This is a genomic window from Streptomyces durocortorensis, assembly GCF_031760065.1.
Taxonomy (GTDB): Bacteria; Actinomycetota; Actinomycetes; order Streptomycetales; family Streptomycetaceae; genus Streptomyces.
Genome location: NZ_CP134500.1, coordinates 914,522 through 1,027,134 on the forward strand (window position 1 = coordinate 914,522; position 112,613 = coordinate 1,027,134).

General features: G+C 72.0%; 104 protein-coding genes, 7 tRNA genes and 1 pseudogene (2 of these 112 running past the window's edge). 34 read left to right on the top strand and 78 right to left on the bottom strand.

Annotated features, from left to right (window positions below):
- Positions 1-630, bottom strand: the beginning of a protein-coding gene (locus RI138_RS03865; protein ID WP_096630882.1) for a replication-associated recombination protein A. Its footprint begins 750 nt before the window's first position; 630 of the gene's 1,380 nt are visible here — the first part of the coding sequence; it begins with the start codon at positions 628-630; its stop codon lies beyond the left edge, outside the window.
- Positions 631-696: 66 nt separating this feature from the next.
- Entirely contained in the window at positions 697-1,335 is a 639-nt protein-coding gene (locus RI138_RS03870; RefSeq protein ID WP_311118762.1) for a vitamin K epoxide reductase family protein, read from the bottom strand.
- A gap of 136 nt (positions 1,336-1,471) precedes the next feature.
- Here RI138_RS03870 and RI138_RS03875 point away from each other — a divergent pair, with 136 nt between their 5' ends.
- From RI138_RS03875 to RI138_RS03890, 4 genes are read left to right on the top strand one after another with little or no spacing between them, the layout of a single operon-like run.
- Entirely contained in the window at positions 1,472-2,329 is an 858-nt protein-coding gene (locus tag RI138_RS03875; protein ID WP_311118763.1) for an ABC transporter ATP-binding protein, read from the top strand.
- Positions 2,326-3,135 (top strand): ABC transporter permease, encoded by an 810-nt coding sequence (locus RI138_RS03880; protein ID WP_311118764.1) that lies wholly within the window; start codon positions 2,326-2,328, stop codon positions 3,133-3,135. The genes RI138_RS03875 and RI138_RS03880 overlap by 4 nt, the downstream gene beginning before the upstream one ends.
- Complete coding sequence (locus RI138_RS03885) at positions 3,093-4,385, top strand: sensor histidine kinase (RefSeq protein ID WP_311118765.1); 1,293 nt, start codon at positions 3,093-3,095, stop codon at positions 4,383-4,385. The genes RI138_RS03880 and RI138_RS03885 overlap by 43 nt, the downstream gene beginning before the upstream one ends.
- The gene (locus tag RI138_RS03890; protein ID WP_096630876.1) at positions 4,385-5,005 is read left to right on the top strand and encodes a response regulator; all 621 of its coding nucleotides are present in this window, start codon (positions 4,385-4,387) and stop codon (positions 5,003-5,005) included. The genes RI138_RS03885 and RI138_RS03890 overlap by 1 nt, the downstream gene beginning before the upstream one ends.
- A gap of 61 nt (positions 5,006-5,066) precedes the next feature.
- Here the strand turns inward: RI138_RS03890 and hisS are convergent, their stop codons facing one another.
- Positions 5,067-6,329, bottom strand: a complete 1,263-nt coding sequence (gene hisS / locus RI138_RS03895; RefSeq protein ID WP_311118766.1) for a histidine--tRNA ligase — start codon at positions 6,327-6,329, stop codon at positions 5,067-5,069.
- A gap of 15 nt (positions 6,330-6,344) precedes the next feature.
- Positions 6,345-7,034, bottom strand: a complete 690-nt coding sequence (locus RI138_RS03900) for an MBL fold metallo-hydrolase (protein ID WP_311118767.1) — start codon at positions 7,032-7,034, stop codon at positions 6,345-6,347.
- 157 nt (positions 7,035-7,191) lie between these two features.
- Here RI138_RS03900 and RI138_RS03905 point away from each other — a divergent pair, with 157 nt between their 5' ends.
- Together RI138_RS03905 and RI138_RS03910 are read left to right on the top strand one after the other, a co-directional pair.
- Positions 7,192-7,983, top strand: coding sequence for a peptidylprolyl isomerase (locus RI138_RS03905; RefSeq protein ID WP_311118768.1), 792 nt, complete (start codon positions 7,192-7,194; stop codon positions 7,981-7,983).
- 191 nt (positions 7,984-8,174) lie between these two features.
- Positions 8,175-9,404: a DUF349 domain-containing protein gene (locus tag RI138_RS03910; RefSeq protein WP_311118769.1), complete on the top strand. Its 1,230-nt coding sequence runs from the start codon at positions 8,175-8,177 to the stop codon at positions 9,402-9,404.
- 69 nt (positions 9,405-9,473) lie between these two features.
- Here the strand turns inward: RI138_RS03910 and RI138_RS03915 are convergent, their stop codons facing one another.
- The 15 genes and pseudogenes from RI138_RS03915 to pgsA form a co-directional block, all read right to left on the bottom strand.
- Positions 9,474-12,110, bottom strand: a complete 2,637-nt coding sequence (locus RI138_RS03915; protein WP_398862308.1) for a RelA/SpoT family protein — start codon at positions 12,108-12,110, stop codon at positions 9,474-9,476.
- Positions 12,111-12,279: 169 nt separating this feature from the next.
- Complete coding sequence (locus RI138_RS03920) at positions 12,280-12,831, bottom strand: adenine phosphoribosyltransferase (protein WP_311118770.1); 552 nt, start codon at positions 12,829-12,831, stop codon at positions 12,280-12,282.
- Positions 12,828-13,919, bottom strand: a complete 1,092-nt coding sequence (gene secF, locus RI138_RS03925; protein WP_311118771.1) for a protein translocase subunit SecF — start codon at positions 13,917-13,919, stop codon at positions 12,828-12,830. The genes RI138_RS03920 and secF overlap by 4 nt, the downstream gene beginning before the upstream one ends.
- Position 13,920: 1 nt before the next feature.
- A complete protein-coding gene (gene secD / locus RI138_RS03930) occupies positions 13,921-15,696 on the bottom strand; it encodes a protein translocase subunit SecD (RefSeq protein ID WP_311118772.1) in 1,776 nt (591 codons plus the stop codon).
- Positions 15,697-15,846: 150 nt separating this feature from the next.
- Positions 15,847-16,326, bottom strand: a complete 480-nt coding sequence (yajC, locus tag RI138_RS03935; protein WP_311118773.1) for a preprotein translocase subunit YajC — start codon at positions 16,324-16,326, stop codon at positions 15,847-15,849.
- A 166-nt stretch (positions 16,327-16,492) separates the two neighbouring features.
- Positions 16,493-17,578 carry a Holliday junction branch migration DNA helicase RuvB gene (ruvB, locus tag RI138_RS03940; protein ID WP_096632471.1) on the bottom strand — a complete coding sequence of 362 codons (1,086 nt, stop codon included), beginning with the start codon at positions 17,576-17,578 and terminating at the stop codon, positions 16,493-16,495.
- 30 nt (positions 17,579-17,608) lie between these two features.
- Positions 17,609-18,235 carry a Holliday junction branch migration protein RuvA gene (gene ruvA, locus RI138_RS03945; RefSeq protein ID WP_096632473.1) on the bottom strand — a complete coding sequence of 209 codons (627 nt, stop codon included), beginning with the start codon at positions 18,233-18,235 and terminating at the stop codon, positions 17,609-17,611.
- Between the two features lie 134 nt (positions 18,236-18,369).
- Positions 18,370-18,963 (bottom strand): annotated as a pseudogene (gene ruvC, locus RI138_RS03950) (crossover junction endodeoxyribonuclease RuvC); the annotation flags it as partial.
- A gap of 172 nt (positions 18,964-19,135) precedes the next feature.
- Entirely contained in the window at positions 19,136-19,888 is a 753-nt protein-coding gene (locus tag RI138_RS03955; protein WP_096632476.1) for a YebC/PmpR family DNA-binding transcriptional regulator, read from the bottom strand.
- A 61-nt stretch (positions 19,889-19,949) separates the two neighbouring features.
- On the bottom strand, positions 19,950-20,543 hold the full coding sequence (gene pdxT, locus RI138_RS03960; RefSeq protein ID WP_096632478.1) for a pyridoxal 5'-phosphate synthase glutaminase subunit PdxT: 594 nt from the start codon (positions 20,541-20,543) through the stop codon (positions 19,950-19,952).
- A gap of 6 nt (positions 20,544-20,549) precedes the next feature.
- Positions 20,550-21,470 carry a pyridoxal 5'-phosphate synthase lyase subunit PdxS gene (pdxS, locus tag RI138_RS03965; protein ID WP_096632479.1) on the bottom strand — a complete coding sequence of 307 codons (921 nt, stop codon included), beginning with the start codon at positions 21,468-21,470 and terminating at the stop codon, positions 20,550-20,552.
- Between the two features lie 176 nt (positions 21,471-21,646).
- Entirely contained in the window at positions 21,647-22,192 is a 546-nt protein-coding gene (locus RI138_RS03970; RefSeq protein WP_311118774.1) for a hypothetical protein, read from the bottom strand.
- A gap of 114 nt (positions 22,193-22,306) precedes the next feature.
- Positions 22,307-23,467 carry a glycosyltransferase family 4 protein gene (locus RI138_RS03975; protein WP_311118775.1) on the bottom strand — a complete coding sequence of 387 codons (1,161 nt, stop codon included), beginning with the start codon at positions 23,465-23,467 and terminating at the stop codon, positions 22,307-22,309.
- Positions 23,464-24,387, bottom strand: a complete 924-nt coding sequence (locus RI138_RS03980) for a phosphatidylinositol mannoside acyltransferase (RefSeq protein WP_311118776.1) — start codon at positions 24,385-24,387, stop codon at positions 23,464-23,466. Before RI138_RS03980 ends, RI138_RS03975 begins: the two co-directional genes overlap by 4 nt.
- On the bottom strand, positions 24,384-25,079 hold the full coding sequence (pgsA, locus tag RI138_RS03985) for a phosphatidylinositol phosphate synthase (protein ID WP_311118777.1): 696 nt from the start codon (positions 25,077-25,079) through the stop codon (positions 24,384-24,386). Before pgsA ends, RI138_RS03980 begins: the two co-directional genes overlap by 4 nt.
- Before the next feature lie 288 nt (positions 25,080-25,367).
- Between pgsA and RI138_RS03990 the strand changes: the two genes are divergently transcribed.
- The gene (locus RI138_RS03990) at positions 25,368-27,593 is read left to right on the top strand and encodes an elongation factor G-like protein EF-G2 (protein WP_311118778.1); all 2,226 of its coding nucleotides are present in this window, start codon (positions 25,368-25,370) and stop codon (positions 27,591-27,593) included.
- 153 nt (positions 27,594-27,746) lie between these two features.
- Positions 27,747-29,417 (top strand): hypothetical protein, encoded by a 1,671-nt coding sequence (locus RI138_RS03995; protein ID WP_311118779.1) that lies wholly within the window; start codon positions 27,747-27,749, stop codon positions 29,415-29,417.
- Between the two features lie 67 nt (positions 29,418-29,484).
- Here RI138_RS03995 and RI138_RS04000 read toward each other — a convergent pair whose 3' ends face one another.
- Positions 29,485-30,048: an HIT family protein gene (locus RI138_RS04000; RefSeq protein ID WP_311118780.1), complete on the bottom strand. Its 564-nt coding sequence runs from the start codon at positions 30,046-30,048 to the stop codon at positions 29,485-29,487.
- A 66-nt stretch (positions 30,049-30,114) separates the two neighbouring features.
- Between RI138_RS04000 and RI138_RS04005 the strand changes: the two genes are divergently transcribed.
- Positions 30,115-30,792: a potassium channel family protein gene (locus RI138_RS04005; RefSeq protein ID WP_311118781.1), complete on the top strand. Its 678-nt coding sequence runs from the start codon at positions 30,115-30,117 to the stop codon at positions 30,790-30,792.
- A 30-nt stretch (positions 30,793-30,822) separates the two neighbouring features.
- Here RI138_RS04005 and thrS read toward each other — a convergent pair whose 3' ends face one another.
- From thrS to RI138_RS04020, 3 genes are all read right to left on the bottom strand, one after another.
- The gene (thrS, locus tag RI138_RS04010) at positions 30,823-32,799 is read right to left on the bottom strand and encodes a threonine--tRNA ligase (RefSeq protein ID WP_311118782.1); all 1,977 of its coding nucleotides are present in this window, start codon (positions 32,797-32,799) and stop codon (positions 30,823-30,825) included.
- Positions 32,800-32,898: 99 nt separating this feature from the next.
- A complete protein-coding gene (locus RI138_RS04015; RefSeq protein ID WP_311118783.1) occupies positions 32,899-34,146 on the bottom strand; it encodes a hypothetical protein in 1,248 nt (415 codons plus the stop codon).
- The gene (locus RI138_RS04020) at positions 34,146-34,742 is read right to left on the bottom strand and encodes a DUF4365 domain-containing protein (protein ID WP_311118784.1); all 597 of its coding nucleotides are present in this window, start codon (positions 34,740-34,742) and stop codon (positions 34,146-34,148) included. Before RI138_RS04020 ends, RI138_RS04015 begins: the two co-directional genes overlap by 1 nt.
- A gap of 241 nt (positions 34,743-34,983) precedes the next feature.
- On the opposite strand from RI138_RS04020, the gene RI138_RS04025 reads away from it, so the two are divergent.
- A complete protein-coding gene (locus RI138_RS04025) occupies positions 34,984-35,709 on the top strand; it encodes a 3'-5' exonuclease (protein WP_096632497.1) in 726 nt (241 codons plus the stop codon).
- Positions 35,710-35,774: 65 nt separating this feature from the next.
- On the opposite strand, the gene RI138_RS04030 is transcribed toward RI138_RS04025, so the two are convergent.
- Positions 35,775-35,846, bottom strand: a tRNA-Val gene (locus RI138_RS04030).
- Between the two features lie 139 nt (positions 35,847-35,985).
- Between RI138_RS04030 and RI138_RS04035 the strand changes: the two genes are divergently transcribed.
- The gene (locus RI138_RS04035; RefSeq protein ID WP_311118785.1) at positions 35,986-38,670 is read left to right on the top strand and encodes an SCO7613 C-terminal domain-containing membrane protein; all 2,685 of its coding nucleotides are present in this window, start codon (positions 35,986-35,988) and stop codon (positions 38,668-38,670) included.
- 113 nt (positions 38,671-38,783) lie between these two features.
- Here RI138_RS04035 and RI138_RS04040 read toward each other — a convergent pair.
- Both RI138_RS04040 and RI138_RS04045 read right to left on the bottom strand, forming a co-directional pair.
- A tRNA-Val gene (locus tag RI138_RS04040) sits at positions 38,784-38,855 on the bottom strand.
- A 54-nt stretch (positions 38,856-38,909) separates the two neighbouring features.
- Positions 38,910-39,365, bottom strand: a complete 456-nt coding sequence (locus tag RI138_RS04045) for a TIGR02611 family protein (RefSeq protein ID WP_311118786.1) — start codon at positions 39,363-39,365, stop codon at positions 38,910-38,912.
- A gap of 200 nt (positions 39,366-39,565) precedes the next feature.
- On the opposite strand from RI138_RS04045, the gene RI138_RS04050 reads away from it, so the two are divergent.
- Both RI138_RS04050 and RI138_RS04055 read left to right on the top strand, forming a co-directional pair.
- Positions 39,566-39,979 (top strand): SsgA family sporulation/cell division regulator, encoded by a 414-nt coding sequence (locus tag RI138_RS04050; protein ID WP_003959770.1) that lies wholly within the window; start codon positions 39,566-39,568, stop codon positions 39,977-39,979.
- Positions 39,980-40,220: 241 nt separating this feature from the next.
- Positions 40,221-40,817, top strand: coding sequence for a CGNR zinc finger domain-containing protein (locus RI138_RS04055; protein WP_311118787.1), 597 nt, complete (start codon positions 40,221-40,223; stop codon positions 40,815-40,817).
- Positions 40,818-40,871: 54 nt separating this feature from the next.
- Here RI138_RS04055 and RI138_RS04060 read toward each other — a convergent pair whose 3' ends face one another.
- Both RI138_RS04060 and RI138_RS04065 read right to left on the bottom strand, forming a co-directional pair.
- Positions 40,872-41,027: a hypothetical protein gene (locus RI138_RS04060; protein WP_311118788.1), complete on the bottom strand. Its 156-nt coding sequence runs from the start codon at positions 41,025-41,027 to the stop codon at positions 40,872-40,874.
- 170 nt (positions 41,028-41,197) lie between these two features.
- Entirely contained in the window at positions 41,198-41,671 is a 474-nt protein-coding gene (locus RI138_RS04065) for a hypothetical protein (RefSeq protein ID WP_311118789.1), read from the bottom strand.
- A 155-nt stretch (positions 41,672-41,826) separates the two neighbouring features.
- Here RI138_RS04065 and RI138_RS04070 point away from each other — a divergent pair, with 155 nt between their 5' ends.
- Positions 41,827-42,345 carry a DsbA family protein gene (locus tag RI138_RS04070; protein ID WP_096632499.1) on the top strand — a complete coding sequence of 173 codons (519 nt, stop codon included), beginning with the start codon at positions 41,827-41,829 and terminating at the stop codon, positions 42,343-42,345.
- A 42-nt stretch (positions 42,346-42,387) separates the two neighbouring features.
- On the opposite strand, the gene RI138_RS04075 is transcribed toward RI138_RS04070, so the two are convergent.
- From RI138_RS04075 to RI138_RS04085, 3 genes are read right to left on the bottom strand one after another with little or no spacing between them, the layout of a single operon-like run.
- On the bottom strand, positions 42,388-43,224 hold the full coding sequence (locus tag RI138_RS04075; protein WP_311118790.1) for a GNAT family N-acetyltransferase: 837 nt from the start codon (positions 43,222-43,224) through the stop codon (positions 42,388-42,390).
- A 54-nt stretch (positions 43,225-43,278) separates the two neighbouring features.
- A complete protein-coding gene (locus RI138_RS04080; protein ID WP_311118791.1) occupies positions 43,279-44,100 on the bottom strand; it encodes an aminotransferase class IV in 822 nt (273 codons plus the stop codon).
- Positions 44,097-45,143: a chorismate-binding protein gene (locus RI138_RS04085; RefSeq protein ID WP_398864203.1), complete on the bottom strand. Its 1,047-nt coding sequence runs from the start codon at positions 45,141-45,143 to the stop codon at positions 44,097-44,099. Before RI138_RS04085 ends, RI138_RS04080 begins: the two co-directional genes overlap by 4 nt.
- A gap of 175 nt (positions 45,144-45,318) precedes the next feature.
- Here RI138_RS04085 and RI138_RS04090 point away from each other — a divergent pair.
- The 5 genes from RI138_RS04090 to RI138_RS04110 all read left to right on the top strand — a co-directional run bounded on the left by RI138_RS04090 (position 45,319) and on the right by RI138_RS04110 (position 45,779).
- Positions 45,319-45,391, top strand: a tRNA-Gly gene (locus RI138_RS04090).
- A 37-nt stretch (positions 45,392-45,428) separates the two neighbouring features.
- Positions 45,429-45,502 (top strand) — tRNA-Cys (locus RI138_RS04095).
- A gap of 1 nt (position 45,503) precedes the next feature.
- A tRNA-Val gene (locus RI138_RS04100) sits at positions 45,504-45,575 on the top strand.
- Between the two features lie 35 nt (positions 45,576-45,610).
- A tRNA-Val gene (locus tag RI138_RS04105) sits at positions 45,611-45,682 on the top strand.
- A gap of 22 nt (positions 45,683-45,704) precedes the next feature.
- Positions 45,705-45,779 (top strand) — tRNA-Val (locus RI138_RS04110).
- Positions 45,780-45,844: 65 nt separating this feature from the next.
- Here the strand turns inward: RI138_RS04110 and RI138_RS04115 are convergent.
- The 3 genes from RI138_RS04115 to RI138_RS04125 form a co-directional block, all read right to left on the bottom strand.
- A complete protein-coding gene (locus tag RI138_RS04115; protein WP_096632504.1) occupies positions 45,845-46,135 on the bottom strand; it encodes a TFIIB-type zinc ribbon-containing protein in 291 nt (96 codons plus the stop codon).
- A 73-nt stretch (positions 46,136-46,208) separates the two neighbouring features.
- Positions 46,209-47,177, bottom strand: a complete 969-nt coding sequence (locus tag RI138_RS04120; protein ID WP_311118793.1) for a phosphotransferase enzyme family protein — start codon at positions 47,175-47,177, stop codon at positions 46,209-46,211.
- Positions 47,178-47,449: 272 nt separating this feature from the next.
- Positions 47,450-47,656 carry a hypothetical protein gene (locus tag RI138_RS04125; RefSeq protein WP_311118794.1) on the bottom strand — a complete coding sequence of 69 codons (207 nt, stop codon included), beginning with the start codon at positions 47,654-47,656 and terminating at the stop codon, positions 47,450-47,452.
- A gap of 572 nt (positions 47,657-48,228) precedes the next feature.
- Between RI138_RS04125 and RI138_RS04130 the strand changes: the two genes are divergently transcribed.
- Positions 48,229-49,590, top strand: a complete 1,362-nt coding sequence (locus RI138_RS04130; RefSeq protein WP_311118795.1) for a serine/threonine-protein kinase — start codon at positions 48,229-48,231, stop codon at positions 49,588-49,590.
- 50 nt (positions 49,591-49,640) lie between these two features.
- On the opposite strand, the gene RI138_RS04135 is transcribed toward RI138_RS04130, so the two are convergent.
- From RI138_RS04135 to RI138_RS04170, 8 genes are all read right to left on the bottom strand, one after another.
- Positions 49,641-50,459 (bottom strand): TrmH family RNA methyltransferase, encoded by an 819-nt coding sequence (locus RI138_RS04135; RefSeq protein WP_311118796.1) that lies wholly within the window; start codon positions 50,457-50,459, stop codon positions 49,641-49,643.
- A gap of 69 nt (positions 50,460-50,528) precedes the next feature.
- The gene (cobA, locus tag RI138_RS04140; RefSeq protein WP_096632511.1) at positions 50,529-51,848 is read right to left on the bottom strand and encodes a uroporphyrinogen-III C-methyltransferase; all 1,320 of its coding nucleotides are present in this window, start codon (positions 51,846-51,848) and stop codon (positions 50,529-50,531) included.
- 267 nt (positions 51,849-52,115) lie between these two features.
- Positions 52,116-55,772 carry a nicotinate-nucleotide--dimethylbenzimidazole phosphoribosyltransferase gene (cobT, locus tag RI138_RS04145; protein ID WP_311118797.1) on the bottom strand — a complete coding sequence of 1,219 codons (3,657 nt, stop codon included), beginning with the start codon at positions 55,770-55,772 and terminating at the stop codon, positions 52,116-52,118.
- Between the two features lie 333 nt (positions 55,773-56,105).
- Positions 56,106-57,344, bottom strand: a complete 1,239-nt coding sequence (cbiE, locus tag RI138_RS04150; RefSeq protein ID WP_311118798.1) for a precorrin-6y C5,15-methyltransferase (decarboxylating) subunit CbiE — start codon at positions 57,342-57,344, stop codon at positions 56,106-56,108.
- Positions 57,345-57,481: 137 nt separating this feature from the next.
- A complete protein-coding gene (locus RI138_RS04155; protein ID WP_311118799.1) occupies positions 57,482-58,168 on the bottom strand; it encodes a GNAT family N-acetyltransferase in 687 nt (228 codons plus the stop codon).
- A gap of 102 nt (positions 58,169-58,270) precedes the next feature.
- Entirely contained in the window at positions 58,271-59,140 is an 870-nt protein-coding gene (locus RI138_RS04160) for a MetQ/NlpA family ABC transporter substrate-binding protein (RefSeq protein WP_311118800.1), read from the bottom strand.
- 91 nt (positions 59,141-59,231) lie between these two features.
- Positions 59,232-59,903 carry a methionine ABC transporter permease gene (locus tag RI138_RS04165; RefSeq protein ID WP_311118801.1) on the bottom strand — a complete coding sequence of 224 codons (672 nt, stop codon included), beginning with the start codon at positions 59,901-59,903 and terminating at the stop codon, positions 59,232-59,234.
- On the bottom strand, positions 59,900-60,988 hold the full coding sequence (locus RI138_RS04170) for a methionine ABC transporter ATP-binding protein (protein ID WP_311118802.1): 1,089 nt from the start codon (positions 60,986-60,988) through the stop codon (positions 59,900-59,902). Before RI138_RS04170 ends, RI138_RS04165 begins: the two co-directional genes overlap by 4 nt.
- A gap of 609 nt (positions 60,989-61,597) precedes the next feature.
- On the opposite strand from RI138_RS04170, the gene RI138_RS04175 reads away from it, so the two are divergent.
- Together RI138_RS04175 and RI138_RS04180 are read left to right on the top strand one after the other, a co-directional pair.
- On the top strand, positions 61,598-61,957 hold the full coding sequence (locus RI138_RS04175; protein ID WP_096632522.1) for a hypothetical protein: 360 nt from the start codon (positions 61,598-61,600) through the stop codon (positions 61,955-61,957).
- 1 nt (position 61,958) lies between these two features.
- Positions 61,959-62,411 carry a hypothetical protein gene (locus RI138_RS04180; RefSeq protein WP_311118803.1) on the top strand — a complete coding sequence of 151 codons (453 nt, stop codon included), beginning with the start codon at positions 61,959-61,961 and terminating at the stop codon, positions 62,409-62,411.
- Between the two features lie 61 nt (positions 62,412-62,472).
- Here RI138_RS04180 and RI138_RS04185 read toward each other — a convergent pair whose 3' ends face one another.
- The 3 genes from RI138_RS04185 to RI138_RS04195 form a co-directional block, all read right to left on the bottom strand.
- Positions 62,473-62,976, bottom strand: a complete 504-nt coding sequence (locus RI138_RS04185) for a GNAT family N-acetyltransferase (RefSeq protein ID WP_096632526.1) — start codon at positions 62,974-62,976, stop codon at positions 62,473-62,475.
- A gap of 36 nt (positions 62,977-63,012) precedes the next feature.
- Positions 63,013-63,564 carry a sigma-70 family RNA polymerase sigma factor gene (locus RI138_RS04190; protein WP_311118804.1) on the bottom strand — a complete coding sequence of 184 codons (552 nt, stop codon included), beginning with the start codon at positions 63,562-63,564 and terminating at the stop codon, positions 63,013-63,015.
- Between the two features lie 149 nt (positions 63,565-63,713).
- Complete coding sequence (locus tag RI138_RS04195) at positions 63,714-64,877, bottom strand: glycerophosphodiester phosphodiesterase (RefSeq protein WP_311118805.1); 1,164 nt, start codon at positions 64,875-64,877, stop codon at positions 63,714-63,716.
- 268 nt (positions 64,878-65,145) lie between these two features.
- Between RI138_RS04195 and RI138_RS04200 the strand changes: the two genes are divergently transcribed.
- Positions 65,146-65,817, top strand: coding sequence for a lysophospholipid acyltransferase family protein (locus tag RI138_RS04200; RefSeq protein WP_096629624.1), 672 nt, complete (start codon positions 65,146-65,148; stop codon positions 65,815-65,817).
- Between the two features lie 74 nt (positions 65,818-65,891).
- Here the strand turns inward: RI138_RS04200 and RI138_RS04205 are convergent, their stop codons facing one another.
- On the bottom strand, positions 65,892-67,436 hold the full coding sequence (locus tag RI138_RS04205; RefSeq protein WP_311118806.1) for an MFS transporter: 1,545 nt from the start codon (positions 67,434-67,436) through the stop codon (positions 65,892-65,894).
- On the bottom strand, positions 67,433-67,984 hold the full coding sequence (locus RI138_RS04210) for a TetR/AcrR family transcriptional regulator (RefSeq protein WP_096629627.1): 552 nt from the start codon (positions 67,982-67,984) through the stop codon (positions 67,433-67,435). Before RI138_RS04210 ends, RI138_RS04205 begins: the two co-directional genes overlap by 4 nt.
- A 310-nt stretch (positions 67,985-68,294) precedes the next feature.
- On the opposite strand from RI138_RS04210, the gene rox reads away from it, so the two are divergent.
- A complete protein-coding gene (gene rox / locus RI138_RS04215; RefSeq protein WP_311118807.1) occupies positions 68,295-69,749 on the top strand; it encodes a rifampin monooxygenase in 1,455 nt (484 codons plus the stop codon).
- A gap of 80 nt (positions 69,750-69,829) precedes the next feature.
- A complete protein-coding gene (helR, locus tag RI138_RS04220; protein ID WP_311118808.1) occupies positions 69,830-71,998 on the top strand; it encodes an RNA polymerase recycling motor ATPase HelR in 2,169 nt (722 codons plus the stop codon).
- Positions 71,999-72,016: 18 nt separating this feature from the next.
- Here helR and RI138_RS04225 read toward each other — a convergent pair whose 3' ends face one another.
- The 3 genes from RI138_RS04225 to RI138_RS04235 form a co-directional block, all read right to left on the bottom strand.
- Complete coding sequence (locus tag RI138_RS04225; RefSeq protein ID WP_311118809.1) at positions 72,017-72,988, bottom strand: aldo/keto reductase; 972 nt, start codon at positions 72,986-72,988, stop codon at positions 72,017-72,019.
- 104 nt (positions 72,989-73,092) lie between these two features.
- Entirely contained in the window at positions 73,093-74,520 is a 1,428-nt protein-coding gene (gene argH / locus RI138_RS04230) for an argininosuccinate lyase (RefSeq protein WP_311118810.1), read from the bottom strand.
- A gap of 85 nt (positions 74,521-74,605) precedes the next feature.
- Positions 74,606-75,799, bottom strand: coding sequence for an argininosuccinate synthase (locus tag RI138_RS04235; protein WP_311118811.1), 1,194 nt, complete (start codon positions 75,797-75,799; stop codon positions 74,606-74,608).
- Positions 75,800-75,947: 148 nt separating this feature from the next.
- Here RI138_RS04235 and RI138_RS04240 point away from each other — a divergent pair, with 148 nt between their 5' ends.
- Both RI138_RS04240 and RI138_RS04245 read left to right on the top strand, forming a co-directional pair.
- A complete protein-coding gene (locus tag RI138_RS04240; RefSeq protein WP_311118812.1) occupies positions 75,948-77,150 on the top strand; it encodes a hypothetical protein in 1,203 nt (400 codons plus the stop codon).
- 163 nt (positions 77,151-77,313) lie between these two features.
- A complete protein-coding gene (locus RI138_RS04245; protein WP_311118813.1) occupies positions 77,314-78,021 on the top strand; it encodes a L,D-transpeptidase family protein in 708 nt (235 codons plus the stop codon).
- Between the two features lie 10 nt (positions 78,022-78,031).
- Here the strand turns inward: RI138_RS04245 and RI138_RS04250 are convergent, their stop codons facing one another.
- From RI138_RS04250 to RI138_RS04275, 6 genes are all read right to left on the bottom strand, one after another.
- Positions 78,032-78,568 (bottom strand): arginine repressor, encoded by a 537-nt coding sequence (locus tag RI138_RS04250; protein ID WP_019764598.1) that lies wholly within the window; start codon positions 78,566-78,568, stop codon positions 78,032-78,034.
- A 25-nt stretch (positions 78,569-78,593) separates the two neighbouring features.
- A complete protein-coding gene (locus RI138_RS04255; RefSeq protein ID WP_096629636.1) occupies positions 78,594-79,799 on the bottom strand; it encodes an acetylornithine transaminase in 1,206 nt (401 codons plus the stop codon).
- Complete coding sequence (gene argB, locus RI138_RS04260; RefSeq protein ID WP_311118814.1) at positions 79,796-80,749, bottom strand: acetylglutamate kinase; 954 nt, start codon at positions 80,747-80,749, stop codon at positions 79,796-79,798. Before argB ends, RI138_RS04255 begins: the two co-directional genes overlap by 4 nt.
- Positions 80,746-81,900, bottom strand: coding sequence for a bifunctional glutamate N-acetyltransferase/amino-acid acetyltransferase ArgJ (gene argJ, locus RI138_RS04265; RefSeq protein WP_311118815.1), 1,155 nt, complete (start codon positions 81,898-81,900; stop codon positions 80,746-80,748). Before argJ ends, argB begins: the two co-directional genes overlap by 4 nt.
- A complete protein-coding gene (gene argC / locus RI138_RS04270) occupies positions 81,897-82,925 on the bottom strand; it encodes an N-acetyl-gamma-glutamyl-phosphate reductase (protein WP_311118816.1) in 1,029 nt (342 codons plus the stop codon). Before argC ends, argJ begins: the two co-directional genes overlap by 4 nt.
- A 330-nt stretch (positions 82,926-83,255) precedes the next feature.
- Complete coding sequence (locus RI138_RS04275; protein WP_311118817.1) at positions 83,256-84,629, bottom strand: ankyrin repeat domain-containing protein; 1,374 nt, start codon at positions 84,627-84,629, stop codon at positions 83,256-83,258.
- A gap of 327 nt (positions 84,630-84,956) precedes the next feature.
- On the opposite strand from RI138_RS04275, the gene RI138_RS04280 reads away from it, so the two are divergent.
- Positions 84,957-85,562: a GOLPH3/VPS74 family protein gene (locus tag RI138_RS04280; RefSeq protein ID WP_096629643.1), complete on the top strand. Its 606-nt coding sequence runs from the start codon at positions 84,957-84,959 to the stop codon at positions 85,560-85,562.
- Here the strand turns inward: RI138_RS04280 and RI138_RS04285 are convergent.
- A complete protein-coding gene (locus tag RI138_RS04285; RefSeq protein WP_311118818.1) occupies positions 85,508-86,830 on the bottom strand; it encodes a hypothetical protein in 1,323 nt (440 codons plus the stop codon). The two genes, RI138_RS04280 and RI138_RS04285, sit on opposite strands and share 55 nt — an antisense overlap.
- A 117-nt stretch (positions 86,831-86,947) precedes the next feature.
- Positions 86,948-87,754, bottom strand: a complete 807-nt coding sequence (locus tag RI138_RS04290) for a LysR family substrate-binding domain-containing protein (protein ID WP_311118819.1) — start codon at positions 87,752-87,754, stop codon at positions 86,948-86,950.
- 58 nt (positions 87,755-87,812) lie between these two features.
- Between RI138_RS04290 and RI138_RS04295 the strand changes: the two genes are divergently transcribed.
- Positions 87,813-88,205: a DUF5997 family protein gene (locus tag RI138_RS04295; protein ID WP_311118820.1), complete on the top strand. Its 393-nt coding sequence runs from the start codon at positions 87,813-87,815 to the stop codon at positions 88,203-88,205.
- Positions 88,206-88,317: 112 nt separating this feature from the next.
- On the opposite strand, the gene RI138_RS04300 is transcribed toward RI138_RS04295, so the two are convergent.
- Positions 88,318-88,815, bottom strand: a complete 498-nt coding sequence (locus RI138_RS04300) for a peptidylprolyl isomerase (protein ID WP_096629647.1) — start codon at positions 88,813-88,815, stop codon at positions 88,318-88,320.
- Between the two features lie 110 nt (positions 88,816-88,925).
- Positions 88,926-89,501 carry a histidine phosphatase family protein gene (locus RI138_RS04305; RefSeq protein ID WP_096629649.1) on the bottom strand — a complete coding sequence of 192 codons (576 nt, stop codon included), beginning with the start codon at positions 89,499-89,501 and terminating at the stop codon, positions 88,926-88,928.
- A 246-nt stretch (positions 89,502-89,747) separates the two neighbouring features.
- Here RI138_RS04305 and RI138_RS04310 point away from each other — a divergent pair, with 246 nt between their 5' ends.
- On the top strand, positions 89,748-90,329 hold the full coding sequence (locus RI138_RS04310; protein ID WP_311118821.1) for a hypothetical protein: 582 nt from the start codon (positions 89,748-89,750) through the stop codon (positions 90,327-90,329).
- Here RI138_RS04310 and RI138_RS04315 read toward each other — a convergent pair.
- Positions 90,286-91,791 carry an aminotransferase-like domain-containing protein gene (locus RI138_RS04315; protein ID WP_311118822.1) on the bottom strand — a complete coding sequence of 502 codons (1,506 nt, stop codon included), beginning with the start codon at positions 91,789-91,791 and terminating at the stop codon, positions 90,286-90,288. The two genes, RI138_RS04310 and RI138_RS04315, sit on opposite strands and share 44 nt — an antisense overlap.
- Here RI138_RS04315 and RI138_RS04320 point away from each other — a divergent pair.
- Positions 91,790-92,815: a DMT family transporter gene (locus RI138_RS04320; RefSeq protein ID WP_311118823.1), complete on the top strand. Its 1,026-nt coding sequence runs from the start codon at positions 91,790-91,792 to the stop codon at positions 92,813-92,815. The two genes, RI138_RS04315 and RI138_RS04320, sit on opposite strands and share 2 nt — an antisense overlap.
- Positions 92,816-92,874: 59 nt before the next feature.
- Positions 92,875-93,084 carry a DUF1918 domain-containing protein gene (locus tag RI138_RS04325; RefSeq protein ID WP_096629655.1) on the top strand — a complete coding sequence of 70 codons (210 nt, stop codon included), beginning with the start codon at positions 92,875-92,877 and terminating at the stop codon, positions 93,082-93,084.
- 129 nt (positions 93,085-93,213) lie between these two features.
- Here the strand turns inward: RI138_RS04325 and RI138_RS04330 are convergent, their stop codons facing one another.
- Entirely contained in the window at positions 93,214-94,494 is a 1,281-nt protein-coding gene (locus RI138_RS04330) for a glycoside hydrolase family 10 protein (RefSeq protein WP_449343290.1), read from the bottom strand.
- 199 nt (positions 94,495-94,693) lie between these two features.
- Here RI138_RS04330 and RI138_RS04335 point away from each other — a divergent pair, with 199 nt between their 5' ends.
- The gene (locus tag RI138_RS04335; RefSeq protein WP_311118825.1) at positions 94,694-95,551 is read left to right on the top strand and encodes a 3-hydroxybutyryl-CoA dehydrogenase; all 858 of its coding nucleotides are present in this window, start codon (positions 94,694-94,696) and stop codon (positions 95,549-95,551) included.
- 5 nt (positions 95,552-95,556) lie between these two features.
- On the opposite strand, the gene RI138_RS04340 is transcribed toward RI138_RS04335, so the two are convergent.
- Together RI138_RS04340 and RI138_RS04345 are read right to left on the bottom strand one after the other, a co-directional pair.
- The gene (locus tag RI138_RS04340) at positions 95,557-95,787 is read right to left on the bottom strand and encodes a hypothetical protein (protein WP_311118826.1); all 231 of its coding nucleotides are present in this window, start codon (positions 95,785-95,787) and stop codon (positions 95,557-95,559) included.
- 645 nt (positions 95,788-96,432) lie between these two features.
- Positions 96,433-97,206, bottom strand: coding sequence for a potassium channel family protein (locus RI138_RS04345; RefSeq protein ID WP_311118827.1), 774 nt, complete (start codon positions 97,204-97,206; stop codon positions 96,433-96,435).
- Between the two features lie 459 nt (positions 97,207-97,665).
- On the opposite strand from RI138_RS04345, the gene RI138_RS04350 reads away from it, so the two are divergent.
- The gene (locus tag RI138_RS04350) at positions 97,666-98,025 is read left to right on the top strand and encodes a hypothetical protein (protein WP_311118828.1); all 360 of its coding nucleotides are present in this window, start codon (positions 97,666-97,668) and stop codon (positions 98,023-98,025) included.
- 103 nt (positions 98,026-98,128) lie between these two features.
- On the opposite strand, the gene RI138_RS04355 is transcribed toward RI138_RS04350, so the two are convergent.
- The 14 genes from RI138_RS04355 to infC all read right to left on the bottom strand — a co-directional run.
- The gene (locus tag RI138_RS04355; protein WP_311118829.1) at positions 98,129-98,440 is read right to left on the bottom strand and encodes an SCO5918 family protein; all 312 of its coding nucleotides are present in this window, start codon (positions 98,438-98,440) and stop codon (positions 98,129-98,131) included.
- Between the two features lie 57 nt (positions 98,441-98,497).
- The gene (locus RI138_RS04360; protein WP_311118830.1) at positions 98,498-98,902 is read right to left on the bottom strand and encodes a CBS domain-containing protein; all 405 of its coding nucleotides are present in this window, start codon (positions 98,900-98,902) and stop codon (positions 98,498-98,500) included.
- A gap of 45 nt (positions 98,903-98,947) precedes the next feature.
- Positions 98,948-100,474, bottom strand: coding sequence for a DEAD/DEAH box helicase (locus RI138_RS04365; protein ID WP_311118831.1), 1,527 nt, complete (start codon positions 100,472-100,474; stop codon positions 98,948-98,950).
- A 323-nt stretch (positions 100,475-100,797) separates the two neighbouring features.
- Positions 100,798-101,001: a cold-shock protein gene (locus tag RI138_RS04370; protein ID WP_311118832.1), complete on the bottom strand. Its 204-nt coding sequence runs from the start codon at positions 100,999-101,001 to the stop codon at positions 100,798-100,800.
- A 620-nt stretch (positions 101,002-101,621) separates the two neighbouring features.
- Entirely contained in the window at positions 101,622-101,960 is a 339-nt protein-coding gene (locus tag RI138_RS04375; protein ID WP_311118833.1) for a helix-turn-helix domain-containing protein, read from the bottom strand.
- 944 nt (positions 101,961-102,904) lie between these two features.
- The gene (locus RI138_RS04380; protein ID WP_311118834.1) at positions 102,905-103,435 is read right to left on the bottom strand and encodes an NUDIX domain-containing protein; all 531 of its coding nucleotides are present in this window, start codon (positions 103,433-103,435) and stop codon (positions 102,905-102,907) included.
- A gap of 86 nt (positions 103,436-103,521) precedes the next feature.
- The gene (locus RI138_RS04385; RefSeq protein WP_311118835.1) at positions 103,522-104,868 is read right to left on the bottom strand and encodes a transcriptional regulator; all 1,347 of its coding nucleotides are present in this window, start codon (positions 104,866-104,868) and stop codon (positions 103,522-103,524) included.
- Between the two features lie 418 nt (positions 104,869-105,286).
- Complete coding sequence (gene pheT, locus RI138_RS04390) at positions 105,287-107,800, bottom strand: phenylalanine--tRNA ligase subunit beta (RefSeq protein ID WP_311118836.1); 2,514 nt, start codon at positions 107,798-107,800, stop codon at positions 105,287-105,289.
- A complete protein-coding gene (gene pheS, locus RI138_RS04395; protein WP_096629681.1) occupies positions 107,800-108,939 on the bottom strand; it encodes a phenylalanine--tRNA ligase subunit alpha in 1,140 nt (379 codons plus the stop codon). Before pheS ends, pheT begins: the two co-directional genes overlap by 1 nt.
- Positions 108,940-109,108: 169 nt before the next feature.
- Positions 109,109-110,269 carry a sensor histidine kinase gene (locus tag RI138_RS04400; RefSeq protein WP_311118837.1) on the bottom strand — a complete coding sequence of 387 codons (1,161 nt, stop codon included), beginning with the start codon at positions 110,267-110,269 and terminating at the stop codon, positions 109,109-109,111.
- A gap of 203 nt (positions 110,270-110,472) precedes the next feature.
- Entirely contained in the window at positions 110,473-111,318 is an 846-nt protein-coding gene (locus tag RI138_RS04405) for a TrmH family RNA methyltransferase (RefSeq protein WP_311118838.1), read from the bottom strand.
- Positions 111,319-111,431: 113 nt separating this feature from the next.
- Positions 111,432-111,815: a 50S ribosomal protein L20 gene (gene rplT / locus RI138_RS04410; protein ID WP_003970214.1), complete on the bottom strand. Its 384-nt coding sequence runs from the start codon at positions 111,813-111,815 to the stop codon at positions 111,432-111,434.
- A 107-nt stretch (positions 111,816-111,922) separates the two neighbouring features.
- A complete protein-coding gene (gene rpmI, locus RI138_RS04415; protein WP_003970213.1) occupies positions 111,923-112,117 on the bottom strand; it encodes a 50S ribosomal protein L35 in 195 nt (64 codons plus the stop codon).
- A gap of 120 nt (positions 112,118-112,237) precedes the next feature.
- A protein-coding gene (infC, locus tag RI138_RS04420) for a translation initiation factor IF-3 (protein ID WP_311122800.1) crosses the window boundary here: on the bottom strand, positions 112,238-112,613 show its 3' portion. 284 nt of this gene lie beyond the right edge of the window; 376 of the gene's 660 nt are visible here — the last part of the coding sequence; its start codon lies off the right edge, out of view; its stop codon occupies positions 112,238-112,240.

Consider the following 112,613-nt stretch of genomic DNA (forward strand, 5'->3'; position numbering starts at 1 on the left):
ATGCGCCTCGGCGTCCTCGGGCAGGGTGACCGCCCCGCCGAGGCCTCGCTCCTCGGCCAGCGCCCGGCGCAGCAGCGCCCGCAGGTCGTCGTCGGTCAGCGGCTCCAGGGTGAGCAGCAGGGAGCGCGAGAGCAGCGGGGAGATGATCGAGAAGTAGGGATTCTCCGTGGTGGCGGCGATGAGGGTGACCCAGCGGTTCTCCACGGCGGGCAGCAGGGAGTCCTGCTGGGCCTTGGAGAAGCGGTGGATCTCGTCGAGGAAGAGGACGGTCTCCTTGCCGAAGCCGCCGGTGGCGCGGCGCGCGCCCTCGATGACGGCCCGGACCTCCTTGACGCCCGCGGTGATCGCGGAGAGCTCGACGAAGCGCTTGTTGGTCGCCTTGCTGACCACGTACGCCAGGGTCGTCTTGCCGGTGCCGGGCGGGCCCCACAGGATCACCGAGGAGGCGCCGGCCGGGCCGCCGCTCCCCTCGCCGACGAGGCGGCGCAGCGGCGAGCCCGGCTTGAGCAGATGCTGCTGGCCGACGACCTCGTCGAGGATGCGCGGACGCATCCGGACAGCGAGGGGGCTGCTGGACGGGTCCTTCTCCTGGCGGTCTTCGGCGGCTGCGGTAAAGAGGTCGGGCTCCACGTCATGAAGCCTATGCGACCCCACTGACAGCGCCCCGAGGAGCACCTGCCGAAGCGGTGGGTGGGGTCAGCTGGTCCAGAAGTCCCACCAGCGGGTCAGGATCAGCATGCCGATGATCCCGATCCACATCACCGGGAGCACCCAGGGGAACTCGGTGAGGCCGTTCCGCAGCCAGGCCGGGGCCGGGAGGATGCGGTGCTTGACGTTGTGCGTGGTCACGTAGGAGAACATGACGATCGTGGCGACCCAGGCCAGGCAGCACCACAGGCACAGCGAGTTGATGTTGTACAGCGACTGGTACTGGAGCCAGGTGCAGAAGCCGACGCCGAACAGCATCCCGGCGTTCAGGCCGAGCCAGAACCAGCTGCGGTAGCGGGCTCCGGCGAGCAGGCCCATCCCGATGGCGATGACCATGCCGTACGTGACCAGCCCGAGCATCGGGTTGGGGAATCCGAACGCGGAGGCCTGCTCGCTCTTCATGATGTTGCCGCACGCGACGACCGGGTTGAGGCTGCACCCGGGGGTGAAGGAGGGGTCCTCCAGCAGCTTGAACTTGTCGAGCGTGATGACCCAGGAGGCCAGGAGTCCGGCCGCGCCGGTGATCACCAGGAGCAGGGCCAGACCGCGTCCGGCCCCGAAGGTGCGCTTCCGGCCGCCCTCGTCCTGGTCCGAGGAGAGGTCGTGGTCTACCGCTGCAGTCGTCATATCGCCGTTCCATCACCGAGTGGTCAACCGGGCAAGGTCATTGTGCCGCACCCCCGCACAGGTCAACCGTTCGATGGACATAAAGGTGTACGCCCGGTGGGCGGGAAACGGCCCGCTCCGCGGGATGCTCGGGTCCATGACAGAACTCGTGGTGAACGTGCGCGGTCTACGGAAGCGCTATGGCGATGTGACCGCGCTGGACGGCCTGGACCTGGGCATCCGGCGCGGTGAGGTGTGCGGACTGCTCGGCCCCAACGGTGCCGGGAAGAGCACGTGCGTGGGCGTGCTCCAGGGGCAGCGGGACCGGGACGGCGGGAGCGTGGATGTCCTCGGGGCCGACCCCGCGACCGCCGGCCGGCGCTGGCGGTCCCGCGTCGGGATCGTCTGGCAGGATGAATCCGCGCCCGCCGAGTTGACGGTACGGGAGACCGTGCGGCACTTCGCCCGCTACTACCCGCGTCCGCGCGACCCCGACGAGACCATCGCCCTGGTCGGTCTGGAGGCGAAGGCGGGGGCCCGGACCAAGGCTCTCTCGGGCGGGCAGCGGCGACGTCTCGATGTGGCGCTCGGCGTGATCGGCGCCCCCGAACTCCTCCTCCTCGACGAGCCGACCACCGGCTTCGACCCGGCGGCCCGGCGGCAGTTCTGGGAGCTGATCCGGCTGCTCGCCGACGGCGGCACCACCATCCTCCTCACCACCCACTACCTGGAGGAGGCGGAGGCGCTCGCCGACCGCCTCGTCGTCGTCGCCTCGGGCACCGCCGTCGCCGAGGGCAGCCCCGGGGAGTTGCGCTCCCGCTACGGCGCCCTGGCGACGGTCCGGTGGACGGCGCCCGACGGCACCCCTCGCACTGAGGAGACCGCGACCCCGACCCGTACCGTCGCCGCGCTCGCCGACCGCTTCGACGGGGAGGTCCCCGGCCTGCTGGTCACCCGGCCCACCCTGGAGGACGTCTATCTGCGGCTCACCGGACAGCGGGAGGTGACCCGGTGAAGGAGAGCCTCCCCGGGGCCTGGGGACTCGGAGTGCTGCGCGGCGGTCTGGAGCTGAAGCAGTTCTTCCGCCAGCGCGACCAGGTCGTCTTCGCCTTCGCCTTCCCCGTCGTCTTCCTGGTGCTGTTCGCCTCGATCTTCAGCGGCACGGTGGAGGGTACCGATGTGGCTGTCTCCCAGCTCTATGTGGCCGCGATGCTGGGGGCGGGCATCATGGCGACCAGCTTCCAGTCCCTCGGCATCTCCATCGCGGTCGAGCGCGACGAACGGCAGTTGCGCCGGCTGATCTCCACCCCGATGCCGCCTGCCGCCTACTTCCTGGGCAAGGTGTGGCTGGTCCTGGTCACCGGAGTCCTGGAGGCGGCCGTCCTGCTGCTGGTGGGGGTGGGTATGTTCGGTCTCAAGCTGCCCACGGACTTCCTCACCTGGCTGACGTTCGGCTGGATCTTCCTGCTCGGGGCGACGGGGTGCGCGCTGCTCGGCATCGCGATCAGCAGTGTGCCCCGGTCGGGGCGGAGCGCGGGGTCGGTGGTGATCCTGCCGTTCCTGGTGCTCCAGTTCATCTCCGGGGTCTACATCCCGGCGAGCGAACTGCCCGACTGGATGCTGAACATCGGCGCCCTGTTCCCGCTCAAGTGGATGTGCCAGGGCTTCCGCGGGGTCTTCCTGCCCGAGTCGGCCGCCGTGCTGGAGCAGGCGGGCAGCTGGGAGTTCGGCCGGATCGCCCTGGTGTTGGGCGCGTGGTGCATCGGAGGATTGCTGCTGTGTCTGCTGACGTTTCGCTGGAAGAACCGGCGCGACGGCTGACCGGGGCGGGCGGAGCGCGCGACTCCGACGTCTGGGTCCGGTCGCTGCGCCCCTGGGACGCGTATTTCGCCGTCGTCTGGGCGGTCACGCTCGCGGTGGTCCTCGGGGCCGCCGAGCCCTCGTGGCCGTTGCGGGCGGTGGCGGCCTCGATCGTGGCGCTGAACCTGCCGTGGTACGTCCTGATGGGCCGCCCGGCCATGCTGGACGACACCGGCGACGAGGGACCCGCCCTCCGCTACGTGGTGGGGGCGATGCTGCTGTTCCTGCCCACGTCGGTGCTGGTGAACGAGACGCAGCTCGTCACGTTCGCGCTGGCCCCGCAGTGCTTCATGCTGCTGCGGCTGCGGGGCGCGCTGTGGGTGCTGGGCATCATGGGCGCGGTGCCGTTCGCGGGCTGGACGCTGCTGTGGCGGCCGTCGGCGGGCGAGACGGTCTTCCGGCTGCTGCTGGCGGTGGCGACCTTCGCGTTCAGCGCTTTCCTGGGGCAGTGGACGATGCGGATCATCGCCCAGAGCCGGGACCGGGCCGCGCTGATCGCCGAGCTGGAGGCGGGTCGCGAGGAGATCGCCCGGCTGTCGGCGGCGCACGGGGCGCTGGCGGAGCGGGAGCGGATGTCCCGGGAGATCCATGACACGCTGGCCCAGGGGTTCACCAGTCTGCTGATGCTGTCGCAGGCCGTGGAGTCGGAGCTGGAGCACGACCTGCCGCAGGCCCGGCGGCACGTGGCGCTGATGACACGGACCGCGCGGGAGAACCTCGCCGAGGCCCGGGCGCTGGTGGCCGGAGGCTCCCCCGCGGACCTGGCGGGTACGTCGCTGGCGGACGCCCTGCGGCGGCTCACCGACCGGCACACCGCGCAGACCGGGTCCCCGGCGCGGCTGTCGGTGGGCGGCGGTGTCCGCCCGCTGCCGACCGCGTACGAGGTGGTGGCCCTGCGCGCCTGCCAGGAGGCCCTCGCCAACACCCGTAAGCACGCGGGCCCGTCCGTACCGGTTACGGTGCTGCTCGCGTATGCCCCGGACGCCCTGACCCTGTCCGTTCGCGACGAGGGGTGCGGGTTTGATCCCCGGGCGCCCCGCGAGGGCTACGGTCTGGACGGGGTACGGGCCCGGGCCGAGGAGGCCGGCGGCAGTGCGGAGGTCCGCAGCGCCCCGGGCGCGGGGACCTCGGTGACCGTGGCCCTGCCGCTGCCCCCGGTTGTCCCGTCCCCTGCCGTCCCGTTCCCGGACGCCCCCCGAAGGAGTGCCTGATGATCCGTGTCCTGCTGGCCGACGACCACCCCGTCGTACGGGAGGGGCTGCGCGGGATGCTGGAGGCCGAGGCGGACCTCGACGTGGTGGGCGAGGCCGGCAGCGGCCCCCGCGCCGAGGCCCTGTGCGCCGAGCTGCTTCCGGACATCGTGCTGATGGACCTGCGGATGCCGGGCGGCGGGGGCGTCGAGTCGATCCGCCGCATCCGGGCGGCGGGGCTGCCGTGCCGGGTCGTGGTGCTGACCACGTACGAGAGTGACGGCGACATCCTTCGGGCGGTGGAGGCCGGGGCGTCCGGCTATCTGCTCAAGGACCTGGGGCGCGGGGAGCTGGCGGAAGCGATCCGGGCTGCGGCGCGGGGCGAGACGGTGCTCGCGCCGACGGTGGCGACACGGCTGGTGGACCGGCTGCGCGGGGTGCCGGAGCTGCCGCGGCTCTCGGAGCGGGAGACGCAGGTGCTGCGGCTGGTGGCGGAGGGGTGCACCAACGCGGAGATCGGGCGGAAGCTGTTCATCGGGGAGTCGACGGTGAAGACCCATCTGCTGCGGATCTTCGGCAAGCTGGGCGTGAACGACCGGACCGCCGCGGTGACCGGGGCGATGCGCCACGGGCTGCTGTGACGACTGCGGCGCGGGCGGGAGGACCTGGGGTCCTTCCGCCCGCGCCGCTTTCACCGGCGGCTCAGCCGAGCCGCTTCGTCAGCTCCGCGGCGGCCTCCGCCAGCGGCACCGCGCTCTGCTCGCCGGACTCCATGTCCTTGAGCTGGACGACGCCCTCGGCGAGATCGCGCTCGCCCGCCACCAGGGTGTAGCGCGCGCCCGAGCGGTTGGCGCTCTTCATCGCGCCCTTCAGACCCCGGCCGCCGAACGCGAAGTCGGCGGCGACGCCCGCGCGGCGCAGCTCGGTGACGACGCCGAACAGCACCCGGCGGGCTTCCTCTCCGAGCGGGACCGCGTACACGCTGGTGGTGACGGGCAGGTCGAGCTCGACGCCCTCGGCCTCCAGGGCGAGGACCGTGCGGTCCACGCCGAGCGCCCAGCCGACGGACGGCAGCGCGGGGCCGCCGATCATCTCGGACAGGCCGTCGTAGCGGCCGCCGCCGCCCACCGCGGACTGGGAGCCCAGTCCGTCGTGGACGAACTCGAAGGTGGTACGGGTGTAGTAGTCGAGGCCGCGGACGAGCTTCTCGTCGTCCTCGTACACGACTCCGGCAGCCGTCAGCAGCGCCCGGACCTCCTCGTGGTACGCCTTGCAGGCGTCGCAGAGGTGGTCGCGGAGCTTGGGCGCGTCGGTGAGCTGCTTCTGTACGTCGGCCCGCTTGTCGTCCAGGACGCGCAGCGGGTTGATCTCGATGCGGCGGCGGGTCTCCTCGTCGAGGTCGAGGTCGCGCAGGAAGGTCTGGAGTGCTTCCCGGTAGACGGGGCGGCACTCCTTGTCGCCGAGCGAGTTCAGCAGGATGCGGAACTGGCGCAGGCCGAGCGAGCGGTACGCCTGATCGGCCAGGATGATCAGCTCGGCGTCCAGGACCGGGTCCTCGGTGCCGATGGCCTCGGCGCCGACCTGCGAGAAGTGGCGGTAGCGGCCCTTCTGCGGGCGCTCGTAGCGGTAGTAGGAGCCGGAGTACCAGAGTTTGACGGGGAGGTTGCCCGCCTTGTGGAGGTTGGCCTCCAGCGCGGCGCGCAGCACGGAGGCGGTGCCCTCGGGGCGCAGCGCCAGCTGGTCGCCGCCCTTGGTGGTGAGGGTGTACATCTCCTTGGTGACGATGTCGGTGGACTCACCGACACCGCGCGCGAAGAGCTCGACGTTCTCGAACCCGGGCGTCTCGATGTAGCCGTAGCCGGAGTCGCGCAGGGGCGCGGAGATGGCCTCGCGCACCGCCAGGAACTTCGCGGAGTCCGGCGGGGTCAGGTCGTACGTGCCCTTGGGGGCCTGAAAGGTGCTCACGATCACGTCTCTCGTCTACAGTCCTCGGCGCGGCACCGCGTCCAGACCGTTCAGGAACGGGTTGGAGGCGCGCTCGCGGCCGATGGTCGTCTGGGGGCCGTGGCCGGACAGCACCACGGTCGAGTCGTCGAGCGGCAGGCACACGCGGGCCAGCGACTCCAGCAACTCGGCGTGGTCGCCGCCGGGCAGGTCGGTACGTCCGACGGAGCCGGCGAAGAGCAGGTCGCCCGAGAAGAGGACCGGCGGGATGTCCGCGGCCTCGGGCATCCCGAACGTCACCGACCCCTTGGTATGGCCGGGCGCGTGCGAGACGCCGAACTCCAGACCGGCCAGGCTCAGCTTCGCCCCGTCGGTCAGCTCCTTGACGTCGTCGGGCTCCCCCACGGTCAGCTCGCCCATGAGCGGCATCCCGATGGAGCGGCCGAGCGCCTTCTCCGGGTCGCTCATCATGTAGCGGTCCTCGGGATGGATCCAGGCGGGTACGTCGTGGGAGCCGCAGACGGGGACGACCGAGGCGACGTGGTCGATGTGGCCGTGGGTGAGGACGACGGCGACGGGCTTGAGCCGATGCTTCTTCAGCGTTTCCTCGACGCCCTGGGCGGCCTGGTGGCCCGGGTCGATGATCACGCACTCCTCACCGGCGGCGGGGGCGACCAGATAGCAGTTGGTCCCCCAGGCCCCGGCGGGGAACCCGGCAATGAGCACGATCGTCCTTAATGTTCGTCCGGTGGAAGCGGCCGCAGTACAAGGATGCGGCGGATCAGAGCCTACCGGCGCTCCTCATGACACAGGTAACCCATATACGGTACGGGCAGCTCAGGCCCTCATCCGACGACCCACGACGTAACAAGGAGCCCCACCGGTGTCCAGCAGCGAACAGCGGCGACGGCAGCTCGCCCGGGAAAAGTTCGAGCGCCAGCAGAAGCGCCGGGAGGAGGCCCGCCGCAGGACCAGGCGCATTACCGCGATCGTCGCGGCCTCGGTGGCCGTGGTCGCCGTCATCGGAGTGAGCGCGTTCGTCGTGGCCGGCAAGGACGACGACAAGGACAAGGCGATCGACGCGGCGTCGAGCCAGAGCCCCACTCCGGAGCCCTCGGAGAGCGAGAGCAAGGCTCCGCTGCCTCCGATGAAGATCGACAAGAAGGCGACGTACACGATGTCGCTGAAGACCACCCAGGGCGACATAGCGTTCTCGATGGACGCGGCGAAGACCCCGCAGACGACGAACTCCTTCAAGGCGCTCGCCGACGAGGGCTACTTCGACACCACCAAGTGCCACCGGCTGACCACCCAGGGCATCTTCGTGCTCCAGTGCGGCGACCCGGACGGCAACGGTATGGGCGGCCCGGGCTACACCATCCCGGACGAGAACCTGGACGCGCTCGGCAAGGCGGGCGACGACGGCAAGGTGACCTTCCCGCCGGGCACGGTGGCGATGGCCAACACCGGTCAGCCGGACTCCGGCGGCAGCCAGTTCTTCCTGGTCTACAAGGAGACGAAGCTCCCGCCGACCTACACCCCGTTCGGCACGATGGACAAGGCCTCCCTGAAGGCCGTCGAGAAGATCGGCGAGGCCGGGGTGGAGGGCGACCAGCCCGACGGCGCTCCGAAGAAGACCGTGACGATCGAGAAGGCGTCGGTCGAGAAGGACTGAACCGGCCGGGCGGCGACCGGCCCGGCCCGAACCGGCCCCGAGCGGAGAATTTCGGCCGCGCGGAGTGCGGACAGCCGGGCGGCCGGTCGCCTAGATTGGCGTTGTGGAGGGCGGGCGATGCCCGCCCCAGGAAACTGTGGACGATGCCCGGGGGGCGAACCCCCTCGCAGGCATCAGGTGGAGGAGGCGCTGTGAGCAGCGACCCGTGGGGCCGCGTCGACGAGACGGGCACCGTGTACGTGCGTACAGCCGACGGCGAGCAGGTCGTCGGATCGTGGCAGGCCGGTTCGCCTGAGGAGGCTCTGGCCTATTTCGAGCGCAAGTACGACGGCATGGTGGTCGAGATCGGCCTCCTCGAACGGCGGGTGAAGACCACCGATCTGTCGGCGAAGGACGCGACGACGGCGATCGGCCATCTGCGCCAGCAGGTCGACGAGCACCATGCGGTGGGCGACCTCGACGCGCTGCGCAAGCGGCTGGACGCGCTGGTGGCGACGGTCGAGGCGCGGCGCGAGGAGCGCAAGGCGCAGAAGGCCAAGCAGACCGACGAGGCCAAGCACGCCAAGGAGGCGCTCGTCGCCGAGGCGGAGGACCTGGCGAAGAGCGAGCAGTGGCGGTCGGCCGGTGAACGGCTGCGGGCGCTGGTGGACACCTGGAAGGGTCTCCCCCGCCTGGACCGCAAGTCGGACGATGAGCTGTGGCACCGCTTCTCGCACGCGCGCTCGGCCTTCTCCAAGCGGCGCAAGGCCCACTTCGCCGCGCTGGACGCCCAGCGCGAGGACGCCCGCAAGGCCAAGGAGAAGCTGGTCACCGAGGCCGAGGCGCTGTCCGGCTCCACGGACTGGGTCGGCACGGCCGCGCGCTACCGCGATCTGATGACCGAGTGGAAGGCGGCGGGCCGCGCCCAGCGCGAGGCCGAGGACGATCTGTGGAACCGCTTCCGCGGCGCCCAGGACGTCTTCTTCGCCGCCCGCAGCGAGGTCTTCGCGGAGCGGGACGCCGAGCAGGGCGAGAACCTCAAGCTGAAGGAGGAGCTCGCCGCCGAGGCCGAGAAGCTGGTGCCGGTGAAGGACCTGAAGGCGGCCCGTGCCGCGTTCCGGTCGGTCAACGAGCGCTGGGAGGCCATCGGCCACGTACCGCGTGACGCCCGGCCCAAGGTCGAGGGCCGGATGCAGGCGGTGGAGCGGGCGCTCCAGGAGGCCGAGGAGTCCGAGTGGCGCCGGACGAACCCGGAGGCGCGGGCCCGCGCCGAGGGTCTGACCGGGCAGCTCCAGTCGGCCGTGGACAAGCTGCGCGGCCAGATCGACACCGCGCGCGCTTCGGGCAACAACGCCCGCGCGGACAAACTGGCCAAGGAGCTGGAGGGCCGTCAGGCGCTGCTGGACCAGGCGCTGAAGGGCCTGGAGGAGTTCGGCGGCTGAGAAGCCCGTAAAAGGGAGGGGCCCCGGTACGCGATCCGCGCTGCGTACCGGGGCCCCTCCCTTTCGCTCCTACGGCCTGCGGGCCGAGGTGACGCGGTAGACGTCGTAGACGCCCTCCACGCCGCGTACGGCCTTCAGGACGTGTCCCAGGTGCTTGGGGTCGCCCATCTCGAACGTGAAGCGCGAGGTGGCCACCCGGTCGCGGGAGGTCTGGACGGCCGCCGACAGGATGTTGACGTGCTGGTCGGACAGGACCCGGGTGACGTCGGACAGCAGCCGGGAGCGGTCCAGCGCCTCGACCTGGATGGCGACCAGGAAGACCGACGACTGGGTCGGAGCCCACTCGACGTCGAGAATGCGCTCGGGCTGCTGGGACAGCGAGTCCACGTTGACGCAGTCGGCGCGGTGCACCGAGACGCCGCTGCCCCGGGTGACGAAGCCGATGATGGGGTCGCCGGGGACCGGCGTACAGCAGCGGGCCAGCTTGACCCAGACGTCCTCGACGCCCTTGACGACGACGCCGGGGTCGGCGTTGGCGCGGCGCTTGCTGCGGCCGCCGTGCGAGGGCGGGGTGGATTCGGCCAGGTCCTCGTTGGCCTCGTCGTGGCCGCCGAGGGCCTGCACCAGCTTCTGCACGACGCCCGCCGCGGCGACATGGCCCTCGCCGATCGCCGCGTACAGCGAGGAGATGTCGGGGTAGCGCATCTCGTGGGCGAGGGTGACCAGTGAGTCGCCGGTCAGGATGCGCTGGATCGGCAGGTTCTGCTTGCGCATGGCCCGCGCGATGGCGTCCTTGCCCTGCTCGATGGCCTCGTCGCGGCGCTCCTTGGAGAACCAGGCGCGGATCTTGTTGCGGGCGCGCGGCGACTTGACGAAGCCGAGCCAGTCCCGCGAGGGGCCTGCGCCTGCCGCCTTGGAGGTGAAGACCTCGACCAGGTCGCCGTTGTCGAGGGTCGATTCGAGCGGGACGAGCCGCCCGTTGACGCGTGCTCCTATGGTCCGGTGGCCGACCTCGGTGTGGACGGCGTACGCGAAGTCGACGGGGGTCGCGCCGGCGGGCAGCGCTATCACGTCGCCCTTCGGCGTGAAGACGAAGACCTCGTTGCGCGAGAGGTCGAAGCGCAGGGACTCCAGGAACTCGCTCGGGTCCTCGGTCTCCTTCTGCCAGTCAAGGAGCTGGCGCAGCCACGCCATGTCGTTGACGGTGTCCTGGCCGCGGCCGGTGTTCTTGGGGACGTCGGTACGGACCTTGGAGGCGCCCGCGACGGCCTCCTGCTTGTACTTCCAGTGGGCGGCGATGCCGTACTCGGCGCGGCGGTGCATGTCGAACGTACGGATCTGGAGCTCGACGGGCTTGCCGCTGGGACCGATCACCGTGGTGTGCAGCGACTGGTACATGTTGAACTTGGGCATCGCGATGTAGTCCTTGAACCGCCCGGGCACCGGGTTCCACCGGGCGTGGACGGTGCCGAGCGCCGCGTAGCAGTCGCGGACCGTGTCGACAAGTACCCGAATTCCCACCAGGTCGTAGATCTCGGCGAAGTCGCGGCCTCGCACGATCATCTTCTGGTAGACGCTGTAGTAGTGCTTGGGGCGGCCGGTGACGGTGGCCTTGATCCGGGCGGCGCGCAGGTCGGCCTGGACCTCGTCGGTCACTATGGCGAGGTATTCGTCGCGCTTGGGGGCCCGCTCGGCGACGAGGCGGACGATCTCGTCGTACATCTTGGGGTAGAGGATCGCGAAGGCGAGGTCCTCCAGCTCCCACTTGATGGTGTTCATGCCCAGCCGGTGCGCCAGCGGGGCGTAGATCTCCAGCGTCTCGCGGGCCTTCTTCTCCTGCTTCTCCCGCTTGAGGTAGCGCATGGTGCGCATGTTGTGCAGGCGGTCGGCGAGTTTGATGACGAGGACCCGGGGGTCCTTGGCCATGGCCACGACCATCTTGCGCACGGTCTCGGCCTGGGCGGCCTCGCCGAACTTGACCTTGTCCAGCTTGGTGACGCCGTCGACGAGCAGGGCGACCTGGTCGCCGAAGTCGCGGCGCAGGGTGTCCAGGCCGTACTCGGTGTCCTCGACGGTGTCGTGGAGCAGGCCCGCCATCAGGGTGGCCGGGTCCATGCCCAGCTCGGCCAGGATCGTGGTGACGGCCAGCGGATGCGTGATGTACGGGTCGCCGCTCTTGCGCTTCTGGCCCCGGTGCCAGCGCTCGGCGACCTGGTAGGCCTTCTCGATCTGACGGAGCGTGGCCGACTCGATCTTGGGGTCGTTGCCCCGGACCGTACGCAGGAGGGGTTCCAGGACCGGGTTGTACGGGCTGGAGCGCTGGACGCCGAGGCGGGCGAGGCGGGCTCGCACCCGGTTGGAGGAGCCACCGGAGCGGGAGGCGGACCCGGCCGGAGCGGCGGGCTTCGCCGGGGCCTGCGGCGCGGGGGCCGGGGGCTTGGGCGCCGCGGCGGCCGGTTTCGCGGCGGGCGGCTGCGCCGGGCTCACGGGCACGGACCGCTCGGCCGGGGCGGGGGCTGCGGGCTTCGGGGGCGGAGTGCCCGCCCCGGCGGGCTTCGCTGCCCCCTGGGGGCGCGCGCCACCGGGGGCGGGCTCCGGGGGCGCGGGCTTCGGCGCGTTCGAGGGCGCGGCCTTCGCGGGCGTGGCGGGGGCCGCCACGGGCTTGTCGGGCTGCGGGGCGGCGGCTGACTGGGCCTCGTCTGGCAAGAGCGCTCCTCGTGCGGATCCGGGGTACCCGGAGAGCCCATGGTATCGATCCCCCGGCGAACCCTCGCCCGGGGACGGCAGGAGCCCGCACAACGAGGGACGGGCACCCGGTTCGTTCCCGGGTGCCCGTCCCTCGTACTCGGTGGCCGTCACTGGCCCGTCCTGCGGATCAGACCGTGATCAGGGCCTCCAGCGGCACGCCCCGCAGGCCCGGCTCCAGACGGGCGCGGCCCGCGAGGAAACCGAGCTCCATGAGGACCGCGACGCCCGCGACCTGGGCGCCTGCCCGCCGGATGAGCTCCAGCGAGGCTTCCGCCGTGCCGCCGGTGGCGAGGACGTCGTCGATGACCATGATCCGGTCGTCGGCGGCGAGGTCCTCGGCGTGGATCTCGATCTCCGCGCTGCCGTACTCCAGCTCGTAGGACTGGGCGAGCGTGGCTCCGGGAAGCTTTCCGGCCTTGCGGACCGGTACGAAGCCGAGGCCCGCGCGGACCGCTACCGGCGCGGCCAGGATGAAGCCGCGTGCCTCCAGGCCGACGACCTTCGTGGCGCCGTGGCGTACGCACAGCTCCGCGAGGGCGTCGGTGAGCGCCGTGAAGGCCACCGGGTCCGCGAGCAGCGGAGTGATGTCCTTGAACATCACTCCCGGCTTCGGGTAGTCCGCGACATCACGGATCCGGCTGAGCAGCAGCTCCCGGGTGGAATCGGTGGTGCTCGTCATCGCTCAGCGCTTCCCGACGTGCGGCCGTGCGAGCGGGGCCGGCCGACTCCGCTGCCCGCGGTCGCGGCGCCCTCGACGATGTCCTCGGGACCGTCGTCGGCGGGCTCGCCCTTGGCGGCGGCGGCCGCCCGCTTGGCGAGGACCCGCTTCTTCAGCGCCTTCATCTGCGGGTCGCGCTCCTTGAGGTCGGCGACGAGCGGGGTGGCGATGAAGATCGAGGAGTACGCACCGGCGGCGAGACCGACGAACAGCGACAGCGAGATGTCGTTCAGCATGCCCGCGCCGAAGACACCGCCACCGATGAAGAGCAGCCCGGCCACCGGCAGCAGAGCCACCACGGTGGTGTTGATGGAGCGGACCAGGGTGCTGTTGATCGACCGGTTGGCGATCTCGCTGTACGTGAAGCGGGTCTGCTTGGTGATGTCCTTCTGCCCCTCCTTGAGGCTGTCGAAGACCACCACCGTGTCGTACAGGGAGTAACCGAGAATGGTCAGCAGACCGATCACCGTGCCCGGGGTGACCTCGAAGCCGACCAGGGCGTAGACACCGACCGTGATGGTGATGTCGTGGATCAGTGCGATGAGGGCGGCGACGGCCATCCGCCACTCGAAGGCGATGGCCAGATAGATCACCACCAGGACCATGAAGACCGCGAGACCGGTCCAGGCCTTGTTGGCGATCTGCTCACCCCAGCTGGGGCCGACCAGGTCCGCGTTGATCTCGTCGGCGGGGATGCCGAGCTCGTCGGAGAGCGTCTCCTTGATCTCGTTCGCCGTGGCGGTGTCGACCTCGGTGATCTGGATGCGCAGACCGCCGTTGCCGAGCTCCTGGACGATGGCCATGTGGCCGGAGGCCTCGGTCGCCACGTCCGTGGCCTGGGCGGTGGAGATCTTGGCCCTGGTGTCGGTCGTGAAGACCGCGCCGCCCTGGAACTCGATGCCCATGCGGAGGCCGCCGACCGCCACGCCGATGATGGCCGTGATGGTGATCAGTATCGAGACGCCGTACCAGATCTTGCGGTTGCGGATGAAGTCGTAGCCGACCTCGCCGCGGTAGAGCCGGGCGCCGAGATTGCCGAGTCGCGACATCTCACGCCTCCTTCGGTTCGGTGGGGGCGTTGACACGGCGCGAGCGGCGCAGCGGCGGCTGTGCGCCGAGCCGCTTCGGGTCCAGTCCGGACCACGGACCGCCCTTGGAGAAGAACTTCGTCCGCCCCATGAGCGTCATGAGCGGCTTGGTGAAGAAGAACACCACGACGACGTCGAGCAGGGTGGTCAGGCCGAGCGTGAACGCGAAGCCCTGCACCTTGCCGACGGTGACGATGAAGAGCACCGCGGCGGCCAGGAACGACACGAAGTCGGAAACCAGGATGGTGCGCCGGGCACGCGGCCAGGCCCGCTCGATGGCCGGGCGGAGCGTGCGTCCTTCGCGGATCTCGTCCCGGACGCGTTCGAAGTAGACGATGAACGAGTCCGCTGTGATGCCGATGGCGACGATGGCGCCACAGACTGCCGGGAGGTTCAGCGCGAAGCCGATGGCCGGGCCCAGCAAGGACATGATCGTGTACGTCAGGACGCCGGAGACCAGAAGGCTCAGGAGCGCGATGAACGAGAGTCCTCGGTAGTACACGACGAGGTAGAGGACCACCAGCGCGAGACCGATGGCACCGGCGATCAGCCCGCCCTTGAGCTGCTCGCTGCCGAGGGCCGCGGTCACCGTGGTGACACTGACCTCCTCGAAGGTGAGGGGAAGCGCGCCGTAGGACAGGATGTTGCCGAGCTCCTCGGCCGACTGCTGGTCGAAGCTGCCGGAGATCTGGGCGTTCTTGCTGAGCGCGGTGCGCACCGACGGAGCCGAGACGACCTCGCCGTCGAGGACGATCGCGAACTGGTTCATCGGCGGCTGCTGCTGGCTGAGCCGACCGGTGATCGTCTGGAACTTCTTGGCGCCCGCGGAGGTGAACTCCATCGACACGATCCACTGGCCGGTCTGCTGGTCGATGGCGGCCTTGGCGTCGTCGACGTCGCTGCCGGAGACCTCGGCGGGGCCGAGCACGTACTTCTCGTAGCTGCCCGGGACGTTCGAGCCGCAGGCGACGATCGAGTCGGTGGGCTTGGCGTCCTGGCCCGCCTCGCTCCGCTGCTCGGGGTCGGTGCAGTCCAGCTTGGCGAACTCCTCCTGGAGCTTGGCCGTCGCCGGGTCCACGGAGGGCGAGGCCTCGGGGGAATCGGACGGCTTCGGCTCGTCGGAGCCCGGGGCGGAGGGTGTCGGGTCCTTCTTCAGGGCACCGGTGACCGCGCGGCCCTGGGTGGTGGCACTCGCCGAGGGGGTGGCCTCCGAACCGGTGGCCTCCTCGCCCTTTTCCTTGTCGGCGCCCTGGTCCTTGTCGTCCGGCGTGCCGGACTCACCGGGCTTCGGCGTGGCGCTGTCCGAGGGGGTGGGCTGCTCGGGGCCGCTCGCCTGCACCGTCAGAACGGGCCGGAAGTAGAGCTGGGCGGTGGTACCGACCTGCTTCTGGGCCTGCTTCGAGTCCGTCCCCTTGGGGATGTTGACGATGATGTTGCGATCGCCCTGGGTCTGGACCTCGGCCTCGGAGACGCCCAGCCCGTTGACACGCCGCTCGATGATCCCGACCGCGGTGTCCATGTTGGTCGGGTTGATCGCGTTCGGCTTGCCGGGCTGGTTCTGCGCCTCCAGCGTGATCGACGTACCGCCGGCCAGGTCGATGCCCAGCCGGGGCGTGGTGTGCCCGGACAGGAACATCCCGCCGGTGAGCGCGACCATGGCGATGAGGATCAGGGCCAGGGCACGCCCCGGCCTCCCCTGACCGCCGGACGGCCCTCGGCCCTTCTTGGGTGCTGCCACCTTCTCGTTTCTCCCTGTCCAACCGCCCCGCGCCGGGTACGCGCCCGAGCGGCCACGAAGTGTTGTGGGGGCCTGCCCCCCGCAGACGACCCCACGGTCCCGGGGACGCCGCGCGCCGGTGGGCGCACGACGTCCCCGGGAGCGTGAGAACTACTTGGTGTCGGCTTCGCCGTCGGTCTTGCCGTCGTCCTTGGCCTTCTTGACGTCCTTGGCGGCGGCGCTCTCGGTGTCGGCGTCGTCCTTGCCCAGGTCGATCCTGGCGGGCTCGGCGTCGTCCGTGGCCGGCTCACCGGTCAGCGAGGAGGCGTCGTCGGGAACGACGGTGCCCTCCGCGTCCAGCTCCTCGTCGTCGCCGTGGACGATGCGGTTGTACTCCGCGTCGTCGAGGACGGCGCCGATCGCGTTCTTCGCGTAGATGGCGTGCACGCCGGGGGCGACCTCAAGGAGGACGGTGTCGTCGTGGACTTCCTTGACGGTGGCGTACATGCCCCCGATCGTCCGGACGCCGGTGCCGGGCTGCATGTCGTTGCGCATCTGCGCGGCCGCCGCCTGCTTCTTCTTGGCGGAGCGGGTCATCAGGAACATGGCCCCGATGAGCACGATGAAGGGGAGGAGAGTCAAGATATCCACGGGACGGGAATTCCTTCGCACGACCGCGCTGGAATGCGGCCTGTATATACGGGGGTGGGTACACCGACCGGTAAGGGCGGCATCGGCGGAGTCTAAGCGAGTCCGCATCGATGGAACAACGCCCAGCATGGCACCCGGGTTCCTGTACTGGCGAACCTGTGACGCATCACGCCCCGAACAGACCCTGTTGTCCCCTTACGCCGTGCTGCGGCGGGACCAGTCCCAGATGCGCCCATGCCGCCGGGGTGGCAACGCGGCCGCGCGGCGTCCTGGCCAGCAGTCCTTCCCGTACGAGGAAGGGCTCGGCGACCTCCTCGACGGTCTCCCGCTCCTCCCCCACGGCGACCGCGAGGGTGGACAGGCCGACGGGGCCGCCGCCGAAGAGTTTCAGCAGGGCGCCGAGCACCGCACGGTCCAGCCGATCGAGTCCCCTGGCGTCAACCTCGTACACCTTCAGAGCCGCCGCGGCGATCTCCCGGTCGATCGCGCCCTCCGCCTTGACCTGCGCGTAGTCGCGGACGCGCCGCAGCAGGCGGTTGGCGATACGGGGCGTGCCCCGGGAGCGTCCGGCGATCTCGGCGGCGCCCTCCACGTCGATGCCGACGTCGAGGAGGCGGGCCGAGCGGTGGATGACGCGCTCCAGCTCGGCGGGGGCGTAGAACTCCATGTGGCCGGTGAAGCCGAAGCGGTCGCGCAGCGGGGGCGGCAGCAGTCCGGCCCGGGTGGTGGCCCCGACCAGGGTGAACGGCGGCAGTTCGAGGGGGATGGCGGTGGCGCCGGGGCCCTTGCCGACGATCACGTCGACGCGGAAGTCCTCCATCGCCATGTAGAGCATCTCCTCGGCGGGCCGGGACATGCGGTGGATCTCGTCGAGGAAGAGGACCTCGCCCTCCTGGAGGGAGGAGAGGATCGCCGCGAGGTCACCGGCGTGCTGGATGGCGGGGCCCGAGGTGATCCGGATCGGGGCGTTCATCTCGGCGGCGATGATCATCGAGAGCGTGGTCTTGCCGAGGCCGGGCGCGCCGGAGAGCAGCACGTGGTCGGCGGTGGCACCACGGGCGCGGGCGGCCTTCAGGACCAGGTCGAGCTGTTCGCGAACCTTCTCCTGGCCGACGAACTCCTCCAGGTCCTTGGGGCGCAGGGCAGCCTCGACGGCGGTGTCCTCGCCGTCCGCGTCGGCATCGACCAGCCGGTCGTCGAAGACCGGCCCGGTGGGCTCATCGGTCTCGGGTCCGGTCTCGTCCCAGTTCATTTCGGGGCCTCTTCGGTGGTTCGGTGCCGGTCAGCGTGCGCGGTTGAGAGTCTGCAGGGCGGCCCGCAGCAGCTGCGGCACCGGGGGTGCGGTGCCCTCGGCGACGGCGGCCTCGGCCTGCGGGGCGACGGCGTTGACCGCCTCGTCGGCCTCGCGGCTCGCGTAGCCGAGGCCGATCAGCGCGGCCTGGAGCTGGTCGCGCCAGCCGGAGGTGACAGGGGTGCCGATGCCCTGCTGGCCGATGTGCGCGCCGACCGGTTCGCCGAGCCGGTCCTTGAGCTCCAGCAGCAGTTTCTGGGCACCCTTCTTCCCGATACCGGAGACGGCGGTGAGGGCCTTCTCGTCGCCGGTGGATACGGCGAGGCGCAGGGCGTCGGGGCTGTGGGTGGCCAGCATCGCCTGGGCGAGCCGGGGACCGACGCCGCTGGCGGTCTGGAGCAGTTCGAAAACCTGCCGCTCGTCGTCGTCCGCGAAGCCGTACAGGGTGAGGGAGTCCTCCCGGACGACGAGGGAGGTGGCGAGCCGGGCCTCCTTGCCGATGCGCAGGTCGGCGAGGGTGTGCGGGGTGCACTGGACGGCCATGCCGATGCCGCCGACCTCGATGACGGCCGTGGTCGGGGCGAGGGCGGCCACCGGGCCGGAGACGAAGGCGATCATGCGGTGGGGCCTTTCAGCGTGCGGGACGTACGGGGCGTGCGGGGCGTGTCGGCTGCGCCGGGAGTGGGGGGCGTGCCGGGCGCGCCCGGCGTACGGGAAACCCCAGACGTACGGGGTGCTCCCGGTGCGCCTGCCGTACGGGGTATGCCGGGCGGGCCGGGCGTACGGGATACACCGGGCGTGCCTGCCGTGCGGGACATGCCGGGGGCGCCCTGTGTGCGGTGGGCCGCCACCGCCTGCTGGAGGCGGTTCTGCGCGGGCGCGCGCCAGATGTGGCAGATGGCGAGGGCCAGGGCGTCGGCGGCGTCGGCGGGCCTGGGCGGGGCATCGAGCCTCAGCAGCCGGGTCACCATGGCCCCGACCTGGGCCTTCTCCGCGCGGCCCGATCCCGTGACGGCCGCCTTGACCTCGCTGGGCGTGTGCAGGGCGACCGGAATGCCGCGCCGGGCGGCGCAGAGCATGGCCACCGCGCTTGCCTGGGCCGTGCCCATCACCGTACGGACGTTGTGCTGGGCGAAGACGCGCTCCACGGCGACGAAGGACGGGGAGTGCTCGTCGAGCCACTGCTCGATGCCGCGCTCCACGGCGACGAGCCGGTCACCCAGCTCGGCGTCCGAAGAGGTGCGCACGACGCCGACGCCGAGCATCGTCAGCGGGCGGCCCGCGACCCCTTCGACCACGCCGACCCCGCATCGGGTCAGCCCCGGGTCAATGCCCAGAACCCGCATGGAGCCCCCCTGTCCTCGCCGCGTGCCGCGCCCGCTCGTTCATCTGTTCCCGCAGGCTATCGGCTCGCACTGACAAAGCCTCGCAACCACAAGACGACGGGCCGACGGGGAGTGCCCCGTCGGCCCGTCGAACCAAGCCGTACCGGCTGTGCCGGCTGAACCGGCCGCGCCGTCAGGCGTCGACCTTCTCCATGACCTCGTCGGACACGTCGAAGTTGGCGAAGACGTTCTGCACGTCGTCGCTGTCCTCCAGCGCGTCGATGAGCTTGAAGATCTTGCGCGCGCCCTCTTCGTCCAGCTCGACCTGCATGGTCGGCAGGAAGTTGGCCTCGGCGGAGTCGTAGTCGATGCCCGCCTCCTGGAGCGCGGTGCGCACCGCGACCATGTCGGTGGCCTCGCTGACCACCTCGAAGGTCTCGCCGAGGTCGTTGACCTCCTCGGCGCCCGCGTCGAGGACCGCGCCGAGGACGTCGTCCTCGGTCAGCTCGCCCTTGGGCACGATCACGACGCCCTTGCGGTTGAACAGGTACGAGACGGAGCCCGGGTCGGCCATGGAGCCGCCGTTCCGGGTCATCGCGACACGTACGTCGGACGCGGCACGGTTGCGGTTGTCGGTGAGGCACTCGATGAGCACCGCGACACCGTTGGGGCCGTAACCCTCGTACATGATCGTCTCGTAGTCGGCGCCGCCCGCTTCGAGACCGCCGCCACGCTTGACGGCGGAGTCGATGTTCTTGTTCGGGACGGAGCTCTTCTTCGCCTTCTGGATGGCGTCGACGAGCGTCGGGTTGCCATCGGGGTCCACGCCGCCGGAGCGCGCCGCGACCTCGATGTTCTTGATCAGCTTCGCGAAGAGCTTGCCGCGCTTGGCGTCAATCACGGCCTTCTTGTGCTTCGTCGTAGCCCATTTAGAGTGGCCGGACATCTGCCTTCTCCTTCGCGTCACCAAAATCGAGTCGAACCCGAGAGATCCTACCGGGGTCCGCTCAGTTCACTGCGCGCACCATGTCCACGAACAGAGCGTGCACGCGATGGTCGCCGGTCAGTTCAGGATGGAACGACGTGGCAAGGACATTTCGCTGGCGCACGGCCACGATGTGCCCGCCGTGTTCGGCGATGACTTCGGCCTCGGCTCCGACGGACTCCACCCAGGGGGCGCGGATGAAGACGCCCTCCACCGGGCCGCCATCGATCCCGGCGACCTCGACCGCGGCTTCGAAGGACTCGTTCTGGCGGCCGAAGGCGTTGCGCCGCACGATCATGTCGATGCCGCCGACGGTCTCCTGGCCCGAGCGCGGGTCGAGGATCTTCTCGGCCAGCATGATCATCCCGGCGCAGGTGCCGTAGACCGGCATGCCGGCCCGGACCCGCTCGCGCAGGGGCTCCATCATGCCGAAGAGGACGGCCAGCTTGGACATGGTGGTCGACTCGCCGCCGGGGATGACCAGGCCGTCGACCTCGGCGAGCTCCTCGGGGCGCCGGACCGGCCTGGCCACGGCGTCCGCCGAGGCCAGGGCGATCAGGTGCTCCCGTACGTCGCCCTGGAGAGCGAGGACGCCGATCAGGGGGGTGTCGCTCATCAGTGATTACCAGCCGCGGTTGGCGTAGCGCTCGGACTCGGGCAGCGTGTCGCAGTTGATGCCGACCATGGCCTCGCCCAGGTTGCGGGAGGCGTCCGCGATGACCTTCGGGTCGTCGTAGAAGGTGGTGGCCTTCACGATGGCGGCGGCGCGCTTGGCCGGGTCGCCGGACTTGAAGATGCCGGAGCCGACGAAGACGCCCTCGGCGCCGAGCTGGCGCATCAGCGCGGCGTCGGCCGGGGTGGCGACGCCACCGGCGGAGAACAGCACGACGGGCAGCTTGCCGAGCTCGGCGACCTCCTTGACCAGCTCGTAAGGGGCGCGCAGGTCCTTGGCGGCGGCGTACAGCTCGTTGTTGTCGAAGCCGCGCAGACGCGCGATCTCGTTCTTGATCTGGCGCAGGTGGCGGACGGCCTCGACGACGTTGCCGGTGCCGGCCTCGCCCTTCGAGCGGATCATGGCCGCGCCCTCGGCGATGCGGCGCAGGGCCTCGCCCAGGTTGGTGGCGCCGCACACGAAGGGGGTGGTGAAGGCGAACTTGTCGCTGTGGTTGACCTCGTCGGCCGGGGTGAGGACCTCGGACTCGTCGATGTAGTCGACGCCGAGGGACTGGAGGACCTGGGCCTCGACGAAGTGGCCGATGCGGGACTTGGCCATGACGGGGATGGAGACGGCCCCGATGATCTCCTCGATCATGTTGGGGTCGGACATCCGGGCCACGCCGCCGTCCTTGCGGATGTCGGCCGGGACCCGCTCCAGGGCCATGACGGCCACGGCGCCCGCGTCCTCGGCGATCTTCGCCTGCTCGGCGTCGACGACGTCCATGATCACGCCGCCCTTGAGCTGCTCGGCCATGCCGCGCTTGACGCGGGCGGTGCCGGTGGCGGGGGACTCGGTGGACTGCGGGGTGCTGGGAAGCGTGGACACGGGACCTCACTCGGTGAAAAGACGCTGGATGCTGCATCGCCGAGCAAACGCTGCGGGACCAGTCCACAGCAAGGGCCAATGGGCAGGCCGTGGATCGTTTTGGAGTCGGCCCTGCGTGGTTTCGGGGTCAGCCCTGCGTGGTTTCGGGGTCGGTCCTGCGCGGTTCGGGGTCGGTCCTACGTACCGGGACGGTCCGCCAGGGCCACCGGCGGGGCGTCGTCCATCTCGAAGGCCAGCGGGAACGGCGCGTGCCCGGCCAGCCGGAACAGTCTGACCGTACGGTGCCGGCGCAGCGCGCGGGCCGCGCGCACGGAGTCGTTGTGGAAGCGGCGGGCCATGGGGACACGGCGTACGGCGGCGGCCAGTTCGACGGCCGCGTCCTCGCCGCCGGGGACCTCCTTAACCGCCTCCACCTGGGCCGGTTCGCCGAAGACGGCGCGCAGGGCGGTGCTCAGCTCGCTCTCGGCGACCTCGCGGTGGTCCTCCTCGGCCTGCCGGGCGGCGTGCGCTGCCTCGTACAGAACGATCGAGGCGGCCGGGTCCAGGACGCCGGAGGTGGCCAGCTCCTGGGTGACCGAGGCGCGGCGCAGCAGTTGGGCGTCGAGGGCGGCGCGGGCGGCGTCGATCCGGGAGTGCAGGCGGTCGAGGCGGCCCGCGGTCCAGCTGAGGTACACGCCGATCGCGACGAGGGCGACGACGATCCAGATGAGGGTTACGGTCACGGGCCCACACGCTACCGTCGCCGTGGCCTCCCCCTTCAACAGGAGGCCCCAACGCCGCCGTCGCCGGAGCCCCGCCCCGGCGCAGGCCCCGGCGGCCCGGCTCGAACCGCGCCCTCAGTCCCGCGCCAGCCCGAACCGCGCCCGCAGCCCCGAGCGTTCGTCCGCCGCGACGGAAGCGGCCCCGTCCGTCACCGTCTCGTACACCGCGAGGATGTCGGCCCCCACCGTCGCCCAGTCGAAGCGCCGCACGTGCGCCTCGCCGCGCTCGCGCAGTCCGGCCCGGCGCTCCGGGTCGCCCAGCAGCCGGATCGCGGCGGCGGCCAGCGCGTCGGCGTCCTCGTTGGCGAACAGGTCGCCCGCCGCGCCCTGGTCCAGCACTTGGGCGAACGCGTCGAGGTCGCTGGCGAGCACCGGCGCACCGGCCGACAGCGCCTCCACCAGGATGATCCCGAAGCTCTCGCCACCGGTGTTGGGGGCCACGTACACATCGACGCTGCGCAGCAGACGGGCCTTGTCCTCGTCGCTGACCATGCCGAGGAACTCGACGCGCTCGCGCAGCTCCTTCGGCAGGGATGCCACCGCCTCCTCCTCGTCCCCGCGCCCCGCGACCAGCAGCCGGGTCTCCGGGCGGGCGGCGAGGATCGCGGGCAGAGCCTTCATCAGGACGGGCAGCCCCTTGCGGGGTTCGTCGATGCGGCCGATGAAGCCGAGGGTCTGCCCCTGCCATTCGGCCTTCGGCTCGGCCTTGGCGAAGAAGCCGACGTCGACGCCGTTCGGGATGACGACGGCGTCGCCGCCGAGGTGCTCGACCAGGGTGCGCCGGGCGTACTCGCTGACCGCGATCCGGGCGCTGATCTTCTCCAGCGCGGGCTGGAGGATCGGGTAGGCGGCGATCATCGCCCGGGAGCGCGGGTTGGAGGTGTGGAAGGTGGCCACGATCGGTCCCTGCGCCGCCCAGCAGGCCAGCAGGCCCAGCGACGGGGAGGTCGGTTCGTGGATGTGGATCACGTCGAACGTGCCGTCGTGCAGCCAGCGCCGTACCCGGGCCGCCGACAGGAAGCCGAAGTTCAGCCGGGCGACCGAGCCGTTGTACGGGACGGGGACGGCCCGGCCCGCCGAGACGACGTAACGGGGCAGCGGGGTCTCGTCGTCGGCCGGGGCCAGGACGGAGACCTCGTGGCCGAGCCGGATCAGGTGTTCGGCGAGGTCCCGGATGTGGAACTGCACACCGCCCGGTACGTCCCACGAGTACGGGCAGACGATGCCGATCTTCACGTGGTGTCCCCCCGGGGTTCCAGGTCGTCCAGCCAGAGCCGCTGGAGCATGTGCCAGTCCTCCGGGTGTTCGGCGATGCCGGTGGCGTAGGCGTCGGCCAGGGCCTGGGTCATGACGGACGTCCTCTCGGCGCGGGTGCCTTCCTCCGGCACCTCGACCGCCGGGTGGACGCGGGCCCCCATCACCGGTGTGCCGTCGTACCAGAGGGTCACCGGCAGCAGCAGCGCGCCCGTCTGCTGGGCGAGCAGCGCGGGTCCGGCGGGCATCCGGGCGGTGGCACCGAAGAACGACACCTCCACCCCGGAGGCGGACAGGTCCCGGTCCGCGACCAGGCAGACCAGGCCGCCCGCGCGCAGTCGGCGGGCCAGGGTCCCGAAGGCCGCCCCGCCGCTGTGCGGCAGGACCTCCATGCCGAGGCCCTCTCGGTAGGCGACGAACCGGTCGTAGAGCGACTCGGGGTCGAGCCGTTCCGCGACGGTGGTGAAGGGGACCTTCAGGTCGGTGGTGACCCAGGCTCCGGCGAGGTCCCAGTTGCCCAGGTGCGGCAGGGCGAGGATCACGCCGTTCCCGGCGTCCAGGGCTTCGGTGAGCAGGTGCGCGTCCTTGACGTCGATGCTCGCCCTGATCCGTTCCGGGCTCCAGGTCGGCAGCCGGAACGACTCCATCCAGTAGCGCATGTAGGAGCGCATCCCGGCCCGGGACAGCTCGGCAAGACGCTCCGGACCCGCGTCGGGGACGACCCGCGCCAGGTTCGACTCAAGCCGCAGCACGCTCTTGCCGCGCCGCTTCCACGCCTGGTCGGCGATGGTGCGGAAGAGGGCCGCCGCGGCGGGCTCGGGCAGCGTCTTCAGGGCGCTCCAGCCCAGTCCGTACAGCCCGTCGGTGACCCGGCCCTTCAGGCCGGACGCGCCGCCGCTCACCGGTCGGCCTCGCTCCCCTGGTCGGCGGAGCCGACGGCGGACGCGTCCGCGTCCGCCTCCGCGGCGTCCGCCTCCGCCGATTCACGGCGTACGGTCACCACGCGCTGGATCAGCGTGACCAGGCTGCCCGCGGCGACGATCCACAGGGCGATCGGGAGCAGGACGTCGATGTGCGGGACGCCGAACTTGTGCAGTCCGGCGAGACCTGCCGCGACCAGTGAGATCACCAGGCGCTCGGCGCGCTCCACGAGGCCGTTGACCGCGACCGGCAGGCCGATCGACTCGCCGCGCGCCTTGGTGTACGAGACCACCTGGCCGCTGGCCAGGCAGAAGATCGCGACGGCGCAGAGGATGTTGTCGTCACCGCTGCCCGCGTACCAGAGAGCGAATCCGGCGAAGATCGCCCCGTCGGCGACCCGGTCCAGCGTCGAGTCGAGGAACGCGCCCCACCGGCTGGAGATCCCGGCCTGCCGCGCCATGTTGCCGTCGACGAGGTCGGAGAAGACGAAGATCGTGATGACGATCGTGCCCCAGAAGAACTCCCCCATCGGGAAAAAGACCAGCGCACCTGCCATCACTCCGGCCGTGCCGATGAGAGTGACCGCGTCGGGGCTGACCCCGAGGCGGAGCAGCAGAGCGGCGAACGGGGTGAGGACACGCGTGAAGAATGCACGCGCGTACTTGTTCAGCATGGCCTTCCCGAGGGTTCGGTTGGCCGAGCGGCCCCTACGGCCACCGGCTGGCCCATCGTAGTCACCACCGCAGCCGTCCACCGGACGGGCACCCGCCCGGGGGGTGTCAGGGCGGCGGGGACGGGGACCACGTGCGACGTATGGACGCGGCCGCGTCCCGGTGCCAAGCTCGAAGGACCGCGGGCGTCGCCGAAGCCGCCGCGGCGGCCTCCCCGTGCCCGTGACCACCGCTGCCCCACGCGCGGTCGCCCTCCCCCGCACCGCGCCATCGACCGGGAGGCACGCATCATGGGCGACAAGGCACACGCACACCCCGGAGCCGCCGGAGGAGCACCGACGGCCGGCCACCCCTCCGCGATACGGAACGTGGTGCTGGTCGGCCCCAGCGGATCGGGCAAGACCACCCTGGTCGAGGCGCTGGCCCTGACGGCGGGCGCCGTGAACCGGGCCGGGCGGGTCGAGGACGGGGCGACCGTCTCCGACTACGACGAGATCGAGCAGCGCCGACGGCGTTCCGTGCAGCTCTCGCTGGTCCCGGTGGCCTGGGACGGATGCAAGATCAATCTGCTGGACACCCCCGGTTACGCGGACTTCGTCGGGGAGCTGCGGGCCGGTCTGCGCGCGGCGGACGCGGCGCTTTTCGTCGTCTCGGCGGCCCAGGAGGCCGAGTCCGTGGCCGCGACCACCCGGGCCGTATGGGAGGAGTGCGCGATCGTCGGCATGCCGCGCGCGATCGTCGTCACGCATCTGGACACCGCCCGCACCTCGTTCGACGGGATGACCCGGGTCTGCTCCGAGATCTTCGGCGGCGACGACCCCGATGCCGTACTGCCCCTGTACCTGCCGGTGCTGGGGCCCGAGGCCGCCGACGGGCACGCCCCGCTGACCGGGCTCACGGGGCTGCTGAGCCGGCGGATGCTCGACTACTCCTCGGGGGAACGCGCCGAGCTGCCGCCCGCGCGGGAGCAGGAGGAGCCGCTGCGGGCGGCCCGGGACCGGCTGATCGAGGGGATCATCGCCGAGAGCGAGGACGAGTCCTTGATGGACCGCTATCTCGGCGGCGAGGACATCGACGTATCGACGCTGGTCGGCGATCTGGAGCGAGCGGTCGCCAAGGGCTCCTTCCACCCCGTCCTCACCGCGGCCCCGGCGGCCGAGGGCACCCGGCAGGGCATCGGCACCGTGGAGCTGCTGGAGCTGATCACGCGCGGCTTCCCGACCCCGCTGGAGCGCACCCCGCCCGTCGTCACGACCCCGGCGGGCAAGCCCCGGCCCGCGCCGGTCTGCGATCCGCAAGGCCCGCTGGTCGCCGAGGTCGTGAAGACCTCGTCGGACCCGTACGTGGGCCGTGTCTCGCTCGTCCGCGTCTTCTCCGGCACCCTGCGCCCGGACGATCCGGTGCATCTGTGCGGCCACGGCCTCGACGCGACGGGGCACGCGCCGCGCCCCTGTCACGAGGCGGAGATCCGCCTCGGCGCGCTCACCTCGCCGTTCGGCCGCCAGCAGCGCACCCAGGACCGGTGCATAGCGGGCGACCTGGCGTGCGTGGCGCGGCTCGGTGAGGCGGAGACCGGTGACACGCTCTCCCCTGCCGGTGACCCGGTTCTCATCGAGCCCTGGTCGACGCCGGACCCGCTGCTCCCGCTGGCCGTCCGGGCGCACGGCAAGGCGGACGAGGACAAGCTGTCGCAGGGGCTGGCCCGGCTGGTGGCCGAGGACCCCACCCTGCGCCTCGAACAGAACCCGGACACCCACCAGGTCGTCCTGTGGTGCCTGGGCGAGGCGCACCAGGAAGTCGCCCTGGAACGGCTGCGCGAGCGCTACGGCGTCCAGGTCGACGCGGAACCGCACCGGGTGCCGCTGCGCGAGACGTTCGCGGGCCGGGCCACCGGGCGCGGACGGCACGTCAAACAGTCGGGCGGGCACGGGCAGTTCGCGATCTGCGAGATCGAGGTGGAGCCGCTGCCGCCGGGTTCGGGCGTCGAGTTCGTCGACCGGGTGGTGGGCGGTTCGGTGCCGCGTCAGTTCATCGGGTCGGTGGAGAAGGGAGTACGGGCCCAGGCCGCGAAGGGGGTGGCCGCCGGGCATCCGCTCGTCGACGTACGGATCACGCTGCTGGACGGCAAGGCGCACTCGGTGGACTCCTCGGACGCCGCCTTCCAGACCGCCGGTGCGCTCGCCCTGCGGGAGGCGGCGGCGGACGCCCGTATCCAGCTCCTGGAACCGGTCTGCGAGGTGAGCGTGCTGGTCCCGGACGACTTCGTGGGCCCGGTGATGAGCGATCTGTCGGGACGCCGGGGCCGGGTCGTGGGCACCGAGCAGAGTCCGGGCGGGCGCACCGTCGTACGGGCCGAGGTGCCGGAGATCGAAGTCGGCCGGTACGCCGTGGACCTGCGCTCCCTGTCCCACGGCACCGGGTGCTTCGACCGCGCCTACGCCCGGCACGAGGCGGTGCCGCCGCAGGTGGCCGACCGGATCCGCACCGGGCAGCGGGACGGATCACCCGGCGCGTGACCGGCGCACGGTCGCACACCCGGCCGGGTCCCGCCGGTGACGGGCGGTGCCGCGGACGGGACGATACGCTGTGGGCGCAGCTCAGAAGGTATGCCGCGTACGGTAGTTGGGCACACCCGCAGGAGCGGACGGTGCGGCGAGTGGGGGCGACAGGTGGCCAACGACGGATTCGACTTCTCACCCGGGGCCCAGATCCCGATCCAGGGGTCCGGCGGTCAGTCGGTGGCGACCAACGCCCTGGCCTCGGCGGCGTATCGGGACAGCCCGGTGGAGAAGATCCTCGACGCCAACAGCGAGTGGCACAAGTCCGTGGTGAAGCCGGGGTCCTCCAAGCTGTTCAAGTCGGACTACTTCAAGCCCAATCTCGGCGAGGCGTTCGCCCGCGCCGTTCAGGAACGGATGCTGGGCGGAGCCCGTAAGGCGCTCATCCAGTCCTTCGGCACCGACCCGCAGACGGTGGTGGAGCACTGCCTGTCCGCGAACAACCTGCGCAAGGCCCGTGACACCCGGCTCACGCTGGTGACCGTGGTGTTCGGCATCCTCTTCCTGCCCGGACTGCTGGCGTGGGTGATCGCCTTCCGGGTCCGCGACGCGCTCGACAAGTCCAAGGACACGGCGTTCCGGTCGGTCGGTACGGTGCTGCTGGCGGCCTGCGGGATCGGCGCGCTGGTGCTGATGGTCAAGCTCCCCCTGGACGGGCTGCTCGCGCTCTACGTCCGGGGCGCGCTCGTCGCCCCGGTGATCGGCTGGCTCCTCGCCAAGCGGATCGCGGAGACCTCCGCCAAGGATCTGCGGGCCCGCTGGGACGGGCTGCTGTCCGGTACCGGAGTGATCGCGAAGATCCCCGAGGCGGTGCCGAAGAACCCCAACGAGACCGCACGCGAGGCGCTGCGCCAGGGTCTGGAGAAGCTGTCGGCCGAGCAGCAGTCCAACGCCGTCTTCTACGCGGGGCCCAAGGGCGTCCTCGGGATGGGCACCCGCTGGGGCAGCTGGCAGCTGGCCGAGGAGCTGGTCCCCAAGGACCCGACGAAGGAGATCCACCAGTTCCGCAGCTGGGACCTGATCAGGATCATCCACGACCAGCTGAAGATGCTGGAGCGCGGCCCGCTGAACACCGGCGGCTTTCCCAAGCCGTCCGTGAAGCACTGGATCGTCTCGCCGATCGGGGAGAACGCCGACGCCGTCTCGCGCCCCGACGGCGAGGACGTCGCCACCTTCCAGGTGAAGCCGCACGAGATACAGCGGATCTGCAACCACCAGCAGTTCGGCAGCGGTGACCGGCACTATCTGGGCGTCCAGTTCACCCTGTGGGACGGGCAGCTGGTGATCACGATGATGATCACCGTCACCGTGCTCCACGAGACCCTGCGCATCGAGGTCACCGGCCATGCGCTCGGGCCGGTGCACGGGCTGTTCCTCTCCAAGCCGGAGGCCAAGACGAAGACGGTCAACAAGACCGTCCGCTTCTGGGAGACCCGGGACATCCAGCTGCCGCTGGTGGAGGCCAAGGAGGTCGTCCGGCTCGCGCTGCGGGCCCCCCTCACCTGGTATCCGCCCCTGCTGGACTACCTGGGCGGGAAGATAGTGCTGCCCGAGCCGTTCGGGCTGCGGCACGCCTGGGCGGCCAAGCCGTGGAACCACCGCTTCATGGCGGACGACGCGATGCGCGCCGCGACCCCGGTGCTGCGGGTCGTCCACTCGGCGGCCATGCGCGTGCTGGAGGAGAACGGTGTGGACACCGAGCGCTTCGACAACCGCTCGATAGTCCTGAGCGGCCTCGTCCAGGACCCGGCCCCGCGCAAGGCCGACGTCTACGACGCCTAGGCGCGCGTACGCGGGAAGACCCCCCGCCGGACGGGGGTCTTCCAGCGTTACCCGCGGGACCGCCCGCTCAGACGGTCGCGGGCCAGACGTCGGCCAGCATCGCCCGGGTGTCGCCGAGCAGCTGCGGCAGCACCTTGGTGTGGCCGATGACCGGCATGAAGTTGGTGTCCCCGCCCCAGCGCGGCACCAGGTGCTGGTGCAGATGGGCGGCGATCCCCGCACCGGCGACGGAGCCCTGGTTCATGCCGATGTTGAAGCCGTGCGCCCCGGAGGCCGCGCGCAGGGCGACCATCGCCCGCTTGGTGAAGTCCGCCAGCTCGACGGTCTCGGGGCCGTCCAGCTCGGTGTAGTCGGCGACATGACGGTAGGGCACCACCATGAGGTGGCCGCCGTTGTACGGATACAGGTTCAGCACCGCGTAGACGTGCTCGCCGCGCGCCACGACGAGGCCCTCCTCGTCGGATTTCGCCGGGATCGAACAGAACGGACAGCCGTCCTCGGCACCCGGGCCGCTCGGCTTGTTCTCGCCCTGGATGTACGCCATCCGATGGGGCGTCCACAGGCGCTGGAATGCGTCGGGCGTCCCCACGCCGATCTGCTGCTCCGGCTCACTCGTCATGCCGATCAGCATATTGCGTCACCCGTGCGGAGCGTGTCGCCGGGGGCGCACCGCACGGCCGCCCGCAATGCTGAGGCGATGAGCGACCTACCCGCATCCGAGCCACCGGCCCGGCTGACCCGCTGGGAGCAGCGTACGGAGGTGCCCCTCTTCGCCGCGGGGCTGCTCTTCCTGGCGGGATACGCGGTCCGGGTGCTGACCCCGCACGAGGCCGAGCCCTGGAACGGCATCGCCCTGATCCTCGTCTGGTCGACCTGGCTGCTGTTCCTGGCGGATTACGTGACGCGGCTGGGGCTCAGCGGCCTGGGCGCGCGCTTCGTCCGCACTCACTGGCTGGACACCCTGGTCCTGCTGCTGCCGTTGCTGCGCCCGCTGCGGATGGTCCAGGTCTATACGGCGGTGCAGCGCCGCCGCGACCGGCCGCGGCTGAACCTGTACGCGCGCGTGATGGCGTACGCGAGTACCACCGTCGGCCTGCTCGGATTCGCCGCCTCGCTCGCGGTCTACCACCTGGAGCACGCGGCCCCCGGCGCCTCCATCCATACCTTCGGCGACGCGGTGTGGTGGGCGTGCGCGACGCTCACGACGGTCGGTTACGGGGACGCCTCACCGGTCACCTTCTGGGGCCGGACGGTGGCGGCGGGGCTGATGGCGTGCGGGCTCGCGCTGCTCGGCGCGGTGACCGGGTCGTTCTCGTCGTGGCTGATCCAGGTGTTCACGCGGGAGGACGAGAAACGGCCCCCGGAGCGCGGGTAGCGCCGCGGGGGCCGTGACCCGGGAGATGGCTCAGACCTGGACGCGGTCCTCGACGGCCTTCGCGATCTTGGCGATGGCCTCGTCGACCGGGATGCCGTTCTCCTGCGAACCGTCGCGGTAGCGGAAGGAGACGGCGCCGTTGGCCATGTCCTCGTCACCGGCGATGATCATGAAGGGAACCTTGCTCTTCTGCTGGTTGCGGATCTTCTTCTGCATCCGGTCCGATGAGGCGTCCACGTCCACCCGCAGCCCCTGCTTGCGCGCCTTGGCGGCGAACTCCTGGAGGTAGGGGATGTGGGCGTCGCCGATCGGGATGCCGACGGCCTGGACCGGGGCGAGCCAGACCGGGAAGGCGCCCGCGTAGTGCTCCAGGAGCACGGCGAAGAAGCGCTCGATGGAGCCGAACAGGGCACGGTGGATCATGACCGGGCGCTGCTTGGAGCCGTCGGGGCCGGTGTACTCCAGGTCGAAGCGCTCCGGCAGGTTGAAGTCGAGCTGCACGGTCGACATCTGCCAGGTGCGGCCGATGGCGTCCTTGCACTGCACGGAGATCTTCGGGCCGTAGAACGCGGCGCCGCCCGGGTCCGGGACCAGCGGGAGGCCCTGCTTCTCGGCGACCTGGCGCAGCGTCTCGGTGGCCTCCTCCCAGGTCTCGTCGGAGCCGACGTACTTCTCCGGGTCCTTGGTGGAGAGCTCCAGGTAGAAGTCGGTGAGCCCGTAGTCGCGGAGCAGGTTCAGCACGAAGGTGAGCGTGCGGTCCAGCTCCTCGGCCATCTGCTCCTTGGTGCAGTAGATGTGCGCGTCGTCCTGCGTGAAGCCGCGCGAGCGGGTCAGGCCGTGCACGACGCCCGACTTCTCGTAGCGATACACCGTGCCGAACTCGAAGAGGCGCAGCGGCAGTTCGCGGTAGGAGCGGCCGCGCGCGTCGAAGATCAGGTTGTGCATCGGGCAGTTCATCGGCTTGAGGTAGTAGTCCACCCCGTCGTCGAGCTGCATGGGCGGGTACATGCCGTCGGCGTACCAGTCCAGGTGGCCGGACTTCTCGAAGAGCTTGCCCTTGGTGGCGTGCGGGCTGTAGACGAACTCGTAGCCCTCCTCCTCGTGACGGCGGCGCGAGTAGTCCTCCATGGCCCGGCGGATGACGCCGCCCTTGGGGTGGAAGACCGCGAGGCCGGGGCCGATCTCGTCGGGGAAGGAGAAGAGGTCCAGCTCGTTGCCGAGCTTGCGGTGGTCGCGCTTGGCGGCCTCCTCCAGGAACTCCAGGTGCGCCTTCAGCTCGTCCTTGGTCGGCCAGGCGGTGCCGTAGATGCGCTGGAGCATCGGGTTCTTCTCGCTGCCGCGCCAGTACGCCGCGGCGTTGCGCATCAGCTTGAACGCCGGGATGAACCGGGTGGTGGGCAGGTGGGGGCCGCGGCAGAGGTCCTTCCAGCACAGGTCGCCGGTCTTCGCGTCGAGGTTGTCGTAGATGGTCAGCTCGCCGCCGCCCACCTCGACGTCCGCGCCGTCGTCCGAGGACGCCGAGCCCTTGATGCCGATGAGCTCCAGCTTGTACGGCTCGCCCGCCAGCTCCTCGCGGGCGGCCTCGTCGGAGACCACGCGGCGGGAGAACTTCTGGCCCCGCTTCTGGATCTCCTGCATCTTCTTCTCGATGGCCTTGAGGTCCTCGGGCGTGAACGGCTTCTCGACGTCGAAGTCGTAGTAGAAGCCGTCCTTGACCGGCGGGCCGATGCCGAGCTTGGCCTCGGGGAAGAGCTCCTGCACGGCCTGGGCCATGACGTGCGCGGTGGAGTGGCGCAGGATGTTCAGGCCGTCCTCGGAGGAGATCTCCACGGGCTCGACGGTCTCGCCGTCCCGGAGCTCGTAGGAGAGGTCCTTCAGCTCGCCGCCGATGCGCGCGGCGACGACGGTGCGCTGACCCGGGAAGAGCTCACCGGCGGTCGTGCCCGTCGTCACCGCGTGCTCTTCCCGCTCGGAATCGCGTTGGATGATCACACGGACGTCTGACACCGGTCTCTCCTGACTGAGGGGATGCCCGCCGTCGTATGGCAGGGCAAGACGAATCGTACCGAGCCGTACGCCCCCGATGCGAACGCCTTCCGGGACGCCCTACGGCTCCTCCCCGGCACACGCCTCCTCGAAGTGGTCGACGTTCTCCTGGAGCGCCTTCATCAGCCGGTCCCGCTCCGCCTCGTCGACCTGGACGGGCGCGACCTGCGAGGCCCCGGTGAGCCGCCGGAAGCCGCCGCGCCGCTCCAGCCGCCCCTCCACCCGCAGCGGCAGCCCGACAAGGTGGGCGTGGCCCGCGATGCGGTACGCCTCCTCGTCCAGCTCCACGCGGACATGGGCGACCTCCGCCCCGGCCAGCACCCGCAGCCGTACGATCCCGGCGCCGCGCGGCCCGGAGCGGCGCAGCCGGACCACGGCGCCGGTGAGGCGGACCTGCACGGCGGGTTCCTCACGGAGGTAGCGGGCGCTCGCGGAACGCAGGGCCGGGAGGTCGCCCGGGGAGAACTCGACGGGCGCCGGGCGGACCGGGCAGCCGTCCGGGGCGCCCGCGGCTGGCGCCCAGCGCAGGTCGATCCCGGCCCCCTCCGAGCCGCGCACCAGGGCGATCAGCGCCTCGGTCAGCTCCCGGCTGACGCCCGCAGCGACCGCGCTGTCGAAGGCCTCCATGCCTCCGGTGGCCCGCTGGTAGTCCACGGCCTCGCGGGTGGCGTGCAGGGCGTGGCAGAGCTGGACGGCGACGGCGCGTCCGGAGGCGACGGGGACGTACGCGGTGAGGCTGCGGCCGCCGGGTGCGGGCCCGATGAGCGCGTCGTCGAGGGCGGCGCGCGCCTTCCTGCGGTGCCGCGCTCCGTGGTAGCCCGCCCGGCCGCGCGCCGCCAGCGCTCCGGCCAGCAGGATCTGCCGGGCCGCCGAGCGCAGCGCCTCGGCCTCGGTCCACCCCGCGGCCCCGGCAGCGGCGGCGGCCGATTCGGGGACCTCGCGCCACCAGCGGATCTCGTCGCTGGGCACGGCGAGGGAGACCAGGACGTCCCGGGCGGAGGGGTCGGCGCTGCGGCCGAGCGCGAGAAGGGCTTCCTCGATCAGCTCACCGCTGTCGGGGAAGGCCGCGCTCTCGGGCACCAGGAGGCTGGCCGTTCCCGCCGCGGGCCCGGGCGGGGTCCAGCGGCCGTACCGCCCGGAGGCTCCCCCGCGCCGCTGCCAGCCGTGCCGGCGAAGGAGGGCGGCGAGCACGGCGGGGTCGGGCGGCTCCGCCCCGGCGACCAGCGGGGGCCCGGGGCGGACGGTGGGGTGCGACCGGGCGGCGGGCAGTCCCGCCCCGCCCGTGGGCTCGTCCATCGACCGGTGCATCAGGGTCTCCCTCCGGCCCCGACCCGGGCCATGATGTCGCAGAGTGCGCGATCGTCGAAGATCCGCGAGGTCGGGATGCGCACAGTGGTCCGGTACCGGCCCGTCACCGCGTGGCCGGCCAGGTTGGTCCAGTAGCAGCAGTGGCGCAGGTCGAGGCTGCCGGGCCCGGCGCTGAGCCAGTCGTCCTGGCTGCGCGGCACGAGCATCACGACCAGGATCTTGTGCACCGACACCGGGGTGCGGGCGAGTTTGACGAGGTGGGCGTTGTCGAGCGTGAAGGAGAACGCCCCGCCCGCCGGGTGCGGCGGTATCTGGTAGGTGCACTTGAGCTGCACCTTGATGGTCACTTCGTCGTCGACGGTGTGGGCCGGGGCGCCGTGGCTGACGTGCCAGTCGATGCCGTTGTCGGGAAAGGGCTGGGACAGCGAGCATCCGGCCGCCGCCGCGACGGCGTGCAGATAGCCCACCTGAAGGGTCTCCATGCAGGCGGTGGTGGCGAGGGAGCCGCGCAGCGGTGCGTCGAACTGCTGCGGCAGCCGCGCCCCGAAGTCCTCGGCGCGGGTGGGCCCCCCAGGGTCGGGCTGCGCGAGCGCCATGGCTCCGTGTGCCTTCCGGGCGTGCCGATCGATGGCAGATGGCTCTGCCGGCGGGTGACGTGTGTGGGTGACATGCGGTGGGCGGATCGACGGGACTGCGCAAGCAACTTCCCGGCGTCTCATCTGTGTTGTCACCGCATCGGACCCCCCGCAAACGGCGTATCAGGCAAACAGCCCGGGTATCACCGATATCGGGCAGGGGAATCACTCCATCTGCCGCGCAGGTGCGAGGAGTTCGGGGATGATGCACTGGTTCGAAGGGCCGCTGGCCGCTTTTGACACGGAGACAACAGGCGTGGACGTCGAGCAGGACCGGATCGTTTCGGCCGCTCTCGTCGCGCAGGACACCGCGGGCGGACGAGTCCGCGTCACCCGCTGGCTGGTCAACCCGGGGATTCCGGTCCCGGCGGGGGCGACCGAGATCCACGGTCTGACCGACGACCACCTTCAGCGCAACGGCCGTTGGCCCGCACCGGTCATGGACGAGATCGCCCGCGCGCTGGCCGAGAGCTGCGCGACCGGGCGTCCGCTGGTCGTGATGAACGCACCGTTCGATCTGACACTGCTGGACCGGGAGTTGAAGCGGCACCGGGCGTCGTCGCTGGCCGGGTATCTGGACGGGGTGCCGATGCGGGTGGTGGACCCCCGGGTGCTGGACAAACACCTGGACCGCTACCGCAAGGGCCGCCGTACGCTCACGGATCTCTGCGCGAGTTACGAGGTGGTGCTGGACGGGGCCCATGACGCGGCGGCCGACGCGACCGCCTCGATGGAGCTGGTGCGCGCCGTGTGCCGACGCTTCTCCTCCCGGATGGAGCGGCTGTCCCCGGCCGAGCTGCACACCCTCCAGGCGACCTGGCACGCGGCCCAGGCGCGCGGCCTGGAGGCGTGGTTCGCGAAGAGCGGGACACCGGAGCCGGTGGACCCGGCATGGCCGCTGCGCCCGGAGCTGCCAGCGGCCGCGTGAGGGGTTCAGGGGCCCGGACACGCGAAAGCCGGTCCGCGTGACGCTGGCGGACCGGCTTTCCCCGGTGGGCGATACTGGGTTCGAACCAGTGACCTCTTCGGTGTGAACGAAGCGCTCTCCCACTGAGCTAATCGCCCGGGAACGGGTTGAACCATACAGGGCTGGGCGGGCTTCCTTCAAACTCCTCCCGGCGGGGCCCTACTCAGAGCCCCGCGACCGGGAAGTGAGTATCCGAGCGCATGTACGGGACGCGTGGCCGGGGCCACACTCCCGTACATGGAACATGTGCCCCCGCCCGCCGAGGAACTGGCCCTCCTCGACCGTGAACTGGCCGAGCTGGACGCCCGCAGGGCACAGCTGCTCACCCGGCGCGCCTGGCTGCTCGCAGCGCTCCGGCCGCCCGCGCCGACGGCGGCCCCGGGCTGGAACCCGTCCGCCTGGGGCTCGCCGCCTCCCGGCCGCCCCGGCGCCCCGGCGCGGGCATGGGGCCCTGTGCCGCCGAAGCCGTCCGCGCCGCGCAGCGCGCAGAACCTCCTGCTGACGCTGGGCGGTCTGCTGCTGACGATCGCGGCGATCGCGTTCACGCTGGTGAGCTGGGGCTCGATGGGTATCGGCGGACGGTCGGCCGTGCTGGCCGCGGTGACGGCGGGGGCGCTCATCGCCCCGGCGGTCCTGCTGCGCCGGAGGCTCGGGGCGACGGCGGAGGCCCTGGTGGCACTGGCCCTGGTGCTGACGCTGCTGGACGTGTACGCGGTCCACGCGGTGGCGGACCCGGACATGGACGGGCTCGCCTTCACCGCGCTCGCGTCGGCCGTGCTGGCGGCGCTGTGGACGGCGTACGGCCTCGCGCTCCGCCCGCTCCACCTGCCGCTGCCCGCCGCCGTGGTCTTCGCCCAGTGGCCGCTGCTGTTCTGGGCGTGGGCGGCACAGGCCCCGGCGCTCGTGTTCGGGTGGGCGCTGCTCGCGACGGCGGTGCTGGACGGGGCGATCGCCCTGCGGGGCAAGGGTCTCGGGGTACGGATCACGGCAGGCGTAGGGGGCACCGTGACGGGTCTGGTGGCCCTGCTGGTGGGCCTGGCCGAGTCGGCGTCCGCCGCCGGGCCGCTGGAGGCCGCCGCCCCGGGTGCGCTGCTCCTGGCGGCAGCGGCGGCCGCGCTGGCCGGGGCGTGGCGCGCATCCGACGGCTTCGCGCAGCTGGGCGGCGCGGTGGCCGGTCTCTCGGCGGTGGCGGCGGTGGGCGGCGTGCCGGCCGCGGTGATGCCCGAGGGCTGGCGCGTGCTGCCGTACCTACTGTGCGGCATCGCCCTGACGGCGGTCGTACGGGCCCGGCTTCCGAGGAACGCGGCGCGCGGGGTGCTGGTTGCGTCGGGGGCGGTGGTCGCCGGGGCCCTGGTGTGGGCGCTGCCGCCGGTCACGACGGTACTGCTGGGCCCGGTGACGCAGCTGACGGACGTCTGGGCGGGCGCACCCGACGGCTTCCGGGCCGCGCTGGGGTCGCCGCTGCGGTGGCCGGAGCTGGCCGCGGCCCCGGTGGTGCTGGCCCTGGCGGCCGGGCTGCTGGGGGCGGCGTACCGGTGGTGGCCCTCGGTGGCAGAGACCGTGGGGCCGGTCGTCGCGCCTACCGCGGGGGCAAAGGGCGCAGCGGGTGGCGTCCGTACGGCGGGCGCGGCGGGCGTCCCCGGCGTCCCGGCCCCGGCAGGCACTCCCGGCGCTCCCGGTTCGGTGCCTCACGGTGCGTGGGGGTGGGGCGCGGGTCCCCTGGGGGCGGCTTCCCGGCCCCCCGCCCGCAGGCCGTCGGGGGCGGCGGTGCGCGGTGCGGCCGGGGCCGTGGCCCTGGCGCTCGGCTGGGGTGCGCTGCTGGTGGCGGCGGCCGTGCTGGACGTGCCCTACGCGGTCGCCGTGGCCGGGGAGACGCTCCTGGTAGCCGGGCTGCTCGCGCTGGCCGTCCGGGGTTCCGGGAACGGCGGGAGCGATGCGAGCGGCCGGAGCGGGACGGCGGCGGTGCCGGTGACCGCGCTCGTGGGCGCGGTCACCGGAGCCGTGAGCGTCGGGCTGCTGTCGCTGGCGTCCGAGGCGGGCACCTACGCGGTGCTGGGCGGGCTGGTGGCCTTGTTCGCCGGGGCGGCGTACCGGGCGCGCGCACAGGCGCCTCAGGGGGTCCTCGCGGTCGCCGCCGCGGTCGGGGGCACCGTGCTGACGGGGTGCGCGGGCCGGTCCCTGGGGCTCGCCCCGTCCGAGGCCGCGCCGCTGCTGCTCCTGGTGCCCGCGCTGACGGTGCTGCTGGGGGCGCGGCTGCGGCGGCACCCGGCCGCGTTGCCGGTAGAGCTGACGGGGGCGGCGGGTGCGCTCGTCGCGGTCGGGCTCGCGGTGGAGGACGCGCCGTTCCTGGCGCTGGTGCTGGCCCTGGCCGGGGTGCTGGCGGCGGGTGCGGCGGTGCGGCCGGAGCGTCGGCCGGTGGCCGGGTACCTGGCGGCGGCGCTGTTCGTGCTGGCCACCTGGGTACGACTGGCGGCCTCGGAGGTGTCGTTCCCGGAGGCGTACACCCTGCCGGTGACCGTGCCCGCCCTGGTCGTGGGCGTCCTGCGGCGGCGGAAGGACCCCGAGGCGTCGTCGTGGACGGCGTACGGGCCGGGGCTCGCGGCGACGCTGCTGCCGAGCCTGGCGGTGGCCTGGACCGATCCGGACTGGCACCGCCCGCTGCTGCTGGGCGTGGCGGCCCTGGTGATCACGCTGCTGGGTGCGCGGTACCGGCTCCAGGCCCTGCTGCTGCTCGGCGGAGCGGTGCTGGCACTGGACGGGCTGCACGAGCTGGCGCCGTACGTGGTGCAGGTCGCCGGGGCGCTCCCCCGCTGGCTGCCGCCGGCCCTGGCCGGGCTGCTGTTGCTGGTGGTGGGAACAACGTACGAGCAGCGACTGCGGGACGCCAGGCGGCTGAAGGGCGCGCTGGGCCGGATGCGGTGAGCCGGGCGCGGTCCGGTCCGGGGCACGCCGTTCGCGGCGCCCCCGGACCGGGCGGCGCGAGCAACGCAGAGGGCCCGGGAGACGGATTCCGTCTCCCGGGCCCTCTGTCCGGGTGGGCGATACTGGGTTCGAACCAGTGACCTCTTCGGTGTGAACGAAGCGCTCTCCCACTGAGCTAATCGCCCGGGCGCACCGCAAACATTACCCCATGTCAGCGGTGCTTCCGGACCACCCTCGGGTCACTCGGCGATCTTCCACGGCATGGTGATCCCGAACTTCCACACGTAGATCCCGACCAGCACCGCCATGATCACCAGCCCCACCGTGGTGAGGATGATGTTGCGCCGCCGGACCTTGGGATCGAGCGCCCGCTGCGCCGCCTCGGTGACCTTGCGCTTGGTCCAGCGCAGCACCAGTTGGGCCCAGACGAACTCGGTCGCCCAGATCGCCATACCGGCGAAGATCACCAGCCAGCCGGGGCCGGGCAGCACCAGCATGAGCACGCCGGCCACCACCACGCCGAGGCCGACGACGAAAACGCCGACCTGCCAGCTCAGGTGGAGCGGCTTGGACGCCTTGATGAAACCCGGCGCACGCGAGCCCAGCTCGCGCTCCCCCGGGTCCGATTCCCCCGTGGCGGACGCCGGGGCCGCCTGCTCGGAGACCCTGCTCCGCTCGTCACTCTCCGCGTTCATGAAGCCAACCTACCCGACCCGCCCTCGTCACTTCTTCGTCACTGGAATGGACGCATAACTCAAAGTTACACGCCGCTGAGCGAGGGACCCGAAGCATCACAAATGGGTCAGAGGGGTTTACAACGCCACCGTAGGTGGCATGTCGATTTCGCCGACGTGCGAATCCCCGAGCGCACACTGAGCGAAAGGCCCTGGCGCTTATGAACACCACGGTCAGCTGCGAGCTGCACCTGCGCCTCGTTGTGTCGAGCGAGTCCTCACTGCCTGTACCCGCGGGCCTGCGGTATGACACGGCCGATCCCTATGCCGTGCACGCCACCTTCCACACCGGAGCGGAGGAGACGGTCGAATGGGTATTCGCCCGTGACCTCCTTGCCGAGGGGCTGCACCGCCCCACCGGCACCGGAGACGTCCGCGTCTGGCCATCACGTAGTCACGGCCAAGGCGTCGTATGCATCGCACTGAGCTCCCCAGAGGGCGAAGCGCTGCTTGAGGCCCCGGCACGGGCCCTGGAGTCGTTCCTGAAGAGGACCGACGCCGCGGTCCCGCCCGGCACCGAGCATCGGCACTTCGATCTCGACACGGAGCTCTCACACATCCTGGCCGAGAGCTGAGCCAGGCCGAGACCTGCTCGACGCCGTCCGACTCGGGGAGACGGCGTCACGCGGACAACCACATACGGCAGACACCGGCGCCGTCATCGCGGAATCCACCGCGGTGACGGCGCCGCTGCGCTCGGCCGCCCTCTCCCAGCCGCCCTCCCCGCCCCGGGCCGTCCTCCTCCAGGACCCGCCGAGCCAGTAGAGTCAGCCGCCATCGGCGGGCGCCCGCCCGCCGGAGGCCAGGGAGCGAAGCGTGCTGATCCCACACGACACCCGGATCGCCCTCGACGCGGTGGTCGATCTGGTGAACACCGCACCGGAGAGCGAGCCGCCGCCGGACGACGTCTCGGACGGACTGGTGGACGGGTCCGCCGACGGGCTCCCCGACGTAGCCACGCTGTACGCCTTCGCCGAGCGGCACCACATCAGCGGCGTCGGCACGCTCGGCGAGAAGGACCTACAGGCCGTACGCGACGTACGGGCCGGCTTCGCGGAGGTCTTCGCGGCGCCGGACGCCCGTACGGCCGCCGAGCTGGTGAACCGCCTCGTCGCGGCGGCCGGGACCACCCCGCAGCTCACCGACCACGACGGCTACGACTGGCACGTGCACTACTTCTCGCCGGACGCCTCGCTCGCCGACCACCTCGCGGCCGACTGCGGGATGGCGCTCGCCTTCATCATCGTGGCGGGCGAGCAGGAGCGGCTGCGCCGCTGCGAGGCGCCGGACTGCGGCCACGCCTTCGTCGACCTGTCCCGCAACCGCTCCCGCCGCTACTGCTCCAGCCGTACGTGCGGCAACAGGCTCCACGTCGCGGCCTACCGGGCCCGCCGCAAGGAAGCCGCGGGCTGACGGCACGGGGCCGGCCCCGGCACGGCCGCCCACAGCGGGTGCGGGCGCGGCGGCTCACAGCAGTAGGAGATCGTGCAGCGCGGCCATCAGCAGCAGGCTCCCGATCACCGCCAGGAAGATCATCAGGGGCGGCTGGGAGAGCGCGAAGAGGCAGCCGCGGGGCTCTTCGGCAGGGGGTGCGGGGGCCTCGCCCCGGGAAGTGTCCACCATCTCGGGGCGATCATGACGCACCCGCGGCCGGGTTGGCGATCAACCCGGTTCATTCCCCCGGGAGTTCACCGTCCCGTGGCCGTCAGTAATCGCTCCGGCGTGCGGGGCGCCATCAGGCATTCGGGCCGGGCGTCCGCAGCGAGGCCTCGTTCCGTGCGGCCGGAGTCCGGTCAGATGCCGTGCTTCTTGAGGATCGCCTCGATGTCGCTGAAGTCCTCGCCCCCGGCGGCGGCCTCCTGCTTCTTCTCCGGCTTCGGCCGCGGCTTCGCCCCGGCCGCCGCGGGCCCGGCCGTGCTCCCGGCGCCGAGCGACGGGGCCGAGGCCGCCGGGGCGACCGCCTCGTGCTGCCCGGCGGCCCGCGCGGCCTTGCGTTCCGCGCGGGTGGTGCCGCTGCGGCGCTCGATGGCGCGGGTGGTCATGAACAGCAGCCAGGAGAGGCCGAGCAGACCGAATCCGATCCAGACGCTCGGCTTGAAGGCGATCCCCGCGACCCACTCGACGACCCCGGTCAGCACGAGCCCGAACGGGACGAGGGAGTAGGCGGCGATCCTCGTCGCCGTGAGGAACTTCTTGCGGTACGCGGTCACCGCGGCGATGCCCAGCCCGGCCGCCGACACCGCGGAACAGATGGTCTCGGCAAGCATCGGGGCCTCCAGGCGCAGGGGATACGTTCCTTCCATCCTGCACCGCCCACCACCGCCGGGGCCACGGCGGTGGCTCACTTCAGGGACATTTCAGGGCCGCACTCCTCCCCAGGTCCCGATCGGGAGGCGCCCGCGCGGCCTGAAACAATGGGTGCATGAGCGATTCCACCCCTGCGGCACCGGTCGTCCTCGACGTCTGGTGCGATCTCCAGTGCCCCGACTGCCACCAGGCCCTCAGCGACGTGCACGCCCTGCGCGCCCGGTACGGCAACCGCGTCGAGATCCGCCTGCGTCACTTCCCGCTGGACAAGAACAAGCACGCCTACGCCGCCGCCCAGGCCGCCGAGGAGGCCACCGCCCAGGGCAAGGACTGGCCGTACGTCGAGGCGCTGCTGGCCAGGACCGCCGACCTCGGCCGCACCGGTGAGCCGGTGCTGCTCGACGTGGCGCGCGAACTGGGCCTGGACGCAGAGGAGTTCGACACCGCCCTGATCGACGGCCGGCATCTGCTGATCGTCGACGCCGACCAGGCGGAGGGCAAGGCGCTCGGCGTGACGGGCACGCCCACCTACGTGATCGGCGAGGAGCGGCTGGACGGCGGCAGGAGCCAGGAGGGGCTGCGCGAGCGGATCGAGGAGATCGCCGACCGCCTGCTCGCCGCGCGGGACCGGTAGGACCGGGGGCAGGGGCGCCTGCGGTGCCCGGCCGGGGAGCCGCTACAGCGCCTTGGCCAGGTTGTAGCGCGTCGTCGTGTAGCCGAGGGACTCGTACAGCCGCAGGGCCGGTGTGTTGGCGGCGAAGACGTGCAGGCCGAGCCGGTGCGCACCCCAGGAGCGGGTGACGTCCTCGGCCAGCAGCATCAGGGCCCGCCCGTGGCCCCGGCCCCGGTGCTCCTCGCGGACCTCGACGTCGAAGACGTACCCGGCCGCCCCGCCCGGCGGCAGCTCCCGCAGGGCCACCCACACATGGCCGACGGCCTCGCCCGCCGCGACCAGCACCGAGAAGCGCACCCCCGCGGTCGCCAGTCCGTCCGGGAGGTGCGTGGCGTGGTCGGTCTCGGACTTGAGCCGGGCCTGCTCGGGCGGCACGCCGCGGTCGGTCCAGCCCTGTGCGTACGCCTGCACCGCGCCCCGCCGCCAGTCGGCGAACTCCTCCTCGCTCATCGCGCGCGAGGTGAGACCGGCGGGCAGGGCCGCGCCGTCCGGGCCGAGCTCCTTGACCATGTTGCGGCTGCGTTCGGTGTAGCCGAGGGCGGCGGCCAGCCGACGGGCGGGTTCGTTGCCGGCGGGGATCTCCGCCCGCACCTGGGTGCACCCCCACCCCCGCAGCACCTCCTCGGCGGCGAGCGCGGCGATGATGCCCCGGCCGCGTCTGCGCCGTGCCTCGTCGACGCTCAGGGAGCGCAGGACTCCGGCGGTGGCGCCGAACGTCTCGTCGGTGCCGATCTCGACGGCTCCGACGGGTCGCCCGTTGTCGCACACGTCGTAGCGGCGCGCCCGCACACCGGCGGCGTTCTGCTGGAGCGGCCCGGACGGCCGCAGTGTCGTGGTCATCAAGGGGTTGTATCCCCTGCCGGGCGGCCCGTCACGCGCCCTTCCGGCGCGCCCCTACGGGTCCAGGTCGTTCCCGGCCCGCTCGTCGAAGATCCGCATGGCCTTGGCCGTCACCGGGCCGGGCTCCGGGCTCAGCTCGCGGTCGTCGACCCGGTGCACCGCCTGGATGTCGCGGAGCGTCGAGGTCAGGAACACCTCGTCGGCGTCGGCGAGCACGTCCATCGAAAGGTCGGTCTCCTCCGCTCCGGTCCACTCGACGGCCAGCGCGCGGGTGATTCCGGCGAGGCACCCGGAGGCCACCGGCGGGGTGTGGATGCGGCCGTCGAGGACGACGAACACGTTGGAGCCGGTGCCTTCGCAGAGCCGGTCGGCCGTGTTGGGGAAGAGCGCTTCGGACGCGCCCCGCTCACGGGCCCGCGCGAGGGCGACGACGTTCTCGGCGTACGAGGTGGTCTTCAGGCCGACGAGAGCGCCGCGTTCGTTGCGCGTCCAGGGGACGGTGATCACCGCGGTGGTGTCGGGGCGGCGGTTCACCCCGTCGAGCGCGACCACGAGGCTCGGCCCGCCGGTCCCCCGGTCCGAGCCGAGCGGGGCGAGCCCACCGGTGTAGGTGATGCGCAGCCGCCCCAGCGGTACGGGGTTGGCGTCGATGACCGCCGCGGCGGCGCGGCGGACCTCGTCGAGGTCCGGGTCGGGCAGCCCCAGGCCCCGGGCGGACCGGGTGAGCCGGTCGAGGTGGCGGGTCAGGGCGAAGGGTCGCCCCTCGCTCGTACGGACCGTCTCGAAGATGCCGTCGCCCACGGTCAGCCCGTGGTCGAGCACCGAAAGCCGGGCGTCGTCGGCGTCCCGCAGTCCGCCGTTGACCCAAATCCTCATTGCGCGGTCCTTCCTGTCTCCTCGAACGTGCCCGACGCTACAGCGAGCAGCCGGGACGCCTTCAGTTCGGTCTCGTCCCATTCGCGCTCCGGGTCGGAGCCCCAGGTGATCCCGGCGCCGGTGCCGAACCGCAGCAGGGGCACGGGACCGGTCCGGTCGATCCAGAACGTCCGTATGCCGACGGCGAGCGACGCGGTGCCCCGGTCGGCGTCGACCCAGCCGACCGCACCGCAGTAGGGGCCGCGCGGGGCCCGCTCCAGCTCGGTGATGATCCGCAGGGCGCTGGACTTCGGCGCCCCGGTGACCGAACCGGGCGGGAAGGCCGCCGCGAGCAGCTCCGGCCAGCCCGCGCCCTCGGCCAGACGGCCCCGGACGGTGGAGACGAGGTGGACGAGACCGGGGTGCTTCTCCACCACGCAGAGATCGGGGACGGTGACGCTGCCCGTCGCGCAGACGCGGCCCAGGTCGTTGCGGACCAGGTCGACGATCATGACGTTCTCCGCGTGGTCCTTCTCCAGCAGATCGCCCTCCGTCCGCCCGGTCCCCTTGATCGGCCCGGACTCGACGACCCGGCCGTCCCGCCGGAGGAAGAGCTCGGGGGACGCGGTGGCGACCTCCACGCCGTGCCCGGGCAGCCGAATCGTTCCTGCGTACGGGGCGGGGTTGCCACGCGCCAGCAGGGCGGTCAGGGCGTCGACATCGGCCGCGCCCCCGGAGCCGGCCTCGGGCAGCGGCGCGGAGAGGACCCGGCAGAGGTTGGCCTGGTAGACCTCGCCCGCCGCGATGTATTCACGGATCCGCCGTACGCCCGCCGTGTAGGCGTCACGATCCAGCGAGGACGTCCAGTCCCCGGCAGCGGGCCCGCGCCAGGCTCCGGGCACGGGAGGGGGCACCGGCTCCCTGCGTACGGTGGAGAAGCGGGCGCAGACGGGACGGCCTTCGAAATCGGCGCATACGGCCCAGAAGCCGGACGAGTCGAGGGCTGCCGGATCGTGGGTGACGTCCCGCAGACCGGAGGCGACGAGGCCGCCGAAGCGGGCCAGAGGAACAAGGTCGGACACCCTGGTGAGTCTAGGACGGTGTGCGACGACCTGCGTCGGGGCGAGGACCGGGGCGGGGTCGGCGCAGCACGCTGCACAAACGCGTTTTTGTACTGGCCCGGGAATCCGCTAGAGTTCAACACGTCGCCGGGACGCGCAAGCGGAACGGGAAAGACAAGCGGACGTAGCTCAGTTGGTAGAGCGCAACCTTGCCAAGGTTGAGGTCGCCAGTTCGAACCTGGTCGTCCGCTCGCAGAAGACGGGGGATCTTCCCGAACCCCCGTCCCTGGTGGAGTGGCCGAGAGGCGAGGCAACGGCCTGCAAAGCCGTCTACACGGGTTCAAATCCCGTCTCCACCTCCAAGGACGATTAGCTCAGCGGGAGAGCGCTTCCCTGACACGGAAGAGGTCACTGGTTCAATCCCAGTATCGTCCACTGATCCGCAAGGATCACGGTCCGCAAGGATCCCCGCGCGATTAGCTCAGCGGGAGAGCGCTTCCCTGACACGGAAGAGGTCACTGGTTCAATCCCAGTATCGCGCACGCAGTACACGCAGGGTCACCTGCGCGATTAGCTCAGCGGGAGAGCGCTTCCCTGACACGGAAGAGGTCACTGGTTCAATCCCAGTATCGCGCACCACCGAGAACCCCCGGTCGTATCCACGACCGGGGGTTCTTTCGTCGTACGGCCGATCCCTCGGTCCCTCAGGACGAGAAGAGCATCCGGCCGAAGCCCTTCTGGCGGCGGTGGCCGTAGTGGCCGCCGTGCTGCGGCGCGCCCCAGGCCGGGGCGTGGGCGGCGGGAGCGGCCGGGTAGGCGCCCTGGGCGGGCGGCGGGGGCGGCGCCGGCTGGGACCACTGCGACTCCAGGCGGGTCAGCGACTCCAGCTCGCCGTAGTCGAGGAATATCCCCCGGCAGCCGCTGCACTGCTCGATCTGGACGCCGTTGCGGTTGTACGTGTGCATCTGCGCGTGACACTTGGGACACTGCATCATCGGCTCGGCTCCTCGGCCTCGTTGTTCTCGTTGCGCCGTCGCCGAATGTCTGCCCGACGACGCTCCGTTCAGCCTACGACGCGCCCTCCACGGCCGACTCGGGCGGCAACGTAGCGATTCGGGCACAGGATTCGAGCATCAGCGCTTCGCCTTCGTCCGGATTCCGTTGCTCCGCAGCGCACTTGGCCAGCGCGAGGGCGGCCGTCTGTACGGTCAGCGCGCGGGCGGGAACGTCCAGCCCGGGCCAGGGGTCCCCGTCTGCGGGTACGGCGGGGCCTCCGGCGGACCGGTAGGCGTCCAGGAAGGACAGCCAGTCCTCGGGCGGCAGCAGCCCGGCCGCGTACCAGGCGGCGGGCCGGGCGAGGTCCCACGCCGGATCGCCCGTCCCCATGTCGTCGACGTCGATGAGGAGCCAGGGCCCGTGTGGGGCGGGATGGCGTACGAGCTGGCCCAGATGCAGGTCCCCGTGGCACAGGAACCGGCCCCTGGCCTCGGGCATCGGGGCCTCGCCCCGCGCCCAGGCGGGCAGGGCGTTCCAGGCGGCCAGCACGGGGAGGGCCGACGCGTGACGGGGGAGGGCGGTGCGCATCCGGGAAACGGCCCGCGCCGCCTTGACCGGGCCGCGCATCGGCGGGAGCGGGAAGGGGGGCGCCGTCCGGTGGAGCCGGGCGAGGAGCACGGCGGCGTCGGCCCAGGGTGCGGCTCCGGGATCGGCGGGGTCGACGGGCACTCCGAACGGCCAGAGCGTGACGGGGCGCGCGGCGGTCGGGGGCGCGAAGGTCCGTGCGGTGGTCAGCGGTGGGAGCAGGATGCCGGTCAGGCGCGGGTGTGCGGCCAGGGACATCCGGGCCGCCAGGGCCTCCCGGTCGGTGTCGGGGGCGTGGGCCTTGGCCACCGTCGTACCGCTGCGGACCACCGTGCCGTCGGGCCGGTCCGCCAGGACCTGGGGCGGTTCGCACACGCAGCGCGTCCTGGCGGGGTGGGAGAGGCGGTGCGCGAGGGTGCCCAGATCGTGGACGGCTGAGGTCTCGGTGCTGGTCAACGGCTCCCCCGGCGGTCGGTCCGGCCGTGGCACCGGTCCCGCCGTGAGCGTAGCGCGGCGGTGGCCGGTCCGGTCGTGCAGTCGTGGAGTGGCCGTCCGGCGTCAGGGGCGCCGTGGTGGGGGGGGCTGGTTCGCACGGGCCCGGACAGCGCGATGCCCGGTCAGCTCCCCAGCTGACCGGACAAACGCTGCCGTCCGCCGCACCCCCGTCCCCACGGGGCTGTTGGCCGGATGTGCGGGTCCGGACCGCTCTTCCGGACCCCGGGCGCCGCTCAGCGCCCCAGCATCACCGCCACGGACGACGCCTGTGTGACCACCGCTTCCCAGCCGCCGAAGACGACCGCGAGCAGGGCCGCCAGGGGAAGGACCATGGCCGTCGCCACCAACGGGTGACGCGTACCGGACGGACGGGCGCCGAACGAGGCGTACGCCTTGCGTCCTCGCATACGGACCATCGTCCGCGTTGCCGTGTCCGCCATGGTTCCTCTCCTGACCTGATGGGGGGCGGCGGGCGTGTGACCTCGGGGGACGAGTGCTGCGCCCGCCGCTTGACCTCAACATTAGGTAACCGGTGAGCACGGGGCGTCATGCCCGCGTACCGAATACCGGGCCTCCCGGAGGATGAGCCGTCGGCGCTCCGCGTACTCCCCTGGGTGGAGACGGGGCATCCGGCCTTGGGGTGATCCCGGAGGGGGCGGGGGCGGCGGAGGCCGGCCGGCGGGTGACTTCACTCACGTCCGCCGGGCGGCCGCCCCCACCCCGGGGGCAGCTCCGGACACCGCCGCCCGGTATGCCGGAGCGGTGGGCCCGGGCTCAGCGCCTCGTACCCGGTGACGCGTGCCGGTCGATCCAATCCCCCCTGCCCGGCGGCGCCTTGGGGGAGGCCGACGGCCGAGACGCCCGGAACCGCCGGGCTCTGACCTCGCTTCACCTGTCCCACCGGGCACGGACAATCGAATCCCGGGTGAGGGCGCGGCCTCTGAGCGAGCCGGGCGCGGGGTACGTAAGCTGTGCCTCGTCAGGCGGACCAGGCAGCGGGGATGGGCAGACGATGGCGATGATGCGGCTCCGGCGCGAGGACCCGCGTCTCGTCGGCTCGTTCCGGCTGCACCGACGGCTCGGCGCGGGCGGCATGGGCGTCGTCTACCTCGGCTCCGACCGGCGCGGCCAGCGGGTCGCGCTCAAGGTGATCCGGCCCGACCTGGCGGAGGATCAGGAGTTCCGTTCGCGGTTCGCGCGCGAGGTCTCCGCCGCCCGGCGCATCCGGGGCGGCTGCACGGCCCGGCTGGTCGCCGCCGATCTGGACGCGGACCGCCCGTGGTTCGCGACGCAGTATGTCCCCGGCCCCTCGCTGCACGACAAGGTGGCCGAGGAAGGTCCCCTGTCCGCGGCCGAGGTGGCCTCGATCGGGGCGGCGCTCTCCGAGGGCCTGGTGGCCGTCCACGAGGCGGGGGTGGTCCACCGCGACCTGAAGCCGTCGAACATCCTCCTCTCCCCCAAGGGCCCCCGCATCATCGACTTCGGCATCGCCTGGGCGACCGGGGCGAGCACGCTCACCCATGTCGGTACGGCGGTGGGGTCGCCCGGGTTCCTCGCGCCCGAGCAGGTCCGGGGCGCGGCGGTGACGCCCGCGACGGACGTCTTCTCGCTCGGCGCGACGCTGGCGTACGCGGCGATGGCCGACTCCCCCTTCGGGCACGGCAGTTCCGAGGTGATGCTGTACCGCGTGGTGCACGAGGAACCCCAGCTCCACGGGGTGCACGACGCCCTGGCCCCCTTGGTGCGCGCCTGTCTGGCGAAGGACCCGGAGGAGCGGCCCAGCACGCTGCAACTGTCCATGCGGCTCAAGGAGATCGCGGCGCGCGAGGCACAGGGGCTGCACGAGAGCAGGCCGCCCGTCCAGCGCTCCGCCCAGGACGTGGACCGGGCGACCGGCCGGATGGCCGATCCGTACGCCGAGCAGCACACCCGCCGGGCGGAAGGGCCCTCGGCCTCCCGCCCGCAGGGCAGGCGTCCCGCGCCCGCCCGTTCGGGGGCCCCGCGCACCGGTGGGTCGCGTCCGCAGGCACCGCGCAGCACGACGCGCTCCGGCTCCGGGAAGCGGCCGGGACCGGCGGCCGGGACGAACGGCAGGCCGGGCACCCGTTCCGGGGCACGGACGACGTCGGCGGGGCGGCGGCCGGCCAACCCACGGCTGCTGCGTCAGCGGCTGGTGGTGTTCGTGGTGGTGACGCTGCTGGTGGCGCTGGGCATCGCGGCGGCGCAGGGCTGCCAGGGACCGGCCCGTGGCCTCGGCGGGACCGAGCGGCCTGCGGGCGGGGCATCGCAGGCGCAGCCTGGGTCACCGGTGGACGTGCGGAATGACGCTGTCGACGGCAGCTTCGGCGTGGGGCGTCAGGGCCGGAACGCGTAAGCGGGACCTACGGGCAGGGCGCGGCGCAGTCGTGCTGCTGCCGTACGCGCTCAGTTCTCCGGGCGGCCCGTCGCCACCGCGTAGAAGGCGACGGCGGCCGCCGCGCCCACGTTCAGCGAGTCCACACCGTGCGCCATCGGGATACGGACCCACTCGTCGGCCGCCATCAGCGCCTTCGTGGTCAGCCCTTCGCCCTCGGCCCCGAGCATCAGCGCCACCCGCTCCAGTCGGTGCGGGGCCGCCTCGTCGATGCTGGTGGCCTTTGCGTCGGGGGTCAGCGCGAGGAGCCGGAAGCCGGCCTCCCGTACCGTCTCCAGCGACTTGGGCCAGGCTTCGAGACGGGCGTAGGGAACGGAGAACACCGCGCCCATGGAGACCTTGACGGAGCGCCGGTAGAGCGGGTCGGCGCAGTCCGGGGAGAGCAGGACGGCGTCCATGCCGAGGGCGGCGGCGCTGCGGAAGATCGCGCCGATGTTGGTGTGGTCGTTGACCGACTCCATGACGACCACCCGGCGTGCGGCGGTGAGCAGTTCGTCGGAGGTGGGGAGCGGCTTGCGCTGCATGGAGGCCAGCGCACCCCGGTGGACGTGGTAGCCGGTGACGCGTTCGGCGAGATCCGGGGCGACGGCGTACACGGGGGCCGGGACCTCGTCGATGACGTCCCGCATGACGTCGACCCACTTGGCGGAGAGCAGCATGGACCGCATCTCGTACCCCGCGAGCCGGGCGCGCCGGATCACCTTCTCGCCCTCGGCGATGAAGAGGCCCTCGGCGGGCTCCCGCCGTCGCCGCAGCTCGACGTCGGTCAGTCCGATGTAGTCGCTCAGGCGCGGGTCGTCGGGATCGTCGACGGTGATGATGTCTGCCACAGGGTGATACTGCCTTGTCCGGTGTGAGGTGCCAACGCCTGGGATGAAGATGCCCGGGTGTGCCCGCGGTCAGTCGGCCGCGGCCGGGGCGGGCCTCGGCGCGGAGTCCGGTCCCACCGCGACGACCTCGCCGATCACGATCACCGCGGGCGGGCGCACGTCCTCGGCGACCGCGCGCTCGCCGACGTCCGCGAGCGTGGCGTCGACGCGGCGCTGGGCGGCGGTGGTGCCCTCCTGGACGAGGGCTACCGGGGTGGCCGGGTCCTTGCCGTGGGCGATCAGGGCGGCGGCGATGGCACCGATCTTGTCGACGGCCATCAGCAGGACGAGGGTGCCGCGCAGCCGGGCGATCGCCTCCCAGTCGACCAGCGAGCGCGGGTCCTCGGGGGCGACATGGCCGCTGACCACGGTGAACTCGTGGGCCACTCCTCGGTGGGTGACCGGGATACCGGCCGCACCGGGGACGGAGATGGTGCTGGAGATGCCGGGGACGACCGTGCAGGGGATGCCCTCGGCGGCCAGCGCCTGGGCCTCCTCCATGCCCCGGCCGAAGACGAACGGGTCGCCGCCCTTGAGCCGGACCACGGCCTTGCCCGCCTTGGCGTGCTCGATCAGCGCCTGGTTGATCGCCTCCTGGGCCATGAACCGCCCGTACGGGATCTTCGCCGCGTCGATCACCTCGACGTGCGGCGGCAGTTCGTCGAGCAGGTCGCGGGGGCCGAGGCGGTCGGCGATGACCACGTCCGCCTCGGCGAGGAGGCGGCGGCCGCGGACCGTGATCAGGTCCGGGTCGCCGGGGCCGCCGCCGACCAGGGCGACGCCGGGGGCGCGGGTGCGGTGGTGCGGGGCGGCGAGGGTGCCGTCGCGCAGGCCCTCGACGATGGCGTCGCGGATGGCGGCGGAGTGCCGGGGGTCACGGCCCTGGGACGTGGTGGTGAGGACGGCGACCGTGACGTTCTCGCTGCGGCCGGTGGCCGGGGTCCAGGCGGTCGCGGCCTCGGCGTCGTCGGCCCGTACGCACCAGGTGCGGGTGCGCTCGGCCTCGGCGGAGGCGGCGTCGTTGGCGGCGGTGTCGGAGGAGGCGACCAAGGCGTACCAGGTGTCGGCGAGGTCGCCGTCCTGGTAGCGGCGGCGCTCCCAGCGGATCTCCCCCGCGTCGGCCATCGCCTCGACGGAGGGCGTCGCGGACGGGGAGACCAGCGTGATGGCCGCGCCGGTGGCGATGAGCTGCGGCAGGCGGCGCTGGGCGACCTGGCCGCCGCCGATGACGACGACGCGGCGGCCGTGCAGGCGCAGTCCTACGGGGTACGCGGGGTGATCGGCGTGATCCGCGTGCGCGGCGTGGACTGCGTCCTCGGCGTGACCTGCGTGGTCTGCGTGCTCGGCCATGGCGGTGCGGGCTCCTCGTACGGGGTGCTGCGTAGGCGCCGCTGCGGCGGTGGAGCGGCTGTGACGTGCGGAAGTGGGGGTTCCTGGGTGGGGAACACGATACGGGGTGGGCGGGGGTGGGGCCTGGGGCCGGTGGGCGGGTGGGGCGCCCGGCGGGCCCTGTCCCCTACCCGCCCCTTCCAGAAACCGGGGGCTCCGCCCCGGACCCCGCTCCTCAAGCGCCGGAGGAGCTGGAAGGGTCGGAGGAGCTGGAAGGGGCGGCCCCGGCTACTTCTCCGTTACTCCCGCCGAGTCGAACGTCGCCACCTCGTGCATCGCCCGCGCCGCGCTCTGCACGATCGGCAGCGCCAGCAGCGCGCCCGTGCCCTCACCCAGGCGCAGGTCCAGATCGACCAGGGGGCGCAGGCCCAGCTTGTTCAGGGCCGCCACATGGCCGGGTTCGGCGCTGCGGTGGCCCGCGATGCAGGCGGCGAGCGCCTCGGGGGCGATCGCCCGTGCGACGAGGGCCGCCGCGCCCGCGCTGACGCCGTCCAGGATCACCGGCGTACGCAGGGACGCTCCGCCGAGGAGGAAACCGGCCATCGCCGCGTGCTCCAGGCCCCCGACCGCCGCGAGGACGCCGATCGGGTCGGCGGGGTCGGGCTGGTGGAGGTCGAGGGCGCGGCGTACGACGTCGACCTTGCGGGCGTGCATCTCGTCGTTGATTCCGGTTCCCCGGCCGGTCACCTCGGCGGCGTCGATCCCGGTGTACACGCAGATCAGCGCGGCGGACGCGGTGGTGTTGGCGATGCCCATCTCACCGGTGAGCAGGGCCTTGTTGCCCGCGGCCACCAGGTCGCGGGCGGTCTCGATGCCGACCTCGATCGCGGCCAGGACCTCTTCCCGGGTGAGGGCGGGACCCGTGGTGAAGTCCGCCGTACCCGCGCGCACCTTGCGGGGCAGCAGGCCGGGGGTCGCGGGCAGGTCCGTGGCGACGCCCACGTCCACCACGCACACCTCCGCGCCGACCTGGGCGGCGAACGCGTTGCAGACGGCTCCGCCGCCGAGGAAGTTCGCCACCATCTGGGCGGTGACCTCCTGCGGCCAGGCGGTGACGCCCTGGGCGTGCACCCCGTGGTCACCGGCGAAGATCGCGACGGCCGCGGGCTCCGGGATCGGCGGCGGGCACATCCGGGAGAGCCCGGACAGCTGCGCGGAGATGATCTCCAGCATGCCCAGCGCACCGGCGGGCTTGGTCATCCGCTTCTGGCGTTCCCACGCCTCGCCCAGCGCCTTCGCGTCCAGCGGGCGGATCGCGGAGATCGTCTCCTGGAGCAGGTCGTGCGGCTCCTCGCCGGGCAGGGCGCGGCGGCCGTACGTCTCCTCGTGGACGACCCAGGACAACGGGCGGCGCTTGGACCAGCCCGCCTGCATCAGCTCCGGCTCCTCGGGGAACTCGTCGACGTAACCCACGCAGAGGTACGCCACCACTTCGAGGTGCTCGGGCAGGCCGAGCGCGCGGACCATCTCCCGCTCGTCGAAGAAGCTGACCCAGCCCACGCCGAGGCCCTCGGCTCGGGCGGCGAGCCAGAGGTTCTCGACGGCGAGGGCCGAGGAGTACGGCGCCATCTGCGGCTGGGTGTGCCGGCCGAGGGTGTGGCGGCCCCCCCGGGTCGGGTCGGCGGTGACGACGATGTTGACCGGGGTGTCGAGGATCGCCTCGATCTTCAGTTCCTTGAACTGCTTCGCCCGGCCCTTGGGCAGCGACTTGGCATAGGCGTCGCGCTGGCTCTGGGCCAGTTCGTGCATGGAGCGACGGGTCTCCGCCGAGCGGATGACGACGAAGTCCCACGGCTGCGAGTGACCGACGCTCGGCGCGGTGTGCGCGGCCTCCAGCACCCGGAGGAGGACCTCGTGCGGAATCGGGTCGCTGCGGAACCCGTTGCGGATGTCCCGGCGCTCGCGCATGACCCGGAGCACCGCTTCACGCTCGGCGTCGTCGTAGCCGGGAGCGGGGGCGGTGACGGGGGCAGGGTCGGGAGCGGGGGCGGCGACGGGCGAGGTGGAAAGCTCGGTGACTTCCTCGGCCGACTGCGATGCCTCGCCCTGCTGCGGTGCCTCCGCCTGCTGCGGTGCCTCCGCCTGCTGCGGTGCCTCCGCCTGCTGCGGTGCCTCGGCCTGTTCCGGTGCCGCCGGCTGCGCCGGTTCGTGCGCCGCCGCCGGCTGGTCGGTCTGCTCGTCGGCCTGCGCAGGCTGGTCCGGCTCCGTCAGCTCCGGGGTCTCGATGATCTCGGGGCCGGTCCCGTCCTCCGCGTCGGGCTCAGCGGCCTGGGTGGCCTGTACGGGGGCGGGCGCGGGGATGTCGGTCGCCGGCGGTTCGGGCCGGGCCTCCGGCTGGGTCCCCGGCTCGGCGGCGGGTGCCGCCGCCTCCGGGGTCTCGGCCACCACCACGACCGGGGCCGGTTCGGGCGCGGTCGCAGGCTCGGGCGCGACGGGGGGTGCCTGGTCGGCCACGGCAACCGGCTCGGCGGGCGTCACCGGTTCGGGCACGGCAACCGGCTCGGCGGGCGTCACCGGTTCGGGCACGGCAACCGGCTCGGCGGGCGCCGCGTCCGGGGCGGGCGCCGCGTCCGGGGCTGGGGCCGGGGCCTCTGCCTGCGGCTCGGGGGCGGTCGCCTGCGTCGGGGCTGCCTCCGCTGCCACTGCCAGGGGCTCGGGTGCCAACGGCTCGACCGGGGCCTCGGCCCCGGCATCCGGAATCTCCGGCGTCTGCGCCACGGGGGCCGGGGCCTCGGACGGCTGCTCGGCCGGGGGCTGGATCACGGCCTCCACCGGTGCTTCCGGCTGTGCCGCCTCGGGGACGACCGTTTCTTCCGGGATCGCCTGCTGAGGCGGCTCGACCGGCTCAGCGGGCTCAGCGGGCTCAGCCGACTCCATCGGTGCGACCGGCTCGGCCTGCTCGATCTGTTCGGCCCGCTCGATCTGTTCGGGCTGGGCAGGCGGCTCCGGCTGCTGAAGCTGCTCCGGCTGCTCCACTTGCGCAGGCTGTTCCCGCTGAACCGGCTGCTCGACCACGGGCTCGGCGGCAACCGGCCCAGCGGACCGGGCCTGCGCGGTCGGCTCGGCGGGCTCGGGCGCCTCGGCGGCGACCGCAGCGGGCCCCGCGGGCCCCGACGGCTGCGGGGCTCCCCACGGCGCCCCGCCCTGCGGCGGGATCTCGCCCAGCTGGGGGCCCGGCAGTGCCGAGGAGTCCTCGACCGGGACGTCGAAGTACTCCGGTCCGGTGGTCGGCGGGCCCGCGTGGCGGGCGGGGGATGCGGTGCGCACCGCTCCGGCGGGGCCCCGGTCGGCCAGCGAGCGGACCACGCCACCGCCCTGCGTACCGCCGGCGTACGACGGGGCCTCGGCCGAGGCGGGGCCGCGGTGCAGCGGACGACGGGCAGGAGCGGGGCCGGCGGGAGCGGGGGCCGTGGCTGCCGCGTGCGCGCCGACCGGTGCCGGTGCGGGCGCGGGGGCCGGGATGCGTACGGCGCTCACGTCGACGGAGCCGGAGTCCCGGCCGCCGGACTCATGCGTGCCGTGCGGCTCGGCGGGCGCCGGTGCCGTCTGGCCTTGCGCGGGCACCTGGGGCTGGGGCTGTGCGGCGTACTGCTGGGGCTGGGGCTGGATCTGCTGCGCGGGCTGTTCGGGCGCGGGGGCCTGGGCCGGAGGCTGCTGGGCCACCGCGGGAGCAGGGGCGGGCGTCGTCTGCTCCGGCGCCGGGGCGGCCGGCGGGTCGCTCCAGGCGCCCTGGGAGGTCGGCATCAGCAGGAGGTCGTCGTCCTCGGGGGTGTGCTCGGAGGGGTCGAGGAAGGTGTACGCGTCCGGGGCGGGGATGCCCGGCTGCTCCACCATGCCTGCGTTCTCCGGCAGTCCCTCGCCCGGGATCTGGCCGGTGTCAGTCATGCGTACCCCTCGCCCATCGTCAGTGCTCCTTCGGCCCTTCGCCCGGGACGCCGAACCACGGCACGCCGGTGCTCGTCATCAAGAACGAGCGGGCTCGCCGCGCGGCACGAAACGCCCGCGGAGCTTCCTATTCTCGCGGCCGTTCGCCGCCGCGGCGGGCAGTTCCGCCACGGCTCACTGTGGACTACGCCACGTTGCGCGTCCCCCGGGTAGTGCCGTACCACAGTGCGGACCAAAACAGTCCACTTTTCCGGACATTGACGAACGAAGCGTCGAACGGCCGGGCGCGGTACAACAATCGGCCAGCCTACCTTCCGTACCAGGCGGAACGGGTCAGGGGGCGAGGTCCGAACGGCGGCCGGACAGCAGGAACACGACAGACCGTTCGCGTTCGGTCCAGGCGGCGGTGTCCAGGTCGACGGACTGGAGCAGTGAGCATTCGACGGCGTAGCCGTTGCCGGCGAGGGCTCCGCCGAGGGCCTCGGCCTCGTCCCGGGTGGAGGCGTGGGTCACGATGCGTTCCGGGCGGCGGTCCGCGACGGCGGTGGCCACCGGCACTCCCCCGCCGCCGATCCGTACGACGTCCGGTTCGGGCAGCCGCTCCAGGACGTGCGGGGCACGGCCGCGGACCACCTGGACGGGGACGCCGAAGGCGCGGGCGGCGGCTTCGGTACGGGCGCAGGCTGCCGGGTCGGCGTCCACGGCCAGGACCGCCGCACCGAAGCGGGCGGCCTCGACGGCCAGGGCGCCGCTGCCGGAGCCGATGTCCCAGACCAGGTCGCCGGTGCGGGGGCCGAGGCGGGCGAGCTGCGCGGCGCGCAGGCCCGGGAACTCGCCCTCGCCGGACTCCTGCATCCGCTCCGCCCCTGCCTCCCGGTAGGCGGCCGCGGGCAGGGCCCAGCCCCGTATGCCCTGGGGGTAGGCGGGCCGACGGCCCGCGATCCAGGCGCCCGCGGCGGTGGTGTCGGGGCCGCTGCCGATGACGATGACGACGTTGGGGTCGCGCCAGGCGTGGTCGGCGGCCTTGTCGGAGGTGAGGACGGTGACGCGTTCGCGGTCGGTGCCGAGCTCCTCGCAGATCACGAAGGTGCGGTGGACACCGTCGAGGAGGAGGGCCAGTTCGGCGGGGCCCGCGCCCGGTGAGGTGAGGACGGCGACCTTGTGGTGGGCCCGGCAGACGTTGACAGCGCGGCGCAGGGTGCGCGGGTGGGCGACGACGATCTGGGCGTCGTCCCAGGGCATTCCGGCCCGGGCGAACGCGGTGGCCACGGACGAGACGGCGGGGACGACCTCGACTTCGAGGCCGTGTTCGCGGGCGCGCAGGGTGCGGACGACGCCGAAGAAGCCGGGGTCGCCGTCGGCGAGGACCACCGCGCTGCCGCGGTGTCCGGCGATGCGGCGGGCGGCCAGGTCGACGCTGCCGAGGCGGATGCGTTCGGCGTTCGGGGGCACTTCGGGCAGGGCGAGGTGGTGGGCGGCGCCCGCGACGAGCGTGGCGGCCGAGAGCGCGGCCGTGGCCGCTCTGGTCAGTGGCGAGCCGTCCCAGCCGATCACCGTGACCCGGTCGGCCATCGTCGTCTGTCTCCTGGGGTGTCGGAGGGAGCGGGGTGCGCCCTGGAGTGGTGGGCGCGGTGACCCGTTTGAGCTGGGCAGGGGTGAGAGTACTTGGTCCGGAGCCTGGCCTCTCGGGGGCCTCGGGGCCCGGGGCGCTACTTCCAGTCGTTGTACGTGCCGTAGCCGCCGGCGTCGGCGAGCTGCTCGGCGACCCCTTCGAGGTCCTCGGGCAGGAGTCCCCAGACGATCAGGTCGGTGCGGATGTCGGTCCAGCCGCCGTCGGTGCCGTTCTCGGTCCGGGTGCGGGCGATGCGGGCGTTGCGCAGGACGCCCTCGCTGATGCAGCCGAGCTTCTGGGCGACCTGCTGGGCGGCGGTGTTGTCGGCGGGGGTGCGCAGCTCGATGCGTTCGAAGCCCTGGTCGCGGAAGAGCCATTCGGCTATGGCGAGCACGGATTCGGTGGCGTAACCCTCGCCCCGGGCCCAGGGGGCGGTGATGTAGCGGACCTCGGTGGACAGGGTGCGCCAGTCGGTGCTGAGGAGGCGGACGCTGCCGACGAGTCGCTGGGTGAGGAATTCGGTGACCGCGAAGACGATGCCGTGGCCGGTGGTGCGTTCCGCAGGAGCGATCCTGCGGACCCAGCGTTCGGCGTCGACCTGGGTGTACGGGTACGGTCCGTCGGTCCACGCGGTGACCATCTCGTCGTTCATCATCTCGATGTACGCGGGGATGTCGGCCATCTCGAAGGGACGCATCACCAACCTGTCCGTGCTGATGGAGATGGACGGAAAGGTGGTAGTCATGCGCAGCTCCATGCCGAAGACCGGGTAAAAGCACAGCATGCAGCATCGGGGCGGCGTTGTGCATGGGCGGGTCCGCACGACGGAGCCCCGCGCCTCCCGGGCGGGAGGGGCGGGGCTCCGTCGGCAAGTCCGGGGCTGGCGTCAGGACTTGGCGGGGGTGCCGGAGGCCGGGACGATCGAGCCCTGGTAGGTGTCCTCGATGAACTTGCTGACCTCGTCGGAGTTGAGGAGCCTGGCGAGCTTCTCGACGCGCGGGTCCTTCTCGTTGCCTTCCTTCACCGCGAGGAAGTTGGCGTACGGGTTGCCCTCGGCCTTCTCCAGGGCGAGGGAGTCCTCGGCCGGGGAGAGCTTGGCCTCGATGGCGTAGTTGCCGTTGATGACGGCGGCGTCCACGTCGTTCAGGGCGCGGGGCACGGTGGCGGCCTCCAGCTCCTTGAACTCCAGGCCCTTCTTGTCGGTGATGTCGCTCAGCTTGGCGCTGGTGCCGACACCGTCCTTGAGGGTGATCAGGCCGTTCTCGGCGAGCAGCTGGAGGGCGCGGCCGCCGTTGGTGGTGTCGTTGGGGACGGCGATGGTCTGGCCGGACTTGATGTCCTTGAGGTCCTTGACCGTCTTGGAGTAGAGCCCCAGCGGCTCCAGGTGGACGTCGACGACCGGGACGATGGTGGTGCCGTTCTTCTTGTTGAAGTCGTCCAGGTAGGGCTTGTGCTGGAAGAAGTTGGCGTCGACCTGGCCGTTCTGGGTGGCGGTGTTCGGCAGGACGTAGTCCGTGAACTCCTTGACCTCCAGCTTGAGGCCCTCCTTCTCCGCCAGGTTCTTCTTGACGAAGTTCAGGATGTCGGCGTGCGGCGTCGGGGACGCGGCGACCACGAGGGCCTTGGAGGTGTCGGCGCCGGCGCCGGTCCCGCTCTTGGAGGAGGCCGGGTCGGAGTCCGTACCGCAGGCGCTCAGACCGAGGGCGAGGGCGGCGGCGGAAGCGGCGGCTGCGGTGATCTTGATGTTCTTGCGCACGAAAAGTGCCTCTTTCTTACTGGTGGTGGTGCGTCCGGACAAGGAGTTCGGACTTGGTGGGGAAGGGAGGTTCAGGGTTGCCCGGCGGCCCTCAGGAGGCGGTGCGGCCGCGGCGGGCCAGCAGCCGGACGGTGAGGTCGCCGATCAGCTGGATCACGGTGACGATGACGATCAGCAACGCGACGGTGATCAGCATGAACTGGTTGTCGAAGCGCTGGAATCCGTAGGTGACGGCCTTGGAGCCGAGCCCTTCGCCGCCGACCGCACCAGCCATCGCGGAGTAGCCGATGAGCACGATGAGGGTGGTGGTGACGCCCGAGACGAGCGAGGGCAGGGCCTGCGGCAGGAGCACCTTGCGGACGATCGTGGGGATCGAGCCGCCCATCGACTGGACCGCTTCCACGAGCCCGTGGTCGACCTCCCGGATCGCCGTCTCCACGAGCCGGGCGAAGAACGGGATGGCGCCGACGGCCAGCGGGACGATCATCGCCGTGGGGCCGATGAAGGTGCCGACGACCCAGGTGGTGAAGGGGATCAGGGCGATCAGCAGGATGATGAACGGCAGTGAGCGGCCGATGTTCACGATCACACCGATGACCTTGTTCACCACGGTGTTCTGCAGCAGTCCGCCCTTGTCGGTGAGGACCAGCAGGACGCCGAGCGGCAGTCCGCCGACGACGGTGACCAGCGCCGACCACAGCACCATGTAGAGGGTGTCGACGGTGCCCTGGGTGAGCAGCGGCTGCATTTCGGACCAGGTCACTTGACGACCTCCTTGGTGAGCGGGGCGGTCGGCTGTTCCGGCACGACGTTGGCGGTGGCGGCGGGGTTCTTCGGTTCGGTCCCGGTCTCGACGACCTCGGCCTGGAGGCCCTGCTCGCGCAGGAAGCCGATCGGCACGACGTTCTCCTCGAAGCGGCCGGGCAGCTCGATGCGCATCCGCCCGATCTGCTTGCCGCCCACGGTGTCCATCGCCGCACCGAGGATCGAGATGTCGATGTTGTACGTACGGGAGAGCTGGGAGATGACCGGCTGCGAGGCCGAGTCCCCGTGGAAGGTGACGTCGACGACCGTACGGTCGGGGCCGGAGGCGGTGCCGCCGACCGGGAACAGCTCGTGGGCCAGTTCGGAGCCGGGGGTGGCGAGGAGTTCGCCGACGGTCCCGGACTCGACGATCCGGCCGCGTTGCATGAGCGCCGCGGAGTCGCAGATGGTCTTGACGACGTCCATCTCGTGGGTGATGAGCAGGACCGTCAGGCCGAGCTGCCGGTTGAGGTCGCGCAGCAGCTGGAGGATGGAGCGGGTGGTCTCGGGGTCGAGCGCGGAGGTCGCCTCGTCCGAGAGCAGCACCTTGGGGTCGCCCGCCAGGGCGCGGGCTATGCCCACGCGCTGCTTCTGGCCGCCGGAGAGCTGGCCGGGGTAGGCCTTGGCCTTGTCGGCGAGGCCGACCAGGTCGAGGAGGTCCTTGGCCTTGCGGGTGCGCTCCTGGCCGGAGACCCCGAGGATCTCCAGCGGCAGTTCCACGTTGTCCAGCACCGTGCGGGAGTCCAGCAGGTTGAAGTGCTGGAAGACCATGCCGATACGGGTGCGGGCCCGGCGCAGCTCGGCGCCGGCACGTCGGCCGCGGCCGGCCAGGGCGGTGAGGTCCTGGCCCGCCACCGTCACGGTGCCGGAGGTGGGGCGTTCCAGGAGGTTGACGCAGCGGATCAGGGAGGACTTTCCGGCGCCGCTCTGTCCGATGACGCCGTACACCTCGCCTTCGCGGACGTGCAGGTCGACGCCGTCGAGTGCGGTGACCTCACGGTCGCGCGACTGGTAGACCTTCGTGAGGCCCGTAGTGGTGATCACAGGGGTTTCCGTCACTGTCGAGTGCGCGGCGCGGTGTCCGCCGGGCACGGGGCAATCGTCTGAAGAGACTGTTCTGGCTGGTCGGCCGGTTACGTCTCGGCACGGCTGAAGACGGCGGTCGGCCGGGAGGCAGCACATGCGCGGGCAGGCTCGTTCCACAGGGGGCAAACGGCGCAGGCTCGGTCTCGCTTCGGGGCGCGAGGCTCAGGCGGGGGCCCTCAGAAGGCGCGCATTCGACACATACAACGAGCACCGGGCGTGCTGATCGCCTCGGTCGCAAGGGTGCGGCTGCTCGTCGTGGTCATGGGCCAAGTAAAACAGACGTGCGGTCCCCGTGAACCACGTTGTCCGGATAGCGGACAGCGGTGGACTGCCGGAGGTTCCGGTTCCGGCCCTGTCGCCCGTTCCTCGGAACAAGGCTGTGACCTGCGACGATACGAGGCATCCAAGGGTTCGTCCGGCGCGGTGCGGGTGCCCGGGATACGGAACTCCTGCCACCGGTTGTGGCCAAGGCCACGATCTCCGCCGCCGGAGCCCCCCGAACCGCCCGTACGCCTCAGGCCCGGGGCCGAACGCGGGCGGGCATTCCGTCCGTAATACCCTCACTGCATGCTTGACGCCCTGACGGTCGCGGTCGCCGTGACCGCGCTCGCCCTCGCCGCCTGGTGCGGACATGCCGCCTACCGGGACCAGCCGACGAAAGACTGGCATTTCATCGGGATGGCGATCGTCTCCGTCCTGGCGCTGGCCCAGTTGGTGGTGGGCGTCGTGCAGCTGGCGCGCGGGGAGCGGCCGGAGCAGGGGACGACGGTGTTCATCGCCTATCTGATCGGTTCCTTCGCGGCCGTGCCGGCGGCCGGATTCCTGTCGTTGTCGGAGCGGACCCGCTGGGGCTCGGTGACGGTGGCGGCGGGTGCGCTCGTGCTCGCGGTGCTCGAAGTGCGGCTCTACGACATCTGGGGAAACTGACGTGAGCGACACCGACCGTCCCGAGGCGGACCCGGCGACGAAGCCGTCCTTCGAGCTGGGCACCGGTCCGGGCCGGGTCCTGGTCTGGTTCTACGGCGTGTTCACGGTCGCGGCGGCATCCCGCTCGATCGTCGAGATGATCAGGGGCTTCGACCGCGCTCCGCTCGCCTACACGCTGTCGGCCGTCGCGGCCGTGGTGTACGGCTTCATCACCTACTCCCTGGTGCGCGGCGGCGAGAAGGCCCGGCGGGCAGCGCTGGTGTGCTGCGCGGCCGAGCTCCTCGGCGTGCTGGTCGTCGGCGCGTGGACGCTGGCCGAGCCGTCCGCCTTCCCCGACTCGACGGTGTGGTCGGACTTCGGGATGGGCTACCTGTTCATCCCGGTGATCCTGCCGGTCACCGGGATGATCTGGCTGCGCCGCGCGAAGAAGGCGGGACCCGCCCCGAAGGCGTGATCCGCCTCCTCCGGCGGAAGACGGTGTGCCCCGCCCTCAGGCACCGGCGACATAGTGCCGGTCAGGCGCTGGCCACGTACTGACGGTCCGCGGCGTCCTTCTCCAGCAGGATGAGCTGGACGCCGTCCGCCCCGGTGACGGCTCCCACCCGGGCGTACCCGGCCCGTCGGCAGAGCCGCAGATTGGTCTCGCTGCGGTGCCCGCTGTGCAGCCGGAAGCGGATCGCCGCCCGCTCGGCCGACAGTGCCGATTCGGCGGCGAGCAGCAGCCGGGAGCCGAGTCCGTGCCCCTGGAGGCGGGGGTGCACACAGAGCTTGCCGATCAGGCCCGTACCCTCGGCGTCGGTGAAACCGCGTACCGAACCGACGACTTCGTCGCCGAGCCGGGCCACGAACACGAGGTCGTCGGCGACTTCGGCGCGCAGCGCGTCGAGGGTCTGGACGAGCGGGTCGATCCGGTAGTTGTCGTACAGCTCCGCCTCTCGCTGGAAGCAGAGGTACTGAAGTCTGAAGATCTGCTCGACGTCCTGTGCCGTCGCCGCCGAGATGGTCACGCTCATGCCCATGTGTGCACGCCTCCCGCTCACCTGTCCGCCGGTTGCCTACCGCTCCTTTCCCCGCACGGAAGGAGCGACAACCTCCGCAGCCAGCATTCTGCGCAGACATCCAAGGCAACGGGAACGGATCGGTCCCAAACTCCCCTGTGACATACCCAACTCCCCTGCGATTTCCCGGTAGGTCGGGTCGCTGGGGGCGAGCAACGCCTCCAGGAGCCGGGGGCAGTGTCCGGGCAGCCGGGCCACCGCGGCGCGCAGCGCCCGGCGTTCAGCGGCCCCGAGCGCGGCACGTTCCGGGCAGGCGGCCGGTCCGGCGGCGGGCTCCGTTCCGGCGTAGGGGCGTTCCCGCCGGGCGGTGCGGCGCCCCCGGCGGGCCTCCGCGCGTACCGTGTCGCGCACCCAGCGGGCCGGGTCGGCGGGTGGTCCGGCCGCGTCGGGGCGCTCCAGCAGCCGCAGCCAGACGCCCTGTTCGAGGTCGGCGGGGTCGAGCCCGGCGGCGGGAGCCTCGGCCCGCGCCTCCGCGCGCACCAGGGGCTCTAAGGCGCGGACGACGAGGACGGTGGCCGCGGAGTCGGGTTCATGATCGAGAAGCGTCATGTCCCGGCGGACGTACCGGTGACGGCCACCGGTTGCCCCTCGGGCGTCTCACCACCCGACCGGGGCACGGCGGGGCGGACCGCTGACGGCGGGTGGCCCGTCATCCCGGCCGGGCCCCCGTCGCCCCCGCACATCGCCCCCGTACGCCGTCAGCGCCCCTTGAAGTCGGCCGCCGCGAGCAGTGCGGTGTCCGGTTGGTCGGCGAAGATGCCGTCGATGCCGGTGGCGAAGTACGCGGCGCAGGCCCCGAAGACGTCGCCGTAGGCGTTGGGGTCGGTGCCGCGCCGGAAGTCGGCGGGCAGGAAGCCGTTCTCGTTGCGCAGCGTGTACGGGTGCAGCAGCAGTCCCCTGGCGTGCGCGTCCCGTACCAGCGTGGTCGGGGTGGTGAGCCGTCCCGAGGCGTCCTTGGGGATGACCAGATCGAGGGTGGGGCCGATGCCCTGGGCGTACGAGGCGATCCACTTCAGCCCGGCGGGCTTCACCAGGTCGGCCACCGTGCGCGGGTCGCCGGACTCGACGAAGTCCCAGGGGCGCGCCTTCGGGCCGGACAGCAGGACGATCCGCGGGGTGCCGACCAGACGGGCGAGGCGCTGGACCGAGCTGGGCTCGAAGGACTGGAGGATGAGCGGGGAGTTCTTGCGGTGGCGGCCGTGGCGGCGCAGCAGCCGGGCGAGCGGCTCCTCCAGGCCGAGGCCGAGCTTCCGGAAGTAGGTGGGGTGCTTGGTCTCCACGTACAGCCAGACGGGCCTGCCGCGCTTGCGCCCCTCCTTGTCCGCCCAGCGCAGGACCTCGTCGAAGGTGGGAACCGTCCAGCGGCCGTCGTAGAGGGTGTTGTCCGGGCGGTTGCCGGGGATGCGCTCCTTGGCGCGCAGGGTCTTGAGCTCGGCGAGGGTGAAGTCCTCGGTGAACCAGCCGGTGTAGGAGACACCGTCGATCGTCTTGGTGGTCCTGCGGTCCGCGAACCCGGGGTGGTCGGCGACGTCCGTGGTGGCGGTGATGTCGTTCTCGTGCCGGCAGACGAGGTGGCCGTCCTTGGTGGGGACGAGGTCCTGCTCGACGATGTGCGCGCCCATGTCGAGGGCCAGCTGGTAGGAGCCGAGGGTGTGCTCGGGGCGGTAGCCGCTGGCCCCGCGGTGGCCGATGACCGTCGGGACGGGCAGCTCGCGCAGTGATCCATGGCCGCCGCCGCGCCCGTGGCCGCCGCCGTGCCCGGTGGCGTGGGCCGCGCCGGGCAGCCCCAGGGCCGCCGTGCCGAGGACGGCGGCGCCCAGCAGGGTCCGTCGGCCGGGGGTCGTGCGCGCACGCTCCGTCATGAATGCTCCTCGCTCGGTGATGTCCGGGACCGGTCGAACGAGGCCCGATCGTAGGCTGGAAGGCGTACGGGAGGGCGGATCGACGGCCAACATGGCGGAAACACGCGTCAACACCGCGTATCCGCTACGTGAACCCGATGTGCGATCAGCTCATACCCGCGAGTATCGTCCTCACCTGCACCACCATCGCCCGTCGGCTCCGGCCACCGCCCGTTCCACCCCATCCAGTCCACCGCGGCCGGCCCGGCCACCACACCGGAGGAACCCGTTGTCCCGTCTCACGGTCTTCAAGGCAGTGCTCGGACCGATTCTGCGCCTGATGTTCCGCCCACAGGTGGAGGGCGTCGAGAACATCCCCGGGACCGGGCCGGTGATCCTCGCGGGCAACCACCTCACCTTCATCGACTCGATGGTCATGCCGGTCTGCGTCGACCGTCCGGTGTTCTACATCGGCAAGGACGAGTACGTCACGGGCAAGGGCCTCAAGGGCCGGCTGATGGCCTGGTTCTTCACCGGCGCCGGCATGATCCCGGTGGACCGGGACGGCGGCCGGGGCGGTGTCGCGGCGCTGATGACCGGGCGCCGGGTACTGGAGGAGGGCCAGGCCTTCGCGATCTACCCGGAGGGCACCCGCTCCCCCGACGGCCGTCTCTACCGGGGCCGTACGGGCATCGCGCGGCTGACCCTGATGACGGGCGCCCCTGTGGTCCCGTTCGCGATGATCGGGACCGACAAGCTCCAGCCGGGCGGCGCCGGGCTGCCCCGGCCGGGCAAGGTGACGGTGCGTTTCGGCGAGCCGATGGAGTTCTCGCGCTACGAGGGCATGGACCGCGACCGCTATGTGCTGCGGGCGGTGACCGACTCGGTGATGTCCGAGGTGATGCGGTTGTCCGGCCAGGAGTACGTGGACATGTACGCGACGAAGGCCAAGGCCGCCTGAGCGCGTAGAGCCTGGTACGCGGAAGGGTCCGCACCCGGAACGGGGTGCGGACCCTTCTCTGTGAACGGCTACGGCTAAGGGTGCTCGATGCCGTCTTCCAGCTTCTGCCCCCGCAGCAGGAACCAGGAGGCGACGGCCGCCGCGAGCAGCACTGCCGCACCGACGCCCGCGGCGGACCGCAGCCCGTCGACGAACGCCTCCTGCGCCGCGGAGACCAGCGGGCCGGCCTGGGCGGCGGGCAGCGCCGTGGCGGCCTCGACGGCTCCCCCCAGCGATTCGTGGGCGGCCGACTCGGCGTCGGCGGGGGTGCCGACCGGGGTCGGGAAGCCCCGGTAGACGCCGGTGACGATGGAGCCGAGCAGAGCGATGCCGAGGGCCGCGCCGAGTTCGTACGCCGTTTCGGAGACCGCGGAGGCGGAGCCCGCCTGCTCCTTGGGGACGCTGGAGAGGATGACGTCGGCGGTGACGGTGAAGGAGAATCCGGCGCCGACACCGACGACCAGCAGCATGGAGCCCAGCAGCGGATAGCCGGTGTGCTGGTCGAGCAGGGTCACCGTGCCGAGCGCGAGACCGACCGCGCCGAGTCCGCCCGCCACGACCGAGCGCACCGAGAACCGGCGGGCGGCGAATCCGGCCAGCAGACCGGCGGTCACCGCGCCGATGGCCGCGGGCAGTTCGGCGAGCCCCGCCTCCAGCGGCCCCCGGCCCTGCACCAGTTGCAGGAACTGGGAGAGGAAGAAGACCAGACCGGACAGGCCGAGGATGGTCAGCAGGTCCGCGAGGACCGCGCCGGAGAAGCCCCGGTGGTGGAAGAGCCGCATGTCCAGGAGGGGCGCGGGCAGCCTCAGCTGCCTGCGCACGAACCAGGTGAGCGCGACGGCTCCGAGGACGGCTGCCGCACCGGACTCCCAGCTCAGCCCGTGCGAGGCCGTCTCCTTGATGGCGTACACGACGCCGATCATGCCGACCAGGGAGAGGCCGACGCTGAGCATGTCCCACGGGCCGGGGGCCGGGTTCTTGGACTCCGGGATCAGCTTGACGCCGACGACCACGAGCACGGCCATCACGGGCAGGTTGATCAGGAAGACCGAGCCCCACCAGAAGTGCTCCAGCAGGAATCCGCCGACGACCGGGCCCACGGCCGCGCCCGCCGAGGCCATCGCGCCCCAGATACCGATGGCGAGGCTCCGCTCGCGCGGGTCGTGGAACAGGTTGCGGATCAGGGCGAGGGTGGACGGCATCAGGGTGGCGCCCGCGACCCCGAGCAGGGCCCGGGCCACGATCATCATCTCGGGCGTGGTCGCGTACGCGTTGAGCACGGACACCGCGCCGAACGCCACGGCACCGACCAGCAGCAGCTTCTTGCGGCCGATGCGGTCGCCGAGGCTGCCCATCGAGACGAGCAGTCCGGCGATGACGAAGGAGTAGACGTCACCGATCCAGAGCAGCTGGGTGCCGGTGGGTGCGAGGTCCTCGCTGAGGAACGGGGTGGCTAGCCCCAGTACGGTGGCGTCGACGGCCACCAGCAGCACGGCGAGGACGAGCACGGCGAGCGCGATCCACCGCCCCGGGCGGCGTACCTCGTCCGCGGTCTTCGGGTGCTGGTCGATGCTGGTCATTGCTCCACGCTCCGGCGGGCTCCGCCGAGCAGCAGCTCGACGACCATGTACTGGAAGTCCTGTGCGGCGACCCGTCCCACCTGGACGGCCCAGGCGCCGGTGCCGACGAGCCCGTAGAGGGCCTCGGTCAGCCAGGCGGGGGTGAGGTCGATACGGAATTCGCCGCGCTCCTGGCCACGGCGGAAGAAGGCGGAGACACGGGCGTCGGCCCGGTTCCAGCCCTCGTTGACCTCGTCGCCCTCGAAGAGCTGGTTCTCGTTGACGAGGAAGGAGAGGAGTCCGGCGCTGGGCTCGACGGCGGCGATGAGGCGGCGCAGCGCCTCATCGGAGGCGCCTTCGTCGAGCCGGGCGGCGTCGAGGGCTGCCTCGAACTCCTGGATGCCGAGATCCTCCAGCGCCTTCACCAGGGCGTCGCGCCCGGCGAAGTGGCGGTGGAGGGTGGCCCGGCCGATACCGGCTGCCCTGGCGACCTCGTCCATGGTGGCGGTCGATTTGTGGGACAGCAGGGCGGCGGCGCTGCGCAGCACCTGCTCACGGTCGAGAGTCATGAGACGACCATAACCCATGTGAGACATTAATGTCTCACTGAGAGGTCATGAAGGTCCGGGCCATGAAGGGGCCCGGGGTCACGAACGACCCTGAGGAGATACGGGGGGGACGCGGCACGGTCACGCGCGGGGAGGGCGCCGGAACGAGCGGCGGGATCGGACAGGAGGTGAACCCACTCCTTGCCACTCTCAACTTATAGCGCATGGGGGGGCTTGCGGCAAGGCCCCCCAAAGGCCGCAGAATCGTCGGCCGAAGCCCGGATACACCGGTGGCTTCCAGAAATTCGACGTCGACAGGGGCGTAGCAGTGATGATCGACGCAGGCGTAGACGCAGACGCAGACGTAATCGTCGTCGGAGGTGGACCCACCGGGCTGATGCTGGCCTGCGAGCTGCGGCTGGCCGAAGTGCGCACGGTCGTCCTGGAGAAGCTGACCGAGCCGACCCGGGAGTCCCGGGGGCGCGGCCTGCATGTGCGCAGCGTCGAGGTGATGGACCAGCGGGGGCTGCTGGACCGGTTCCTCGCGGTGAGCGAGACGTTCCAGGTCGGCGGGTTCTTCGGCGGCATCCAGAAGCCGTGGCCGGAGCGGCTGGACACCGCGCACCCGTACGGCCTGTCAACCCTCCAGCCGGTCACCGAACGGCTGCTCCGCGAGCGAGCCGTCCAGCTCGGCGCCGAGATCCGGCGCGGCTGCGAAGTGACCGGGCTGATCCAGTCCGCCGCCGACGGGGTCACCGTCGAGCTGGCGGACGGCACGCGGCTGCGCTCCCGGTACCTCGTCGGGTGCGACGGCGGCCGCAGCACCGTGCGCAGGCAGCTCGGCGTCGCCTTCCCCGGCGAACCCGCCACGGCCGAGACGCTGCTCGGCGACATGGAGATGGCCGAGGACCAGGAGACGGTCGCCGCCGTCGTCGAGGAGGTTCGCCGGACGCACCTGCGCTTCGGCACCATCCCCAACGGGGACGGCACCTTCCGCGTCATCGTGCCCGCCGCCGAGGTGGCCGAGGACCGGGCGGCCGCACCGACCCTGGAGGAGTTCCGGCAGCGGCTGCGGGCCGTGGCGGGCACCGACTTCGGCGTCCACTCGCCCCGCTGGCTGTCCCGGTTCGGCGATGCCACCCGGCAGGCCGAGCGCTACCGGGTCGGCCGGGTGCTGCTGGCCGGGGACGCGGCCCACATCCACCCGCCGACCGGTGGGCAGGGGCTCAACCTCGGTGTGCAGGACGCGTTCAACCTCGGCTGGAAGCTGGCGGCCGAGGTCAACGGCTGGGCGCCGGACGGGCTGCTGGACAGCTACCACGCCGAGCGGCACCCGGTGGGCGCGCGGGTGCTGGACAACACCCGGGCGCAGATGAAGCTGCTCGGCACGGACGCCGGTGCGACCGCGCTGCGGGAACTGCTCTCGCGGCTGATGGACTTCGAGGAGGTGAACCGCTACCTGACCGGCATGGTCACCGCGGTCGACGTCCACTACGACCTGGGCGAGGGACACGAACTCCTCGGCCGCCGCATGCGGGACCTGACACTGAAGCGGGGCCGCCTGTACGAGCTGATGCACAGGGGCCGCGGACTGCTGCTCGACCGGACCGGCGAGCTGTCGGCGGCGGGCTGGGAGGACCGGGTCGACCACGTGGTCGACCGCGCGGAGGAGCTGGACGTGCCCGCCGTGCTGCTGCGGCCCGACGGCCATGTGGCCTGGGCCGGGCAGGACCCGGCGGGGCTGCCGGACGCGCTGGCGCGGTGGTTCGGCGCACCCGCGGGCTGAAGCACCGCCGTGCCCGCAGAGCCGGGACAGGCCGGGGAAGGCCGCCTTGTACGTACGAACGTGAGATCGGAACTGACGACGTGAAACCCCTGACCACCACCAGTGCCTTCAACCTCCCCGACCGCCTAGCCGCCAAGGCCGACCCGGCCCTGGTCGCCGACGACGAGCACCACTTCGCCGCCATCGCCCGGTGTCTGGAGGCGACGATCGCCGAGCTGTCCGAGCGCCTCGACGCCGAACGCCGGGCACCGGGCGGCGGCGGGCGTGAGGCGATGGACCGGGACGCGGAGATCCACCGGCTCAGCACCCGGCTGCGCACCCTGCGCCGCTTCGGCGTGGACCTGTGTCTCGGGCACATGGCCGCTGCGGACGGCTCCGCCCCGGTGTACGTCGGACGGCTCGGCCTGACCGACAGCACGGGCCGCCGACTGCTGATCGACTGGCGCTCCCCCGCCGCCGAACCGTTCTTCGGAGCCACCCACGCCAACCCGATGGGGCTGGCGAGCCGCCGCCGGTACCGCTGGACCGGCGGCCGGATCAGCGACTACTGGGACGAGGTGTTCACGGCGGACGCCCTGGCCGGACATGCCGCGCTCGACGACCAGTCCGCCTTCATCGCGGGCCTGGGTGACAACCGCTCGGCCCGGATGCGCGATGTGCTCGGCACCATCCAGGCCGACCAGGACGCCATCATCCGGGCGGGCTCCCGGGGCGCTCTCGTCGTGGACGGCGGCCCGGGCACGGGGAAGACCGTCGTCGCCTTGCACCGCTCCGCGTATCTCCTCCACTCCGATCCGCGCCTCGGTCACCGCCGGGGCGGGGTGCTGTTCATCGGCCCGTCCCGGCCCTATCTGGGGTACGTCGCCGATGTGCTCCCGAGCCTGGGAGAGGAGGGCGTCCAGACCTGCACCCTGCAAGACCTCGTCGCCGAGGGGGCCGGGGCAGGAGTCGAGACCGATCCGGAAGTGGCTCGCCTCAAGGCGTCCGCGGACCTGGTGAAGGCGATCGAGCCCGCCGTCCGGTTCTACGAGGAGCCGCCCGCCAAGGGGCTGCGGGTCGAGACGCACTGGTCCGACATCCGGCTGAGCCCAGCCGACTGGGCCTCGGCGTTCGAGGCGGCCGACCCCGGCACTCCGCACAACGAGGCGCGCGACCGGATCTGGGACGAGCTGCTCACGATCCTCGTGGACAAGCACGACGGCGATGCCCCCGAGGAGCAGCTGCGGGCGTCCCTGCGGCAGAACCGGGAGCTGCTCGCGGCCTTCGACCGGGCCTGGCCCCTGATCGAGGCGGCGGATCTCGTCGGGGACCTGTGGTCGGTGCCCGCGTATCTGCGTAAGTGCGCGCCCTGGCTGAGCCCCGAGGACGTACGGAGGTTGCAGCGGGCGAACCCGCAGGCCTGGACGGTGTCCGACCTGCCGGTCCTGGACGCGGCACGGCAGCGGCTCGGGGACCCGGAGGCTTCGGGGCGCAGGCGTCGGCGGGCGGCGGCCGCCGCCGCGGAGCGCGAGCGGATGGCCCAGGTCATCGACAGTCTGCTCGCCGACGAGACCCTGGCCGAGGCGGACGCGGACGGGGAGGGCGCGCTGATGATGCTGCACGGCCAGGACCTGAGGAACTCCCTGGACGACGCGGAAGGGGCGGGCGGTATCGCGCCCGACCTGCTCGCCGGGCCGTTCGCCCACATCGTCGTGGACGAGGCGCAGGAGCTGACCGACGCCGAGTGGCAGATGCTGCTGGCCCGCTGCCCGTCCCGGAGCTTCACGATCGTCGGGGACCGTGCACAGGCCCGGCACGGGTTCACCGAGCCGTGGCGCGAGCGGCTGGAGCGGGTCGGGCTCGACCGGATCACCCTGGCCTCCCTGAGCATCAACTACCGGACGCCGCGGGAGGTCATGGCCGAGGCCGAGCCGGTGATCCGGGCCGTGCTGCCGGATGCCAACGTGCCGGCGTCCGTCCGCGCCGGCGGCCTCCCCGTCGCCCGCGGTTCCGCCCGGGACCTGGACGCGGTCCTCGGCGCCTGGCTCGCGGAGCACGCCGAAGGGACGGCCTGTGTCATCGGCGCCCCCGCGTTCCGGGGGACGGCCCGCGTGCGGTCGCTGAGCCCGGAGCTGGCGAAGGGGCTCGAATTCGACCTGGTCGTGCTCGTGGACCCGGAGGCGTTCGGCGCGGGAATCGAGGGGGCGGTGGACCGCTATGTCGCGATGACCCGGGCGACGCAGCGGCTGGTGGTCCTCACGAGCCCCTGACGGGGGTCGCGCCTCGGTTCAGTGCCAGGGCAGGGTCGCGCGGTGCCGCCAGTAGGCCTCCGGGTCCTCGACCAGGGCGTCCAGCCGGGCCCGCCGCTCCTCGTCGAGGTCGACGACGGGGGCGTGCAGGTTTCCGGCGAGCTGGGTGACCGTGGCGGCGCCGGAGAGGACGACCCCGGCCCACGGCTGGTGCAGGACGAGCGCGAGGGCCACCGCGTCGCCGCCCACTCCCGCGTCGGCGGCGATCTCCTGGAACACGGCGGGGGCCTCGTCCCCGGCGAGCCGCCCGTTGGCCATGCCCTCCTTGACGATCACGGTGAGCCCGGCGTCGTGGGCCTCGGCGAGAGCGGGGGCGGCCGAGGTCTCCAGGGCGTTGTAGGTGGCCTGGACGGTACGGAAGAGGGGATCGCCGTCGACCGTGACGGCGAGCGCGGCCCGGATGGCGTCCGCCTGGGCGGGGCCGCTGGTGGAGAACCCGACGGCGACCCCCTCGGCGGCGAGTGCGGCCAGGCGTTCGTGGAGCTCCTTGTCGGCGAGGGCCGGGCTGTCGGGGGTGAGCGAGTGGATCTGGTAGAGGTCGAGCCGGTCACCGAGGAGTTCGCGGGTCTCGGCGCGCTGCCGCTCGAAGGTGGCGAGGCTGTGGTCCTTCACCTCGTGGACCTCGGCCTCGATGCTCCAGTCGGCGGTGTAGGTGTACCCCCACTTGGAGCCGACGACGAGGTCGGTGAAGGAGGGCCGGGCGTCCAGCCACTCACCGAGGAACTCCTCGGCGCGGCCGTAGGAGCGGGCAGTGTCGACGTACCGGACGCCCTGTGCGTACGCCGCGTCCAGCAGCTCGTGCGTACGGGCGCGCAGGGCCTCCGCGTCCCGGCCTTCCGGCAGGTCCCGGTTGCGGTGGAGGTTGATGTATCCGGGCCTCCCGACGGCTGCGAGGCCCAGTCCGATGTGGGCGGTCGGGGTCGTCGCGGTGGCCAGGGCGGTGAAGGGCATCGCGGGCTCCTCGGGGTCGGTTGCGGATACTCCTACCCCGGTCAACGTAGCCCGCGACGCCTTTCGTACACCTGTGACGGCACCGTGCGTACGGCTGTGGCGTCCTACGAGCGGGCGGCCGCCCAGTCGGCCTGGACCTCCAGGTCCCGCTTCACCTCGGCCAGCTGTACCGCGACGGCGGAGGGCGCGGTGCCGCCCCTGCCGCTGCGGGAGGCGAGGGCGCCGCGCACGTTGAGGACGGTGCGGACCTCGGGGGTGAGGTGCTGGGAGATCGTGGCGAACTGCTCGTCGGTGAGCTGGTCGAGCTCGATGCCGTGCTGCTCGCACTCCTTCACGCAGGCGCCCGCCACCTCGTGCGCCACCCGGAAGGGGACGCCCTGCTTGACCAGCCACTCCGCGATGTCGGTCGCGAGCGAGAAGCCCGCCGGGGCCAGCTCCTCCATGCGCGCGCGGTTGACGGTGAGGGTGGCCATCATGCCGGTGAAGGCGGGCAGCAGGACCTCCAGCTGGTCGCAGGAGTCGAAGACGGGCTCCTTGTCCTCCTGGAGGTCCCGGTTGTACGCGAGCGGGAGCGCCTTGAGCGTGGCGAGCAGGCCGGTCAGATTGCCGATGAGGCGACCGGACTTGCCCCGGGCCAGCTCGGCGATGTCGGGGTTCTTCTTCTGCGGCATGATCGATGAGCCGGTGGAGAAGGCGTCGTGCAGGGTGACGAAGGAGAACTCCTTCGTGTTCCAGATGATGACCTCCTCCGCGATCCGGGAGAGGTTCACGCCGATCATCGCGGTGATGAAAGCGAACTCCGCGACGAAGTCCCGCGAGGCGGTGCCGTCGATGGAGTTGGCGACCGAGCCGTGCTCGAAGCCCAGGTCGGCGGCGACCGCCTCGGGGTCGAGCCCGAGCGAGGACCCGGCGAGTGCCCCGGAGCCGTACGGGGAGACGGCCGTGCGCTCGTCCCACTGGCGCAGCCGCTCCGCGTCCCGGGACAGGGACTGCACATGGGCCAGCACATGGTGGGCGAAGAGCACGGGCTGGGCGTGCTGGAGGTGGGTGCGGCCCGGCATCGCCACGTCCGGGTGGGCCTCGGCGAGGCCGACCAGCGCGCCCTGAAGCTCGGCGAGCAGGCCGCCGATGATCCGGGCGTGGTCGCGCAGGTACATCCGGAAGAGGGTGGCGATCTGGTCGTTGCGCGACCGTCCGGCCCGCAGCTTGCCGCCGAGGTCGGGGCCGAGGCGCTCCAGCAGTCCGCGTTCCAGGGCGGTGTGGACGTCCTCGTCGGCGATGGTTCCGGTGAACGAGCCGTCCGTGACGTCGGCTTCGAGCCGGTCGAGCCCGGCGAGCATCCGGGTCAGCTCGTCCTCGGTGAGGAGGCCCGCCTTGTTGAGGACGCGCGCGTGGGCGCGGGAGCCTGCGATGTCGTACGGCGCGAGCCGCCAGTCGAAGTGGACGGAGGCCGACAGCCTGGCCAGGGCCTCGGCCGGTCCGTCGGCGAACCGGGCGCCCCAGAGCCGGACGTCACCGTTGTTGCTGCTCACTGCGTGCTCCTCATGGGCAAGGGTGCGAATATGCGGCCGCCTCCCCGCCGCGCACGGGCAGGGAGGCGGCTGTACGGCGAAGAGGTCAGGCGAGGTCGCGCTTGGCCGCGATCTTCGAGGAGAGGCCGAAGATCTCGATGAAGCCCTGCGCCTTGGACTGGTCGAAGGTGTCGCCCGAGTCATAGGTGGCGAGGTTGAAGTCGTACAGCGACTCCTCGGACTTCCGGCCGGTGACGACGGCCCGGCCCGCGTGCAGGGTCATCCGGATGTCGCCGGTGACGTGCTGGTTGGCCTCGTCGATGAAGCCGTCCAGCGCGCGCTTGAGCGGGGAGAACCACAGGCCGTCGTAGACCAGCTCGCCCCAGCGCTGCTCGACCTGCCGCTTGTAGCGGGCCAGCTCGCGTTCGACGGTGACGTTCTCCAGCTCCTGGTGGGCGGTGATCAGCGCGATCGCGCCGGGGGCCTCGTACACCTCACGGGACTTGATGCCCACGAGCCGGTCCTCGACCATGTCGATCCGGCCGATGCCCTGGGCCCCGGCCCGCTCGTTGAGCTGCTGGATCGCCTGGAGGACGGTGACGGGACGGCCGTCGACGGCGACGGGCACGCCCTCCTTGAAGGAGATGACGACCTCGTCGGCCTCGCGCGGGGTGGCGGGGTCGGCGGTGTACTCGTAGATGTCCTCGATCGGGGCGTTCCAGATGTCCTCCAGGAAGCCCGTCTCGACGGCGCGTCCGAAGACGTTCTGGTCGATGGAGTACGGGGACTTCTTGGTGGTCGCGATCGGGAGGTTCTTCTCCTCGCAGAAGGCGATCGCCTTATCCCGGGTCATCGCGTAGTCGCGGACCGGGGCGATGCACGTCAGGTCGGGGCCGAGCGCGGAGATGCCGGCCTCGAAGCGGACCTGGTCGTTCCCCTTGCCGGTGCAGCCGTGGGCGACGATCTGGGCGTCGTGCTTCTTGGCGGCGGCGACGAGGTGCTTGACGATCGTCGGCCGGGAGAGGGCCGAGACCAGCGGATAGCGGTCCATGTAGAGGGCGTTGGCCTTGATCGCCGGGAGGCAGAACTCCTCGGCGAACTCGTCCTTGGCATCCGCGACCTCGGCCTCGACCGCACCGCAGGCGAGCGCGCGCTTGCGGATGACGTCCAGGTCCTCGCCGCCCTGTCCGACGTCCACGGCGACGGCGATGACCTCGGCGCCCGTCTCCTCGGCGATCCAGCCGATGGCGACGGAGGTGTCCAGGCCGCCCGAGTAGGCGAGTACGACGCGCTCGGTCACGGGTTTCTCCTTACGGTGCATTCACTGGTAGGCATAACTATGCAGACCTCCGTATGACTTGTCAAAGCTCCAGGTCAGGGCGGTGGAAATGGCGGCGCTCCTGGGCCGGTCGGCATCTAGCATCGGCAGCTGACGATGGGAGGCCCACGTGAACGGCAGCGAGGAGAAGGCCCGGGAGGCCGTGGTGCGGGTGTCCGGGGGCGCAGCTCCGGACGAAGCGCTGGAGTGCGCCTCGGCCGAGGCGTGGGTGGCCTTCGACACCGCCGTACGGGCGGCCCTCGCCCACCGCGCCCGTACACCGCCGCCACCGCCCCTTCCGCCCGCACTGGCCCTGTGCCACCCGGACGGGCGGATCCGGGAAGCGGCGCTGGAGGGGTTCGGCGGCGGCCCGGAGCTGCGCCCGCTCCTGGTGGTGCGGTGCGCCGACTGGGTGGAGCCGGTACGGGAACGGGCGCGGACGCTGCTAGGCGGGCTGCCCGGGGGCGAGCTGCTTCCGCTCGCGGAGCTGATCCTGCTGCTGTCCCGGCGCGCCCAGGGCGGATACGCCCGCGCGCTGCTGGAGCGCGCGCTTCGAGAGGGCCCGGCGGCGGATGTCGTGGCGCTGATGTCGCACCGGGACCGGACGACGTACCGGCTGGCGTACCGGATCGCGGTGGAGCGCGGGCTGCTGACTGCGGTGGAGCTGGCCGCCACGGCCGCGACCTGCGGTGACGTCACGCTCCAGGACCTCTGCGCGGAGGCCGCCGTCGCCACCTTGGCCGGGTCCGCGGACGCGAGCGGGGCGGAGTCCGGGGCCGCCGCGCTGGACCGGCTGCTGACGGCCCGCGCCGCCCGGGTGCGCGCTGCCGGAGTGACCGCGTTGCGGCGGGCGGGGCGGCCCGGCGAGGCGCGGCCGTTCCTGGCAGACCGCTCCTCCGTCGTGCGGGCCTGCGCGCGATACGTCCTGCGGCAGGGCGGCATCGACCCGCTCCCCCTGTACCGGGCCCTGTGCGCCGAGCCCGCCGCGCATCCGGGAGCGGCGGCGGGCCTGGGCGAGTGCGGGAACCGCGCGGCGGACGCCGGGACGCTGTGGGATCTGGTGGAGCACCCGCTGCCCGCCGTGCGCCTGCACGCGATCACCGGGCTGCGCGCGCTGGACGAAGTGGTCCGGGAGCGGCTGACGCCGTCGCTGGACGACCCGAGCCCGGCCGTGGTGCGGGCGGCGACCCGGGCCCTGCTGCCGGAGGCCGCCGGGATTCCGGAGGCCCTGCTGCGCGAACGCACTGCGCCCGAGCGGCCGCGCGCGGTGCGGGTGGCGGCGCAGCGGCTGCTGCGGGCGGCGGGGCGGCACCACAAGATCGGGCGGAGTTGATAATCAGCCCATGGGACAAACATACGGGCGTATTGACGGACTGTAGCGGTTGCCCATCCCGCTGCCGCTCCTGACGACGGGGCATCCCTGCCGGAGTGAGCCGCTGGGCCGTACGGAGCAGGTCCGGTGGGCCGTCGCCCCCGGCCGCCGTACGGTCCGGAGCATGCGCCGACCGCTGCTGACCTTCGCCGTGCTCCTCAACCTGGCCACCGGCTCCCTCGGGGCCGCCCCCGCCGGCACGCCGCCTCCCCTGCCGTACCGGATGGCGGACACGGGGGGCGGCTCCCAGCTCATCACCGCCGAGGCCCCGGACACGGGGTCCACGACGGGCACGGTGACCTGGTGGGAGCGGCGCGGCGGCAGATGGACGAAGGCCGGTTCCGCGCCCGCGCGGTTCGGGGCGAACGGGCTGGCCGAGGGGGCGGCCCGTGAGCAGGGCACCAGCACCACGCCGACCGGCCTGTACGACCTGCCGTACGCCTTCGGCGTCGAGGAGGCCCCGGCGGGCACGACGTACCCGTACCGGAAGGTGACCGAGGACTCCTGGTGGTGCCAGGACAACGCCTCGCGCGCGTACAACCGGTGGGTGGAGCCGCGCCCCGCCGACTGCCGGGCGGACGAGGCCGAGCACCTGGTCACCTACGGCACGCAGTACGCCCGGGCGCTGGTCATCGGCTTCAACTACGACGAGCCCGTACGCGGCCGGGGCGCCGGAATCTTCCTGCATGTGAACGGGCGCGGGGCGACGGCCGGATGCGTCTCGGTCCCCGCGGAGGCCATGGCCAGGATCCTGGCCTGGGCCGAGCCGGAGCGGCGCCCGCACATCGCGGTCGGGACCTCATCGGGCCCGACCGCGATCACGCGCTACTGAACGGGGCCGCTCAGCGGTCGTTCTGAGCGAGCCTCAGCAGATGGTCGGCGAGCGCCTGGCCGCCGTTCGGGTCGCGGCTGATGAGCATCAGCGTGTCGTCGCCCGCGATGGTGCCGAGGATGTCGTGCAGCTCGGCCTGGTCGATCGCCGAGGCGAGGAACTGGGCCGCGCCCGGCGGCGTACGGAGCACCACGAGATTGGCCGACGCCTCCGCCGAGATGAGCAGTTCGGCCGAGAGCCTGCGCATCCGCTCCTCCTTGGCCGAGCCGCCCAACGGGGCCTGCGGGGTGCGGAATCCGCCCTCGCTGGGCACCGCGTAGATCAGCTCGCCGCCGGTGTTGCGGATCTTCACCGCGCCCAGCTCGTCGAGGTCGCGGGAGAGCGTCGCCTGAGTGACGCTCAGCCCGTCGTCGGCGAGCAGCTTGGCCAGCTGGCTCTGCGAGCGGACCGGCTGCCGGTTCAGGATGTCCACGATCCGGCGGTGGCGGGCGGTGCGGGTCTGCGGCACGGACGGTCCGCCGTGCTCGGTTTCCTGCGCCTCGGTCATCGTCGTCGCCTCATTCTCCGGAGGGTCATGCTCCGGATCGTCCGTCCCCGTGTGCCGCGTCGAGAGCGCTCGGCAGGATCTCCAGGAACGCGTCCACCTCCGCGTCACCGATGATCAGCGGCGGCATGAGCCGTACGACATCGGGGGCGGGCGCGTTCACCAGGAGGCCGGCTCCCTGGGCCGCCTGCTGCACCTGCGGTGCGAGGGGTCCGGTGAGCACGATACCCAGCAGCAGGCCACTGCCGCGGACATGGGATACGAGCGGGTGGCCCAGCGCCTCGACTCCGTCGCGGATCTTCTCGCCGAGCCGCTTGACGTCGTCGAGCACGCCGTCGGCCGCGAGGGTGTCCAGGACCGCCAGTCCGGCGGCGCAGGCGACCGGGTTCCCGCCGAACGTCGTGCCGTGGTGACCCGGCTTCAGCAGGTCCGCCGCCGGCCCGAACGCGACGGTCGCACCGATCGGCAGACCGCCGCCGAGCCCCTTGGCAAGGGTGACGAGGTCGGGCTCGACGCCCTGGTGGGCCTGGTGCTCGAACCACTGGCCGCAGCGCCCGATCCCGGTCTGCACCTCGTCCAGTACCAGCAGGGTCCCGGTCGCTCGGGTGATCTCCCGGGCGGCCTCCAGATAGCCCTTGGGCGGCACGACGACACCGTTCTCGCCCTGGATCGGCTCGATGATGACGAGGGCGGTGTCGGTGGTCACCGCCGCCCGCAGGGCGTCCACGTCCCCGTACGGGACATGGGTGACGTCACCGGGGAGCGGGCGGAACGGCTCCTGCTTCCCCGGCTGTCCGGTGAGGGCGAGCGCACCCATCGTCCGGCCGTGGAAGCCGCCGTCGGTGGCGACCATGTGGGTGCGCCCGGTGAGCCGGCCGATCTTGAAGGCGGCCTCGTTGGCCTCCGCGCCCGAGTTGGCGAAGAAGACCCGGCCCTCGCGGCCGAACAGCTGGAGCAGCCGCTCGGCGAGCGCGACGGGCGGCTCGGCGATGAACAGGTTCGATACGTGGCCGAGGGAGGCCACCTGGGTGGAGACGGCCTCGACGACGGCAGGGTGGGCGTGGCCGAGGGCGTTGACCGCGATCCCGCCGACGAAGTCGAGGTGGCGGTTGCCGTCCTCGTCCCAGACGTGGGCGCCCTCGCCGCGGACCAGGGGCAGGCGGGGGGTGCCGTAGTTGTCCATCAGCGCGCCCTGCCAGCGCGAGGTGAGCCCTTCGGCTCCGGTGCCGGTCATGATTCCCCCTGCTGCTGGTGTCCGTCGGTTGTCCGTACGCCGGCTGCCCGTACGTCGGTGGAGGCGTCCGGCACGACCATGGTTCCGATGCCCTCGTCGGTGAAGATCTCCAGCAGGATCGAGTGCTGGACCCGGCCGTCGATGACGCGGGCGGTCTCGACGCCGTTGCGCACGGCGTGCAGACAGCCCTGCATCTTGGGGACCATGCCGCTGGACAGCTCGGGCAGCAGCTTCTCCAGCTGGCTGGCGGTGAGCCGGCTGATCACGTCGTCGCTGTTGGGCCAGTCCTCGTAGAGCCCTTCGACGTCCGTGAGGACCATCAGCGTCTCGGCGCCCAGGGCGGCGGCGAGCGCGGCGGCCGCGGTGTCGGCGTTGACGTTGTAGACGTGGTGGTCGTCGGCGGAGCGGGCGATGGAGGAGACGACCGGGATGCGGCCGTCGTCCAGCAGCGCCTGGATGGCCCCGGTGTCGATGGCGGTGATCTCGCCGACCCGGCCGATGTCGACGGATTCGCCGTCGATGGTGGGCCGGTGCTGGGTGGCGGTGATGGTGTGGGCGTCCTCGCCGGTCATGCCGACGGCGAGCGGGCCGTGCTGGTTGAGGAGACCGACCAGCTCGCGCTGGACCTGTCCGGCGAGCACCATCCGTACGACGTCCATCGCCTCGGGAGTGGTGACCCGCAGCCCGGCCTTGAACTCGCTGACCAGGCCCTGTTTGTCGAGCTGAGCGCTGATCTGGGGGCCGCCGCCGTGCACGACGACGGGCTTGAGGCCGGCGTGGCGCAGGAAGACGACGTCCTGGGCGAAGGCGGCCTTCAGCTCCTCGTCGATCATGGCGTTGCCGCCGAACTTGATGACGACGGTCTTGCCGTTGTGCCGGGTCAGCCAGGGCAGCGCCTCGATGAGGATCTGCGCCTTCGGGAGTGCGGTGTGCTTCCGCGCGGCGCTCATGAGCTGTACGCGCTGTTCTCGTGGACGTAGTCCGCGGTGAGGTCGTTGGCCCAGATGACGGCGGACTCGGTGCCCGCGGCGAGGTCGGCTGTGATCTTGACCTCCCGGTAGCGCATGTCGACGAGGTCGCGGTCCTCGCCCACTTGGCCGCTCTTGCAGACCCAGACATCGTTGATGGCGACGTTGAGCCGGTCCGGCTCGAAGGCCGCCTTTGTCGTGCCGATGGCGGAGAGGACACGGCCCCAGTTGGGGTCCTCGCCGTGGATGGCGCACCTGAGGAGGTTGTTACGGGCGATGGACCGGCCGACCTCGACGGCGTCGTCCTCGGTGGCCGCGTTGATCACCTCGATCCGGATGTCCTTGGAGGCGCCCTCGGCGTCCCCGATGAGCTGCCGGGCGAGGTCGGCGCAGACGGCCCGGACGGCCTCGGCGAACGCGCCCTGCTCCGGCGTGATGCCGCTGGCGCCGGAGGCGAGCAGCAGCACGGTGTCGTTGGTGGACATGCAGCCGTCGGAGTCGACCCGGTCGAAGGTGGTCCGGGTGGCGTCGCGGAGCGCGGCGTCCAGCACGGGGGCTTCCACATCGGCGTCGGTGGTGATGACGACGAGCATGGTGGCCAGGCCCGGGGCGAGCATGCCCGCGCCCTTGGCCATACCGCCCACCGTCCAGCCCTCGCCGCCCGCGACGGCCGTCTTGTGCACGGTGTCGGTGGTCTTGATGGCGATGGCGGCCTTCTCACCGCCGTGCTCGCTGAGGGCTGCGGCCGCCTGCTCGATGCCGGGAAGCAGCTTGTCCATGGGGAGCAGGATGCCGATGAGCCCGGTGGAGGCGACGGCGACCTCGCCCGCGCTGTGCCCGTCCAGCACCTCGGCGACCTTCTCGGCGGTGGCGTGGGCGTCCTGGAAGCCCTTGGGTCCCGTACAGGCGTTGGCGCCACCGGAGTTGAGGACGACGGCGGTGACCTCGCCGCCCTTGAGGACCTGCTCCGACCAGAGCACGGGGGCGGCCTTGACGCGGTTGGAGGTGAAGACGCCCGCGGCGGCGCGACGGGGCCCGTGGTTGACCACGAGGGCCAGGTCCGGGTTACCGCTCTCCTTGATCCCCGCGGCGATGCCCGCCGCCGAGAATCCCTGTGCTGCCGTGACGCTCACGGTGCGACTCCGATCGTCGAAAGACCTGTGTCCTCGGGGAGTCCGAGGGCGATGTTCATGCTCTGGAGGGCACCGCCCGCGGTGCCCTTGGCGAGGTTGTCGATGGCGGCGACGACGACGATCCGCCCGGCGGCCTCGTCGTACGCGACCTGGACCTGTACGGCGTTGGACCCGTACACCGAGGCGGTGGCGGGCCACTGCCCCTCGGGCAGGAGGTCCACGAACGGCTCGTCCGCGAACGCCTTCGCGTAGACCGCGCGCAGGCTCCCCGTGCTCACGCCGGGCTTCGCCTTCGCGCTGCACGTGGCGAGGATGCCGCGCGGCATGGGGGCGAGGGTGGGCGTGAAGGAGACGGTGACCGGCTCACCGGCGGCGGCGCTGAGGTTCTGGATCATCTCGGGCGTGTGGCGGTGCCCGCCGCCGACGCCGTACGGGGTCATGTTCCCCATCACCTCGGAGCCGAGCAGATGCGGCTTGGCGGCCTTGCCCGCACCCGAGGTGCCGGACGCGGCGACGATCACGGCCTCCGGCTCGGCGATGCCCGCTCCGTACGCCGGGAAGAGCGCGAGGGACACGGCGGTCGGGTAGCACCCGGGCACCGCGATCCGCCGCGACCCGGCGAGCGCGTCCCGCCCGCCCGGCAGCTCGGGCAGCCCGTAGGGCCAGGTCCCGGCGTGCTGGGACCCGTAGAACTTCTCCCAGTCCCCGGCGTCCTTCAGCCGGAAGTCGGCCCCCATGTCCACCACGAGCACCTCGTCCCCGAGCCGCTCGGCGACGGCGGCGGACTGCCCGTGCGGCAGAGCGAGGAAGACGACGTCGTGCCCGGCGAGGGCCTCGGCGGTGGTGGGCTCCAGCACCCGGTCGGCCAGCGGCCGCAGATGCGGCTGGAGCGGGCCGAGCGCCTGTCCGGCGTTGGAGTGAGCGGTGAGCGCACCGATCTCGACGTCGGGGTGCGCCAGCAGGAGGCGGAGCAGCTCACCGCCGGCGTATCCGCTCGCTCCTGCCACTGCTGCACGTACGACCATCGGTGACCCTCCTCGTTGATGGCATGACTATACGCAGCGCCGCACTTTTATGCAACGAGTGATCATCGAGCGGCCAGGAAGGCGACATCGGGAAGGACGGGGGCGCTCAGAACCACGGTGATGGCCACCAAGTCGGGGACATGCGGGGACATGACGGTGGACGTACTGCCGGAACGCCGCCTCCGGGGCGAAGTCGTCGACCGGGGATCACGCCGTCGTGCGATGGGCGGTGTGCGTGGACGCCGTTCCGAGGCCCGCTCCCCGCGAATCGCTGCGAGCGATGTGCGCGGCGCGGAACCGCAGCCGGGCGGCAGGGCTCCGGGAGGGGGCTCACCGCTCGGCGGAGCGGGCCTCCGGGCGGTCCTCCCGGGCCCACTCCCATCTCCAGAACGCGGCGAGGCGGTGGTCGTGCTCGTAGCCGGGGCGCATGTGGGACCCCACGCGTTCGATCGCCTCCCCGGTACGCGGGTCGTTCCGGCGCAGGAGGCCGTAGGCGGCGTTGAGCCGCGTCCCCAGGTCGTCCTCGTCGAGCAGGGCCACCAGGGCGTCGGCGACGGCGACCGTACGGTCCGCGCCGTCCGCGACAGCCTCGGCGGTGAGGGCCCGCACGTCGGCCGCCGGATCCTGGAGCAGCGCGACGATGGCGTCCGTGACCTCGGCGCCGCCGTCATGAGCCGCGACCAGAGCCCGGCCGGCCCCGGCGCGCACCGTCCCGTGCCCGTCCCCGGCGAGCTCCAGCAGGGCGGCCCGGGCCGCCGCGCCGAGGACGGTGCCAGGCGCGTCCCGGCTGAGCAGGAGGCCGGGGACCTCCGCGCGGACGCGCGGGTCCGGGTGGTCGGCGTACCGCAGTCCCACCGCGTCCGTCGCCCGGTGCTCCGTCTCGCTCAGGACGTTGAGCACCTCCGCGAGGACGGCCGGGTCGTCCTCGCCCTCGTCGGCCCAGGCTTCGAGCAGCTCCGCCGTCTCCTTCCGGTAGGAGTTCCGCCGGCTCGACCGCGTCAGCTCGTACCAGCGGAGGACGTCGAGGGCGAAGCGACGGCACTCCGGATGCGGGCTGTGGCGGTGCGCCGCGACGGCGGACCAGGTCTCCTTGCTGCGGCGTTCGCTGAGGACCCATCGGGCGGACGACCAGTCGACGTGGTCCGCGTCCGGCTGCGCCACGGCCCTGGCCACCAGCTCGTCCACGGGCGTCAGGACGCGGAAGGCCCACTCCAGATCGGTCAGGATCGCACCGTGCCCGGCGCGGACCGTGGCGCCTTCCAGCGTCAGCTGCGTCACGTGGTCGTACTCGTCGTCCTTCACCCGGGCCCGGTGCACGGGGCCGGTTCCGCTCGTCCTGCTCCGGAGCCCGGCTTCCGCGCCCCGCTCGTACCGGTCCCGGGCCAGGGAGAGCAGGTGCTGCCGTTCGGCCTCCGGGAGGCGCAGCCGGGGTTCCCGGCCCAGCACGGCCTTCACCATCGCCGGAGAGCCTCCGTCGATGGCCCGTACCAGCGGGGTCGTGCCGTCCGGAAGCCTGCGGTCCGGGTTCGCGCCGCCCTCGACCAGAGCCTCGGCCACAGCGACGTGATAGGCGCCGACCGCCAGGCACAGCACCGGCAGGCCGTCCTCCGTGGCCGTGTCCGGGACCGCCCCCGCCTCCAGCAGCGCGGTCACCGCCTCGGCGTCCCCCCGCCGGACCCCCGCGATCAACTCCTTGGCGTTCAATGTGCCGTTCCCCTCTGTTCCGTGACTGCCGTCGCCTGCTCGGCCCGTACCCCCCCGTCCCGTACTCGGGGCACCGTCACCACCACCGTGACCGGGAGGACGACGGCGAACTCGGAGACAACGGCGGAGGCGTCCGCGGCGTTCCCTACGGGCTGGACCGGACGGTCGTCGGTGCGAGCGATCGAGGCGTGGGAGAAGGTGAGCACCGCGGATCAGGGGCGGGGGGCGATACTGGTCGTGGCAGTCACCTCGCCGCCGATCCGGCCCCGGGCCGGTCTCGGCCGGTGGGGTCCCGTCCTCGGCCGACGCTCTTGAGGGGAGCCGTTCATGACCACGGCGAAAGACCTGTTCATCATCGCGATGGACCCGGCGCCGGAACACACCGTGGGGCAGGGCGACCTGTCGCTCGCACTCGCGGGAGCCGAGCTGCTCGATCTCATCGGTGCGGGAGCCGTCACCGTGGACGACGACCGCATCGTGCCGGGCGGGGCGTCCGCGCCGGACGATCGGCTGCTCGGCGAGGCCGCGGGGCTGATCACCCCGCAACCCCCCTACGAGCGGATCGAGGACTGGCTGTGGCGCCGCGGCCGGGACCTGTCGGCCACCTACCAGGACGCCCTGGAGGCGGACGGCGAGCTGACGCAGCGGAGGAGCGGCCGGCTGCCCTTCGGCCCGAAGCACGTGGAGCTGGTGGATACGCCCGGCCGCCGCCGGGCCGTCGGCCGCCGGGAGGAGGGGGAACCCGTCCTGGCCGCCCTCGCGTCGGTCGTGGGCCTCGACGGCGGACCGCCCGACGACGAACTCCGCCTCGACGACGAGACGGTGACCACCGTGGTCGCCGCCGTTCACGACGCGGTGATGGAGCTGGAGGCCGTACGTCAGCGGCGGACCATCGAGAACACGGCCTTCGCCAATGTCTGGCGCGGCCCCTGATCCGCGTCGGTCACCGAGGCGTCCGGCCGGGCCGGCCCCGGCCGGGGCGGCCGGTCCAGGAGCAGCGGGATCGCCAGGACGGGCAGCAGCCAGACGAACACGATCAGGCGGTAGCCGAGAAGTTGGGCCAGGTTCGGGTGGCCCGCCTGGTTGAGGAGGCCCGCCGCGCCTGCCGCCAGGGCCACGGGCAGCACCACGGAGCGCCGCCGCAGCAGCGCCCAGGCCGAGAGTGCGAGCAGGGCGGGAAGAACGGGGTACGTGGCCTGGCGGCCCAGCCAGGCCGTCCAGAAGACCCACTCCTGAGCGAAGAACTCGGGCCAGGGGTTCGGCAGGTCGGGGCGCCGGTAGTGGTGGGTCAGCAGATCCTGGGCGCTGTCCTGGCCCGTCGGCCAGGACAGGAGGTGGACGCCCGCGTAGATCGAGGCCGCCAGGACCCCGCACAGGACGGCCGCCGCGCCGGTACGGGCCACCGGTCGCCCCCTCAGGCGGCACCACCCCCACCAGAGCGTGAACCCGGCCGCCAGCGCGGCCGCCAGCAGCAGGGCCTGCGAGTAGCGCACCGGGAACATCAGTGCCAGCCCGCCCGCGACGAGCGCCGCACCGAGGCGCGGCCGGTCCCGCAGCAGCAGGACACAGCCGAGGACGACCGCCGTGCCCAGGGCGAGGGTGAGCCCGTCGCTGAGCGGGTTCATGGCGACGGTGCCGGTGGGCAGGGCGAGATACAGCGCCTGACCGGCCAGTCCCGCACGCCAGGAGGCGCCCGAGCAGCGGAGGGCGAGCAGAACGCAGACACTCCCCGCCAGCGCGACGGCCAGCCCGGCGAGCCAGAGGCCCCACACCACGCCGAAGAGGGTCAGGAAGGGGACGAGGAGGAGCGGGTAGCCGGGGCGGGCCTCGAAGATGGCCATGAACCGGTGGTTCGCGAACGGCGCGGTCATTCCCGAGGTGTTGCCGTTACGGGACCAGTGGGCGACCGAGTCGGTCAGTCGGCGTACGCATGCGGCCTCCGTCTCCCCCGCCGCCTTCCTGCTGGTCCAGGGGATGGTGGACAGGGGCGCGCGCTGCCCGCTGTCGCAGGAGTAGGCGATGGCCCGCCGGCCCGCTTCCTCCCGGCTCTCACCGCTGAGGCTCAGGGCGTAGGAGAGGTAGTTCTTGGTGTCGGGCGAGGCCCGTCCGGTGACCGCTGTCAGCTGGAGTCCGGTGAAGGCCACGGCGATGAGCAGCATCCCGATGAGGACCAGGTGCTGGGTTCTGCGGGTGTTCGGCATCGGACGGGCGCTCCCCTGCGTACGGCGGTTGTCCCATCAACGAGAGAACCGGCGCGGGGTGGCGTTCCGAGGGGAGAAGTCCCCGCCGGAACGCGTGCGGCCCGACCGCTCGGGGCGCTACCGGCCGCGCGGCTTTCCGCGCTTGCCGCTCTGGCCGCCTGCCCGGCCGCCCGCCTGGGGCTTCCTGCCCGACGCGGACTTGTGCCGGGCACCGCCCGGTCCGCCGCCCTTGGCCTTCCCGGTGGCCTTGGCCCTGTCCCTCGCCTTGTCCTTGGCCTTCGCCTTCGCCGTCTGCTGCGGCGGGGTGGCCGCGCGGCCACGGGTGCTGTTGACGGTGCGCCCCCGGACGATGCCGATGAACTCCTCCACCAGGTCGGGGGTGATCTCCGCCTCGGGCCAGGAGAGGGCGATGCGCGACTCGGGGGCCTCCAGGACCGGACGGTAGGTGAGGTCCTTGCGGTGGTGCAGCCGGGCCAGGGACTGGGGCACGAGGAGGACGCCGACGCCCGCCGCCACCAGTTCGATCGCGTCCGCCGTGGTGGCCGGGCGCTCGATCGCGGGGCGGCCCGGGAGGGTCTCCCAGCCGAGGACGTCGTCAAGCGGGTGCAGCACGATCTCGTCGGCCAGCTCGTCGAGCGAGAGCTCCTCCGCGGCGGTCGCGACGTGGTCCTTGGGGATCACGACGACGGTCGTCTCGGTGTAGAGGGGGATGGCGCTCAGGACGTTCCGGTCGACCGGCAGCCGTACGAGGCCCGCGTCCGCGCCGCCGTCCGCCAGCAGCTCCGGTGCCTCGGCCGCCGTGGCCTGGACGAGCTCCAGGGGGGTGCCGGGCAGCCGCTCGCGCCAGACCCTCACCCACTTGGTGGGCGTCACGCCGGGGACGTACGCGAGCCTGAAGGATGAGGGGATGTCCGAGCCTGTCACGGGTTCAGGCTACCGGTCCGTGGTCGGAGGTATGTCCCACGGTCGATACCCTGGACCCATGACGTCGCACAAGACCGCCCAGACCATGAAGCCCGCCACCGCGGCGAAGAAGCTGGGTGTGTACCTCCAGGCCACCCCCGCCGAGTTCCAGGAGGGTGCCGTCTCGCGCACCGAGCTCAACGCCCTCCAGACCGACCCGCCCGCCTGGCTGGTGGAGCTGCGCCGCACCGGCCCGCACCCCCGCCCCGTCGTCGCGGCGAAGCTCGGCATCTCCATCGCGGGGCTCGCCCGCGGCGGGGTCACCGAGCCGCTCACCACCGAGCAGATCGACCAGCTGAAGAACGAGATGCCCGAGTGGCTGCAGAAGGAGCGCGCCACCCAGGCGGAGGTCCGCAAGGAGGCCGCCCGGATCAAGGAGCGCAACGCGGAGCGGGCCGCCCAGGCGGACTGACCCCCGCGGTACCGACAGCGCAACGGAATGCCCGGCCGACGCCATCGCGTCGGCCGGGCATTCCGGCTGTCGGGCCCGAGGGCCTGACGTGGGTCAGAGGACCTGACGCAGGTCAGAGAACGCCGGACTCGGCGATGGTGACCTTGGCGCTGGTACGGCCGCTGGAGGAGCCGAGCGCCTCGATCTTGCGGACCAGGGCCATGCTGTCCTCGTCTGCGACCTCGCCGAAGACCACGTGCTTGCCGTCCAGCCACGGGGTGAGCACGGTGGTGATGAAGAACTGCGAACCGTTGGTGTTCGGTCCGGCGTTGGCCATCGAGAGCAGGCCCACGCGGTCGTGCTTGAGCTTGAAGTTCTCGTCGGCGAACTTCTCGCCGTAGATGCTCTTGCCGCCGGTGCCGTCGCCGCGGGTGAAGTCCCCGCCCTGGAGCATGAAGTCCGTGATGACGCGGTGGAAGGACGAGCCGGCGTAGCCGAAGCCCTTCTCGCCGGTGGCGAGCGCGCGGAAGTTCTCCGTCGTCTTGGGGACGACGTCGTCGAACAGGTTGAACGTGATCCGCCCTGCGGGCGCGTCGTCGATGGTGATGTCGAAGTAGACCTTGGTTGTCATGCTGACATCCTCACATTCCTGGCAACCGCAGGGGAAACCCGGGTGGGTGCGGCACGTCGGATGTCCGCCTCCGTCCACCCCCCGGCGGTATCCCGGTGGCATCCCGGCGGTCAGCGGATGCCTGCCTGCAGGCTGAGACTCCAGCGGCCGGGCAGGCCCGTCAGCGTGACGTTGGAGAGCGGGCGGACGTCCACGTTCCAGTACGCGGCGGGCGGGGCGTTCAGCGCGTAGACGAGGGCCGCCCGGATCACGGCGGGTTCGGCGACGGCGACGATGAGGCCGTCGCTCGCGGGTCGGGTGTCGAGCCAGCCGCCCACCCGCCCGATGAAGCCGAGCAGGGACTCCCCGCCGTGCGGGGCGCTGCGCGGGTCGGCGAGCCAGGCGTCGACGGCGGCCGGTTCGCGGGCGGTGACCTCGCCCAGGGTCAGCCCCCGCCAGCGCCCCATGTCGCAGTCGCGCAGGGCGGGCTGCGCCATCGGGGCGAAGCCGAGGGCGTCCCCGGTGGCGCGGCTGCGCGGCGTGGGCGAGCAGTAGCGCAGCTCGGCCGCGCCGAGCGGGATCAGCGTGTGGGCGACGAGCTGCACCTCGTGCCAGCCGGCCTGGTCGAGCGGCCGGTCGTCGTCGAAGCGTTCGGCCAGCCGGGAGGAGCTGCGCGCCGCTGCGACCAGGGAGACCCGAAGCGTCATGGCGGGATCGTGGGGCCGAACGCCTGTCCGGTCAAGGGGGCTCGCACCGGCACGGTCCCGGCCGTCCGCCGTCCCCCTTCGGGCCCACCCCCCATCAGCCGTACGGGCCAGGCGAGTTCGCCCTGCGGCGCGATGCCCCCGGGCTCCCCTGGCTGGCACCTTGGTCACCGGACAGGCCGGACGTCGGCCCGCCGGACCGTCGCCGCACCGGACCGGGCCGGCGCTGCACCGGGAACGAGGACGCTCATGAAGCTGTCACCCCCCGTCAAGGACTCCGCGGCCATCCGCCCCGGACGGTTCCGGGGTGCTTGGCGGGCGGCGCACGAGCCCGTGGCCGGAGTGTCCCGGCCGATGCGGTTCATCGCCTATGCCGTGCCCCTCACCGTTCTGCCCTCGGCCCTCTGGCGCCTGCCGATCCTGGTCGACGGCACGGTCCCGCTCGGCGAGCGGGCCTATGTGGCCCTGCTGTCGGTCGTGTCCGAGGCGCTCGCGTTCACCGCGGTGGGCCTGGTCGCCCGCTGGGGCGAGGTGGTACCCCGCTGGGTCCCGGGGCTGGGGGGCCGCCGCATCCCGCCGCTGGCCGCCGTCGTTCCGGCCGCCTCGGGGGCCGCGGCCCTCACTCTGCTGTGGACCGTGCTCACCCTCGTCACCGAGCTCATGGGCACCACCATCCGGGGCGACGAGCTGCCCAGCAACTTCCCGGGCCAGGCAGGTGGCTGGGAAGAGGCCTGGTTCCACATCTGCTACATACCGTTGACCCTGTGGGGGCCGTTGCTGGCCGTGCTCACGGTCGCGTACGCGGTGCGGCGTCGGCGGACGCGTACGTGACCGGCGCCTCGGGGCCCGCCAGCGACTCGTACGCGGTACGGAGCCGGCGGACGCCCTCCGCGATCTCGGCCGCCCCGGAGACCGCGGCGAAGCTCAGGCGAACGTGTCCGGCCGGGGGTTCGGCGCAGAAGTAGGGGCGGCCGGGGGCGATGGCGACCGAGGCGCGCAGGGCGGCGGAGACGACGGCGGGTTCGTCGGCCCCCGTGCCCGCGCCGCTGCCCGGCAGCCGGAGCCAGAGGCTGCCGCCGCCCGCCGGGAGGTGCGGCAACGTGAGGGCGGGCAGCTCTCTGCGGAGGGCGGCCGCCATGACCGTACGGCGCTGGCCCAGCTCCCTCGCGACGGCCGCCAGGTGGCGGCCCCAGGACGGGGAGCCGACCAGTTCCAGCGCGGCTTCCTGGAGCGGCCGGGGCACGAAGAAGCTGTCGACGACCTGGATGGCGCGGAGGCGCTCCAGCACCGGGCCTCTGGCGGCCAGCGCACCGACCCGGAGGCTGGGCGAGGTGACCTTGGTGAGCGAGCAGACGTGCACGACGACGCCGTCGGGGTCGTCGGCGGCCAGCGGCGCGGGCAGCGGCCCGGCGTCGTCGTGGACGAGCCGGCGGGCGAAGTCGTCCTCGATGACGAAGGCCCCGGCCGCACGGGCGATGGCCAGGACCTCCGCGCGGCGGGCGGGGGCGAGCGTGGCGCCGGTGGGGTTCTGGAAGAGCGGCTGGGTGACGAAGACCCGGGCTCCGGTGGCCCGGAACGCGTCGGCGAGCAACTCCGGGCGGACCCCGTCGGCATCCATCGGGACGGGTACGGGACGCAGTCCGGTGGCACGGGCGACGGCGAGCATCCCGGGGTAGGTGGGCGACTCCACGAGGACCGGGGCGCCGGGCGGGGCGAGCGCGCGCAACGCGGTGGCCAGCGCACTCTGGCCGCCCGCGGTGATCAGGACGTCGGTGCCGGAGATGGCGGGCCCGATCTCGCGGGCGAACCAGGACCTCAGTTCGGGCAGTCCGTCCGTCGGGGGGCGCCCCCAGGCTCCCGGTCTGCGGCCCGCACGGGCCAGGGCCGCGGAGAGGGCCCGCTCGGGCTGGAGCGAGGTGTGGAGGTAGCCGCCGTTGAACTCGATGACGCCCGGCGGCGGTTCGGCGAGGGTGACCAGCACTCCGGAGGCGTCCACGGTACGCGGCACCACCTCGGGACCGCCGTCGCCGCTCAGCGACACCTCCTGCCAGGACGTGTCGCCCGGCTCGGGCAGCTCGGTGCGGGGCTGCGCGCGGAAGGCGCCCGAGCCGGGGCGGGTGACGACGAGCCCTTCGGCGGCGAGCTGCGCGATGGCCCGGGAGACGGTGACGGGGCTGACCCTGAACCGTTCGACGAGTGCACGACTGGACGGCAGCTTTCCACCTGGAGAGTAGCGGTTGAGCTCCGCCCGCAGGGAAGCCGCCAGTTCCGCAACACTGCTACGCTCATGCATGAGAGTAGAGAATAGCGCTATCCCGTCCTCCGCGATAGCGGCCAGGGGCCCCGCAAGCGCCCTGGCGCCCACACTGTCCGCGCCGGACTCCGCGGCCGCGGCGGCCGCTCCGGCCTTCCCCGCGCCGACGACCGGCCGCGGCGGCACCGTCCTCGCCGGGCTCGGCGTCGTCGCGTTCTCGCTCACCTTCCCGGCGACCGCCTGGGGCCTGGAGAGCTTCGGCCCGTGGTCCCTGGTCGCCCTGCGCAGCGTCCTCGCCGCCGTGATCGCGGGCAGCTTCCTGCTGGCGGCGCGCGTCCCGTTGCCCGAGCGCCGCCACTGGGCCGGACTCGCGGTGGTGGCGGGCGGTGTGGTGGTGGGCTTCCCCCTGCTGACGACGCTGGCGCTCCAGACCTCCACCACCTCGCACGCGGCCGTCGTCGTGGGCCTGCTGCCGCTGACCACGGCGGTCCTGGGGTCCCTGCGTACCGGCGAACGCCCGTCCCGGGCGTTCTGGGTCGCGGCCCTCGCCGGGGCCGCGATAGTGATCGTCTTCACCGTGGGACAGAGCGGCGGGGCCCTGACCTCGGGTGATCTGTATCTGTTCGGCGCGCTGCTGGTGTGCGCCGCCGGGTACACCGAGGGCGGACGGCTGGCCCGGCTGATGCCGGGCTGGCAGGTGATCGGCTGGGCGCTGGTCCTGTGCCTGCCGCTCGCGGTGGCGGGCAGCGCGGTGGCCCTGCCGCTCGAACCGGTGCACCTCAACGCCCACGGCGTCCTCGGCCTGGTCTGGGTGGCCGCGGGCTCCGCCTTCTTCGGGCTGTACGTCTGGTACCGGGGCATGGCCGCGATCGGCGTCGCCCGCGCCAGCCAGCTCCAGCTCGCCCAGCCGCTGCTGACGCTGGTGTGGTCCTTCTTCCTGCTCGGCGAGGAGGTGTCGGCGAGCGCGCCCGTCGCGGCGGTGGCGGTCCTCGTCTGCATCGCCGCCACCCAGCGGGCGGGCCGCCGCCGCACAGGACGGGAATCCCGGTCCGTACGGCCCTAGACTGGTCGATACGGATCGATACGGATCACCCTCGCCCACTCGTGAGGAGGTCACTCCCGATGGAGGCACACGCGGGCGACCGGCTGCTGATGCACGGCAGGACCGTGGGACAGCACGACCGGGTCGCAGAGATCATCGAAGTGCTCGGGGACGGGGGCGCTCCGCCCTACCGGCTCCGTTTCCCGGACGGCCATGAGCATCTGATGTCCCCTGGTCCCGACAGCGTCGTCCAGCACATCGAGGCGCCGAAGGACCGGCAGCCGCAGTAGACACACGGCCGCTGCGGACGGACCGTGCCCCGGGGGCAGGGCACCGGGCCCTGCCCCCGGGCCGCTCCCGTCCCGGGTTTCCTGCCCCGGGCCCGAGTCGCTTCTGCCCGGGCCGCTCCGGGCCCCGGCTCACCTCGACCGGCCGTGCTCCGGATACAGCCGCACCCGGTCCGTGTAGTGGTCGGCCACCACGCGCCGCATCGCGCCGATGCGGTCGGCCACCACGCTCCTGCCGGAGAAGAAGACATGGCCACGCACCTCCTCGCGGTCCCGGGCTAGGGTGAGGTGGCGGGAGAGTTCCGCGGGGTCCTGCCAGGCCGCGGGCTGGGCCGGGTCGCCCGCCTTGTACAGCGCCTCGCCGACGTACAGGTCGACGCCCGTACCCCGGACGGTCTCACTCCACCAGGCGAGGAGCTTGGCGTAGTCAGCGGCCTCGAATCCGATGTTCCAGTAGATCTGCGGGCAGATGTAGTCGACCCAGCCCCGCTTGATCCACTTACGGGTGTCGGCGTGCAGGTCGTCGTAGGTCTGGACACCCGCCCGGGTGTCCGAACCCAACGGGTCCGTCGCGGCGTTGCGCCAGACGCCGAAGGGGCTGATGCCGAAGCGGACGTGCGGCTTGATCCACCGGATTCGCTGGGCGGTCTCACGCACCAGGCGGTCCGTGTTGTCACGCCGCCAGGCCGCCCGGTCCGCGAAGCCCCCGCCGTACCGTTCAAAGGCCGCGTCGTCGTCGAAGCTCTGACCTGCCACCGGATACGGGTAGAAGTAGTCGTCCCAGTGCACCGCGTCGATGTCGTAGCGGCGCACCGCGTCCAGCATCGCGTCCTGCACGAAGCGGCGGACCTGCGGCAGCCCCGGGTTGTAGTAGAGCTTCCCGCCGTACGGCACGACCCACCCCGGGTTCAGCCGGGCCGGGTGGGAGGCGACGAGGCGGCAGGGGTCCGTGTGGTTCGCCACCCGGTAGGGGTTGAACCAGGCGTGCAGCTCCAGGCTGCGGTCGTGTGCCGCGCGCACCGCCGTGCCGAGCGGGTCCCAGCCCGGGTCCCGCCCCTGCACCCCGGTGAGGCATTCGGCCCACGGCTCGTACGGCGAGGGCCACAGCGCGTCGGCGGTCGGCCGGACCTGGAGCACCACCGCGTTGAGCCGCAGCTCGACCGCCCGGTCCAGATACGCGAACAGCTCGGCCTCCTGCCGCGCCGCGCTCAGGCCCGGCTTCGAGGGCCAGTCCACGTTGGCGACCGTCGCGACCCACATGCCCCGCAACCGCCCGGGCTCCTCCCCGGGCCGACCGCCGCCACCCTTCGCCGCCGCCGGGGAGGCGGCCGCGCCACCGGCCGGGGTCATCGCCGCCAGCAGTCCGGCAGCGCTCAGCACGAAGGCCCTTCTGGCCACTCCCGTGCGCCCCATCCTGGTCCACCCCTCTCCGCTCTCCCGCACTAAGCTCCGATGGCTGTGCGTAACCGCATCATGCCCACCCGTAGCCGCGATGACCCGCAGGTCGTCCGTGTCGGCGCGCGGAGTAACGTCGTGGGGTCGAGGCGGGCACCGGAATCACACGGGACCCTGCGATACGGAGATCAGCGAAAGGCACGAGGTGACGGACTCTATGGCCGACATTGCACGCGTCGGAGTGGTGGGCTGTGGCCAGATGGGCGCAGGTATCGCGGAGGTGTGCGCGCGCAGCGGCCTCGAAGTGATGGTCGCCGAGACCACCGGCGAGGCCCTGGAGATCGGCCGCACCCGTCTGCACAACTCGCTCTCGAAGGCCGCCGAGCGCGGCAAGATCAGCGTGGAGGAGCGGGACGAGACCCTGGCCCGGCTGAGCTTCACCACCGACCTCGGGGAGTTCGCCGACCGCGATCTCGTCATCGAGGCCGTCGTGGAGAACGAGCAGGTCAAGACCGAGATCTTCCAGGTGCTCGACCAGGTGGTGACCCGGCAGGACGCGATCCTGGCCTCCAACACCTCCTCGATCCCGCTGGTCAAGCTGGCCGTCGCCACCTCGCGCCCGGACCGGGTCATCGGCATCCACTTCTTCAACCCGGCCCCGGTGCAGAAGCTCGTCGAGCTGATCCCGGCGCTGACCACGTCGGACGAGACCATCAAGCGCGCCGAGGCAGTGGTCCACGATGTGCTGGGCAAGCACGCGATCCGGGCCCAGGACCGGTCCGGGTTCGTCGTGAACGCGCTGCTGATCCCGTACCTCCTCTCCGCGATCCGGATGTTCGAGTCCGGCATCGCCAGCCGCGAGGACATCGACAACGGCATGGAGATGGGCTGCGCCCACCCGATGGGCCCGCTCAAACTCGCCGACCTGATCGGCCTGGACACCGTGGCCTCCGTGGCGGACTCCATGTACGCCGAGTACAAGGAGCCGCTGTACGCCGCTCCCCCGCTGCTCCAGCGGATGGTCGACGCGGGGCGCCTCGGCCGCAAGACGGGCTCGGGCTTCTACCCGTACTGACCGTCCTACCGGCGGGCCCGGCGCTCACGCAGCCGCGCCCGCCGGGGCACGTTCCCCGAGGTCAGGACCAGGCGGTGCAGCAGACGCACCCAGCATGAGCGGCTCGCGGGCCAGGCCACCCGGTCTCCCGAGCTGCGATGGAGGTTGTCCAGGGCTTCCTCGACGACCGTGTCGTGCAAGTGGCCCACCACGAGCGGCCAGCGCAGCAGATCTGCGCCGGGGGTGCCGATGAGCATGTCGTGGCGGGCCAGGCAGCGGCCGTCGTCCAGAGGGTGGATCGAGAACTCGTGGTAGCCCGCGCGGGGCGGGCCGAACCGGAGGCGGGCCCGGGCCCGGGCCAGATCAGACGAACTGGCTCAGATCCAGTGGATTGCCGACTTCCGGAACGAGAACGCCGACGACGGTCTGCGTTCGGTCGCTCGATCGCTGTGGCAGTGGCTGTCCGAAGACTCCCGCCGCGGCCTGCTTACGCTCTGGGTCGAGAGCTACGCCCACTCCCACTCCTTCGTCCACCCGGACGGGCCATGGGCACGCTTCGCCCCGCGACACGGTCGACGACTGGCTGAACCTGCTCGCCGCCTGACAGCCCGCCACGCCGCGCGACACCGCGGCCGGGGCCACACAGCGCACTCTCGTCCTCGCTGTCCCGCGTGGAGCTCTGCTCGACCTGCTGGCCACCGGCGACGTCATGCGCGCCACCGCAGCGGTACGCCTCCAGCTGGCGCGGCCGGAAATTGGACGAGCGCCTCCGGCCCCTGGCTGCCGCCGCGGCAGGCCGCTGACCGGCAGCGGATCCGGCGGCCGAAGGAGAGACGAGGTGAAAGGGTGATCCGTCGCCGGCGAGTGCCGGGAGCCGGCCCTTGCCTTTTCCCGTCAGGTGTTCACGGCCCCGGAGAGGAAGGTCCGGGCACTTTGGCCGCTTCGGGCCCCGGTGCGACTGCGAGCCGCGCGACCTCGGCCCGCAGTGCGGTGACTTCCGCGGTCAGGGCCTCCAGGAGGGCTGTCTGCCTGCGTTCCTCGGCGTTGTCCCGTTCGAAGCGGGAGATGAACCAGGCCGCGATGTTCGCCGTCACGACACCGAGCAGTGCGATGCCGGAGAGCATCAGCCCCACGGCGAGCAGCCGGCCGAGCCCGGTGGTGGGCGCCAGGTCCCCGTACCCGACCGTCGTCATGGTGGTGAATGACCACCACACCGCGTCGCCCAGCGTGCGAATGTTGCCATCGGGTGCGTCCCGCTCCACCTGGAGCACCGCGAGCGAGCCGAACATCATGAGCCCGACGACCGAGCCCGCGACGTAGACCGTCATCGTGATCTGCGGCGCGTGCCTGGCCCGTCGGCCCACCAGGAGCAGGGTGGAGACCAGCCGCAGCAAGCGCAGCGGCTGAAGCAGCGGCAGGACGACGGCCAGCAGATCCAGCGGATGGCTCCGGACGAACGCCCACTTGCCGGAGGCCAGTGCCAGCCGAACCGCGTAGTCGACGGCGAACGCCGTCCAAACGCTCCACTCGGCGGCACGGCACGCAGCGTGCACCCAGTCCGGCGCATCCGGAGCGAGGACAGGGAAGGCGTATGCGACGGCGAACAGCACTGCCAGCAGCAGAAGGGGCGTACGCGTGCGCTGTTCCCATCGGCTCAGCCTGGTTCCATGCTTCATACGGGCATCGTAGGATCCGGGAAGGAGAGAGGCCCCAGAGGGCCTCGGGGTATGAAGCAGGGGTTCCGCGTTGCGCCGATCTGGTTCACCTCGCGGCCCCACAGATGCTTGAACCCTTCGGCATCGGCGTGGATACCGCTGCCGAGGTCCTCGTCGCGACCGGCGACAACCCCGAAACCCCAGGTCACTACCACAACCTGATGTCTCCACCGAACCCGGAGCGGTTCACTACTGATCACCCCGCTGAGCCTGGCCGCCGAGATCCAGCACCGGCCGCTGCCACGTCGCCGGCCTGTGAGGCGGCCCGGTTCGCGGTCGCCGGGGCCTTGGAGCCTCCCGTCCCGGCCGTACCGCTCACAGGGGGTTCAGCGCCTTCAGCCACAGGGGCCTCAGCGCCGTCCAGCCCGGAGCGGCCACCGCAGGAAAGCAGTCCGTCGGTCGACGAATATGATTGGCCGCATGTCGAAGCCTGACGCGCTGCTCGTTGACGTTGCCGCCCTGGTGGAGTCCGGGCGCAGCAATCAGATGTCGTTGACCGTGGTCGCCGGTGGTGCTGTCATCACGGGCCGGCTGGCTCCCGAAGCCGTCTGGAGGCAGCGGGTGTCGGAAGTCCTTGCGGACTCGGCCCGCCTGAGCGCCTTTTCCGGCCTGTTCACCACCACTGCACCCGAGGACGGGCCGCCCACGCATCTGCACTTCCACGTGGCGCGGATTCTGCAGGGCGCGGTGGGGATCCCGGAGACGGGCGGGATGTACCGGGTCGCGATCGAGGACGTCAGTGCCTGGACGATGGGCGACTTCAGCTACTCCGACAACTGACCGGCTGACTCGCCGGGAATCCCGGGTACGCGGTGAGGGTCCGGCCGGATGCTCCGGTCGGACCCTCACCGCCGCTCGTTGACGGCTCACGCCTGTCTGTCGCTCAGGCGGCCACAGGGGCGCCGAGCATCGCGGACGCCTGCTGCAACGGGTCGAGAACCCGAGTGGGTGCGGGGGCCGGGGCCAGGTTGCGGCAGGTGAAGCCGAGCTGGGTCATGGCCCGCAGGACTTCTCCCGCGCTGAAGTCGCGGCGGTCCTGGCGTGTGATGACCTGGCCGACCTGTTTGACGGGGTAGGTGCGTCGGCCGATGACCACGGACTCGCCGGATACTTGCTCGGGTTTGACGCCCTTCATCGATTCCAGGACACCGCTCTTGGTCAGGTCGAACGGGAAGCGGGCGATGACACAGCGCATGATGCCTCACAGGGAGAGGAACGGAGAGGGGGGTGTTTCTGCTGCGGATGGGACGGCTCAGCGGGCGAGGGCGAACACGCCCAGCGCGCTGCCGTGTTCGTCGACCACGGGCAGGGCATCGACGTCGCTGTAGCGCATCATGTGCCCGGCTTCGGCCATGGTGGTCACCGGTGAGATGAACGGCCCCCGGTCGCCGAGGATGTCCCGCAGCTGGACCCTGTCCGAGTACGCGGAGCCGTCACGGACTACTGCGAGCCTGGACCGGGTGACCAGTCCGGTACACCGGCCGCTGTCGTCGCAGACGAGCAGATGCCCGGTACGGGCACTGGCCATGACGGACAGGGCGACCTCGACGGTCATGTCATCACAGACCTGCGGCCCGGCGGTGTCCATGGTGTCGGCCACCGTCCCGCCTGCGGGCGTGGCGTGCGTCGAGCCCGGCCGAATCTGGACCAGCGTCAAAAGGTGCCTCCTGCACAGATGGGTCAGCTTCCGGATCACGAAGTTTCAGGCAGCCGCGTCGAAGGAGGACTGATGTGCGGTCACGCGCCGGGCCGCGGAGGCGGGGCTGCGCCGGCCCCGTGAGGACGCGCTGCGGCTGCGCTCACGCCGCGCGGCCACCGGGGCGGTGATCGTCACGGGAATGCCGGAGGGCGTCCGGGCGCCGGTGATCCGGCCGAGTGCTTCTTCGCCGGAGCGGACCGGGGTGGTCTGGGGCACGATGCCGGCGGCGGTCATGAGTCGGGTCATGTCGCGGCGCTGGCTGGGGGTGACCAGGGTGACGACGCTGCCGGACTCCCCTGCCCGGGCGGTTCGTCCGCCGCGGTGGAGGTAGTCCTTGTGGTCGGTCGGCGGGTCGACGTTGACGACGAGGTCGAGGTTGTCGACGTGGATGCCGCGTGCGGCGACGTTCGTGGCCACGAGCACGGTGACGTGCCCGGTCTTGAACTGGGTCAGGGTCCGGGTGCGCTGCGACTGCGCCTTCCCGCCGTGCAGAGCCGCGGCCCTCACACCGCTGGCCAGCAGGTGGTCGGTGAGCTTGTCCACGGCCAGCTTGGTGTCCAGGAACATGATCACCCGACCGTCGCGGGCTGCGATCTCGGTGGTCGTACGGTTCTTGTCCGCGCCGTGCACGTGCAGCACATGGTGCTCCATCGTGGTGACCGCCCCGGCGGAGGGGTCGACGGAGTGGACGACCGGGTCGCTGAGGTAGCGGCGGACCAAGCGGTCGACGTTACGGTCCAGGGTGGCGGAGAAGAGCATCCGCTGCCCCTCGGGACGGACCTGGTCCAGAAGCTCGGTGACCTGGGGCATGAAGCCCATGTCAGCCATCTGGTCGGCCTCGTCCAGAACAGTGATCGCGACCTGGTCAAGTCGGCAGTCACCACGGTCGATGAGGTCCTTGAGCCGGCCCGGCGTCGCCACGACGACCTCCGCGCCACCGCGCAGTGCGTTGGCCTGCCTCCCGATCGACATTCCGCCCACGACGGTGGCCATGCGCAGCCTCACCGAGCGGGCGTAGGGGGCCAGGGCGTCGGTCACCTGCTGGGCCAGCTCGCGCGTCGGCACGAGGATCAGGGCCAAGGGCTGCCGGGGCTCGGCACGCTGACCGGCGGTGCGGGCCAGCAGAGCCAGGCCGAAGGCGAGGGTCTTGCCGGAGCCGGTGCGCCCGCGTCCCAGGGCGTCGCGGCCCGCGAGGGTGTTGGGCAGGGTCGCCCCCTGGATCGGGAACGGGACGCTCACCCCCTGCGCGGTCAGCGCCGCCAGCAGCGGCCCCGGCATGTCGAGATCGGCGAACGCCTCGACCGCCGGCAGCGCGGGAGTGACCGTGACCGGCAGGGCGAACTCGCCCTGGACCGCGGCGGGCCGCCGCCCATGGCCACCCGAGCGGCCCGAACCGCCGGAACGGGCCGGCGCAGCGGAACGGGCCGGGGCGGCGGAACGGGCCGGGGCGGGCGAGTTGAAGCGGCTGCCGGAGTCGGCGGTACGGCTGCGGGCACGGGAAGAGCGATTGTTCGTACGTGTGGGGTTCATTCAGAACCTTCCTTGATACGGCACGTATCAAGGAATTCCCGCAGCGGAAGAACAGCGCGGGGAATCACAAGAACGGGCCGAGCGGATGCAAAATCAAATGAGACCTGCAGTTAATCCCGGAGCGGGATGCAGACCATGGGAGGAGTGGCGCCATATAGGCGAGGAATCCAGTTCCACCGGTGATGGGACTCGGGAGGAGTGAGCAGCGAGAGGACTCTGCGGGCGGAGGTTCTGCCGCAGGTGGCACCACTCCGGAAGCATGGCCGTAGCTGGGTCCCGCACCCCGAGGGATACGGGACCCAGCTACGAAGTACGCGCCAGTATCAAGCGGGAACGATGTTCTCGGCCATCGGGCCCTTCTGGCCCGGCGCGATGTCAAAGGTGACCCTCTGGCCTTCGAGCAGGTCACGGAGGCCCTGGGCGGCGATGTTCGAGAAGTGGGCGAACACGTCAGCGCCGCCGCCGTCCTGCTCGATGAAGCCGAAGCCCTTGGCCGCGTTGAACCACTTGACCGTGCCTGACGCCATGTCACATCTCCTTCGAGGGCAGTGCGCCGAGACCCGTGATGCACAGATCCCGCGTCGCCGTGATGATGCCCCGACCGGAGGGAACCGGAAATACAAAAAGCTCTTCGGGCCGGAAGGCCTCGCCCGAAAGCTCAGAAATTTGGGTACCACAACTGCAACTGAGATCGACAGTAGCACGCCGTAATGGTCCGCGTACGATGAAAAAACTCCACTCTATTTGCCGCGTCAAGAATACTCCCGGCACGGCGCATTGAACCCTCACCCCGTGGCCATAGATATTGGCCCGCCCCGGGCGCAGCGTTGCAGGAAGGATGCTTGCGCTTCACAGCGCGAGGGTGCCGACCGCTCGCATGCAGGCCGGCGCACCAGTGCGTCGTCCGTCAGGACGGAGGTCAGGGAAGGGCGCAACCGAAGCCCCTCACCGTGGTGAATACGCCCCGCGGACGCCGCCGCGACCGGCCGATGGGCATCTTGCGCGAAGCAGCAGCACAACAGAGCACCTACGCCGAAGACAAGAGCAAGCTTCCGGGCATGACCACCGGGGGAAGGGAGACGGCCGACGAGCGCACTTCCGGGCAGGGGGTTCGGCACCTGCCGGTTGTCCACCGGCCGCGCAGGCTTCAGGCTACGGGCGGCGTGCTGGGTGGCTTGGCGGCTCGGTGGTGTTCGGCGTTGATGCGCTGGGCTTCTTCGAGTTGGTCCTCAAGGATGATGATGCGGCAGGCGGCCTCGATCGGGGTCCCGCCGTCGACCAGCTCGCGGGCGCGGGCGGCAATGCGGAGCTGATAGCGGGAGTAGCGGCGGTGGCCGCCCGCGGAGCGCAGTGGGGTGATGAGGCGGGCTTCGCCGATGGCGCGGAGGAACCCTTGTGTGGTGTTGAGCATCTCGGCTGCCCGGCCCATGGTGTAGGCGGGGTAGTCGTCGTCGTCGAGGCGGCCGAACGAGTCGTCTGCTGTCATCTGTACCTTCCTGTGGAACACGCGTCGGGGGGCCCGGGTGCCATTTTGGCACCCGGGCCCCGAAGGAACTGCTACACCATCAGCCGGCCTTGATCGGCTACGCCGGCTCTCTGTTTCCGCATACCTGCCGGAAGAGATCCGGGGGCTGCGGGGATCGCGGTTGCTTGACCGGAGACCACCTCACTATCGATGTCCTGCGGTACCCGGGCCCAACACTTCCGCCCGGGCGATCCTGATGGCGCTCAACTCCTCCGTTCTTTCCCTCTGGCCAACTACTTCCGTACTCCTGGTGGCCTCTCACAGCGCCACTTCGGCAGCCAGCCCCGTCGCCCGTCCTGCATCTGCTCTGGCTTAGAACCCCACTGCCGAACTCCCCGGTACGCGCGCCGCAGCCTGACGCCATTTACCGAGGGACCACTGGTACTGCGGACTGCACTTGGGTCCTGCGGTTGTGCTCACGGCAGCCCCTGAAAACTGCGGGCCACCCGGTCCGGTCGTCAGCCCCGTCGCCATCCTGCAAGAACCCCGGCTTCGGAACTCCACCACCGCACCGACCTGCGTACTGCAACTGCTGATTACTACCGCCCGGCAGTTCATCTCTGCCAAGCTCTTCTGTCCCTCTTGGATACGAGAGAAACCATAACCACCCCGCATCCCAATGTCTACCCCAGTCAGCATAGATTTCGAGATGTTGGCCAGGAAGACTTTCTGCATGAACCACCGACGGAGCGCGAGCGGGTCACCCTGGCCGAGACCATTGCATCCGGCCAGAACCGTTACCCACAGCCGCCCTCTCCGGCTGCGCCGCAGCCGGGGCGCAGCCGGTCGGAGCGCGGCCCGCCAGGGCACAAGCCCCGCCCGGGCGGCCAGGAGGAGCCGGTCCCGGGCACCCCGGGGGCCGGCTCCTCGTGCGTGGAGGCGTACGGGACACCCGTGCGGGACGGTCAGCCCAGTCTGAGGTGGTGCAGCATCAGCAGCGCGGCTGCCATGTTCGCGGCGGGCACCTCGCCCCGGGCGATCATGTCCGGGACCACCTTGAGCGGTATCCACTCGCGCCGGGACGACTCGAAGGCGTCCTGCGGAGGCCCGGTCCAGTGCGCCTCGTCGGACCAGTAGAGGTGGTGCCGGGCGTCGGTGAGACCGTTGGCGGGCTCGACGGTGAGCAGCCGGCGCAGCTCGCCGGGGCGCCAGCCGGTCTCCTCCTCCATCTCGCGGGCCGCGGCGGCCGCGAGGTCCTCGCCGTCCTCGACGACGCCCGCGGCCAGCTCCCAGCCCCAGCTGTCGGTGATGAAGCGGTGCCGCCACAGCAGCAGCACCTCGTTGGCCTCGTTGACGACGGTGGCCGCCGCGACCGGGCGCAGCCGGATGACGAAGTGGTCGAGGTGGCTGCCGTCGGGCAGCTCGACATCGGCCAGATTCACCCGGAACCAGGGGTTCTGATACACATTCTGTTCGCTTAAGTTCGTCCACTGCACGGTTCTGCCGCCTTTCGACATGTTGGGGTCAACATGCCAGCAGGGTCGGCTCAGAAGCGGAACGAACGGCGGGGCGTCGCCGGAGCTCACAGAGGCACTCGGAGCGCCCCCTCGATAAGACCGGCGGTCTGTACGGCGTCGGCGCAGCCGCTCTCGGCCAGCTGAGCCCGGACCTGCCGCAGCCGGTCGCGCAGCCGCTGGGACTCCATCCCCCGGGCCCGTTCGGCCATTTCGGCGGCGGTACCGGCCGCGCGGTCCGGCTCACCCTGGAGCAGTTCGATATGGCTGAGCATCGCAAGACGGTGCACGCGCCCCCGGTCGTGCGCCGGGGCGCGCACCGCGGAGGCCGCGTGCTCCCTCGCCCCGGGCAGATCCCCGAGGCTGAGCAGGGCTTCCGCCACCTGGACGTCCACCAGGCCGGGCTGGACGTACCCCGTCTCGTCCGGTTCGCGTCCCGTGTGGATGCGGCCCGCCTGGGCCTCGGCCCGGCCGATGCAGACCCGGGCGCTCGCCGCGTCGCCGAGGCGGCCGTACGCCTTGGCCTGCATGGCGTGCAGATCGGCGGCCAGGGCGGGGGTGATGTGGTCGCCGGCGGCCCGCAGCGCGGCCTCGGCGAAGGCGATGGAGCGGCGGTAGTCGCCGAGGAACAGGGACTGGGTGACCAGCAGGGCGATCACATAGCCGCCGAGCGCCCGGTCGCCGCTGGACTTGGCGAGCCGCAGCGCCTGGTGGAAGTAGCGCTGGGCGAGCCCGTGGGCGTCGGAGTCGTAGGCGCAGATGCCCGCCACCGCCACCAGACCCGCCGTCGCCCGGTGCAGGCTCCGGCCCAGGGCGTCGCTGTAGCCGCCGCGCAGCAGGGGCGCGGCCTCCGCGTTGAGGAAGCGGACGATCCGGGACCTGGTCGCGACGCCCCCGGTCTTGCGGTACATCTGCTCGTAGTGGTCGCGGGCCGCCCTGAGCATCGCTATGTCGGCCTCACTGACCCGGCCGGGGCCCGGCCGCGAGACATCGGTGTCCTCCGGGGGGTTCTCCCACTCCCAGACCGGCATCACCGCCGTGGTGCCGGTGACGGCGGGCACGGTGGCCAGATGCGGGCGCTGCTCGTCGGAGCGCCACAGCGCGGTGGCCCGGTCGACGAAGCCGGAGAGGGACGTGCACTCGGCGGCGCCGTCCGTACCGGAGGCGGCCGCGGCGCCCAGGCCGATGTCGTCGAGCCCGACCGGCCGTCCCAGCCGGCCGCCCAACACCTCGCAGATCAGGTCCGGCACCTGGCCGCGCGGCCGCTGGCCCTTCAGCCAGCGGGAGACCGCGGTGTGTTCGTACCGCAGGCTCAGGCCACGGCTCCGGCCCGCCCGGTTGACGTGACCGGCGAGGCCCGCCCGGGACACACCGGCCTCCTCGATCAGGGATTCGAGCAGGACATTGGGCTCCATCGTCCCCCCAGGTACGTGTCGCAATGAGCCTAGTGGAGCACGATTCACACGGGGTGTGAACGGAATGCCCGAACCCTCCTGCTGTGCGCTCTGCCGCGCCGCTCCCGGTCTCGGTTGAATGAACACCCTCGCAAGAGGCGGCCGGGTCGTCGGCTCCCCCTCGTAACGGTTGACGACCCGCACCGCGCCGTCCGCACTGCTGACCTGCCCGACACTCCGTGGCAGCGCGGACGGCGCCAGGACCGCACGGCCCACTGACCGACGACGAAGGAGGGTGGCTGCGGAACGGAGGCTCGGAACCGCGTTCCTCCCGGTTCCCCTCCGGATCCGGCGTGTGGTCCCTCCGCCACTCGGCGGGAGAAGGAGAAGGGGCGTATCCGGTGGCCGGATACGCCCCTTCTCAACGCCTTCGCAGCTACTACGCCCCGCGCAGCACCGCGCCCGTGCGCTCGGCGGCCAGGGCCACCGCGCTGTCGCGGGCGGCCGAGGCCTCCTCCACGGTCAGCGTGCGGTCGGCGGCGCGGAAGCGCAGCGCGTACGCCAGGGACTTGTTGCCCTCGCCGATCTGCTCGCCGGTGAAGACGTCGAACAGCCGCAGCGATTCGAGGAGTTCACCCGCGCCCTCGCGCAGCGCCCGCTCCACGTCGGCGGCCGGGACGTCCCCGGCGACGACGAGGGCGACGTCCTGGGTCGCCACCGGGAAGGTGGAGATCCGGGGCGCCTGGAGCGCTCCGTCGACGGCCTGCTCCAGGACGTCGAGCTCGATCTCGGCGGCACAGGTCCGCTCGGGCAGGTGGAGCGCCTTGATGACGCGCGGGTGCAGTTCGCCCGCGTGTCCGAGGAGGGTCTCCTCGCCGTTCACGGTGACGTACAGCGCGGCGCAGCGGCCCGGGTGCCACGGGGCGTGCTGGTCGGCGCGGACGACGACCTCGACACCGGCCTCCGCGGCGATCGAGCGGGCGGCCTCGACGGCGTCCGCCCAGGTCGCCGGGGTGCCCTTGCCCCACCAGCCGGCCTGCTCGCGGGCGCCCGCGAGAACGACGGCGGCGCGGCGCGGCTGACGCGGCAGGGCCGCGTTCAGTCCGGCGATCTCCTCGTCGGTGGGGCGGCGGTCGACGGGCAGCCGGACAGCCTGGGTCTCCTCGCCGGTGGGCCGGAAGACCAGGCCCGTCTCGAAGAGCGCGAGGTCGTGGCTGCCGCGGCCGTCGTTGCGCCGCAGTGCGCCGAGGAGGCCCGGCAGCAGCGTCGTGCGCAGCGACGGCTCCTCGTCGGAGATCGGGTTGACGAGCTTGACCGTGCGGCGGCGCGCGTCATCCGCCTCCAGGCCCAGCTGGTCCAGGACCGCGTCGCCGATGAACGGGTAGCTCAGCGCCTCGACGTACCCGGCTCCGGCCAGCACCCGGCCGATGCGGCGGTGGAGCCGCTGGCGGTCGGTGAGACCGCGGCCGGAGGGGGGCGTCGGCAGGGTGGAGGGCAGGTTCTCGTAGCCCTCCAGCCGGATGACCTCTTCGGCGAGGTCGTTCGGCTCGTTCAGGTCGGGCCGCCAGGACGGGACGGTGACGATCAGCTCGTCCTGCCCGTAGACGTCGCAGCCGACCTGCTGGAGGCGGCGGACGACGGTCTCGCGGCCGTACTCCACACCGGCGACCTTGTCCGGGTGGTTCGCCGGCATGGCGATGGTGCGGGGCGCGTGGGGCGCGGTGATCTCGGTGACCCCGGCCTCGGCGGTGCCGCCCGCGAGCAGGACCAGCAGGTCGACGGTGCGCTGCGCCGCTGCTGCGGCGGCCTGCGGGTCGACGCCGCGCTCGAAGCGCTTGGACGCCTCGGAGGACAGCTTGTGGCGGCGCGCGGTGCGGGCGATCGAGATCGCGTCGAAGTGCGCGGCCTCGATGACGACCTCGGTGGTGAGGGCGTGCTCGCCGTCCGCGTCGGCGATCTCGGTGTTGGCGCCGCCCATGACGCCCGCGAGGCCGATCGGCCCGCGGTTGTCGGTGATGACCAGGTCCTCGGCGTCCAGCACGCGCACGGTGCCGTCAAGGGTGGTGAGCTTCTCGCCCTGCTGGGCGCGGCGCACACCGATGGGGCCTTCGACCCGGGTGCGGTCGTAGGCGTGCAGCGGCTGGCCGAGCTCCAGCATCACGTAGTTGGTGATGTCGACCGCCAGCGAGATGGGCCGCATCCCGGCCTTCTGGAGGCGGCGCTGCAGCCAGATCGGGGAGCGGGCCTCGGGCTGGAGCCCGGTGACGGTACGGGCGGTGAAGCGGTCGCAGCCGATCGGGTCGGAGATCTGGACCGGGTAGCCGTACGCGTTGGGCGCGGGCACGTCCAGCAGCGCCGGGTCGCGCAGCGGCAGCCCGTAGGCGGTCGCGGTCTCGCGGGCGACACCGCGCATCGAGAGGCAGTAGCCCCGGTCCGGGGTGACGGCGATGTCGAGGACCTCGTCGACGAGCTGGAGCAGCTCGATCGCGTCGGTGCCGACCTCGTGCTCCGGCGGCAGCACGATGATGCCGTGCGTTCCGTCGTCGCCCATGCCCAGCTCGTCGGTGGAGCAGATCATGCCGTGGGAGGTCTTGCCGTACGTCTTGCGGGCGGCGATCGCGAAGTCGCCGGGCAGGACAGCGCCCGGGAGGACCACGACGACCTTGTCGCCGACCGAGAAGTTACGGGCGCCGCAGACGATCTCCTGCGGTTCGCCGGTGCCGTTGGCGGTGCCGACGTCGACGGTGCAGAAGCGGATGGGCTTTTTGAAGCCCTCCAGCTCCTCGATGGTCAGGACCTGTCCGACGACCAGGGGGCCCTTGAGGCCCGCACCGATCTGCTCGACGGTCTCGACCTCAAGGCCGACGGAGACGAGCTTGGCCTGTACATCACGGCCGGTCTCCGTCGCCGGCAGGTCGACGTACTCCCGCAGCCAGGAAAGCGGGACGCGCATCAGATCTCCATCCCGAACGGCCGGGTGAACCGGACGTCACCCTCGACCATGTCTCGCATGTCTTCGACGTTGTGGCGGAACATCAGCATCCGTTCGATGCCGAACCCGAAGGCGAATCCGCTGTACTTCTGGGGGTCCACGCCGCAGGCGGTGAGCACCTTGGGGTTGACCATGCCGCAGCCGCCCAGCTCGATCCAGCCCTCGCTGCCGCAGGTGCGGCAGGGGCGGTCCGGGTTGCCGACGGACTCGCCGCGGCAGACGTAGCAGACCATGTCCATCTCGGCGGACGGCTCGGTGAACGGGAAGAAGTTCGGCCGCAGCCGGGTCTTCATGTCCGGCCCGAAGAGCGCCTGGACCATGTGGTCCAGGGTGCCCTTGAGGTCGGCCATGGTCAGACCCTCGTCGACGGCGAGCAGCTCGATCTGGTGGAAGACCGGGGTGTGCGTGGCGTCCAGCTCGTCGGTGCGGTAGACCCGGCCGGGGCAGACCACGTAGACAGGGGGCTTGCGCTCCAGCAGCGAGCGGGCCTGGACCGGCGAGGTATGCGTACGCAGCACGACGCCGGACTCGTCGCCCTCGGTCGCCTTGCCGTCGGGCGTGGTGCCCTGGACGAAGAAGGTGTCCTGCATCTGGCGGGCCGGGTGGTCGGGCACGAAGTTCAGGGCGTCGAAGTTGAACCACTCCGCCTCGACCTCGGGGCCCTCGGCGATCTCGTAGCCCATGGCCACGAAGACGTCCGCGACGCGCTCCATGATGGTCGTCAGCGGATGGCGGGCGCCTGCCGGGATGCGGTCGTAGGGCAGCGTGACGTCCACGGCCTCCTCGACGAGCACCCGGGCGTCCCGCTCGGCCTCCAGCTCGGCCTGGCGGGCGGCCAGTGCCTTGGAGACGGCGCCGCGGGCCTGGCCCACACGCTTGCCCGCCTCGGCCTTGGCCTGCGGGGGCAGGGCGCCGATCTCGCGGTTGGCGAGGGACAGCGGCGAGGTACCTCCGGTGTGCGCGGTCTTCGCCTGGGCGAGCGCGTCGAGGTCACCGGCGGCGGCGAAGGCGGCGAACGCCTCGTCCCGCAGGCGCTCGATCTCTTCCGGTTTCAGTGCCTCGACCTCGACTGGGTCGTACGACTTGTTCGGTGCCGACATCTCTTCCCGTGCTTCCGATTGGCTGATGGCGCGACCCGGCTCGACGACCGCAGGACGCAAAGGTGCCAAAGGTCGAGTCTAAAGGCCGCAGGACGGTCGGGGAGCCCGTGGGCTGCTCACACCCTCCCGTCGCCCACCACCACCCTGCCTGATTGCTGCGCAAACCCCTCTACTTCAGATAGGCGGGCATGCTCACAGGCAGAATAAATCGGAACTCGGCTCCGCCGCCGGGCCCCCGGTCGACGGTGATGGTGCCGCCGTGGGCCTCGACGATGCCCTTGACGATATAGAGCCCGAGGCCCGTGCCGCCGCGCTTGCTCCCCCGCCAGAAGCGGGTGAAGACACGGCCCATCGACTCCTCGGGGATGCCGGGGCCCTCGTCGCTCACGGTGACAGCCGTTCCCATCTCGTCGCTCGTCCCCGGCGCGGGTGCCGGGGCGATCTCAATGGTGACGGTTCCCTCGCCGTGGCGCACCGCGTTTTCCAGGAGGTTGCCAAGGACCTGGTCGACCTTGTCGGGGTCGGCCCAGAGGGCGGGCAGCGGCCCCCCGGCGCGGACACGGAAGCGTTCGGGAGCCTGGCCGCCCGTGATCAGGCCCTGGACGTGGCGGGCGACGGCGGCGGAGACGTCGACGGGCTGGCGGCGCAGCTCCAGCCTCCCGGAGTCGATCCGGGAGATGTCGAGCAGTTCCGCGATGAGCCGGGTGACCCGCCCGGCGTCCGCGTCGACGGTCTCCAGCATCAGCCGCTTCTGGTCGTCGGTGAACCGCTCCCACTTGGCGAGGAGGGTGGCGGTGAACCCTTTGACGGAGGTCAGCGGGGAGCGCAGTTCATGGGCGACGGTCGCGATCAGCTCGGCGTGGCTGCGTTCGGTACGCCGACGGGCCTCGGTGCCGCGCAGCGAGACCACCACCCGGCGCACGGGCCCGGTGGGCGTCTCGCGTACGTAGCGGGCGGAGACGAGGACCTCGCGGCCGCCGGGGAGCAGCAGATTGCGCTCAGGCTGGCCGCTGCGGGTGGCGAGACCGCCGTACGGGTCGGTCAGCGGCCACCAGCGCTTGCCCTTGAGGTCCTCCAGCGGGAGAGCCGCGTCCAGGGGGCGGCCGATCGCGTCGGCGCGGGAGGTGTCGGTGATGCGGGAGGCGGCGGCGTTGAAGCAGATGACGCGCCCGCTCTCGTCGGCGACGACGAGAGCGTCGGGGAGATCGTCCGGGTCGATCCCGAAGCCGTCGAGGCCGTCCGGACCCGTCTTCGCGCCGTCCGGGTCCTCGCCCGCGGCGCTTACGACGGCGGTGTGCGCCGGTCGCGGCGAGCTCATGCCGACAGCCATATTCCCGTATCCCCACCTCTCGAACCGGTGCAGTGGGCCCCCGAGTTCGTCACCCTACTAGCCGCCGGTGAACCGGCGACACCCTGTGGGGGCGCGGACAGGAGTGCGCCGGTGGGCGGGGCGCGGGATTGGCCGGGATCGTACGCTGACGGGCCGTCGGGGCGCTGCTCCGGCGGGGGCCGGAGCAGCGGGCGGATGCTCCGTTACGCGCCGGGGGCGCGCCGCGGCCGCTGCGCGCGGGCGGAGGCGTAGAGGCAGACGGCGGCCGCGGTGGCGAGGTTGAGGCTCTCCGCCTTGCCGTGGATCGGGACCCGGACGACGGCGTCGGCGAGCGCGCGGGTCTCCTCGGGCAGCCCCCAGGCCTCGTTGCCGAAGACCCAGGCGGTGGGGCCGCCCATGGTGCCCGCGTCCAGTTCGTCGTCCAGGTCGTCGGCCCCGGCCCCGTCGGCGGCGAGGATGCGCACCCCGGCGTCGCGGAGCCCCTGCACGGCCTGTTCGACGGGCACGCCGACGGCGACGGGCAGATGGTAGAGCGAACCGACCGAGGCGCGCACCGACTTGGGGTTGTAGAGGTCGACGGATGCGTCGGTCAGGACCACGGCGTCCGCGCCCGCCGCGTCGGCGCAGCGCAGTACCGTACCGGCGTTCCCGGGGTCGCGGACGTTGGCCAGAACCGCCACCAGGGTGGGCTTCGCGTCCAGGATCTCCTGGAACGGGGAGTCCAGGAAGCGGCAGACGCCGATCAGGCCCTGCGGGGTGACGGTCTGCGAGACGTCGGCGAGGACGTCGTCGCCGGCCAGGTGGACCCGGGCCCCCGCCGCGTGGGCCGCCTCGACGATGTCGGCGTACCGGTCGGCGGCCTCGGGGGTGGCGAACAGCTCGATCAGGGTCGGCTCGCCGTCGCCGCCCCGGTGCGCCGCGGCCTCGCGTACGGCCTGCGGCCCCTCGGCGATGAACCGGCGCTCCTTGCCGCGGAAGTTCCGTCTGGCCAGCCGGCGGGCGGCGGCGACGCGCGGGGAACGCGGGGAGATCAGTTCGGGGGTGCCCATGGTCGGCGGCGAGCCTCTCTGCGTACGGCGGTGGGGGTCGGCGGCAACGCACCGGACCCGCAGGCGGCGTGCGCCTGCGGGTCCGGTTCGCGTACCTGGAAGGAGCGCCTGGGTCAGGCGGCCTTCGGGGCGTTGACGTCGCTCGGGAGGGCCTTCTGAGCGACCTCGACGAGGGCGGCGAACGCGTTGGCGTCGTTGACCGCGAGCTCGGCGAGGATCTTGCGGTCCACCTCGATGTTGGCGGCCTTCAGACCCTGGATGAGGCGGTTGTACGTCATGCCGTTCTGGCGGGCAGCGGCGTTGATGCGCTGGATCCACAGCTGACGGAAGTCGCCCTTGCGCTTCTTGCGGTCGTTGTAGTTGTAGACCAGGGAGTGGGTGACCTGCTCCTTGGCCTTGCGGTACAGGCGCGAGCGCTGACCGCGGTAGCCGCTGGCGGCTTCGAGGATTGCCCGGCGCTTCTTGTGGGCGTTGACTGCCCGCTTGACGCGTGCCACTTGTTAACTCCTTGTAGCGGGGCCGTGGGTGTCCTCACACGGCCCGGAAACGAATTGGTCCCGGTGTGATCGAGGTCGTGCCTCCGGGGCGAGCCGGAGGCCGGACCTCACTTGCCGAGAAGCTTCTTGATCTTCTTGGCGTCGGCCGGAGCCACGACGACCGTGCCGGTCAGCGAGCGGGTCTTCTTGGACGACTTGTGCTCAAGAAGGTGGCGCTTGCCGGCCCTCTCGCGGAGCACCTTGCCGGAACCGGTGATCTTGAAGCGCTTGCTGGCACCGCTGTGCGTCTTGTTCTTCGGCATCGCGCCGTTCTCTCCTCGTCAGTGGCGCCCCTCACGGTGCGGGGCACCGGACAGCAGGGGCGTCAGATCTCTATGGGATTCCGGGGGGACCCGGGGCCGCCTGGATGGCAGCCCCTGAGGTCACGCCTCGGAAGGTGTCTCGGCCGGAGCCTCGGCCGCGTCGGCCGGAGCCTCGGCGGTGTCGCCCTGGGACGGTGCGTCGGACGAACCCTGACGCTCCGCCTTGCGGGCGGCCTGGGCCTCACGGGCTTCGGCCATGGCTTCGGTCTTCTTCTTGTGCGGGCCCAGAACCATGATCATGTTCCGGCCGTCCTGCTTCGGGTTCGACTCGATGAAGCCGAGGTCCTCGACATCCGAAGCGAGACGCTGAAGCAGTCGGAAGCCCAGCTCGGGGCGGGACTGCTCACGACCACGGAACATGATCGTGATCTTGACCTTGTCGCCCTGCTTGAGGAACCGGACGACATGACCCTTCTTGGTGTCATAGTCGTGCGGG

What these genes read in the sequence shown, in the direction of transcription:
- RI138_RS03955 (WP_096632476.1), bottom strand. Translation starts at nt 19,888, where the DNA reads ATGTCCGGCCACTCTAAATGGGCTACGACGAAGCACAAGAAGGCCGTG.
- ruvA (WP_096632473.1), bottom strand. Translation starts at nt 18,235, where the DNA reads ATGATCGCCTTCGTCTCCGGCCCGGTGGCCGCCCTCGCCCCGACCACG.
- secF (WP_311118771.1), bottom strand. Translation starts at nt 13,919, where the DNA reads ATGTCGCGACTCGGCAATCTCGGCGCCCGGCTCTACCGCGGCGAGGTC.
- RI138_RS04310 (WP_311118821.1), top strand. Translation starts at nt 89,748, where the DNA reads ATGAAGCTGTCACCCCCCGTCAAGGACTCCGCGGCCATCCGCCCCGGA.
- RI138_RS03990 (WP_311118778.1), top strand. Translation starts at nt 25,368, where the DNA reads ATGGGCGACAAGGCACACGCACACCCCGGAGCCGCCGGAGGAGCACCG.
- ruvB (WP_096632471.1), bottom strand. Translation starts at nt 17,578, where the DNA reads ATGAACTGGGACGAGACCGGACCCGAGACCGATGAGCCCACCGGGCCG.
- RI138_RS04365 (WP_311118831.1), bottom strand. Translation starts at nt 100,474, where the DNA reads ATGAACCCCACACGTACGAACAATCGCTCTTCCCGTGCCCGCAGCCGT.
- RI138_RS04205 (WP_311118806.1), bottom strand. Translation starts at nt 67,436, where the DNA reads ATGACCAGCATCGACCAGCACCCGAAGACCGCGGACGAGGTACGCCGC.
- RI138_RS04300 (WP_096629647.1), bottom strand. Translation starts at nt 88,815, where the DNA reads ATGACAACCAAGGTCTACTTCGACATCACCATCGACGACGCGCCCGCA.
- RI138_RS04130 (WP_311118795.1), top strand. Translation starts at nt 48,229, where the DNA reads ATGGCGATGATGCGGCTCCGGCGCGAGGACCCGCGTCTCGTCGGCTCG.
- RI138_RS04065 (WP_311118789.1), bottom strand. Translation starts at nt 41,671, where the DNA reads ATGCTTGCCGAGACCATCTGTTCCGCGGTGTCGGCGGCCGGGCTGGGC.
- RI138_RS04315 (WP_311118822.1), bottom strand. Translation starts at nt 91,791, where the DNA reads ATGCATGAGCGTAGCAGTGTTGCGGAACTGGCGGCTTCCCTGCGGGCG.
- RI138_RS04225 (WP_311118809.1), bottom strand. Translation starts at nt 72,988, where the DNA reads ATGCCCTTCACCGCCCTGGCCACCGCGACGACCCCGACCGCCCACATC.
- RI138_RS04325 (WP_096629655.1), top strand. Translation starts at nt 92,875, where the DNA reads ATGGAGGCACACGCGGGCGACCGGCTGCTGATGCACGGCAGGACCGTG.
- RI138_RS04245 (WP_311118813.1), top strand. Translation starts at nt 77,314, where the DNA reads ATGCGCCGACCGCTGCTGACCTTCGCCGTGCTCCTCAACCTGGCCACC.
- pgsA (WP_311118777.1), bottom strand. Translation starts at nt 25,079, where the DNA reads ATGCTGAACAAGTACGCGCGTGCATTCTTCACGCGTGTCCTCACCCCG.
- RI138_RS04125 (WP_311118794.1), bottom strand. Translation starts at nt 47,656, where the DNA reads ATGGCGGACACGGCAACGCGGACGATGGTCCGTATGCGAGGACGCAAG.
- RI138_RS04320 (WP_311118823.1), top strand. Translation starts at nt 91,790, where the DNA reads ATGAGAGTAGAGAATAGCGCTATCCCGTCCTCCGCGATAGCGGCCAGG.
- RI138_RS04025 (WP_096632497.1), top strand. Translation starts at nt 34,984, where the DNA reads ATGATGCACTGGTTCGAAGGGCCGCTGGCCGCTTTTGACACGGAGACA.
- RI138_RS04050 (WP_003959770.1), top strand. Translation starts at nt 39,566, where the DNA reads ATGAACACCACGGTCAGCTGCGAGCTGCACCTGCGCCTCGTTGTGTCG.
- RI138_RS04195 (WP_311118805.1), bottom strand. Translation starts at nt 64,877, where the DNA reads ATGACGGAGCGTGCGCGCACGACCCCCGGCCGACGGACCCTGCTGGGC.
- argC (WP_311118816.1), bottom strand. Translation starts at nt 82,925, where the DNA reads ATGGTCGTACGTGCAGCAGTGGCAGGAGCGAGCGGATACGCCGGCGGT.
- cobA (WP_096632511.1), bottom strand. Translation starts at nt 51,848, where the DNA reads ATGGCCGAGCACGCAGACCACGCAGGTCACGCCGAGGACGCAGTCCAC.
- RI138_RS04340 (WP_311118826.1), bottom strand. Translation starts at nt 95,787, where the DNA reads ATGCTCATCGGCACCCCCGGCGCAGATCTGCTGCGCTGGCCGCTCGTG.
- RI138_RS04330 (WP_449343290.1), bottom strand. Translation starts at nt 94,494, where the DNA reads ATGGGGCGCACGGGAGTGGCCAGAAGGGCCTTCGTGCTGAGCGCTGCC.
- RI138_RS04400 (WP_311118837.1), bottom strand. Translation starts at nt 110,269, where the DNA reads ATGGCTGTCGGCATGAGCTCGCCGCGACCGGCGCACACCGCCGTCGTA.
- RI138_RS04210 (WP_096629627.1), bottom strand. Translation starts at nt 67,984, where the DNA reads ATGACTCTCGACCGTGAGCAGGTGCTGCGCAGCGCCGCCGCCCTGCTG.
- RI138_RS04335 (WP_311118825.1), top strand. Translation starts at nt 94,694, where the DNA reads ATGGCCGACATTGCACGCGTCGGAGTGGTGGGCTGTGGCCAGATGGGC.
- RI138_RS03890 (WP_096630876.1), top strand. Translation starts at nt 4,385, where the DNA reads ATGATCCGTGTCCTGCTGGCCGACGACCACCCCGTCGTACGGGAGGGG.
- RI138_RS04345 (WP_311118827.1), bottom strand. Translation starts at nt 97,206, where the DNA reads ATGAAGCATGGAACCAGGCTGAGCCGATGGGAACAGCGCACGCGTACG.
- RI138_RS04005 (WP_311118781.1), top strand. Translation starts at nt 30,115, where the DNA reads ATGAGCGACCTACCCGCATCCGAGCCACCGGCCCGGCTGACCCGCTGG.
- RI138_RS04350 (WP_311118828.1), top strand. Translation starts at nt 97,666, where the DNA reads ATGTCGAAGCCTGACGCGCTGCTCGTTGACGTTGCCGCCCTGGTGGAG.
- RI138_RS04080 (WP_311118791.1), bottom strand. Translation starts at nt 44,100, where the DNA reads ATGAGGATTTGGGTCAACGGCGGACTGCGGGACGCCGACGACGCCCGG.
- rpmI (WP_003970213.1), bottom strand. Translation starts at nt 112,117, where the DNA reads ATGCCGAAGAACAAGACGCACAGCGGTGCCAGCAAGCGCTTCAAGATC.
- RI138_RS04070 (WP_096632499.1), top strand. Translation starts at nt 41,827, where the DNA reads ATGAGCGATTCCACCCCTGCGGCACCGGTCGTCCTCGACGTCTGGTGC.
- RI138_RS04255 (WP_096629636.1), bottom strand. Translation starts at nt 79,799, where the DNA reads ATGACCGGCACCGGAGCCGAAGGGCTCACCTCGCGCTGGCAGGGCGCG.
- RI138_RS04250 (WP_019764598.1), bottom strand. Translation starts at nt 78,568, where the DNA reads ATGACCGAGGCGCAGGAAACCGAGCACGGCGGACCGTCCGTGCCGCAG.
- RI138_RS04155 (WP_311118799.1), bottom strand. Translation starts at nt 58,168, where the DNA reads ATGCTGTGCTTTTACCCGGTCTTCGGCATGGAGCTGCGCATGACTACC.
- RI138_RS03870 (WP_311118762.1), bottom strand. Translation starts at nt 1,335, where the DNA reads ATGACGACTGCAGCGGTAGACCACGACCTCTCCTCGGACCAGGACGAG.
- RI138_RS04000 (WP_311118780.1), bottom strand. Translation starts at nt 30,048, where the DNA reads ATGCTGATCGGCATGACGAGTGAGCCGGAGCAGCAGATCGGCGTGGGG.
- RI138_RS04175 (WP_096632522.1), top strand. Translation starts at nt 61,598, where the DNA reads ATGCTTGACGCCCTGACGGTCGCGGTCGCCGTGACCGCGCTCGCCCTC.
- RI138_RS04295 (WP_311118820.1), top strand. Translation starts at nt 87,813, where the DNA reads ATGACGTCGCACAAGACCGCCCAGACCATGAAGCCCGCCACCGCGGCG.
- RI138_RS04035 (WP_311118785.1), top strand. Translation starts at nt 35,986, where the DNA reads ATGGAACATGTGCCCCCGCCCGCCGAGGAACTGGCCCTCCTCGACCGT.
- RI138_RS04185 (WP_096632526.1), bottom strand. Translation starts at nt 62,976, where the DNA reads ATGGGCATGAGCGTGACCATCTCGGCGGCGACGGCACAGGACGTCGAG.
- RI138_RS04020 (WP_311118784.1), bottom strand. Translation starts at nt 34,742, where the DNA reads ATGGCGCTCGCGCAGCCCGACCCTGGGGGGCCCACCCGCGCCGAGGAC.
- RI138_RS04280 (WP_096629643.1), top strand. Translation starts at nt 84,957, where the DNA reads ATGACCACGGCGAAAGACCTGTTCATCATCGCGATGGACCCGGCGCCG.
- rox (WP_311118807.1), top strand. Translation starts at nt 68,295, where the DNA reads ATGATCGACGCAGGCGTAGACGCAGACGCAGACGTAATCGTCGTCGGA.
- RI138_RS04405 (WP_311118838.1), bottom strand. Translation starts at nt 111,318, where the DNA reads ATGGGCACCCCCGAACTGATCTCCCCGCGTTCCCCGCGCGTCGCCGCC.
- RI138_RS04285 (WP_311118818.1), bottom strand. Translation starts at nt 86,830, where the DNA reads ATGCCGAACACCCGCAGAACCCAGCACCTGGTCCTCATCGGGATGCTG.
- RI138_RS04060 (WP_311118788.1), bottom strand. Translation starts at nt 41,027, where the DNA reads ATGGTGGACACTTCCCGGGGCGAGGCCCCCGCACCCCCTGCCGAAGAG.
- RI138_RS04305 (WP_096629649.1), bottom strand. Translation starts at nt 89,501, where the DNA reads ATGACGCTTCGGGTCTCCCTGGTCGCAGCGGCGCGCAGCTCCTCCCGG.
- RI138_RS04190 (WP_311118804.1), bottom strand. Translation starts at nt 63,564, where the DNA reads ATGACGCTTCTCGATCATGAACCCGACTCCGCGGCCACCGTCCTCGTC.
- pdxT (WP_096632478.1), bottom strand. Translation starts at nt 20,543, where the DNA reads ATGAGCGACACCCCCCTGATCGGCGTCCTCGCTCTCCAGGGCGACGTA.
- RI138_RS04370 (WP_311118832.1), bottom strand. Translation starts at nt 101,001, where the DNA reads ATGGCGTCAGGCACGGTCAAGTGGTTCAACGCGGCCAAGGGCTTCGGC.
- pheT (WP_311118836.1), bottom strand. Translation starts at nt 107,800, where the DNA reads ATGCGCGTCCCGCTTTCCTGGCTGCGGGAGTACGTCGACCTGCCGGCG.
- cbiE (WP_311118798.1), bottom strand. Translation starts at nt 57,344, where the DNA reads ATGGCCGACCGGGTCACGGTGATCGGCTGGGACGGCTCGCCACTGACC.
- RI138_RS03920 (WP_311118770.1), bottom strand. Translation starts at nt 12,831, where the DNA reads ATGACGAGCACCACCGATTCCACCCGGGAGCTGCTGCTCAGCCGGATC.
- RI138_RS04375 (WP_311118833.1), bottom strand. Translation starts at nt 101,960, where the DNA reads ATGACAGCAGACGACTCGTTCGGCCGCCTCGACGACGACGACTACCCC.
- RI138_RS03875 (WP_311118763.1), top strand. Translation starts at nt 1,472, where the DNA reads ATGACAGAACTCGTGGTGAACGTGCGCGGTCTACGGAAGCGCTATGGC.
- RI138_RS04355 (WP_311118829.1), bottom strand. Translation starts at nt 98,440, where the DNA reads ATGCGCTGTGTCATCGCCCGCTTCCCGTTCGACCTGACCAAGAGCGGT.
- RI138_RS04385 (WP_311118835.1), bottom strand. Translation starts at nt 104,868, where the DNA reads ATGGAGCCCAATGTCCTGCTCGAATCCCTGATCGAGGAGGCCGGTGTG.
- RI138_RS04075 (WP_311118790.1), bottom strand. Translation starts at nt 43,224, where the DNA reads ATGACCACGACACTGCGGCCGTCCGGGCCGCTCCAGCAGAACGCCGCC.
- cobT (WP_311118797.1), bottom strand. Translation starts at nt 55,772, where the DNA reads ATGACTGACACCGGCCAGATCCCGGGCGAGGGACTGCCGGAGAACGCA.
- pheS (WP_096629681.1), bottom strand. Translation starts at nt 108,939, where the DNA reads ATGTCGGCACCGAACAAGTCGTACGACCCAGTCGAGGTCGAGGCACTG.
- RI138_RS04115 (WP_096632504.1), bottom strand. Translation starts at nt 46,135, where the DNA reads ATGATGCAGTGTCCCAAGTGTCACGCGCAGATGCACACGTACAACCGC.
- RI138_RS04015 (WP_311118783.1), bottom strand. Translation starts at nt 34,146, where the DNA reads ATGCACCGGTCGATGGACGAGCCCACGGGCGGGGCGGGACTGCCCGCC.
- RI138_RS04045 (WP_311118786.1), bottom strand. Translation starts at nt 39,365, where the DNA reads ATGAACGCGGAGAGTGACGAGCGGAGCAGGGTCTCCGAGCAGGCGGCC.
- argB (WP_311118814.1), bottom strand. Translation starts at nt 80,749, where the DNA reads ATGAGCGCCGCGCGGAAGCACACCGCACTCCCGAAGGCGCAGATCCTC.